This window comes from Streptomyces cylindrosporus (assembly GCF_022698165.1).
GTDB lineage: Bacteria > Actinomycetota > Actinomycetes > Streptomycetales > Streptomycetaceae > Streptomyces > Streptomyces cylindrosporus.
Genome location: NZ_JALDAY010000008.1, coordinates 1 through 115343 on the forward strand (window position 1 = coordinate 1; position 115343 = coordinate 115343).

Here is a 115343-nt window from a genome sequence, read left to right on the forward strand (position 1 = left end):
CGGCCGTTCCGACGTCTCAAACCTTAGCGGATCCTCTCGGCGATTCCCAATCGGGCCGCCGAGCTCCAATTCGAATTGAATTCGGGCATGCCGAAATCGACCCGGTCGGGAGATCGTGCTGATGGTTTGTGTGCCGCTGACGCGGCGGGAGGTGCTGCCGAAGAACCGTTACGGCTCCGTGGCAACCCGAAGAACTTTACGGATCCCGGAGGGGCCTGTCAAGCACCCCGTGTCAAGATCTTTTACTCCAGGTCGCTGAGGCGTCCGCCCGCGTCCGGCTGTGCGTGCTCCACCCTACGCAACAGACGGGTGAGGACGTCGCCGAGGCCGGTGCGCTCCTCAGCCGAGAGGTCCTGGAGGAGGTCCTCCTCGAAGACCGTGGCCATGCGCATCGCCTCCAGCCACTTCTCGCGGCCCTCGGCGGTCAGCTCGACGATCACGCGTACGCGGTTGTTCTCGTCGCGCTCCCTCGTCACCAGTCCCTCGGCGACCATGCGGTCGATCCGGTGGGTCATCGCGGCCGGCGTCAGGCCGAGGCGCTTGGCGAGGTCGCTCGGGCCCATGCGGTACGGGGCACCGGAGAGCACGAGGGCCTTGAGGACCTCCCACTCGGCGTTGCTGATGCCGAGGGCGGCTGTCTGGCGGCCGTAGGCGACGTTCATCCGGCGGTTGAGGCGGGACAGCGCCGAGACGATCTGCTCGACCTGGGGGTCGAGGTCCCGGAACTCGCGCTGGTACGCGGCGATCTGCTCGTCGAGGGTCGGCTCGGGGACGCCGGCTGTGTCGGCCATGGGCGCAGTATCGCACGCAGCCCCTTTGCCTTGAAGTCCTTGACTATGTACTCTTTAGCTTCGAACTCTTCAGATCTAACTAGTTAGTAGGTGAACGTGACCAGGGCGATGGGCGCAGCGATGCGCCGGATCCACGTGGGAAACGCACTCAGCGCGTTCGGGCTCGGCTTCACCGTCCCGTACCTGTACGTCTATGTGGCGCAGGTGCGAGGGCTGGGGGCCATGACGGCGGGGCTCGTCCTCGCCGTCTTCGCCGTGGCCGCGCTGGTCGTGCTGCCGTTCGCCGGGCGGGCCATCGTCCGGCGCGGTCCGCTGCCGGTCCTGCTCGCCGCCCTGGTCACCGCCGCCGTCGGAGCGCTGAGCCTGGGGCTCGCGGGCAGCGCGACGGCCGTACTGCTGTCCGCGGCGGCGCTCGGGGCCGGGCAGGCCGTGATGCAGCCGGCGCTGGCGACGATGATCGTGGACTGCTCGACCGCGGACACGCGCTCGCGTGCCTTTGCCACGCAGTTCTTCCTGCAGAACCTCGGGCTCGGCGTCGGCGGGCTCATCGGCGGGCATCTCGTCGACGCTACGCGCGTCGACTCCTTCACCCTGCTGTTCTCCATCGAGGCGGCGATGTTCCTGTTGCTCGTGGGTGTGATGGCGACGGTGCGGATGCCGCGCTCGCCGCGCATCGCGGACGCGCCCGCGCAGTCGGGGCGCAGCAGCTGGAAGCAGCTGCTGGGCAACCGGGCGATGGTGCAGCTGTCGGTGCTGGGCTTCGTGCTGTTCTTCGCCTGCTACGGGCAGTTCGAGTCCGGGCTGAGCGCGTACGGGGTGGAGGCGGCCGGGATCTCGACGTCCGCGCTGGGCAGCGCGCTGGCCGCCAACACGCTGATGATCGTCGTCGCGCAGTTCGCCGTGCTGCGGTTCGTCGAGCGGCGGCGGCGCTCGCGGGTGATCGCCGGTGTGGGGCTGATCTGGGCCGTGGCCTGGGTCGCCGCCGGGTACGCCGGGCTCGGGCACGGCAGCCAGGAGATGGCGACGGCGGCCTTCGTGTCGACGTACGCCTTGTTCGGGCTGGGTGAGGCGATGCTGTCGCCGACGGTGGCCCCGCTGGTGGCCGATCTGGCGCCGAGCGGGATGGCGGGGCAGTACAACTCCGCCTTCGCTCTGGTGAAGCAGCTCGCGCTGGCCGTCGGGCCGGCGGTCGGCGGGCCGATGGGGGCCTCGCTGCACGCGCCGTACATCGTGACGTTCCTGCTGTTCTCGCTCGGCATCACCTTCCTCGCGCTGCGGCTGGGGCGGCAGCTGACCGCCGTACAGGATCGGCCGTGGGTCGGGCGGAGTCGGGTGGTCGCCCGTGGTGGGGCGGCTGCGGAGCCTGTGGTTGCTGAGGCGTGAGTTGCGCCGGGGCGGCCGTCACCTTCGGGTGGCGGCCGCCTCTGTTTTTCAGCGAGGGTGGTGAGGGCTCCGTTGGGGCGCGGGGAACCCGCGACCGGCCACGACGCTCCGGCAGACGACCGACGGCCTATGCCGGTCCCGCTTTCGGCAGGACGAATTCGCACCAGACCGCCTTGCCGCCGCCGGGGGTGCGGCGGGAACCCCAGTTGGAGGCGATCGTCGCGACGATGGCGATGCCCCGTCCCGACTCGTCGCCCGGTTCGGCGCGGCGGCGGCGCGGGAGGTGGTCGTCGCCGTCGGTGACCTCGATGATCAGGCGGCGGTCGGTGCGGCGCAGGCGCAGCCGCATGGGTGGCGTGCCGTGCTGGAGGGAGTTGGCGACCAGTTCGCTGGCCGCCAGGACGCCCAGGTCGTGGAGGTCCGTGGGGAAGCGCCAGCTGGTCAGGACGCCGGAGGCGAACGCACGCGCGCGTGGGGCCGCTTCGATGCCGCCGAGGAGCTCCAGGGCGGCGTTGCGGAACAGCTCGCTGTCGGGGCCCGTGCGGGAGGGGTGCTGGAGGACGAGGACGGCCACGTCGTCGTCGTGGTCCGCGGTGACGCCGGCCGAGCGGACCAGGCGGTCGCAGACGACCTGGGGGGTGCCGGTCGCGCCGGACAGGGCGCGCTCCAGGGCCGCGATGCCCTCGTCGAGGTCCTCGTCCCGGCGCTCCACCAGGCCGTCCGTGTAGAGCACGGCGGTGGAGCCGGGGCCGAGGGCGATGGAGCCGGACGCGTGCATCCAGCCGCCGGTGCCGAGGGGCGGGCCGGTCGGCTCGTCGGCGCGCTGGACCGCGCCGCTCTCGTCGCGGACCAGGATCGGGAGGTGGCCGGCGGACGCGTACACCAGGCGGCCCTCGTTCGGGTCGTGGATGGCGTACACGCAGGTGGCGATCTGGTTGGCGTCGATCTCGGCGGCGAGGCCGTCGAGGAGCTGGAGGACCTCGTGCGGGGGCAGGTCGAGGCGGGCGTAGGCGCGGACCGCGGTGCGGAGCTGGCCCATGACGGCCGCCGCGCGCACGCCCCGGCCCATGACGTCGCCGATGACGAGGGCGGTGCGGCCGCCGCCGAGGGTGATGACGTCGTACCAGTCGCCGCCGACCGCCGCTTCGTTGCCCCCGGGCTGGTAGGTGGCGGCCAGGCGCAGGTCGTCGGGTTCCTCCAGCTCCTGCGGGAGCAGGGAGCGCTGGAGGGTTACGGCGGTCTCGCGCTGGCGGCGCTCGCTGGCGCGCAGGCGCTCGGCGGCCTCGGCGTGGTCGGTGACGTCGGTGGCGAAGACGAGCACGCCCGCGTGGTCGCCTTCGGTGACCGGGGTGCAGGTGAAGGTGTAGGAGCGGCCGTCGGGGGCCTTGCGGGACTTGAGGGTGCGGGGCTTCCGGCTGCGCAGGACCTGGTCGAGGAGCGGGAGCAGGCCCAGTTCGTCGAGCTCGGGGAGGGAGTCGCGGGTGGGCTCGCCGAGCGGGCGGGTGCCGAAGGCCGTCGTATAGGCGTCGTTGACGTAGGCGACCCGGTGGTCGGGGCCGTGGACGAGGGCCACCAGGGCGGGGACGCGATCCAGGACCTCGCGGACGGGCAGGTCGTCGACGGCGGGGACGGGCGGGGCCTCGTCGGTGAGTTGCTCGGCGCGGGCGGCGGGGACCGAGCTCGCGGTTTCGGGCGGCCGGTCGGGGGTGACCGTGTGGTCGGTCCGCGCTGCGGCGCGGCGCTGAGTTCCGGGGAGCCGGGCGCTCCAGCGCGTGAAGTTCACGAATCCTTGCCTCGTGTCGTCGTCTTCGGCGTCTTCGGCCGGCTCCGGACCCGGCCGGAGGGCTGGGGGGTGGTGACACCCCCGGGATGCAGCACGGTGGGGAAAGCCTCTGGGTCGGCGGGCGGGCGGGTGCTCGCCCTGGGGCGGGGTCAGTCTGGCAGTGTGGCCTACCGGGGCGACATCCGTCAGACGCCCGGCCGGACCGCGGAGTTCCTGGGTCCGGTCAGGAAGACCCCTTCGGGTCTGAGTTCGGGTCGGACTTCGGGTCGGTAGGAGGCTTTCCACCGGCCGCGAGTTCGAACTCCGCCCGGGGATGTTCCAGCGAGCCGAGCGAGACGATCTCCCGCTTGAAGAGCCCGGAGAGGGTCCATTCGGCCAGGACCCGGGCCTTGCGGTTGAAGGTGGGCACCCTGCTGAGGTGGTAGACGCGGTGCATGAACCACGCAGGGTAGCCCTTCAGCTTGCGCCCGTAGACGTGCGCGACGCCTTTGTGCAGGCCGAGGGAGGCGACCGAGCCGACGTACTTGTGGGAGTACGTCTCCAGCGGCTCGCCCCTGAGCGCGTGCGCGATGTTGTCGCCCAGGACCCTGGCCTGGCGCACCGCGTGCTGGGCGTTGGGGGCCGTCTCCGCGCCGGGCTCGCCGGCGGTGACGTCCGGGACGGCGGCCGCGTCTCCCGCCGCCCACGCGTGCGTGGCTCCGTCGATCGTCAGCTGGGGGGTGCATTTCAGCCGTCCTCGGCCGGTGAGGGGGAGGTCGGAGGCGGCGAGGACCGGGTGCGGTTTGACGCCGGCCGTCCACACGACCGTACGGGTCGGGAAGCGGGCTCCGTCGCTGAGCACGGCGATGCGGTCCGCGCAGGACTCCAGGCGGGTCTCCAGGCGTACGTCGATGTTGCGGCGGCGCAGTTCGGTGACGGTGTAGCGGCCCATCTCGGCGCCGACCTCGGGCAGGATCCGGTCCGAGGCCTCGACGAGGATCCACTTCATGTCCTCGGGCTGGACGTTGTGGTAGTAGCGCGCGGCGTACCGGGCCATGTCCTCCAGCTCGCCGAGCGCCTCCACGCCGGCGAAGCCGCCGCCGACGAAGACGAAGGTGAGGGCCGCGTCGCGGATCGCGGGGTCGCGGGTGGAGGAGGCGATGTCCATCTGCTCGATGACGTGGTTGCGCAGGCCGATGGCCTCCTCGACCGACTTGAAACCGATGCCGTGGTCGGCGAGACCGGGGATCGGCAGCGTGCGCGAGATCGAGCCCGGAGCGAGGACGAGTTCGTCGTACGAGATCTGCTCCGGGCCGGCGCCCTCCTCCTCGGTGGCGAGGGTGGTGAGGGTCGCGGTGCGCTTGGCGTGGTCGATGGAGGTGACCTCGCCGATGACCACCCGGCACCGGTCGAGGACGCGGCGCAGCGGTACGACGACATGGCGGGGGGAAATGGCGCCGGCCGCCGCTTCGGGAAGGAACGGCTGATAAGTCATGTACGGGTCCGGAGTGACGACCGTGACCTCGACCTCGCCCCGCCCGAGTTCCTGTTTCAACTTCCGCTGCAGGCGCAGGGCCGTGTACATCCCGACGTAGCCGCCGCCGACAACGAGAATGCGCGCACGTTCCTTCACCATCCCATGACGCACCCAGCGCTTGAGTTTGTCCACAGCCCCGACAATTTGTGTGACCGCGGGCCGGGGATCTCCGGAGTTGGCCGAATTGCCGGAGTGTCGCGAAGGATTGCAGGTCAGTGGGTGTGCGCCGGGTGTACGGAGGTGGCGCAATCGGGACGTAAACGACCCGTACTCCGATCGGGGGGCGCTCCGTGCGGAACCTGCCCCTTCTGAATTGACTCCCTCTCAACTATGTTCGTGTGTCGACGGGGTGTAGGGGGATGCGCTCATCGGGTTCGAAGTCCGCGACGGGCGGGCCTCGGGATCCAGGGTTCTCCGCACGCCCCGGCTACCAATGGCGGGGAGAGTCTCCGGGGGGAGACGTCATTACCGGGGGAACGCTTATGCATGTTCAGGACTCTCATTGGTCGTCCGCGTCCTCACTGACAGCGGGCGGCATGGTGAGCGCGGCGGCGGGGAACGGACGCGGGGACTCCTCGCGTTCGACGCCGCTGCGCGTGGACGCACAGCGCAATCTGGAGCACGTGCTGCGCGCGGCGCGCGAGGTCTTCGGCGAGCTGGGGTACGGCGCGCCGATGGAGGACGTGGCGCGGCGGGCGCGGGTGGGTGTGGGGACCGTGTACCGGCGGTTCCCGAGCAAGGACGTCCTGGTGCGGCGGATAGCCGAGGAGGAGACCTCCCGGCTGACCGACCAGGCCCGGGCGGCGCTCGGCCAGGAGGACGAGCCGTGGTCGGCGCTCTCGCGCTTCCTGCGGACCTCGGTGGCCTCGGGCGCGGGGCGGCTGCTGCCGCCTCAGGTGCTGCGGGTCGGCGTGGCCGACGAGCGGGCCGACGGCACGGTGTTCGACGAGGCGCGGGTGCCGCAGCAGCGGACGCAGCCCGGCGCCGGTGAGCTGCGGTTGGTCTCCGAGGGCGGCGTCTCCGCCCCGGCGGACGACGACTCCGGGGCCGCGGCGCTGCTGGAGGTCGTGGGGCAGCTGGTGGAGCGGGCGCGGGCGGCGGGTGAGCTGCGGGCGGACGTGTCCGTGGCCGACGTGCTGCTGGTGATCGCGACGGCGGCGCCGTCCCTGCCGGATGCTGCGCAGCAGGCGGCGGCTTCGGCGCGGCTGCTGGACATCCTGCTGGAGGGGCTGCGGTCCCGGCCGGCGTGAGCCGGATTCGTTCTCCCACCCGCACCGTCCGTGACTCTTTCGTGGTCGGGTGCGGGTGGCCCTTGTGGTGCGTATGCGCCGTTACCCGAAAAGGTGACCCTGGGGCGCGGGCTCTGCGCGGTCCGCGCTCCCCCCGGGCTACCGGAATGCGCCGGACATTTCGGGAAACGCGGTCAACTTCGGTTCGGCAGACGTCAATTGAGCCTTCCCCGAATGGGTGAGGGCTAGTACTGCGTTGCGGCAAGTCCCCACGGACGAGTGGATCGACCGCACTCCGGGGGTCCTGAACAAAAGCCAATATGGCACTCTGACCCGGTGTTCGGGACTGGCAGGTCAGGCGGCGGGGGCTTTCCGCGATGAGTGTTGACGGGCGGGACGGGGACGGATCACCGGGGGACGGTGACCCGTCGGACGGCGGTATGCCGCAGGTGCCGATCCAGGGGGGACGGCCCTCCATCCCGGCCCAGGGCGGCGAGCCTGTCGAGGGCAGCGTCCCCGCCCAGCGCGACCGGCGGGAGGACGGTGGCATCCTGCCGCCGCCGCGCGAGCTGCCGCCGTCCGACGCCGATCTGATCGAGCGGATGCGCGCGGGCGACGACACGGCGTACGAGGAGCTGTACCGGCGCCACGCCGACGCCGTGCGCCGCTACGCCCGTACCTGCTGCCGCGACGGCCACACCGCGGACGACCTCACGGCCGAGGTCTTCGCCCGCATGCTGCAGGCGGTGCGCGGCGGTCACGGCCCCGAGCACGCCGTCCGCGCCTATCTGCTCACCACCGTCCGCCGGGTCGCCGCGAACTGGACGAAGTCCGCGAAGCGGGAGCAACTGGTCGACGACTTCGCGGTGTTCGCCGCGCAGGCCTCCCGCTCCTCGGAGGTGTCGGACGACGACACGCTCGACCTCGGCGCCGACGTGCGCGCGATGCACGAGGCCGAGCAGTCCATGGCCATGCAGGCCTTCCGCTCGCTGCCCGAGCGCTGGCAGGCCGTGCTCTGGCACACCGAGGTCGAGGACGAGTCGCCCAGCGAGGTCGCCACGCTCTTCGGGCTGGACGCCAACGGCACGCGCGTGCTCGCCAGCCGCGCCCGCGAGGGCCTCAAGCAGGCCTACCTCCAGGCCCACGTCAGCGCGAGCCTCGCCACCGACGAGGAGTGCGCCCGCTACGCCGACCGGCTCGGCGCCTACGCCCGCGGCGGCCTGCGCACCCGTGCCGAACGCGGTCTGCGCAAGCACCTGGAGGAGTGCGCCAAGTGCCGGCTGGCGGCGGGCCAGATCAAGGAAGTCGCCAGCGGAATCCCCGCCGCCGTGCCGATCGCGGTCATCGGCTGGTTCGGTGCCGCCGGGTACGCCAAGGTCGCCGCGCTCATCGCCGGCGGTGCCGGGGCCGGTGCGGCGGGCGCCGCGGGCGCTGCCGCCGCGGCCGGCGGCTCGTCCGGCGGGGCGAGCGCCGGGGGCGGTGCGGCCGCCTCCGAGGGGCTGAGCGCGCCGGTGAAGGCGGGCATCGCCGCCGGTGTCGTCGCCGTGGCGGGCGCGGTCGTCGCCCTCGCGCTGGCCGGCGACCCCCAGCCGCCCAGGAAGCCGGACGCCAAGCCGCCGATCTCCTCGCCGGTGGTCCGGCCCGAGTCGCCGACGCCCGCGCCGCCGAAGAAGCAACCCGAGCCCGCTCCCCCGGTGATCGCGGCCGCGCCCACCCCCACGCCGACGCCGACCCCCACGCCCCGGCCGAAGCCCACGCCCACCCCGACACCGACGCCCACCCCGAAGCCGAAGCCGAGACCGACACCCACACCCACGCCCACCCCGACGCCGACTCCCCCGCCCGCTCCCGCCGCCTACCAATGGAGCGAGCTGTCCTACGACGTCAGCGGCGACGGCACCAAGCCCGAGATGCGGCTGCGCGAGAGCAGCTGGGTGTGGCAGCGCTACGGCCTCTCGATCGGCGACAAGCAGTACACGCACGGCGTGACCGTGCACGGCCAGTCCTCCGTGACCATCGACCTCAACCGCAGCTGCACCGCCTACGACGCCTCCGTCGGCATCGACGACTCCACCCTCGGCCTCGGCAAGGTCTACTTCTCCGTCTACGCCGACGGCACCCGGCTGTGGAAGTCCGGCCTGGTCGAGGGCGGCGACCCGGCGGTCCCCGTCCATGTCAACCTCGCCGGGCACAAGACCGTACGGCTGGTCGTCGAACCGCACAGCAGCTTCGACTCGCTGATGCTCGCGGACTGGGCGGAGTCGAAGTTCACGTGCTCGTAGGGGACTTCACCTGCTGATACGGAAGGTGGCCCTGGCGAGTTCGTCGAGCAGTTCGTCGGTCGTGAGGGCCATGCCCCTGCCGTACTCCGCCTCCCAGCCGTCCCCGCCGAGCGCCGCGCGGGCGGCCGTCTCGGCGCGCTCGGCCTTGGCGCCCTCCGGCTTGGGGCGCGGGTTGTCGCCACGCCGTCGGTCGGCGGCCGCCAGCAGGCGGGCCACGCGCGCGTGGTCGCCGAGTTCGGACAGCACCGTCGCCGTGGTGTCCACCAGCGCCGCCGTGATCACGTCCGCGCAGCGCCGCTCCACGGACTCGCGCACGGCGCCGGTGAGCTTCGGCAGGCCGTGCTCCGGACCCGACTCGGCGACCGTCACCAACGCCTCGATCGCGCTCAGCATCACCATGAACTGGGGTGGCGGTGTGCCCCGCCCGATCTCCTGGCGCGCCCCCTCGCACAGCTCGCGCGCCCGGACGGCGTCCTTCTCGTCCAACGCCAACTGGGCCCGCAGCAGCAGCACGAACGCCCGGGAGTCCGCCACGCCGTAGCGGTCCGCGGCGGCCGACGCCTCGTCCAGCGCGGCCAGCGCGGCGGCCCGGTCGCCCACGCGGTACGCGTACTCCGCGAGCCTGGCGATCAGGAAGGGCGTCTCGGCGTACGCCCCCACCTCGTGGGCCAGGCGCAGCGCCTCCTCGTACTCGCCCTTCGCCTCCGCGTACCGCCCGCGGGCCAGGCTCGCCTCGCCGGCCGCGCTGTGCACCTGGGCGCCCATCCAGCGGTCGCCGACCCGGCGGCTGAGCACCCTGAGCTCGGCGAGGTCCTCGTCGATGCCCTTCATGCCGCCCGGCGAGTCGACGACCATGTGGGTCCGGAACATCAGGGTGACGCCGACCGCCCAGTCGTCGCCGTGCGCGCGGCAGTGGGCGAGGGCGACCTGCATCATGGCCGCGACGTCCTCCGAGTTGCTCAGGATGTACGCGGTCATCGGCCACAGGAGCCCCGGGAAGCGGGCCGCCGCCGGGCCGCCCGGCTGGTAGTGCCCCCGCACCCGGCCGACGTACTCACGCGCCCGCTCGTCGAACAGGGCGTCCATCGGATCGACCTCGGCCTGGAGGAAGACGTGCAGCATCCGGAGGTCCATCCGGAGGGCGTGCAGGGGGTGGTGCAGCTCGCCGTCCGGGGCGGAGAGGTAGGCGGCGACGGGGTCCACCTGCTCCAATGCGGCGGCCTGGTCCACCTGCTCCGGGGCGTGGCAGGTGTCGTCGCCGGTGCTGCTGTCCAGGAGTGCGCCCAGGCGCAGTACCTGGTCCACCCAGGCCGCGCCCTCGTGGCGATAGTTGCGCAGCCACCAGAACCAGCCCATGGCCAGGGCGAGGGCGCCGGCCTCCGACTCCGCCCCGGCGCCGAGGACCCGGTGGAGGGCCGCGCGGATGTTGTCCAGCTCGGTCTCCAGGCGGGAGATCCAAGGGAGTTGGTGTTCGGAGCGCAGCAGCGGCTCGGCCTCCTCCACCAGTGCGCGCACCCACGCGCGGTGCCGGCGCTCGGCCTCGGCGCGCAGTTCGGGCACTTCGGCGGCGCGCTCCACGGCGTACTCGTGGATCGTCTCCAGCATGCGGTAGCGCATGCCGCCGCCCTCGCCGGGGCCGTCCTGTCCGTGCGGCGCGGCCACGATCAGGGACTTGTCGACGAGCGACCCGACCAGGTCGGCCGCGGGGCCGCCGCACACGGCCTCCGCTGCGGCGAGGTCCCAGCCGCCGGCGAACACGGACGCCTCGCGCAGCAGCGTCCGCTCCTGCTCGTCGAGCAGGTCCCAGGACCAGTCGACGACCGCGCGCAGGGTCTGCTGGCGGGGCAGGACCGTGCGGCTGCCGGAGGTGAGGAGGCGGAAGCGGTCGTCGAGGCGGTCGGCGATCTGGCGGGGCGTGAGCAGCCGGAGCCGGGCCGCGGCCAGTTCGATGGCCAGCGGGAGGCCGTCCAGGCGGCGGCAGATCTCCGCGACGGCCGCGCGGTCGGTGAGCAGGGCGTCCGCGTCGGGGCGGACGGCCGACGCGCGCTCCTCGAAGAGGCGGAGCGCCTGGTCGGGGACGAGGGGCTCGACCGGGCGCACCGACTCGCCCGGGATGCCCAGGGGTTCACGGCTGGTGGCGAGGATCGTGAGGCCCGGGCAGCGGGTGAGCAGCGTCTCGGCGAGGGCGGCGGCCGCTTCGATGACGTGTTCGCAGTTGTCAAGGATCAGGAGTTGGCTGCGCGGGGCGCAGTACTCGACGAGCAGGGCGACGGGGTCGTCCTGCGGGGCGATCAGCTCGGTGGCCATGAGCACGGTCTCGCGCAGACCGAGCGCGCTGACCACCGCGCCGGGCACCGTCTCCGGCCGGTCGAGCGGCGCCAGCTCGACCAGCCACGCCTGCGGGAGCCCGGCGGCGGCTTCCTCGGCGAGGCGGGTCTTTCCAGAGCCGCCCGGTCCGGTGAGGGTGACGAGACGGGCCCTGTGCAATTCGGAACGGATGGCGGCGATCTCGGGTTCCCGGCCCACGAAAGAGGTAAGGCGCGGACGGAGGTTGCCGGTGCGGGGCCGCGGTGGCTTCGGGGTGGGGGCGGCGGACCTGACGGTGGGCTCGGCGGGCTCGGTGGGCTCGGCGCGCTCGGTGGGCTTGGTTGGTTCGGTGGGCTCGGTGGGCTCGGTGGGCTCGGTGGGCTCGGTGACCGCGGCGGTCTCGGCGAGCTCGGCGGTCTCGGCGAGCTCAGGGACCGCCGGGGCCGTGGGGGTCGAGTCGGGGCGCGGGGCTTCCCGCGGGGTGGGCCGGGGGTTTGGCGGCCGCGCAGGCACCGGCGTGCCCGCGAGCAGTTCCGTGTGCAGGGCGCGGAGTTGGGGGCCCGGGTCGGTGCCCAGGCCGTCGGCGAGGGCCCGGCGGGCACTTTCGTACGCGGCCAACGCGTCGGCGCCGCGGCCCGTGTCGCGCAGGGCGCGGATCAGGAGGGCGTGTAGGGGTTCGTCGTACGGGTTCGCCGCGGTCAGTTCCTGCAGGTGAGGTACGGCGGTGTGGGCGCGGCCCAGGCGCAGGTCGGCGTCGATGCGGGCGCGGGTCGCCTCCAGGTGCAGGGCCTCGGGGCGGGTCGCGGCCGTGCGGTCGGGGAGGTCGGCCAGGGCGGGCCCGCGCCAGAGGGCGAGGGCCTCGTCCAGGGCGCGGGCGGCCTCGGCGGCGTCGTGGTGGGCGAGGGCTGTTGTGCCCTGGCGTACGAGGCGTTCGAAGACGTACAGGTCGATGTCGTCCTCGGTGGCCGTCAGGACGTAGCCGCCGGGGTCGGAGGCGATGGCGTTCCTGCCGAGGGCGCGGCGGAGGCGGCCCACGAGGGCCTGGAGGGCGGCGGGGGCGTCGTGGGGTGGGGTGTCCGCCCAGATGTCGCCGATGAGGGTGTCGGGGGTGGTCGCGCGGCCGGGGCGCAGGGCCAGGGCGGTCAGCAGGGCGCGGAGACGGGGGCCGGGGACGGGTATGGCGATGCCGTTGTCGTCCTCGGCCTGGGTGACGCCCAGGATTCTGTACCGCACCGGGTCATTGTCGCCGGGGGTTCGGGGTGGAGGCATGGTGTTTGTGATCGGTGGGGGTGTGAGGCGGGGCCGTCAGGATGTGCGATGGGATGTTGTCGCCCCCGCCGCCCCTACCCGTCCCATCCCCAGGGGCTTCGCCCCTTCGACCCCACCAGGGGGCTCCGCCCCCTGGACCCCCGTCGGCCCTGAACGGGCCTCGTCCTCAAACGCCGGACGGGCTGAAAGTGCCGACCGACGTTGAGAAGGCGCCGGCCCCTGCGGGTGGGTGGGGGCTGGGGATGGCCAGACGCGGCCTCGAAATCCCCCAGACGGAGGCACCCCCAGACGAGCTGAGAGATGCCGGCCGGTGTTGAGAAGGCGCCGCCCCCCGCGGGTGGGTGGGGGTTGGGGATGGCCAGGACCGGCCTCCAACGCCGGACGGGCTGAAAGTGCCAACCGGCGTTGAGAAGGCGCCGCCCCTGAGGGCAGGTGGGGGCTGGGGATGGCCAAGCGCGGCCTCAAACTCCCCCAGACGGCGCACCCCCAGACAAGCTGAGAGATGCCGGCCGGCGTTGAGAAGGCGCCGCCCCCTGCGGGTGGGTGGGGGATGGGGATGGCCAGACGCGGCCTCGAACTCCCCCAGACGGGGGCACCCCCGGACGGGCTGAAATTCCTCAGCCTCACCCTCCCCCCGAAGCCAGCGCCCCCCTCTTGGGTGTGATCCCCGCCGGTACCGCCCGCTGCCGGGCCGGGGTGCCCGTCCAGCAGGTGCCTCGGCGGGCCAGGAGGCGGCGGAGCCAGAGTTCCAGGGAGACCAGGTCGGCCAGGCCGTCCAGCGGGAGGGGCTCGCCCTCGGCCGCTGCCCGGAGGGCCTTGCGGACGACCCTTGCCTCCACCAGGCCCGCCTCCGCGAGGAGGGGCGTGCCGAACAGGGCCATCAGGGAGTCCGCGGCGACCCGGATGCCCGTGCGCGCCGCCACCGCCGCCGAGGCGTGGGAGGGGGCGCCCCAGCCAGGCGGGAGGTCGCTCACGCCGGCGCCCTCCAGGACCGTGCGCAGGATCGCCGCGCGGGCACCGGGCTGGACGCGCAGGGCCTCCGGGAGCTCGCGGCAGGCGCGGACGACCTGGTTGTCGAGGAAGGGGGCGTGCAGGCGCTGGGAGCGGATCTCGGCCGCCTGTTCGAGGACTCGGAGGTCTGCCGCATGGCGAGCGAGGGCGGCACGCGCGCGATAGTCGCCGGGGCGCTGGCCGGGGCCGACGCCCGAGCGGTGCGTGGACGCCTGTAGGCGAACCGATACTTCAGCGAGGGCCTCGCCGGTCAGCCAGCGGGCCGCGGGGCCTGGTCTGGCCCATGTGAGTGCGGACAGGGACGCCCCGACCGCGCCTCCGGGTTCGTCGAAGCGGCGGTCGAGGAGGCGGTCGGCGAGGGCTTCCAGGCCCGTGCGGTACGGGGTGCGGGCCAGGCGCCGGGCCGCGCCGTACACGCGCGCGGGGACGAGCACCGAGCCGTCCGCCTTCGTGAGCGCGGCCACCGGGCGGACCAGGTGGCGGCGTTTGCGGTCCATCAGGAGGTCGGCCAGCCGGGCGGGATGCGCGTCCAGGACCTGGCGGGCGCCGTGGCCCGTGAAGTGGTCCGCGCTGCCGGCGGCGAGACGGGCGCGGTGGCGGGCGGCCGTGACGAGGGACTGGCCCGGTTCGTCCGTCAGCGGGCCGTCGAGGTCGGCGTACGGGAGGGTCTCCTCGCCGCCGGTGACGACCACGTGGTGCAGGCGGGGGTTGGCGGCGAGGGTGCCCGCGCGTTCCAGCTCGGCCTCGCGGCCGCCCACCGCCAGGTCGTTGAAGGTCACCGCCAGGAGGCGCTCGCCCGCGCCCGTGCCGTGTCCGAGGACCGTGCCCGGCATCCCCGGGAGGCCCGCGGCAAGGAGCGCGAGCGTCCCCGACGCGGGGCCGCCGGACAGGTCCGCGCCGATTCCGGCGACCGGCATCCCGCGCGCGGCGCGGCGTTCGGCGGGTCCCATGCCGGGGACCGGGCCGGGGTCCATGTCGACCCCGGGGACGTGCCGCGGCGCCGACAGGCGCGCGCGTACCGCGTCGACCAGTGCGTCGCGTACGGCGTCCACCGCGCTGTCGGGGTCGGCCGAGGGCGCCGCCACCGCGAGGGAGGCGACCGGCTCGTACCCGGCGATCTCGCGTGCCCCGGCGCGCAGGATCAGCGCGTGCCCCGGCGGAATGCGCCGTACGCCGTCGTACGGGGTGGAGTCGTGCAGGGCGGCCGGGACGTCGGGGGCGGCCAGGAGGGCGGCCAGGTGGCCGAAGTCGAGGTTGGCCTCGATGAGGTCGGCGAGGGGGAGCGCGGCGGTCGCGTAGGCGGTGCCGCCGGCCCAGGGGGTGTGGAACACCGGGCGCGCGCCCGCCAGATCGCCGCACACGGTGATGCGGCGGCCGACCTGGACCACGGCCGTGTAACTGCCCGCCCAGGCCGTCAGATGGCGCAGGGCGCCCCCGCGCGCGGCGAACAGACCGACCCTCAGCTCCTCGTCGGAGGCGCCGCACGTGCCCAGGACCGCGATCCGGGTCTGGGCGTCGGCCTTCACCACCCGCACCTCGTCGGGGCGCCAGTCGCCGACCGCCCACAGCGGATCGGGGTCGCCCCACAGGAGTTGGGAACCCACCGGGTGCACGGTCTCGCCGTCGCCTCCGGTGGCCCCCGCGGATCCGATGCCGGCGGACACCGGGGCGGTGCTGCTCCAACCCACCAACCACCGCATCGCCGCCTCCACAGGCTGTGGACAACCAGTGCACCGCACGAACCGGTTCACCATGCTGCCACGAAGAACGCGCGCGTGGAGGGGCCGAGGAGCCGCTCGCGCTCCCCGGAACGCGCCGGGGCGCTCCCCCTTCCGAGGAGACGGACGAGGTGCGAACGGCCGTACGGGACAAGGCCGCTGCGACGCGAATGCGCCCCCGCTGTGCGCCCCGAAAACGCCCTTCACGCCCTCAAGTTCCGTGGTGGGAGGCTTATTCACCCGGAGAAGGCGGGGTCGGTTTTCAGCCAAATCGGCGGCGCGGGGACAGGTGTGCACACGCTCCGTACAGGCTCTGCGCACCGCGTTCTCCGGTGCGCAGCCCGGGAGGTGGAGTTCACCTCCCGGACCGTTCCGCCGCCCGCGGGGATGGAGGCGGCGGTGTCCCCCAGCCCACTGGATCCAGTACAGCGGGCCGACCCACGCACGATCCATGGAACCGCTCCCCCACTGGCCGGAGAAGAGCGCACGGACGGGCGCACGGCCACACAACGGGAGCACGACGCAACTGCGCGTATCGGACCCGTACTTCAGTACGGACCACAATCCCGCCATCCGGAATAAAGCCTCTTAACGCTTGGGATGCGGCGAACTACGCTGGGTTTACGAATGCCGCGTGGTTATGCCAACGCGGCAGCCGTCTGTGTCGAGGGGTGGCGCAATGTCCAGGGAGCAACGCGGGCCGAACGAAAAGCTCGGCGCCGTTCTCGCCCTCGCGGGAATCAGCAACGCAGGACTCGCGCGTCGCGTCAACGATCTTGGCGCTCAACGCGGGTTGACTCTTCGCTACGACAAGACCTCGGTGGCGCGCTGGGTGTCGAAGGGCATGGTGCCGCAAGGCGCCGCGCCGCACCTCATCGCCGCCGCGATCGGCCAGAAGCTCGGCCGCCCGGTGCCGCTCCACGAGATCGGCCTGGCGGACGCGGATCCCGCACCCGAAGTGGGCCTCGCCTTCCCCAGGGACGTAGGACAGGCGGTGAAGTCGGCGACGGAGCTCTACCGTCTCGACCTCGCCGGGCGCCGGGCCGGCTCCGGTGGCATCTGGCAGTCGCTGGCCGGATCGTTCGCGGTAAGCGCGTACGCAACGCCCGCCTCACGGTGGCTGATAACCCCGGCCGACAGCTCGGTCGCGCGCGAGGCCCACTCCGCGGAGGAGTCCGGCGCACCGCTCAAAGTCGGCCACAGCGATGTGCAGAAGCTGCGGGAGGCCGCCGAGGACGCCAGGCGCTGGGACTCCAAGTACGGAGGCGGCGACTGGCGTTCGTCCATGGTGCCCGAGTGTTTACGGGTGGAGGCGGCGCCGCTGCTGCTCGGCTCGTACTCGGACGAGGTGGGCCGGGCGCTGTTCGGCGCGAGTGCCGAACTGACCCGGCTCGCGGGCTGGATGGCCTTCGACACCGGGCAGCAGGAGGCCGCGCAGCGGTACTACATCCAGGCACTGCGGCTCGCCCGCGCGGCGGCCGACGTGCCGCTGGGCGGCTATGTGCTGGCTTCCATGTCGCTCCAGGCGACCTACAGAGGCTTCGGCGACGAGGGCGTCGACCTCGCGCAGGCCGCCCTGGAGCGCAACCGGGGCCTCGCCACCGCCCGCACCATGAGCTTCTTCCGGCTGGTCGAGGCACGCGCGCACGCACGCGCAGGTGACGCACAGGCCGCGGGAGCGGCGCTGAAGGCCGCGGAGGGCTGGCTGGAGCGGTCCCGGGAGGGCGACAACGACCCGTCCTGGCTCGGCTTCTACTCCTACGACCGCTTCGCCGCGGACGCCGCCGAGTGCTACCGCGACCTCAAGGCACCGCGCCAGGTCCGCCGCTTCACCGAGCAGGCGCTGTCGAAGCCGACGGAGGAGTTCGTACGGTCGCACGGGCTGCGCCTGGTCGTCTCGGCGGTCGCGGAGCTCGAGTCGGGCAACCTCGACGCGGCGTGCGAGCAGGGCGTGCGGGCGGTGGAGGTCGCGGGGCGCATTTCCTCGGCCCGCACCACCGAGTACGTGAAGGATCTGCTGCACCGTCTGGAGCCGTACGGGGACGAGCCGCGCGTGGTGGAGCTGCGCGAGCGGGCCCGGCCCCTGCTGATGGCTCCGGCATGAGGGGTGACCACCTCCGATTCACCGGGTTTGAAGTGACTGTCAGTGGCGCAGTGCACTATCGGTAGTGGGAGGTGGTGCGGGTGCGACCGGAGATCGCTTACGACTGCGACGTGCTGGTGGTCGGAGGTGGGATCGTCGGGCTGTCGACGGCGTATGCGATCACGCGTGCCGCGCCGGGGACGCGGGTGACCGTCCTGGAGAAGGAGGCGGGGCCCGCCCGCCACCAGACGGGGCGCAACAGCGGGGTGATCCACAGCGGGATCTATTACCGGCCCGGCTCGCTCAAGGCCCGCTTCGCGGTGCGCGGGGCCGCCGAGATGGTCAAGTTCTGCGCGGAGTACGGCATCGCACACGCCGTCACCGGAAAGCTGATCGTCGCCACCGAGCGCTCCGAGCTGCCTCGCCTGCACGGCCTGGTCCAGCGCGGCCGGGAGAACGGCATTCCGGTACGGGAGCTGGGCGGCTCCCAGATCGCGGAGTACGAGCCGGAGGTGCGCGGCCTCGCGGCGATACACGTCGGGACCACCGGGATCTGCGACTTCGTCGGGGTCGCCCGGCAGCTGGCGGAGGCGTCCGGCGCGGAGATCCGGTACGGCGCCCGGGTCGAGCGCGTCGACCGGCGCCCGGAGCTCGGGGTCGCCGTCCGCACGACCGCCGGCGACGTCGTACGCGCGCGCGTGCTGGTGAACTGCGCCGGGCTGCACTGCGACGAGGTGGCCCGGCTGACCGGGGACGACCCGGAGATGCGGATCGTGCCGTTCCGCGGGGAGTACTACTCGCTGGCGCGGCCCGAGCTGGTGCGGGGCCTGGTGTATCCGGTGCCGGATCCGGCGTTCCCGTTCCTCGGGGTGCACCTCACGCGCGGGATCGACGGCGGCGTGCACATCGGACCGAACGCGGTGCCGGCGCTGGCCCGTGAGGGGTACGGCTGGGGCGTCGTACGGCCGCGGGAGCTGGGGGCGACGCTGGCCTGGCCTGGGTCGTGGCACATAGCCCGGCGGCACTGGCGGTACGGGGCCGGTGAGCTGCGGCGCTCGGTGTCCAGGGCGGCGTTCACGACGGCGGTACGGCGGCTGCTGCCGGCGGTGACGGCGGAGGACCTGGTGCCCACGGCGGCCGGGGTGCGGGCGCAGGCGGTGCTGCGGGACGGGACGCTGGTGGACGACTTCCTGATCAAGGAGGGGGCGCGGGCGGTGCACGTGCTGAACGCGCCCTCGCCCGCGGCGACGGCCTCGCTGCCGATCGGGCGGGAGGTGGCGGGGAGGGCCTTGGCGATGCTGGCGACGGTGTGAGGGGCGGGCCGGCGTCCGCATCGAGCGGATCTTGACGGCACCGCCGTGGACACCCCCGTAAAATCGACCCCACTGTGTCTGACTCCCGCAACGCCCCCGAAGCCCCCCGGCCCGCCGAGCACACCCCCGGCGGCCGCGCCGACGAGCCCGGTGCCGGGTCCCCGCACACGCCCGGTGTGTCCGTCCGGCACACCCGGGCCAAGGGGGAGCCCCGGTTCCCCGACGGGCCCAAGGCCGACCCCGCGGGGTCGCACTTCGAGCGGCGGATCCGTAGTTTCCAGCCGCGGCGGAGCCGGGTGACCGCCGGGCAGGCGGACGCGTTGCAGCGGCTGTGGCCCAAATGGGGGCTGGACATCGACGGGCAGCGGGTCATCGACCTCGGCGAGCTCTTCGGGAACGCCAACCCCGTGGTGCTGGAGATCGGCTTCGGCATGGGCGAGGCCACCGCCCAGATGGCCGCCGCCGACCCGGACACCAACATCCTGGCCGTGGACGTACACACGCCGGGACAGGGCAATCTGCTCAACCTCGCCGACCAGCACGGGCTGCCGAACGTCCGGGTGGGCAACGGGGACGCCATCATCCTGCTGCGCGAGATGCTCCGGCCGGACTCGCTCGACGGCCTGCGCGTCTACTTCCCCGACCCCTGGCCCAAGAAGCGGCACCACAAGCGCCGGCTCATCCAGCCCGAGTTCCTGACCCTGGCCGCGGCCCGCATCCGGCCCGGCGGCCTGGTGCACTGCGCGACCGACTGGGAGCCGTACGCCGAACAGATGCTCGAAGTGCTCACCGCGCACCCGGACTTCGAGAACACCCGGCCCGACGGCGGTTTTGCGCCCCGTCCGCAGTTCCGGCCGCTGACCCGTTTCGAGGGGCAGGGACTGGACAAAGGACATGTCGTGAACGACCTGCTCTTCCGTCGCGTACAGCATCACAACCAGCCCCCCACTGGCGCCTGAAAGCCCCTCGGGCAACCCGATGCACCGTCGCGGGCGGCGCCCTCGCTCGTTAGGGTCAATGCCGTGGCCACGTGTCCCCAGTACCCGCCGTACCCGAACCGGCCGCCGCAGCCCGGCGGTCCGGTCGGCGGTGCGCTCGGGCGGGTGCACTGGTGGCAGCGCAGGTGGGTCCGGTACACGGCACTCTGCACCCTGCTGGCGCTCTCCGGGCTCGTCATCCTCGCCCTGGTGCGCCGGCAGACCGGCACGGAGGGGTTCCTGGTCGGGCTCGGCCTCGCCGTACTGCCCGTACCGCTGCTCATAGCCGCCTTCCGCTGGCTCGACCGGGTCGCCCCCGGTCCCTGGCGGAATCTGCTGTTCGCCTTCGCCTGGGGTGCCTGCGCGGCGGCGCTCATAGCGATCGTCGCCAACAGTTTCGCGACCAGATGGATAGCGACGGCGACGGCGGACCCGTCCAGCGCGGACACGCTCGGCGCGACCGTCATAGCGCCGATCGTCGAGGAGTCCGCCAAGGCCGCGGCCGTACTGCTCGTCTTCCTCTTCCGCAGACGGGACTTCACCGGGATCGTCGACGGGGTGGTGATAGCCGGGGTCACCGCCACCGGCTTCGCGTTCACCGAGAACATCCTCTACCTCGGCACCGCCTTCGGCACCGACCAGCTCACCGGCGATCGCGGCATCGCCTCCGTGACCGCGGCGACCTTCTTCGTGCGCGTGGTCATGTCGCCCTTCGCGCACCCCCTCTTCACCGTCCTGACCGGCATCGGCTTCGGGCTCGCCGCGGCGATGGCCTCGGACCGGCGGCAGGCGCGGCGCGTGCTCGTGCCGCTGGCCGGACTGCTGCTCGCGATGGGCATGCACGCGATCTGGAACGGCTCCTCGTCCTTCGGGGAGTACGGGTTCTTCGGGGTGTACGCCGTGTTCATGGTGCCGGCGTTCGGGCTGCTGACCTGGCTGGTGATCTGGACGCGGCAGCGGGAGCTGCGGACCGTGCGGGAAGAGCTGCCGGCGTATGTGGCGGCCGGGTGGCTGGCACCGGCCGAGCCGTTCGCGCTGGGCTCGATGCGGGCGCGGCGGCTGGCCCGGGACTACGCCGCGCACCACTTCGGGAAGCCGGCGGCGCGGGCGGTGACGGAGTACGAGGCGTACGCGACCTCGCTGGCGTTTCTGCGGCATCGGGGGCGGCGGGGGCGGGCCGGGGCGGACTTCGCGCTGCGGGAGCGGGAGTTGCTGAACGAGCTGTGGCTGCGGCGGGAAGTGGCGCGGCCGGCGCTGGACTATGCGGCGCGGGTGGCTGCGCCGCCGGTACCGGTGGCTGCGCCGCCTTGGCCGGTGTACGGGGCGTACGGGTACGGCTACGGGTATCCGACGGGGCCGGCGGGGCCGTATCCCTCGTACAACCCGTATCGGTCGTAGGGGCTGCGGAGGGTTCGGCACCGCCGGGGAACGCCGTCGTGGCGGGACACCGTTGCGGCGGGAAGAAGGGGCCGACGGAAGATCAGGGCCGCCAGGAACGGAACATCAGGGCCGGCAGAAAACGAGACCGGTCGATCGTCAGGCCGACGCCTGTGTCAGGCGCGTGAGTTCCGCCTCCGTCAGGGTCAGGTTCGCCACCCCCAGCAGGGCCGGGAGCTGTTCCGGTGTGCGGGCCGAGGCGATCGGGGCTGCCACCGTCGGCTGGGCCGCCAGCCAGGCCAGGGCCACCGTCGGGATCGGGGCGTCGTGGGTCTCGGCGATCTCGTCCAGGGCCGCCAGGACGCGCTGCCCCCGTTCCGTGTCCGCGTGCTTCGACGCGCCCGCCGCCCTCGCGCTGTCCACCTTCGTGCCCGGGCGGTACTTGCCCGTCAGGAAGCCCGCCGCGAGGGAGTAGTACGGGACCGCGGCCAGACCGTAGTGCGCGGCGAGGTCCTGGAGGTCGCCCTCGTACGTGTCGCGCGAGACCAGGTTGTAGTGCGGCTGCAGCGCCACGTACTTGGCCAGGCCCTCGCGGTCGGAGAACTCCAGCGACGCCCGCAGCCGCTCGGCCGAGATGTTGGACGCGGCGATGTTGCGCACCTTGCCCGCCCGCACCAGCTCGTCCAGCGCGCCGATGATCTCCTCGACCGGGACCTCGGGCTTGTCGAAGTGGGTGTAGTAGAGGTCGATGTAGTCGGTGTCGAGGCGGCGCAGGGACGCATCGGCCGCGGCCTTGATGTTGGCCGCGGACAGGCCCTGGTACTCGGGGTGCTGGCTCACCTTGGTCGCGATCACGACGTCGGAGCGGTTGCCGCGGGCCTTGACCCACCTGCCGATGATCGTCTCGGACTCGCCGCCCTTGTTGCCGGGAACCCAGGCCGAGTAGCCGTCGGCGGTGTCCACGAAGTTGCCGCCCGCGGCCGCGTACGCGTCCAGGACCTGGAAGGAGGTCGCCTCGTCGGCCGTCCAGCCGAAGACGTTGCCGCCGAGGGAGAGCGGGAAGACCTCCAGATCGGAGGAGCCGAGCTTGCGAAGAGAAGTCATGTACTACGTCAACGGGCGTGCCGGAACAGCCAATTCCGGCACGCCCGCAAAGATCCGGTAAACGTCAGGGGTTGAGGCCCTTGCTCCGCAGCCACGTCATCGGGTCGATCCCGTCGGACTGGCCGTTCGGGTGGACCTCCAGGTGCAGGTGCGGGCCGGTCACGTTGCCGGTCGCGCCCACGCGGCCGATGACGTCACCCGTGGCGACCTTCTGCCCGACGCTCACGCTGATCGACGACTGGTGGCAGAACCACAGCTCCGTACCGTCGTCGAGCGTGATGATCGTGCGGTAGCCGTACGACCCCGCCCAGCCGGCCTCCGTGACGGTGCCGGAGTGGATCGCCTTGATGAGGGTGCCCGTGGGGGCGGCGAAGTCGAGGCCCGTGTGGTAGCCGGAGGACCACATGGAGCCGGCCTGTCCGAAGGTGCCGGTGATCGTGTAGGAGACGACCGGCAGCTTGAACTGCTTGGCCAGCTCGGCGAGCTTCGCGGCCTCGGCCGCCTTCTTGGCCGCCGCCTCCGCCTTCTCCTTGGCGGCCTTGGCCTTGGCCGCCGCGTCCTGCTCGGCCTTGGCGGCCGCGTCGTCGATCTGCTTGGCGAGGGCCGCCTCGGTGGCGGACTGGGCCTTGCTGTCGACCTGGACCTGCTGCGACTCGGCCTGCGCCATGATGCGGTCGCGCAGCGCCTCGCCCGCGTCCCGGGCGCCCTGCGTGGTGTCCTCGGTCGTCACGCCGAGGGAGCTGAGCGCGGTCGCGGAGCCCTTGGGGGCGTCGGAGGAACCGCCGAACACGGCGCCGACTGAGGGCAGATCGGGCACGGAGATGGAGACCGGCGGCTTGCCGGTGTTGGCGCTGGCCATGCCGCCCGCGCCGACGGCGGCTATGACGCCGACGCCGAGAACCGTGGAGCTGCGGGCGAGTCCCCCGCCGCGCTGCTTGGCGACACGGTGCCGGCCGCGTACCGGAGCGATGGACTCCGCGGTGGGGTTCCACTCCTCCCACTGGCCCTCTTCGGTACGGGGGCCGGCGAAGCCGAAGGGCTCGGTGCTCGGCACGAACGGGGCTGCCGGGGCAGGCGGGTTGGACGCCACGTGGGCGTGCTCCTTTCCTTCCTTCTCGCCTACCGGGTTAGCTGACGGGTTCGGAGCAGGAAGGTCTCCTACGCGCGTATACCTGCCGTGCTTCCACGGCGGCTTCCGTGCGATTCACCCCAGGGTGGTGGTTCCCCGGTTCCCTTGCGGGATTCGGCGCGTGCGCACGGAGCCGCCTCTTGTGACGGCTGGGACGACCGCGCTGCGTTATCGAACGTTAATAGACCCGGGGGGTCGTTTCCAAGCTGTTCGGCTTGATCATTAACGAATCCTGGCTGGACGTAGGGCCCATGGACGGCGAAAAACGGGCGAGTTGACCCGGGCTCAGGATCTTCACAGGCATTGACGGTATGTCAGTTGTTATGCAGAGAGTCACGGCCTGCGTACGGCGAGCAGCGCCATGTCGTCCGTGGTGCCGTCCCCGGTGTGCCGGCGCACCCCGCGCGTGAGGGTGTCGAGCAGTGCGCCGGGCTCGCGGAAGACCCGGCCGGCGAGCCGGGCCGCGGGGTCGTAGAACTCGCCGTGTCCGTCGCGCGCCTCGGACAGCCCGTCGGTGTAGAGCAGCAGGGTGGCCCCGCCGGGGAACTTCGTCTCCTCGACCCGGTCGGGCCAGACGCCCAGCTCCCCCATCCCGAGCGGCAGTGCGGGCTCGCTCGAACGCAGGGTGCGCACGCTGCCGTCGGGGCACAGCAGCAGCGGAGGCGGATGACCGCGGTTGACGAGCCTCACCACCCCGTCGCCGTGCGGGAGTTCGGCGAGTACGGCGGTGGTGAACCCCTCGAACGCGTCGAGCCCGGCACGCCGGGCCCCCTCGCGGGCCAGCGCCCGTTCCAGCCGCCCCGCGACGGCCTCCAGGGTCGGCTCCTGCTCGGCCGCCTCCCGGAAGGCCCCGATGACGACGGCGACGGCGGCCACCGCGCCCATCCCCTTGCCCCGCACATCGCCGACGACGAGCCGGACGCCGTACGGGGTGTCCTGCACCGCGTACAGATCGCCGCCGATGAACGCGTCGGCCTGCGCCGCCTCGTAGCGCGCCGCGATGTCGAACCCGGCGATCCGCTCGGCCGGTTCGGGCAGTACGGCGCGCTGGGCGGCCTCGGCGATCTCGCGGGTGGAGGCGAGCCGCGCGTCGCCGCGGGCCACGACCCGGTTGACGCCGGCCGCGAGCAGGGCGACCGTGGCCACGGTGACGGCCTCGGTGAGCGTGTCGGCGTCGGGCCCCCAGCCGTACCGGACGTGGACCCCGTAGGTGGCAAGGGTGGCGACGACACCCGTGACCGCGGTGGCGGCCAGCGAGAGGACCGGCGCGGCGACGAGCGGGGCGGCGGTGAAGAAGGGGGCGGCCGTGAAGTCCTTCGGGGTGACGCTGTCGTACAGGATGCCGCCGAGGATCAGCAGCGCGGGCAGCACGCGGAGGAAGGCGACGGCGTCACGGGACAGCCGCCCGCCGGCTCTCGCATACGGCCGCTCATGATCCACATGTCCAGGCTTCCCGGAGCGGGGGCGGGCGGCGAGCGGTGTGGGCCGACCGAATGACGCAGGTGAGATGGGGCGGAAGCAAACCGTGGTGCTGGGCGTCCCGCGGATGGCGTATGCTGGTGACACACCGACGCGGGGTGGAGCAGCTCGGTAGCTCGCTGGGCTCATAACCCAGAGGTCGCAGGTTCAAATCCTGTCCCCGCTACTCAAGGCTCAGGGCCGGAATCCAGTCACTGGATTCCGGCCCTGAGTGTTTTCGGGCTCCGGATCGGGCCCCGGGGTCAGGCTCCGGGATTGTTCGCGTGGGTGAGGGTCTCCCAGGAGACGAAGAGGTCGTCGGTGCCGGCCGGGCGGGTCTCCTCGGCGAGCTTGTGGGCGTAGGGGACCTTCATGTCGAGGCGGTTCTCCAGGTGGTTGAGGGCCACCTCCAGGTCGGGCCCCATGTTCCGGTCGACCTTGCCGCCGCACAGCCAGGCCGGCGGGTTCTCGCCCATCTGGTAGCGGGCGTGGAAGTCGAGCGCGGCCTTGAGCCGGTCCTTGACCTCGCCGTACAGGTCGACGCCCTGGTGCCAGGCGGTCTCGGCGATGTGGGCGGTGGCGGCGAGGGAGTAGCCGACGTGCTTGAAGTTGCGGCAGGTCTCCTGGGCGAGGCCGTCCTTGAAGCGGGTCTGCTTGAACCAGTACGTCGTCAGCTTCTGCGGGGTGTTCACCGTCGAGCCGGCCGGGGTGAGCGGCACCTGCCCGTCCTTCTCCAGGTAGAAGTAGGCGGGCACGCGGTTGCGGAACCGCTTGAGGGCCGCGTCGAAGGCCTTGTGGTCGTTGTTGAAGACCGCGATGCCGATCGCCGCGTCGGTCATCGCGAGGTCCCAGTTGCCGTTGTAGTCGGGGAGGTTCTGGGTGACCTGGGGCTGGTAGGCGGTGCGCAGCATGCGCTCGAACCGCGCGACCCGGTCCGCCGGCCACCCGGCCCCGGGCGCGTACCGCACGATCTCCGCGGCCCGCGCCCAGGTGGACCCGGCCCACGCGGTCTGCAACCCCGCGTCCTCCTCGGTGTGCCGCCTGATCTTCGCCGACCAGGCGTCCATGATCTCGCGGGCCTTGAGGGCGTGCTGCTGCTTGCCGGTGACGCTGTAGAGCAGGGCCTGGGTGTAGGCGGCGATGGCGTCCTGCCGCTCCTCGACACACCCGTGCGCGGGCCGGCCGCCCCAGGGGCAGTCGACGTGCTCGTACGGCTCCGGCGCGTACTTGTACGACCCGTACTTGCTGTCCCGCATGTCCAGGTAGGCCTTCAGCCACGGCTGCTTCCCGGCCGCCACGTTCTTGCGTACGGCGTCCAGCTGGGCCTTGTCGACGAGCACGCCGGGGTGGGTGAAGGAGGCGTCCGGGGGCAGCGCGCGGGCCATGGTGCGGGAGCCGACGTCGGCGGTGCCGCACGAGGCGACGGCCGCGGTGAGCAGGGGCACGAGCAGAAGTGCGGCCGCTCGTCTGGGAACTGGGCTCATGGGTGCTACCTCCGCATATGTCCACGCCGGGTCAGGATGAGCGTGACCCTTCGGGGGCGGGGGCGCAGGCTGGGTTGGGCCGATTGGACTGTGCGGGTGGGTGGGGGCGGGCGTGGGTGCTGGGGGCTGCCGCCCCCAGACCCCCGCTTCGGCCTGAACGGCCTCGTCCTCAAACGCCGGACGGGCTGAATGGCACGGACCGGCGTCGGGAAGTGGGCGCCGCTCAGCCCAGAAGGTGCCGGTTCGGTGCCTTCGCGCGCTCCTCGTACTCCGGGAGTACGACCACCTCGACGCCCTCCGCCGTCAGCAGGCCGTTTCCGTCCGCCGCCGTCACGAACGTGTCCGGCTCGCGCCAGGACGTGACCACCCGGCGTACCCCGGCGTCGAGGATCAGGCGGGCGCACGGCTTGGGGCGGGAGGCGCGGTGGGCGCAGGGTTCCAGGCTGCTGTAGACCGTCGCGCCGGACAGGCGCGGGTCGTTGGGGTCGAGCTTGGCCAGGGCCGCCTCCTCGGCGTGGACCACGGGGTCGTCGCCCTCTCGGGAGTGGCCGCGGGCCAGTTCCGTGCCGTCGGCGGCGACGATCACCGCGCCGACGCTGAAGGCCGTCCGGGAGGGCGGGCACAGGGCCGCGAGGTCGCAGGCGAGGGAGAGCCAGTGGTGGTCGGCGGCGGACGGGAGGGATCCGGCACCGGGAGCAGTGGGTTCGTAGCGCATCAGGACCACGTCCTCGATCCGCCGGGTTTCGAGAAGGCGCAGGCGGCCGGCCTGGTAGTCGCCGGGGCCGAACAGGCGGGGGGCGTCCGGCGTGCCGACGAACAACGGGGCCAGGACCAGCTGGAGTTCGTCGGCGAGGCCCTGCTGGAGGAGCTGGGTGTGGATCGTGCCGCCGCCCTCGACCATGAGGCGCCGTACCCCTCGTACCTCGTGAAGGTGCTCCAGGAGGCGGCGCCAGTCGAGGTCCGGGCCGAGCGGGACCACGTCGGCCGCCAGGCCCGCCGCACGAGCCCGCTCCCCACCCTTGTCCGTCGTGTAGACGACCTTGTCCCCGCCCGTGTGCCAGAACTTCGCCGTCGGGTCGAGGTCGCCGGAGCCGCTGACCGTGACCTTGAGGGGGTACTCGGGCTGTCCGGCGGCCACGCGGGCGGCGCGGCGCTCGGGCGAGTTCACCAGGAGCCGCGGGTTGTCGGCGCGGATCGTGCCGGCGCCGACGAGGATGGCGTCGACGGAGGCCCGTACCTCGTCGACGCGGTCGAAGTCGGCGGGGGACGAGAGCAGCAGGCGCTCGGGGCCGGTGTCGTCGAGGTAGCCGTCGAGGGAGACGGCGGCGGACAGCAGGACGTACGGGTACGGCATCGGACGCGCTCACTCTCGGCGGCGGACGGGGCTTGGGCAAGGGTCGCGGGTGGGGCTTGGGCTTGGCTGCGGGTGGGGCTTGGTTCAAGTTTGAAACAAACCTACACTGGTGGCATGACGACTCGCTGGCTCACTCCGGAGGAGCAGCGCGCCTGGCGCGCGTACATCGCCGCGGCGCATCTCCTGGAGGACGCGCTCGACCGGCAGCTCCAGCAGGACGCCGGCATGCCCCATCTGTACTACTCCATCCTGGCCAACCTCTCCGACGAGCCCGACCACCGGCTGCGGATGACCGATCTCGCCGAGCGGACGAAGATCACCCGCAGCCGGCTGACGTATGCCGTGACCCGGCTGGAGAAGGACGGGCTGATCCGGCGCGAGAACTGCAACTGGGACAAGCGCAGCAGCTTCGCCGCCCTCACCGACGAGGGGATGGCGGTGCTGGAGCGCACGGCACCGGGGCACGTGGAGACGGTACGGGCCTTCCTCTTCGACCACCTCACCAAGGAGCAGGTCGGGCAGCTGGAGGAGATCTTCACGGAGGTCACGCGGGCACTGGAGGCGGACGAGACCCGTCCGTCCGCGGACGAGGTGCCCTGGCGGCGGCGGTCGTCCTCGTCGCCGTGCTCGGGCGACGCGAGTGAGTGAGTGAGCCCGTGAATGGGCGAGTGAGCTGCACCATAATTCTGTTGCTTCAAATTTAAAGCATAGGGTAGGGTCACGGACCATGGATCTGCTTCAAAACTGAAGCAGATACGCACGGACCCGGGAGACCCGCATGCCCGACTTCCCCGCCGCCACCCAGCGCTCCCGCGTCCGGGTGCCGCTGCACTTCCAGGACGGCTACAGCGTCGACGCCGAACTGGTCACCTTCCACGGCCTCACCGACGGCCAGGAGCACGTGGCCGTCGTCCTCGGCGACCCCGCCCCCGGCACCACCCCGCTGGTCCGGCTGCACTCCGAGTGCCTCACCGGCGACGTCTTCGGCTCGGCCCGCTGCGACTGCGGCCCCCAGCTGCGCGAGGCGGTCGAGCGGATAGCCGAGCGCGGTGGCGTCCTGCTCTACCTGCGCCAGGAGGGCCGGGGCATCGGCCTCTACAACAAGCTCGACGCGTACGCCCTCCAGGACCAGGGGCTCGACACGTACGAGGCGAACGCGGCGCTCGGGCTGCCGGAGGACGACCGGGACTACACGGCGGCCGCGCAGATGCTGCGGTCCCTCGGCATCGGCGAGCTGGACCTGCTGTCCAACAACCCCGACAAGGCCGGCCAGCTGCGCGGGCTCGGCATCTCGGTCCGCGACCGCGTCCCGACCGGCGTCTTCACCACCGCCCACAACGTGCGCTACCTGCGCGCGAAGGTCCTGCAGACCCAGCACACGCTGCCGCTGGGCGAGCTGACGGAGCTCAACGCGGGGTGAGAGGCGAGGGTGGCGGCGCCCGAAACAGACAGACGGGAAGAACGGACGCCGCCGTCACGAACGTAAAGTGGCGTCTCGTTCAGTGTCAACAATTTCGTTGACCTCTTACCCGTACTTCAGGGAGCTCACCACACGCAGGGAAGCGTCACGTCGATCACAGTCGGCCCGCCCACCGGACTGGTCACCTCCACGGTGCCGTCCAGCGCCGCGACCCGTCGCCGCATCCCGAGCAGTCCCGAGCCGTCCTTCTCGTCGGCGCCGCCCTTGCCCTCGTCGGCCACGCGGACGCGCAACCCCCGCTTGAGCCGGGCAAGTTGGACCGAGGCGACCGGTGAGCCGCTGTACTTGGCCGCGTTGGTGAGGGCCTCGGCGACCACGAAGTAGGCGGCCGCCTCCACCGCGGCCGGCGCGCGCAGCCCGTCCTCCTCCAGCCGTTCCACCTCCACGGAGACCCTGAGCCCGCTGCTCGCGGCCAGCGCGCGCACCGCGCCGACGAGCCCGCGGTCGCTGAGGATCGGCGGATGGATACCGCGCACGACCTGACGCAGCTCGGTCAGCGCCGTCTCGGCCTGCGCCTGGGCCTCGTCGAGCAGCTTGCGCGCGGTCTCCGGGTCGCGGTCGTACGCCCGCTTGGCCAGGCCGATCCGCATCGACAGGGCAACGAGATTGGCCTGCGCGCCGTCGTGCAGATCGCGTTCGATACGGCGCAGCTCGGCACCATGGGCCGAGATGGCGTCGGCACGAGTGGCGGCCAACTCCTCCACACGGGCGGCCAGTTGCGCCTTGGGAGACGGCTTGAGCAGCGCGGTGGACCAGTCGGCCTCCAGATCCGCGATCCGCACGATCAGGGGCAGGACGACGGGGGTACGACGCAGCAGCCCGCCCCAGACGCCGTCGACGACCAGGCCGACCGGCCACAGCGGCAGGGCGAGGGCGAGCAGGGCGCCGTAGAACCAGTACGCGACCATCCAGCGCAGGTCGGTGAAGGTGCCCGGATCGCGTACGGCCGTGCGGATGCGCGCGCGGACCGTGCCGGTGAGCGGCTGGTAGGCCTCGGGGATCTTCTGGCCGGTCCAGGAGGCCGTCAGCGTCCGCTTGGCGCCGGCGATCCGGCGGATGATCAGCACGGTCTCGGGCAGCAGCCAGGCGCCGACCACGGCCAGTGTGCCGACGGCCGTGATGATCAGCACGGTGATGAAGAGCCACAGACCGAAGGCCATCGCCGCGGCCAGCGCGAGATGGCCCGTGGCCCGCCCGGCCTGCCGCAACGTTTTCCGCATACGGCCACGCTAGGGGAAGGGGGCGGTGGGCGCGGTGTAGCGGGCTACACCATTAGCGGCGGTCGTCGGCTTCAGCGCGGGGCGATCTCGATACGGACGTTCCCGGCCGCCGCCCCCGCCGCCCGTCGGCTCTCCTCGCGGGTGCGGCCCGCGGCCAGGACGTGGCAGAGCCGGTCCGTGTTGGAGCCGGTCGTGGTGACCGGGTCTCCGACGGACACGCGGCTGACCACGTCGTGGACTCCGGGGGCGCGGCGGGCCGTCTCCGTGCCCGTGATCGAGGTGACGTGGCCGTCGGCCGGGGCCGTCAGATGGAAGAGGCAGGCCGCGCCTCGGGTGCGTGCGGCGAGGAGCGGCAGGCCGAGGTGGGCGCGCAGGACCTGCTCGGCGCAGGAGACACCCGTGGCGAGGTCGATGGCACGGTGAATGCCGGCGCCGACCAGGCGGGTGTTGATCTCGACGAGCACGGGTCCCGAACCGGTGAGCACGACCTCGAAGTGGAAGGGGCCGTTGCGGTAGCCGAGGGCCTTGCACACGGCCGCCGCGTAGTCGTCCAGGTCGGGGTGGAGGGGGTCGGTGGCGAAGGCGACGCTGGTCTCGACGTAGTACGGGGGCGGGCCGAGGGTGCGGTCGCTGTGCCCCCAGATCTCCAGGCGTCCGTCGACGACCATGCCCTCGGCGCTGACCAGCGGACCCCGCAGTTCCTGCTCGCACAGCAGCGTGCCGGCCGGGACGACTCCGTCGCCGTAACCGGCTCGCAGCCGGTGCGCGTCGACCGCGCGCCGCAGGTCGTCCACGGTCGTGGCGCGCACGGTGTCGAGGCTGGAGAAGCCGTCGACGGGCTTGACGACGAGCGGTGCGGGGAGGGGCAGTTCGGTGACCGGGCGGCCCGGCGGCACGACCGCCCAGCGGGCGTTGGGCACGCCGTGCTCGTCGAGGCGGGCCCGCACGGCGGCCTTGTCGTTCCAGCCGCCCGCCGGCCAGTCCGGGTTGGCGGTGTCGAGGCGCAACAGGGTCGCCGCCTGCTGGGCGACACCGGCGAAGGGGTCGACCCAGCTGACCAGCGCGTCGGGACGCCGCCCGGCGAGCGCGTCGGCGACCGCGTCCGCGCTGCGGGTGTCGGCGCCGATCCAGCTGTCGACGAGCTCACCGACGAACGGTTCGAGCCGCTCGCGGTGCGCGGTGACGACGGTGGTGGCGACGCCGAGGCGGCGGGCGGCGCGCAGTCCGGAGATGCCGTTGGCGTGCGGGTTGGGCGGGGCGGCGGGGGGCAGGAGCTCGACGAAGGCAACGGCAGGAGTCATAGGGGGGTGCCCTTCTCGCGTACGTCCTTCGCGCGTACGTCCTTCGCGCGTACGTCCTTCGCGCATAGGCCCTCCTCGCATCCGCCCTCCTCTACGGCCGGCATCCGCCGCAGCCGCCGTACCTCACCGCTCAGCAGGAACGGCAGCCCCGTCGTCGTCACCAGTCCCGCGACGGCCAACGCCCCGCCCAGTCCCCCGCGTTCGCCCCACTGCGCGGTGGCCCAGCCGGCCAGCAGGCCTCCCGCCAGCGAACCCAGCGGGATCGTGCACAGGTTGACCGTGCGGGCGGTGGCGTGGACGCGGCCCAGCAGGTGCGGTGGGGTGATCAGCTGGCGCAGGGTCGTGACGCTGATGTTCCACACCGGCAGCCAGAGCGCGGAGACGAACGCGATGGCGACGACGACGGCCGTGGATCCCGTCAGCAGGGCCAGCGGGGCCGCCGCCCATACGACGCCCTCCGTGACCGTCGCGAGCAGCACCGGCCCGACCCCGGCCCGCTCGACGAGCACCCGGCTCGCGGCGGCGCCGAGCACCGCGGCGAGCGCGCCCGCGGTGAGTACGGTCGCGGCGAGGGCGGGCGGCAGATCCAGGGCCCGGTACAGGAACAGCAGCAGGACCGTGTCGACCATCGCCATGCTGAGGTTGCGCAGCGCCGCCGCGGCCGACAGCGAACGCAGCAGCGGGGTACGCCAGATGTAGCGCGCCCCGTCGAGGATCTGCCGCCGCCACGGAGTCGGTTCGGGATCCGGTACGGCGGACTCGGGTGTCCGGATCGCGAGCAGCCCGGCCGCCGAGGCGACGAAGCTCGCGGCGTTGGCGGCGACGGCGAGGGCGGGGCCGAGGAGTTGTGTGACCGCGCCGCCGAGCGCGGGGCCGCCGGCGCGGGCGACGCTGGCCGACATCTCCAGGCGGGCGTTGCCGAGTGACAGCAGCTCACGGCCGACCAGGCGGGGCAGATGGGTCTGGTAGCCGACGTCGAAGACGACCGTGCACACGCTCACCAGCGCCGCCACGGTGTACAGCTGCCGGAGGTCCAGCCGCCCGGCCAGGGCGAGGGCGGCGAGGACGGTGAAGAGGGCCAGCCGGGTCAGATCGGCCGCGATCATGTACGGCCGGCAGCGCACCCGGTCCATGAACGCGCCGACGAACAGTCCCAGCGCCGGAAACGCCACGGTGGCCATCGCCCGCACCACCCCGACCTGCGGCGCGGTGGCGTGCAGGGTGAGGATGGCGAGGCTGGGCAGGGCGAAGAGCGATATCTGATCCCCGACGAGACTGACACTCTGCCCGAGCCACATCCGCCGAAAGTCCCGCCGCTGGGCCGCGGATTCGGCGACGACGGCACTCACGGCACGTCCGCCGCGTCGGCGTGAAGAGGCGAGTCCCCGCCCAGCCCCGACTCGCACATCCCGTACGGCCCCTCCATCCCCACGACGATCACCTTCACCACCGGCACCCCGAGGCCAGGACGGGTCAAGTCCACGGCGACGGCGGTGTGTTGGGGGTGCGCGGTCACGGCCCGTACCACCGCGGCCAGTTCGTCCGCCGACGACGCAGCCGCATCCGGGGACACCGCCGACGCCGAGACCGGATCCGAGGGCACTGCCCGCGCCGAGACCGACCCCGAAACGGCCGCGCACGACGAGACCGCATCCAGCACGCACGGACCCGACACACCCGCACCCGACACACCCGCACCCGAAACGGCCGCCCCCCACATCTCCCCCCGCTCCCGGAAGTCCACCTCCTCCGGCTCCCCGGCGAGTTCGTCCCACACGGCCCGGACCAGCTCCGGCGCCCGTACCCGGTCCAGTTCCTCGCGGCTGAGGTCGTCCCGGCTGCCCGCGATGTACGTCAGCCGCTTCTGCAGCGCCTCCTTCACCGCACTGGCGAAGGCGGCCGCCGGCGAGGGATGGCAGCCGAAACCGTCGTGGACGCCCGCGTCGAGGACGTCCCGCCGGTGCGGTGGGGCCAGCACGACGCAGCCATAGCAGGGCACTTGAGTGTGCGAGGTGACGTCCCAGGCGGCCAGTTCGAGGCCCGCCGCTCGGGTCATGCCGATCAGCCTGCGGCAGACGGGGTCGGTCACCGTGTCGAGGCGGATCCGGTACGACGCCGAGTCCGCCCGCCAGCGGGACTCCGCGTCCCGCTCCACGACCTCGCACAGGCCGTGCAGCAGCGCCTGTTCGAGGCTGTTGCCGGAGGCGAGCCCGTTGGAGTTGCGGGCGAGGCCGGGTTCGCCGAGCTCGCCGGCCGTGAAGTTCATCGACACCGACTCGTACGGGACCCAGGTGTCGGCACCGGTGACCAGGTCGGTGCCGCGCAGCCAGCGTCGGGACTGCCCGCGCGTGACCGACCCGCCGAAGGCGCGCGGGAGTCGGGCCGGATCCACGGCCCGCGCCACCCCGGCCATCTCCTCGTACGTCCCGGTCCGTGTCGGCAGACCGAGGTGCTCCGCGTGCCAGGTCTCGACGGCCTCCATCAGCGCGCCGGCCTTGGCCGCGGCGGGCGTGAGGCCCTTGCCGATGCTGGTCACCAGGGAGCGGGCGGTGGGCCGCAGCGCGAGGCAGACCGGCAGGCCCACGTGGTCGAGGCCGGTGACGTCGGCCAGCCTGGTAATTCCGATGCGTTTTCCCACGGGGCCGAATCTCCGCAATGTTTCTTCCGGAGGAATTTCCGAATCCCTCCGACCACGCCTCCTCCGTTTATGGAGACCTTGCGAAGATCCGACCCCCCGGTATTCCGGCAGGCTCAACAGGCGCCGTTGGCCGCGCCCGCGCTGGACACCGAGGACTTGACGGCGTTCGCCGCACCGGCGGAATTCACCCGGCGCTTCACGGAGTTGGCGGCGCCCGCACTGTGCACGGCACCCTTGACGGCGTTGGCCGCGCCGGAGCTCGTGACCTGCTGCCGGATCGCGTTCGACATGTGCCCTCCTCGAACTGGCTGACAATCCTGGATGACAATCAGTGGCCGATGCTAGCAATACCCTTCGCTTTCCTGAAGAACCAGGAAGCTGTAGGTCTCCTCGAAGGTGAAATCCTCGACGGGCGCGCATGCGTGCAGTTCACCGTTGGCAATGCGCCACAATGTCTCGATCGCGTCGGCACGTTTGAGGTTGGTGTCGGTTTCCCGGAGGAAGCGGCGGAGGCGGTCGGCCGTCTCGCCGGGCCCCGCGTCCGCGATCACCCGCGACCAGTGCCGGTCCGCGTAGAACACCTGCTTGGCCTGCCTGACCAGCAGCTCCTCCAGCTCTCCGGAGATCACCCCGGCCCGCCGGGCGAGATCGAGGCCGTACCGGATGTTGACCATCGGCTCGGAGAGCGGGCGGTATCCGGATTCCGCGTCCCCGTGGATCACGGCGACCTCGTCGTCGTCCTCGTAGGATCCATCGTTGTATGACGAAAAGATCCGGCCATATCCCTGCATTCCGTACCGGCATAATTCGGCCGCACGCAGCGCGCCCATGCTGGAGCAGCCGATCACGGTGACGCCCTGGGACAACGCGTACATGATTTCCTTGTGCCACACCGAGGGAACTCCCTGGAAATAGCCGTCGACCAGCACAATTGTCCCGCAGCCGGCCCGGACCGCTCTCAGCACGTCACCGACCGAGACCGGCGGAAAGAATTCGGCCGCGGGCAGTGCCTTCTCGGCCTCCGCGACCGGAAGTGTCGGCCCGAGAAACACACGTGTCGTCATACTGAGGTCCATCCGACGCGGCTATGGAGGTGGCGGTGGGCGAGTCCGTCTGGCTGCTCGACCGGATCCAGAGCGATTGGGAGGTCGACACGCTCTGCGCGGCGCTGAACGACCGGGGAATTCCCGCGGAACGCGTCGACTGGGCGGAGATCCAGCCGTACGCCGTGCCGCCCGGGTTCGCCGGCCCGCAGGGCCTCCGCGAGGCGCCGCGGCTCGCCGTGGTGACCGCCCGGGTGCTCACCCGGCACACCGAGGGAGACCTCGCGCTGCTCTACGACTGGCTCGCGATGCTGGAGGACCAGGGCGCGCGGCTGGTCAACCCGGTGGGCTCGCTGCGGGTCTGCCAGAACAAGGTGCGGCAGGCGGCGCGGCTCGCCGCGGCGGACCTTCCGGTGCCGCCGACGCGGGCCGTGCGCAGCGCCGAGGAGGTCGAGCGGTGCCTCGCGGACTGGGGTGACGTCATCGTCAAGCCGATCACCGGGCATGCCTCGGTGGACGTGATCCGGCTGGTGCCCGGTGGCGGGGGCGGGCAGCGGGGCAGTCTGCTCGGGCTGCGCGAGGACATCGTGCTGTGGCACTGGCTGCGCCGCCACCATGTGCTGTGCGCCCAGCGGTTCGTGGAGAACCCGGGCCGCGATCTGCGCGCGGCGGTGATCGGCGGCCGGGTCGCCTCGTGCCACTACCACGTCAGCACCGCGCCCGACGGAAGCGTGCGCAGCCTGCTGCACCCGCTGCAGTGGGCCCCGGCCGAGCTGACGGACGACCTGGAGCGGATCCTGGTCAAGTGCCTTGAGGTGCTGGGCCTGGACCTGGCGACCATCGACCTCGTCGAGGGCCCCGACGGCCCGGTCGTCATCGAGGTGAACCCCACGGTCAGCCGCTGGGAGCCGGTCGAGGGCACGGACCTGGACCTCACCCCGCACGGCATCACCGCGGCCCAGGCCGACCTGCTCACGGACCTGCTCCGCCCGTGACCGCGAACGGGTCGAACTCCCCGGCACCGGCGGCACCGACCACAGGTTGCAGCTGGGACCACCAGGTGGCCGCCGGATCGAACCGGGCCAGAAAGGGCCGCCCCACCCAACCCGGCTCCCGTGCCTGCAGATACCGCAGCACGAACACCCGATCCTCCCCCGCCCCCAGCACCCCGTCCACGCACACCTTGCCCTCGTCGGCGGACATCACCGGCCCGCGCACGGTCCTGGCCAGCCCCGACACCCCCGCGTACGCGTCCCGGTAGATCTCCCAGGCCCGCCCGAGCGGCACGGCGAAGTGGTCCTGCGGCCCGGTGTCCCGCTCGACGAACATGTAGTACGGCACCATGTCGAGCCGTACGGCCGAGGACCACAGCTCCTGCCACAGCGCCGCCTCGTCGTTGACGCCCCGGATCAACGGGGCCTGCACCCGCACGGAGGCACCCGTCTCCAGCACCCGGCGGACCGCCTCCACCGCGACGCCGGTGCCCAGCTCCCGCGGATGGGAGTAGTGGGCCATCACCACCAGCCGCCGCCCCGCGGCCACGATCCGCCGGAACAGGTCGAGCAGTTCGCCCGCGTCCGGGTCACTGACGAACCGATACGGCCAATAACTCAGCGCCTTCGTCCCGATCCGCAGCGTCGACACGTGCGCGAGATGGTCGGCGAGCAGCGGCTCGACGTACCCGGCGAGCATCCGCGCGGACATCACCAGCGGATCGCCCCCGGTCAGCAGCACATCACTGACCTCGGGCCGACTCGCCAAGTACCGCACCACCGGCTCCACTTCACCGGCGAACCGCAGATCGGCGTCGCCGACGAACTGCGCCCACCGGAAGCAGTAGGTGCAGTACGCGTGACAGGTCTGCCCGCGCCGCGGGAAGAACAGCACCGTCTCCCGGTACTTGTGCTGGGTCCCCGGCACCGCCCGCCCGTCGACCACGGGCACGTTTCGCTCCCGCTGCCCCGAGGGATGCGGGTTGAGCCGCGCGCGTACCGCCCGTACGACATCCTGCATGCGCGACCGCGGCGCGGAAGCCGCGAGCAGTCCCGCCACCCGCTCCCGGTCGTCGGCGGGGAGCATCTCCGGCTGCGGGAAGGTGAGCCGGAACATCGGATCGTCCGGTACGGCGGACCAGTCGATGAGCTCGTCCACGACGTAGGAGTTGGCGCGAAAGGGCAGCACCTCGGCGACGGCCCGCGCCTGCAGCCGGTACGACGCGGACAGCGACGACCGGCTCAGGAGCACCTCCAGGTCCCTGCTGCCGTACGGGCGGAAAACCTCGGTCGGTGTCCCCTGCACAAGCAAGCCGGATCCCCTCGTCGCATGCCGTCGTACCCCTCGGCAGCCCTGTCCCGACTCCCTTCCTAGCAAAGGCCCCAGACAGCGGCCAGTACGCATACGCACCGACCCGCGATTACCGGACAGGCGGTCATCCCGGCCGGCTCCGCCTACGCGAGCGGCCCCAGGATCTCCTGCGATTCGACGAGTCCCTGTTCGCTCGGGGCCTCGCCCGCGCCGAAGACGCGTTCGGCCTGGCGGGCCCGGAATTCGAGGTGGGCCTCGGCGGGCCTGGGGTAGCCGTGGCGGGCGCGGGCTTCCGCAGGGGTGAGGGTCTCTTCCTCACGGGGCGGGATGCCGAGCTTGACTGGTGCGACCACCGCGACCGTCGAGGGGGAGATCAGGCCCAACAGACGTAGTTCCACATGGGAGTTGAGGTGGGCGAGCGCGAAGGACGCCTTCATGACGGGCACGATGAGCGCGTCCAGGAGGCGGGACTGGCGGATGCCGGCCAGTTCGCGCATCCAGCGCGGCATGGTGGCGATCGTGGCGATCCGCTGCGCCCGCGCCACCGCCAGCCGCGCCGGCTTCGCCCAGAACGGCACCGGCGGCAGGACGAGTTCGGTCCTGAGCAGATGGTTCATGGCCTGCCGGGCGATCGGGCTGGCGGACAGCCGCGGCCGCATGCGTTCGAAGTACGCCCGGACGCCGTCGCGGGTGCGCGGAACGTCGTCCGGGGAGCACGTCTGCAGCTCCGCCGCGAGCGCGCACGCCTCCCAGTACTCCGTCTCCTCCTCCGCGGAGAGCTTGCCGGGCCCGTACTTCTCGTACGCGTAGAGGATGGAGTGCCAGCCGGTGAGCTGGATCCACAGCTGGGAGGCGGGGTCGTTGGCGTCGTAGGTCCCGCCGCCGTAGGGCAGTTGACCGATCGCCTTGGAGTGGACCTTGACCAGTACATCCGCGGCCTTGCACACCTCCCGGGACCCGGCGAAGGCGACCATCGCGAAGTACTTGAGCGTACGGTCGTAACGCGTCCGGGAGCGCCGGTAGATGCCCTGCGTCGCGTGGACGGCGGCGACGAGCGGCGGGTCGAGTTCCTCGACGACCACGGCCCGTTGGAAACCCACGGTGGGTGCCGTCGGGTAGCTCCAGACCTTCCAGACCACGGAGCCGGGCCCGAAGAACCCGTAGTCCTCGTGGGGCTGGATCTCCCCGCGCTTCAGCTTCGCCATGGAGCCGCTCCTTGTACGTGCGCGGTACGTACGCGGTAGGTGCGCGACACGGGCCGCATCGCCGATTACGACACTGCTGTCGTAAATTAAGACACGGGTGTCGTAAACTGCCAAGGTGTCAGCGCCGACCTCTTCGGAAGACAAGCCCCGCAAGCCCCGCAAGCGCCGCCCCTACGCCCCGCGCGTCCCCATCGAACAGCGCCGCGAGCAACTCCTCGACGCCGCCCTCGCCGTGATCGTGAACGACGGCTACGACCGCATCTCCATCGACGCCATCGCGAAGCGCGCCGACGTCGCCCGGGCGGTGGTCTACGGCGCCTACGACAACCTCGACGCCCTGCTGACGGCCCTCCTCGACCGGCAGCAGGCGCGCGCGTTCGGGCGCCTGCTGGAGACGATCCCGAACACCACGGAGGGCCCTCGCGACCCCGCCGTGTTCGTCTCCGAAACGGTGCGCCGGATGTCCGCGATGCTCCACGAGGACCCCGACACCTGGCGCCTGATCCTGCTGCCCCCGGGCAACATGCCCCCGGTCGTCCGCGACCGCATCGAGGTGGACCGGGAACGCTTCCGCCTCCGCGTCGAGTCGTGGATCTCCCGAGCCCTGACCGCCCGAGGCGACGCCCCGGCCCTCGACCCGCAGATCCTCGCCCACGCCCTGGTCGCCTGCGCGGAACACTTCGCCCGCTTCGCCCTCACGGACCCCGGCCGCTTCGACGCAGCGCGCCTGACCGGCCAGGTCGAGGTGATCCTGGGCGCCATCTGGCCGCGAACACCCTGACGACAGGGAGACGCCCCGCCCAAGGCATGACCGCGTCTGTCACTGACCGGACTCCAGCTCCCGTGCGCCATAGCGGATGTCCGACACTGCTTCGAGGGGCCATCATCGTCATGGAGGACGCAGGAGCGTCCATGCTCAGCCTCATCGGCCCGACCCCTCAAGCGGCACTACAGACGCACGCAGGGCCCCGGCCGACTGCTCACCGGCCGGGACTGTGTCATATCGCTTACAGGCTGTCTAGGATCTTCGTCCGACGATCCCGGTACTCCTCATCCGTGATCGCACCAGCCGCGCGCAGCTGATCAAGCGTCTGCAACCGCGACGCAACGTCCGGAGCCGCAGGCGGAGCAGCCGGCACACCACCGGTGATCTTCTGACGCAACTGGTCCGCCAGAGCCTTCCCCTGATCCTTCGGTACCTGCTTGATCTCGGCTCTGCTGCCCGACGCGAACACCGTGAGCGTGCCCATCAGCATCCCGCCCGACCACTGCACCGAGCTGATCCGGCTGTACGGGAAGTCCTCCACCTTCTGGGACATCACCCCATGGAAGTAGAAGACGAGGCGCTGGTTCGTCATCGCCAGCAGGCCGTTGCCCTTGCCGTAGACCCCCGTGGCGAGCATCTCGACCGTCTCGCCCTCCCAAAGTACCTCGGGCAGCTTCTGGATCTCGCGCTTTGCGCCGAAGGAACTGGACAGCTTCTCGGCCGCTGCGTCAATGTCCGGCCGCACGTTGAACGCCACCATGGCGGTCCCCCCATCTCGATGGTGCTCGGATCGTACCGAGCACTCTGAGCCTGGAGGAGCTGGATGTGACCACCGACCGGAGTGAACTCACCAGCCACGACTACCACCAGATGCGCACCCGCATCCTCGCCGCATCCGACGCGTGCATCGTCTGCGGACACGGCGCCGCCGATGCGGTCGACCACATACACCCCGCCAGCAAGGGCGGCAGGGTTCCAGGGCGAGCCACCTGTTGGGGTCGCCAAGCCAGATCACCATCACTTCGGTTGAGCTTCGGCTGAGCTAGCGATCTTCGTGGCCCGAAAAACGGCTGAGGCCCCAGCTCCAAATCCCTCTGAGCTGGGGCCTCTGGCGTAGGCCCTGTGGGACTCGAACCCACAACCAATGGATTAAAAGTCCACTGCTCTGCCAATTGAGCTAAGGGCCCAGGCGATGTTGCCTCCCCGAGCATAGCCGGACACGGCCGTGTCTCCGATCGGGTATCGGGGACACGGCCGTGCCGAGGTCGGGCGGCAGGTCGGGAGTGTCAGGGATCGACCTTTTCCGACCCCCCACCGAGGCCCCCTCCGAAGCCCCCCACGCCCCCCGAGATCTTCGTCGTCGCCGCCCGTGCCTCCTCCCGCGCCCGCGTCCGCTCGTGCTCCGGGTTCAGGAACCATTCCCGGGCCGAGGCGAACCACCACGCCGCCGCGAAGCCCAGGACGACCAGGACCGCGATCGGGGCGTAGTTGAAGCTCTCCCAGGTGACCGGGGACAGCTGCGGCAGCATGAACAGGACCGTGATCACCCCGACCCACACCACCGAGACGATCCCGATCAGTCGCGACCAGCGGCCCAGATGCCACGGCCCCCGCTCGAACGCCTCGCCCTTGAGCAGCCGCAGCAGCGTCGGGATGACGTACGCGATGTAGAGCCCGATCACGGCGACGGACGTCACCGCCGCGTAGGCCGTGTAGTTGATGAGGTACGGAAGCCCCAGCACCAGCGCCCCCGCCGCCGCCAGCCACACCGCCGCCACCGGTGTGCGGGTGCGCGGGCTGACCGTGTGCCAGACGTTCGAGAAGGGCAGCGCGCCGTCGCGCGAGAAGGCGTAGATCATGCGGCTGTTGGCCGTCACCGAGGCCATCCCGCAGAACAGCTGCGCCCCGATGACGACCAGGAGGAGCAGCTTGCCGGCCGTGGCGCCCAGCGCGTCGAGCAGGATCTGGGCCGGCGGCGCGCCGGTCGGCGACGCGAGCTCCTTGTCGTAGTTCTGGATCGCGAAGGTGAAGCCCAGCAGGAGTACGAAACCGGCTATCCACGACGTCCAGATGGACCGGACGATTCCCTTCGGGCCCGCCGTCGACGCGTCGTGCGTCTCCTCCGTCATGTGGGCCGAGGCGTCGTAGCCCGTGAAGGTGTACTGGGCCATCAGCAGGCCGAGCAGCACGACGTAAACCCCGCTGCCCCAGCCCGTGTTGTTCACGAACTTCGTGAAGACGAAGGACGCCGACTGGTGGTGGTCCGGTACGAAGGCCAGCGCGCCGACGATCACGCCGACGCCCAGCACGTGCCACCACACGCTGATGTCGTTCAGCAGGGCGACGATCTTCACGCCGAAGGTGTTCAGCAGGCCGTGCAGGACGAGGATCCCGGCGAAGAGCAGGACCGTGCGGCCCGGTGTCACCTCGAAGTCGAACTGGAGGTTGAGGTAGGCGCCGAGGAAGGACGCGGCGCCGAAGTCGATGCCCGCGGTCACCGCGACCTGGCCGAGCACGTTGAACCAGCCCGTGAACCACGCCCAGGCGGCCGCGGTACGGGGCGGCGCCAGGCGGTGGGCCCAGAAGTACAGGCCCGCGGACGTCGGGTACGCCGAACAGATCTCGGCCATCGACAGGCCGACGAACAGGGTCATCAGGCCTACCGCGACCCAGCCCCACGTGATCACCGACGGGCCGCCGGTGTTCATGCCGAACAGATAGAGGGTGAGGCAGCCCGACAAGACCGAGATGATCGTGAAGGAGACCGCGTAGTTGGAGAACGCCGACATGCGGCGGGCAAGGACCTGCGTGTAGCCGAGCTGGGCAAGCCGTTCTTCGTCGGACAGTCCCGAGGGGGATGGGCCCGACTGCCCGCTCGCTATGGCGTCATCTGTCATGCCCCCAGCGATTCCCTCGCCGAGGGCGTGACATGCATCACAGCATGGCTAAAAAATGCCCTTGTACCCCTGCCAGCCGCTCCCGATCAGCACCCGCCCGCCGAAGGAACCATTGCCCTTGCCGCCGTACCGGAAAAGGTGCCCCGCGGTGTCCCGCACGACCAGGTCGTTCTTCCCGTCACCGGTGATGTCGCCGACGCCGACGACCGTGTTGTACGTCGATCCCCAGCCGCCGAATACCTTTGCGCGGGCCGTCGAGATTCCGCCCCTCACGCCGTTGTAGCGCCAGAGCGTGCCCGCCTTGTCGCGGGCGAGGACGTCCCCGAGGCCGTCTCCGTTCAGGTCCCCGGCACCGACGATCTTCGTGAAGCCACCCCACGCCGACCGGATCCGCTTCCCGGCGGCGAGAGCCCCGTCGCTCTTCGCGGCGAAGAGGTACACGTCCCCGGTCGACGCCTTCCGCGCCAGCAGATCCGGCCGCCCGTCGCCGGTCAGGTCGCCGGGCGAGGTGAGGACGTTGTAGGCGTTCCAGCCACCGCCGAGCTTCTTGTACGGCATCGCGGGCGTCGGCGCCTTCCCGCACGGCACCTCGTAGCCACGCAGCGAGCCGTCCGCCATCCGCACCAGGACGTCCTCGCAGCGATCCCCGTTCAGGTCCCCGAACGGCACCGCCGCCACCTTGGCCGACCAGCCGCCGCCGGAGACCTTCCCCGCGAAGGCGCCCTTGCCGTCGCCCTGTTGGAAGGCGAGCGTCCCGGAGGAGCTGAGGGTGAGCAGATCGGCGAGACCGTCCCGGCCGACGTGGTCGCGGCGCACGGGCGCGGCGAGGGTGCCGGCGGTGAGGATGTGGATGCGTTCCGCCGAATCCGCGTACGCCAGCCTGTTCCCGTTCGCCTCCAGCGTCCAGCGGACTCCCCGGTCGGAGGTGAGACGTCCGTCCAGGTTCCCCGCCGCGGGCAGGTCCGCCACGTCCGCGGTGACCGCCTTGCCGGAGGCGACATCGGTGCGCACCAGCTTGGCGCGCAGGACGTCGTGCCGGATCAGGAAGCCGTCGGCCAGCAGGGCGGCCCCGGCCGGCACGGCCACCGAACGGCCCCGGGAGCGGTCGAAGACGCCGGCCCTCCCCTGCTCCGTACAGGCCCAGTAGACGAACCGGCCGACGGCCTGCACCTCGTCGGGCGCGCAGCCGGAGCCGACGCCCACGTCCACGGCCGGGTTGCCCGAGGCGAGCCGGGTCAGGGTCAGGTGGCCGGGCGTTGCGGCGGCCGTCCACAACTGGCCGCCCCACAGCGCGCCGGCCGCCGCCGGGCGCGTGGCGAGCACCTTCAGGTGCGCCCAGTCGAAGACGTACAGCTTGCGGCCGTCGGACGCGAGCGTGTCCATGCCGTCCGTGGCCACCACCTGGATGTCCGGATCGCCGAGCATCACCGTGTCGACCAGGCCGTCGGGCCGGCGGCGGTGGATCGACCCGCTCATGCTTCCCGGCCCGTCGTCGTAGACGACGGAACCGTCCGCGAGCCCCTGGAACCGGAGACAGGCGGCACTGACGGCACACGGCTTGGCCCGGCCGCCGACCGACCGCACCGGGCCGACCTCGGGCGGCGAACCCGCCGACACCGTACGGGTGTTCCACATCACCTCGTACGACGAGGACGTGCTGGTCCGGTCGGTGTAGGTGAGCATGCCGGCCGCGAGGGCCAGCCCGTCGACGGGCGCCGGCACCGGCGGCAGGTCGAGGATCTTCGTGACGGTCAGGTCCCCGCCGGACGCCTGCGTCACCCGCTGCACGCCCCAGTCCTCGGGCCCCGAGCCGCCCGTGACGACGGCCGACCCGTCCGGCGCCTGCGTCAGCGAGATCTCCGCCTGCGGGAGCAGCTGCCGCCAGTCGCCACCGGTGAGCGGTTTCGTCAGCAGCGCGCGGGTGTGGTCCTCGACGGAGACGAGGTGGTCCCCGACGACGGTGAGCGCGATCTTTCCGGCCGTGGTGGACACCGGAACGTCGACGGCCGGTCCCTGCGGGTCGTCCCGACGCACCAGCCGTGCGCCCAGGTTGGGCAGCCACCAGCCCACGTAGTCGTGGGTGAGCAGCGGCTTCCAGGACAGGTTCGGCTTGTACGGCGCGAAGACCGGGGTGACGGTGGCGGCCCGCAGGTCGACGACGGCGAGCTGGGCGAGGAAGATCCCGGGGTCGTCCGTCGGCACGAGGTAGTGCAGCACCAGCGAACGGGCGTCCCGCACGACCGGCCCCTGGATCCGCACGCCCGCCGGGAACCCGCTCACCACCGTGTCGGAGGTCCCGCCGCCGGCCGCGGGCCTGAGCACGTGCAGCGCGGTCATGTCCTGCGGGCCCTCGCCCTCGTAGGCGACGACGGCGACGCCCGCCACCCCCAGCGAATACAGGTTGTCCGGCACGGTGACCGTGCCCCGGTCCGCGCCGGTGGCGATGTCGCGGAACCGGATGGTGTCCGGGGTCCGCCCCAGCACCTCGTACGCCGTGTCGGACTGGGCCAGACCGAGGTGTCCCTGGATCCCGTCCCAGCGCGAGAAGTCGGTGAGGTCCCGCGACTGCCCGGTCGCGTAGTCCGTCCACTGCTGATGCTCGACGCCCTCGGGCTGCGACAGCAGTCCCGTGTCGCCGTACCCCTCAAGTCCCGCGTCACGCGGGACGGTTCGGACCCCGGCGGGCAGTACGGTCTCCCCCGGCGCGCCGACGGCCGGCGCCGCCCCCGCCGACCCGACAACCCCCGGCGCCCCCACGGCGAGCACGAGGACGGCGACCGACGCCACGCCCCCGAGCAGCCGCCGCCGTACAAACGTGCGGCCCTTCAACGGAACCCCCCGGCCCCTCGACCCTGCGCCTGTGTGTGAAATGTGCATGCCCTGAGCGGGCGGGGGGAGAGTACCAGCGCCAGGTGTACACGAAGGGCCCGTACGACCAAGTCGTACGGGCCCTTCGTCAGCTCACTCCGCGTCAGCCGTTGCGCTTCCAGCGGGGCTTGTCGTCGCGGCGGCCGAAGGAAGAGCCGCCACCGGTGCCGCGGTGGTCGTCGCGGCGGCCGTACGGACGCTCGTGGCCGCCGGAGCGGAAGCCCGGACGGTCGTCGCGGCGGTCGCGGTTGAAGGGACGGTCGCTGCCACGGTGACCGCCGCGCTCGTCCCGGCGCTCGAAGGAACGCCCGGCCGGACGGTCGTCGCGACGGAAGCCGCCGCGGTTGTCGTCGCGACGCTCGAAGGAGCGGCCGCCACGGTCGTCACGGTCACGGTTGAAGGAACGGCCACCGCGGTCGTCCCGACGGTCGTCACGGCGGAAGCCGCCACGGTCGTTGTCACGGCGCTCGAAGGAGCGGCCACCGCGGTCGTCGCGGTCACGGTTGAAGGAACGGCCACCGCGGTCGTCCCGACGGTCGTCACGGCGGAAGCCGCCACGGTCGTTGTCCCGACGCTCGAAGCCACGGTCGCCCCGGTCGCGGTTGAAGCCGCCGCGGTCGTCACGGTCGCGGTTGAAGGAACGGCCACCGCGGTCGTCCCGACGGTCGTCACGGCGGAAGCCGCCACGGTCGTTGTCCCGACGCTCACGACGCTCGTACGACGCCGGGGCCTCGGCCCTGTCGACCTCCTGCGCGACCGGCTGCTCGGGCACGGACACCTCGACCGCCTCGGCAACCGCCGCCTGCGCCTCGGCCACCGCGGCCTCGGGATCGTCACCGCGCTCGCGGGCGACCCGAGCCACCAGCCGGTCCGCCTCCTCACGCAGCTCGGTCGCACGCCGCTGCGCCCGCTCCAGCTGCTTGGTGAGCTGGGCGACCTCGCGCTCGGCCTGCTGCGCCGCGTTGGCCGCGGACTCGGACTGGACCTCGGTCATCGAACGGGCGCCGGTGATCTCGGCGACCTCGGGGTCGAAGGCCGTACCGGAGTTGATGATGTGCCGCCCGGCGTCGACGCCCGCGTCCTCCATCAGCCGGAAGATCTGGCGCCGCTGGTGCGGAAGCGACAGGGACACGACCGTGCCGGTGCGGCCCGCGCGAGCGGTACGGCCGGCGCGGTGCAGGTAGTCCTTGTGGTCGCCGGCCGGGTCCACGTTCAGGACCAGGTCGATGCCGTCGACGTGGATGCCGCGGGCGGCGACGTCGGTGGCGACGAGGACGTTGACGTACCCGTCCTTGAAGTCGGCCAGGGTCCGCGTCCGCGCGCCCTGGGTCATGCCGCCGTGCAGCGCGTCGGCCTTCACGCCGGCGTCGCGCAGCTGCTCGGCGACGCGGTCGGCGCCGAGCTGGGTGCGGACGAAGATGATCGTGCGGCCCTTGCGGGAGGCGATCGCGGCGGTGACCGGCGCCTTGTCCTTGGGCTTCACGATGAGGATGTGGTGCGACATGGTCGTGACGGCGCCCTGGGCGGCGTCGACCTCGTGGCTGACCGGGTTGTTCAGGTACCGGTCGACGAGGGTCTTGATCTCGTTCTCCATGGTCGCGGAGAAGAGCATGCGCTGGCCGCCGGCCGGGACCTGGTCGAGCAGCTCGGTGACCTCGGGCAGGAAGCCCAGGTCGGACATCTGGTCGGCCTCGTCGAGTACGGCGATCTGGACGTCCTCGAGGGAGCAGGCGCCGCGGTTGATGATGTCGCGGAGCCGGCCCGGGGTGGCGACGAGGATGTCGACCCCGCGCTCGAGCGCGTAGATCTGGTTCCCCATCGACGTACCACCGCACACGACCTTCATCTTCAGGCCGAGGACGTCGCCGTAGGGCTGGAGGGCGTCCGCCACCTGCATGGCGAGCTCACGGGTCGGCGTGAGGATGACGGCGCGCGGCTTGTGCTTCGCGGTGTGCCCGCCGGCCAGGGTGGCCAGGGTGGGCAGACCGAAGGAGAGGGTCTTGCCGGAGCCGGTGCGGCCACGGCCGAGGATGTCCTTGCCGGCCAGGGCGTCCGGGATGGTCGCGGCCTGGATCGGGAAGGGGGTGGTCACGCCGTTCTGCGCGAGCTTGCGCACGACGCCCTCGGGGAGACCGAGGTCGGCGAAGGTGACCGAGGGGGTCTCCTCGACCGTCTCGACCGTCGCGAGGACCTCTTCGACGGCCTCGTTCTCGCCGTTCTCGGGCACGACGACGTGATCAGTACTGGAAATGGACATGCGTATGCGAAACCTTCCGGAGTCTCGTCGGCACGCGCCCGTCAACTCCGTGATTCGCAATCGACCGCCTCAATGCGGTCCGCCACGGCAAGGGAGAGTACGCGCCACACGGCGCGCTCTGCAGTGGCGCCGGGCAAATGGGATCAAACGATCTACCACCATACGCACCCCCCACCCCCAAAGGCAAACCAGCTCCGTCCGGTGTAGGCAAGGTCACTCACCTCGCGCCTCGGCCCGCCTTGCCCGCACCTCGGTGGCCCTCTCCGCCCGCACCTATACCGGCGCCCCGGCCGTCGGCGCCGGCTCGCGCTCCGCCAGTTGCGGCGCCGTCTCCCCGTGCGCCGAGGACGACGGCTCGGCGGACGGCGGTGGCTCCGGCGTCGCGGACGGCGGCGGATCACTCGGCGTCGGCTGCGGATCGGCCGTCCGGGTAGGCGTCGGCGCCGCCTTGGTCGGCGTGGCAGCCCCCGGCTTGCCGCTCACCTCCGGCTTCCCCTTCACGGGCGCGGACGCGCTCGCGTCAGCCGACGGCGAGGCGGACGGCGACGCCGACTCCGTCGCCTCCCCCTTGCCCTTCTTCCCGCCGTGCTTGCCGTCGGCGGCCACCCCGAACCCGCCGCCGGACACCGCCGACCCCCCGTCCGGCGCCTCACCACCCCGCTGCCCCGCAGAATGCGAGGGCTTCGCGCCCCCGCCTCCCCCGTCGTCACCCACGCTCATGCAGCCGGCGGCAGCGGCGACGGCCATGACCGTGGCGGCCAGTCGGACGGGTACGTACTTCGGGCGCACGGGAAGCCACCTCCGAGGGCGGGAAAGAAGTCAACCTCCTCAACTCCCGCCGCCCGCAAGAGGACACGCGCCGGTGCCATCCGTGCCCGGCTCCGGTCAAGCCGCGGTCCGCCCGCCACCACCCCACGTCACCGAGGCGATCACGTTGGCGACCACGGTCGTCACGACGAGGCTCCCGACCATGACCATCCCCACGCCGACCACGAAAAGCCCGCTGGCGTCGTCCGACCAGTCCAGGTAGGCGGCAACGGTGAGACCCGCCGTCGTACCGAGCACCGCGCCCGCGACATGGCGCCGGGAGGCCGCCCAGTACACCGCCGCCAGCAGCGTCAGCACCAGACCGGCCACCTGCCACACCTCGTACGGCCCGGTCGTCGTACCGTCGGCATGCACATCACGTCGCTGGTCCCAGCCCAGCCACGCGGCCCACGCCCCCAGCGACACCACGGCCGGCAACAGTGCCGGTCCCAGCCGGCGAACACCTGCGAGAAGTCCTTGGCTCATGGCTCCAGCGTCGCCACCCGCCCGGCCCACGCCCAGAGCGCAGGTACTCACCTCCACCCGAGTACATGGACCCACTCGAGCGCCTCGTCCCCGACAATGGCTCTGTGCTGGAGATGACACGCGAATCGTTCGAGGAACTCGTCAGCCAGGCCCTGGACCGGATCCCGCCGGAGCTGACCCGGGTCATGGACAACGTCGCCGTGTTCGTCGAGGACGAACCTCCGGCCGACGACCCCGAACTGCTGGGCCTGTACGAGGGCACCCCCCTCACCGACCGCGGCGAGTGGTACGCCGGAGTTCTGCCCGACCGCATCTCCATCTACATGGGCCCCACCCTGCGCCACTGCGAAACCGCCGAGGACGTCGTCCACGAGGTCGCGGTGACCGTGATCCACGAAGTCGCCCACCACTTCGGCATCGACGACAAACGCCTCCACGAACTCGGCTGGGGCTGACCCCGCCCACCCGGCGCATATCCGCCCCCGCACTTGGGCATACGGGACCAATGGCCCGCGTACCCGCCATCGCCGTGACCGCCCTGAACCGGATACGAAGGACCCCGCACCTCCTCACCCGCCGCCACCGCAGCCGCCGCCAGGCCCCCGTCCTCGAACTCGCCGCCCGCCCGCGCCCCTGGACCCGCGGCCTGGGCCTGGTCGCGGTCGTCCTGCTCGGCGCCTGGCTGGGCCTGCTGGCCGTCGGCAACGTCCGCGTCCCCGTCGGCCCGATGAACACGACGATGACCCTGCGCCCCTCCCTCACCGGCGGCACGAAGATCAACGTCTCGCCGCTCGGCGCGCTGGAGCTGAACAGCCACCACGGCCCGGTCCGCCTGGACGTCAACGTCGACCAGCTCGACCCCGAGCGCGCCTCGGCCCTGGTCGACCACCCCGAACGCCTCTCCGGCCTCCAGGACGAGGTGGCCCACGACGTCGAGCACGGCACCCTCGACCTCGCCCTGCGCTCCGGCATCGCGGTCGTCTCCGGCGCCACCGCCCTCGGCCTCGCCGTCTACCGCCGCCCCCGCCGCGCCCTCGCCGCCGGCGGCACCGCCCTCGCCCTCCTCGCGGCCTCCGGCGCGACGGCGTACGCGACCTGGAACCCGAACTCCGTACTCGAACCGAAGTACTCGGGGCTCCTCTCCTCGGCCCCGTCCCTGGTCGGCAACGCGCGCAACATCGTCACCGAGTTCGACGTCTACCAGAAGGAGCTGGCGCGCCTGGTGACGAACGTGACGAAGCTGTACGACGTCACGTCCACGCTCCCCGCCTACCAGCCGGACCCCACCACGGTCCGCGTCCTGCACGTCTCGGACATCCACCTCAACCCCGCGAGCTGGAAGATCATCGCTTCGCTGGTGGAGCAGTACAAGGTGAACGTGATCGTCGACACCGGCGACACGATGGACCATGGCACGGCCGCCGAGAACGGCTTCCTCGACCCGATCGCCGACCTCGGGGCGCCGTACGTCTGGGTCCGCGGCAACCACGACTCGGCCACCACCCAGCGCTACCTCTCCCGCATGAAGAACGTGCACGTCCTCGACGACGGCCGCGCGGAGACCATCGCCGGCCTGCGCTTCGCCGGCATCGGCGACCCCCAGTTCACCCCCGACCGCTCCAACCCGCCGGGCGCCGACGCGTCCGAGCAACTGGCGGGCGACCGGCTCGCCGCGGCACTGCGCGACCAGCGGACGGCGGGCACGCCGGTCGACGTGGCCATGGCCCACGAGCCGTCGGCCGCCCGCGAGGTCGACGGCGAGGTCCCCCTCGTCCTCTGCGGTCACCTCCACCACGAGGGCGACGAGATCCTGAAGTACGGCACCCGCCTGCGCATGGAGGGCTCGACGGGCGGCAGCGGCCTGCGCGCCCTGGAGCACAAGTACCCGGCCCCCATCGAGGCCTCGATCCTCTACTTCGACCGCGACACCCGGCGCCTGCAGGCCTGGGACGCGATCAAGCTGGGCGGTCTGGGCGAGACGACGGCCGAGGTCACCCGCCACCTCCCGAAGGAGAACCAGCCGGGAGCCGCGTCCCCCTCCCCGTCCTCCCCGTCCTCGTCCACCCCGTCAGCCCCCACCTCCTCGGCCCCGTAAACCGTTTTGGCGATACCTCCCCCCATCCCATATGCTTCTCACGTCCCCGACGCGCTGAGAAGCGCCCAGGCGGGCCGATAGCCCTCATCGTCTAGCGGCCTAGGACGCCGCCCTTTCAAGGCGGTAGCACGGGTTCGAATCCCGTTGGGGGCACGCAAAACCGTGTGCGACACTGGTGGTCGCCCACACAGCAAGGTCCTGTGGAGCAGTTTGGAGTGCTCGCCACCCTGTCAAGGTGGAGGCCGCGGGTTCAAATCCCGTCAGGACCGCTGAAGCTTCCTCGGAAGCTTCGTGGCTGGGTAGCTCAGTTGGTACGAGCGATCGCCTGAAAAGCGATAGGTCGCCGGTTCGACCCCGGCCCCAGCCACAAGCACGAAACCCCCCTCCCGGACATCCGGAGGGGGGTTTCGTCGTCCACAGAGGACCTGAGGGGGGTTCTTGAGACACATCGCCAGAGGGCTGGTGACGGCAAGTGCCGTGCTGGTCGGCACGCTTGCGCTGCCCGGCACCGCCCACGCCGCCGGACCGAACGTGAAGGACGCGTACAGCGACCAGGCCGACTGGTCGGTGCTCGACGTACGCCTCAACTACAGCGGCGACATCACCAAGGTCACGGCGACGCTCCGCCCGGTCGGCGGCAGCGAGTCGGACGCGCCGGTGGCCACGATCACCGACTTCACCAAGAAGTACTACGTCAGCTCGTGGGAGGGGATCTGGGCCTCCCAGCCCATCCACCTGGACACGCTGGGCGACTACACGGTCGACGTGGAGGCGACGGACAGCGCGGGCGAGACCACCGTCCAGCAGAACGCGGGCACCCTGCACTACCAGAAGCAGCCCGTCATCACCGGCTTCGCCGTCACGCCGACCGAGCCGGACATCGAGCACCGCACGGTCACGGCCACCGGCGACATGGTCGTCCGCGACCCCAGCACCCGCGAGACCGTGCCGCTGCCCGGCGCCACCGTGGGCCTCACGTTCGACGAGAACCAGGACACGACCGTCGTCACGGACGAGGCCGGCCACTTCGCCGCCTCCGACGAGACGACGTCGGGCGGCTGGACCTTCGCCCAGTACAACGGCGACCTGGGCTTCGCCACCGTCCCCTGGGTCGACGTCAGGCCGCAGGCCGCGCCGACCCGGTTCGTCCTGGACAAGAGCAGCTTCCACGTCACCGCCGGCGACAAGGTCGACGTCACCGGCACCCTCCAGTACCAGTACGGCGACGAGTGGAAGCCGCTGGCCGGCATCCCGCTGGAGATGGACTACAAGGACTGCACCACCTGCAACCCCGTCGAGGCGACGACCGACGCCAACGGCCGCTTCTCCTTGGTGAAGTCCCCTTGGGGCAGCAAGAGCGTCTTCGAGGTCGCCTTCCAGCCGTACCCGTACAACCCGTTCGTCCAGCGCACCACGACCGCCGACGTCACCGTCGCCGTCACCGCGACGACGAAGTTCACCGGCTTCACGGCGTCCCTCGACAAGTACGCCCAGCTGACCGTGAACGGCACCCTCGACCTGATCGGCCGCGACACCAGCGACCAGGCCAGTGTCGACATCCAGTACTCGGCCGACGGCAAGACCGGCTGGAGCACGAAGAAGACCGTCAAGACCAGCTTCGGCTCCCAGTTCACCGTCGAGAAGCTCCCCGGCTACACCGACGGCTACTGGCGCCTGCACTACGGCGGTTCCTCCACCAAGGACATCAAGGGCACTCTCAGCACCGCCCTGCGCCGCAACCGCGCCCTCACCCGCGTCAAGGACGCCAACGCGTCCCCCGAGCCGGTGACCAAGGGCCACACGATCACGGTGAAGGGCGTGCTCCAGGAGCTCAAGGTCGGCAGTACGACCTGGAAGGCTTACGGCGGCAAGAAGGTGCAGATCCTCTTCCGGCCCAAGGGCAAGACCACCTGGTACCTGATGGCCACCGTCACCACGCAGACCAACGGCTCCTTCGCCAAGGGGTTCAAGGCGACGCAGGACGGCACCTGGGTGCCCGTCTTCCTGTACCCCGACAGCAAGCACTTCGTCGGCGACGGCCGGGAGGACTACGTCGACGTGCGGTGACCGGCTTGGCACCGCGCCTCGCCGGGCGCTACCTTCCAGGGCCATGGGGGACGCCGAGTTGGAGAAGAGCCGGGCCCGGTACGGGCTGCTGGCCGTGGTGATCAGCAATCTGGCCATAGCCGGGGTCGCGATCTTCGGGGTGTGGCGGCTCGGTGGGGACAAGTCGGTGATCGTCGGCGTCCTCACCGCCGCCTTCACCGCGGTGAGCAGCATGACCACCGCCTACCTGGGCATCAAGGCCGTCTCCAACACCGCGAAGTCGATCGCGCTGGGAGACGGCGCCGCCCGCCAGCAGCAGCCGCCGGCGCCTGCCGCGCCCCCGGCCCAGCGGACGCCCTGAGGCTTCGGCAGGGGCACCGGCCACAAATGGTTCGCCACGAATTTCCCGGGGATGAGATCCTGGATCGCGTATGTCTACGCATCCTGCCCCCGGCACTCCGGCACCCGGCACCCCGGCACCTGGCACCCCGGCGCCCGGTTCCCCGGCCCTCGGTGATCTCGCCCCCCGCCTGACCGAGCTCTCCCTGCGCGACGCGCAGCGGCTCGGGCGCAGGCTCGAAGGTGCGCGCAAGATCCGTAAGCCGGAGGCCCGTGCCGCCGTCCTCGCGGAGATCGAGGCGGAGATCGGCAAGGCCGAGGAGCGGATCGGTGCCCGGCGCGCCCGTGTGCCCTCGGTCACGTATCCCGAGCAGCTTCCGGTCAGCCAGAAGAAGAGCGACATCGCCGACGCGATCCGCGACCACCAGGTCGTGATCGTCGCCGGTGAGACCGGTTCCGGCAAGACCACGCAGATCCCGAAGATCTGTCTGGAGCTGGGGCGGGGCGTGAAAGGGATGATCGGGCACACCCAGCCCCGTCGTATCGCCGCCCGTACGGTCGCCGAGCGCGTCGCCGAGGAGCTGGACACTCCGCTCGGGGAGGCCGTCGGCTGGAAGGTGCGCTTCACCGACCAGGTGAACCAGGACGCCACCTTCATCAAGCTGATGACGGACGGCATCCTGCTCGCCGAGATCCAGACCGACCGCGAGCTGCGCGCCTACGACACGATCATCATCGACGAGGCCCACGAGCGGTCCCTGAACATCGACTTCCTGCTGGGGTACCTGGCCCAGCTGCTGCCGCGCCGGCCCGATCTCAAGGTCGTCATCACCTCCGCGACCATCGACCCGGAGCGTTTCTCCCGGCACTTCGGCGACGCCCCGATCATCGAGGTGAGCGGGCGGACGTATCCGGTGGAGGTGCGCTACCGGCCGCTCCTCGAAGAGGACTCGGACGACTCCGACCGCGATCAGATCACCGCGATCTGCGACGCCGTCGAGGAGCTCCAGGGCGAGGGCAAGGGCGACATCCTCGTCTTCCTCTCCGGCGAGCGCGAGATCCGCGACACGGCGGACGCCCTCGTGAGGAAGAACTACCGGTTCACGGAGGTCCTGCCCCTCTACGCCCGGCTCTCGCACGCCGAGCAGCACCGCGTCTTCCAGCCGCACACCGGGCGCAGGATCGTTCTGGCTACGAACGTCGCCGAGACGTCCCTGACCGTCCCGGGCATCAAGTACGTCATCGACCCCGGCTTCGCCCGCATCAGCCGCTACAGCCACCGCACCAAGGTGCAACGGCTCCCCATCGAGCCGGTCTCGCAGGCCAGCGCCAACCAGCGCAAGGGCCGCTGCGGCCGTACGTCCGACGGCATCTGCATCCGCCTCTACTCCGAGGACGACTTCCTCTCGCGCCCGGAGTTCACGGACGCGGAGATCCTCCGTACGAACCTCGCGTCCGTCATCCTCCAGATGACCGCGGCCGGCCTCGGCGACATCGAGAAATTCCCCTTCATCGACCCGCCGGACCACCGCAACATCCGCGACGGCGTCCAACTCCTCCAGGAACTGGGCGCGTTGGACCCGTCCGAGAAGGACGTACGCAAGCGGCTCACCCAGACCGGCCGCAAGCTGGCGCAACTGCCCGTCGACCCGCGCCTCGCCCGTATGGTCCTGGAGGCCGACAAGAACGGCTGTGTCCGCGAGGTCATGGTCATAGCCGCCGCGCTGTCGATCCAGGACCCGCGCGAGCGCCCGGCGGAGAAGCAGGCGCAGGCCGACCAGCAGCACGCCCGCTTCAAGGACGAGACCAGCGACTTCCTCGCCTATCTGAACCTGTGGCGGTACGTCCGCGAGCAGCAGAAGGAGCGGGGGTCGTCGTCCTTCCGCCGGATGTGCAAGCAGGAGTACCTGAACTTCCTGCGCATCCGCGAATGGCAGGACATCTACACCCAGCTCCGTACCGTCGCCAAGCAGATGGGCATCCACCTCAACGACGAGGACGCCCCCGGCGACCGCGTCCACGTCTCCCTCCTCGCCGGACTCCTGTCCCACATCGGCATGAAGGACGTGAAGGACGGCGCGAAGAACGAGTATCTGGGCGCCCGCAACGCCAAGTTCGCGATCTTCCCCGGCTCGGCGCTCTTCAAGAAACCGCCGCGTTTCGTGATGTCGGCGGAGCTGGTGGAGACCTCCCGCCTCTGGGCCCGCGTCAACGCGAAGATCGAGCCGGAGTGGGTCGAGCCCCTGGCCGGGCATTTGCTGAAGCGCACGTACTCCGAACCGCACTGGGAGAAGGACCAGGCGGCGGTGATGGCGTACGAGAAGGTCACGTTGTACGGCGTTCCGATCGTCGCCGACCGGAAGGTCAACTACGGCCGTATCGACCCTGAGGTCAGCCGCGAGCTGTTCATCCGCAACGCGCTGGTCGAGGGCGACTGGCGTACGCACCACAAGTTCTTCGCCGACAACCGCAAGCTGCTGAGCGAGGTCGAAGAGCTCGAACACCGGGCGCGGCGCCGGGACATCGTGGTCGACGACGACACGCTCTTCGACTTCTACGACGCCCGGGTGCCCGAACACGTGGTGTCCGGCGCGCACTTCGACTCCTGGTGGAAGCGGAAGCGGCACGAGCAGCCCGAATTCCTGGACTTCGAGCGGGAGATGCTCATCCGGGAGTCGGCGGAGGCGGTCACCAAGGCGGACTATCCCGACAGTTGGCGGCAGGGGCAGCTCAAGTTCCGTGTCACGTACCAGTTCGAGCCGGGCGCGGACGCCGACGGTGTGACGGTGCACGTCCCGCTCCAGGTCCTCAACCAGGTCAAGGACGAGGGCTTCGACTGGCAGATCCCGGGGCTGCGGGAGGAGTTGGTGACGGAGCTCATCCGTTCCCTCCCGAAGCCGATCCGCCGCAACTACGTGCCGGCGCCGAACTTCGCGAAGCGGTTCCTGGACACGGCAATGCCACTGCAGGAGCCCCTGACCACGACCATGGCGCGCGAGCTCAAGCGCATGGTCGGCGTCCCCTTCACCGCCGAGGACTTCGACTGGACGAAGGTCCCGGACCATCTGCGGATCACCTTCCGGATCGTCGACGAGCGGCGCCGGAAGCTGGCCGAGGACAAGGATCTGGAGACGCTGCGGCTGCGCCTGAAGCCGAAGGCCCGCCAGGCGCTGTCCCAGGCCGCCGCGGCCACCGCGTCCCGCGAGGGCGGCGAGTCCCTGGAGCGCAAGGGCCTGACGGACTGGACGATCGGGTCCCTCACCCGCGTCTTCGAGACGCGCCGGGCGGGCCAGCCGGTGAAGGCGTACCCGGCGCTGGTCGACGACGGCGACACCGTCTCCGTACGGCTCTTCGACACGGAGGCGGAGCAGGCGGAGGCGATGTGGAAGGGCACGCGCCGGCTGATCCTGCGCAACATCCCGGTGAACCCGGCCAAGTTCGCCAGCGATCGGCTGACCAACGCCCAGAAGCTCGCGCTGTCCGCCAACCCGCACGGCTCGGTCCAGGCCCTGTTCGACGACTGCGCGATGGCGGCGGCGGACAAGCTGATCGGGGACTTCGGGGGGCCGGCGTGGGACGAGGAGTCGTACCGGAAGCTGTACGACAAGGTGCGCGCGGAGATCGTGGACACGACGGTGCGTACGGTGGGCCAGGTGCAGCAGGTGCTGGCGGCCTGGCAGGCCTGTGAGCGGCGCCTGAAGTCCGTGCACAGCCCCGTGCTGCTGGCGAACCTCCAGGACGTGCGCAAGCAGCTGGACGCGCTCGTGCGGCCGGGCTTCGTGACGGCGACGGGCATCCGGCGCCTGCCGGACCTGATGCGCTATCTGGTGGCGGCGGACCGGCGGCTGCAGCAGATGCCGACGAACGTCCAGCGGGACACGACCCGTATGGAGAAGGTCCACGAGATGCAGGACGAGTACGCCTGGCTGCTGGAACAACTCCCCCAGGGCCGCCCGATCCCGTCCTCCGTCACGGACATCCGCTGGATGATCGAGGAACTCCGGGTCAGCTACTTCGCGCACGCGCTGGGCACGGCGTACCCGGTCTCGGACAAGCGGATCGTGAAGGCGATCGACGCGGCCGCTCCGTAACCGCCCCCGCACCCTGGGTGAGTTCGACTGGTGGGCTCACCCTCCTGTACAGTCTCTTCTCGCAGCGCAACGCACAAGTGGCGCCGCGAAACCTGGTCCTGTGGAGCAGTTTGGAGTGCTCGCCACCCTGTCAAGGTGGAGGCCGCGGGTTCAAATCCCGTCAGGACCGCAGCAAGCAAGTAGGCCCACATCCCGCCAAAGGATGCGGGCCTTCTTCGTTCCCGCCCCGCGCTCAGCTCGCCAACCTGTCGAGGTGGAGGCCGCGCCCGCGGCGCAGCCGCAATCGGGCACAGCAAATCCCGTCAGGACCGCAGCAAGCAAGTAGGCCCACATCCCACCGAGGGATGCGGGCCCTCTTCATGTCCGGGTGCCGGTCCGTGTCACCCAGCCCGTCCGGCGTTTGAGGACGAGGCCCGTTCAGGGCCGAAGCGGGGGTCCGGGGGCGGCAGCCCCCAGGGGGTGACCCTCGCGCCGGGTGCTGATGCACAGGCGGCCCCATGCGCATCCAGCGTCCGGCGGAGCCCCACGCCGTCTTGACGGCTTCTCGCCGCGCCGGTACCCAGAAGACAGGGCCGCTCCCCGTGCGGCCCTTGGAGGTGGCGTATGGCGGCATCGGCCAGGCACGAGACGCGGGCCCTGCTCCGCGCGCATCTGTCGGCCGCGTCGTCCTACGGGCATCTGACCCGCCACTGCCCGATCTGCCACCACCTGCTGCGGCTGGCGATGGATTCCGCACCGAGAACCGCTCAGACGCCGGACGAGGTCCTGGAGGACGAAAGTCCCGCCGGTGCGTGACCTTCGGCGACCCCCAGCCCCCCTCTAGCGCACGCGGACCGGCGGCAACAAGGACTCTGGCATGTGACGGGTGTCACCGCATGAGTTTCTGAAACCGCGGTACTTACGCCTCACCTACAACTGGTCAATTTAATATGTGCAATTGCACCACTCTCGGCACCCGCTCCGAGGCCGTCCACAGGAGATCCGACAGCCCTCCCCAGACTCCGACAAGCCCGCTCACAGAGGCCCCGGCCCGGCACTCCGCGCGCACAAAAAAGATCGCGCTGGACCCGGCGGAGTCCAGCGCGATCGACGACGCACCCTGTTCACAACTTGCTTGGGAAGCCCCGGAAGGGCTTGGGCGTGGGCTCTGTTGGGGCAGAACCCGCGTCGCTTGGAGCTAGGGTTCGGGCACCTCGGCGCAGTTGGGGGACCTGCCGATTCGCCCTGGTATGGAGTTGTCAGGCCTCGCTGCGCTGCTGCGGGATGCCCGCGAGCAGAGCACGGACCTCCGCCTCGCGGTAGCGGCGGTGCCCGCCGAGCGTACGGATCGACGTGAGCTTGCCGGCCTTCGCCCACCGCGTGACCGTCTTCGGGTCAACGCGGAACATCGTGGCGACCTCAGCCGGGGTCAGCAGCGGCTCGGCATCAGGGGTGCGAGCGGTCATGAGCGGCCTCCTCGGGAGAACCGAACCTTCTCGGTTCTTTCCTCTAAATTCTGCACCTTGACCCGCGTTGCCCGAAATGGCGGACGCGAGTCGAGTCGGTTATAGGACGAACGGCTTGTCCTCGGCACTACAACTACACCATCTGTCCAGCCGCTAGGGCCAAACCGACGGAATTGCCCCTCCAGGCGCCCATCAGCGACGGAAGCCGATGGACCATGCCATAGCGGACAGTCACGCCACTGTGACGATCAGTCACACCGGCGATCAGGAGCCATCAGGAGTCACCAGACCCCCCGAAGCATGCAATGCGGACGGAGTCCTCCCCCGGACTCCTTGTCCTATTTTGGCATGAGGAGGGGCAAGAGACGCAAGGGCCGGGTACGTGCGTTCCGTCACCCTCGACACATAAGCCCGGATCGGGCCCTACGTCCGATGTTGACGAAACCTCAGGAACCTCAGAGCCAGGACGAAACCCCAAAACGGGTGATTCGTCAAACGCCCGTTCGTTACCTAGTTCGCCGAGCGCCGGTCCCTGACGGACCGCCAGCGCTCCACCAGACGCGCGTACGCCTCCCCGGCGGCCGCCCCGTCGCCCTGCCGCAGCGCCTCGATGCCCTCGGCCACGTCGGCCGCCGAGTGGTCGTCCTCCAGCTCGCCGGCCGTCAGGGTGTGCACCAGGCCGCCGTAGTCCAGCTCGACCAGTGAGCGCGGGTGGAACTCCTCCAGCCAGCGCCCCACGTCCACCAGCCCGTCGATGAGCGGCCCGTCGTCCATGGCGTCCTTGAGGGCCCGCAGCGCCCGCGCCACCCGCCGCCGCGCCTGCACCATCGGCGTCCGGTAGCGCAGCGCCGCGGGGATCTCGCCGGAGCCCTTGTCGAAGCGCCGCTCCTGGTCGGAGACGAGCACGAACCAGTGCAGCGGCACCTGCCAGGTCCCGGTGCGGATCCACGGCCGGGCGTCCGGGTTGCGCACCAGCCAGCGCTCGTAGTCGCCGGTCGCCTGGCGCCGTACGAACTCCGGCAGGGCCGCGTCCAGGACCGCCCGCGGCAGCTCCTCGGGCAGCTCCTGCAGGGCCTGCCAGCCGCGCAGCCGGGTCCGCCAGGGGCACACGCACACGACGCCGTCCACGTCGAGCACGAACGCGTCGCTGCTCTCGTGCACCGGCACCGGGATCGGCGGGGTGGGCAGCAAGTCGGCCAGCGAGCGGCGCAGTTCGTCCTGGTACGACGGCCGGTCGGCGCGGCGGGCGTAGCGCGCCCAGTGGGTGCGCTCGGGCTCGGGGAAGGCGGCCAGCGGTTCGTAGACGCGGAGGTACGTCGCGTACGGGACGATCACCGAGGACACCTTGGGCACGCCTGCTCCCTCCCCCGCCCACCACCGGGAAAACCTGCGGAACCCGCTCACAAACGTGCGGGAAATCTATGCAAATCGTCGCACGGACGTACTCCGGTGGTAGGTGATCCTGAGCACTGCGCGGATGGCGGGGCCGCGAGGGTCTAAATTCGTGCTCACAGCCCCCGCCACCCACACGGGGAGCTGGTCTCCACCCGCCGCTACTTACTTCAGGAGTCACCACAGTGACCGACGTAACCGGCGCACCTGCTGATGTACTGCACACCCTGTTCCACTCGGACCAGGGCGGACATGAGCAAGTCGTGCTCTGCCAGGACCGCGCCAGCGGCCTCAAGGCCGTGATCGCCATCCACTCCACCGCGCTGGGCCCCGCGCTCGGCGGTACGCGCTTCTACCCGTACGCGACCGAGGCGGAGGCCGTCGCCGACGCGCTCAACCTCGCGCGCGGGATGTCGTACAAGAACGCCATGGCCGGGCTCGACCACGGCGGCGGCAAGGCCGTGATCATCGGCGACCCGGAGCGGGACAAGAGCGAGGAGCTGCTGCTCGCCTACGGCCGCATGGTCGCCTCCCTGGGCGGGCGCTACGTCACCGCGTGCGACGTCGGTACGTACGTCGCCGACATGGACGTGGTCGCACGGGAGTGCCGCTGGACGACCGGGCGCTCGCCCGAGAACGGCGGCGCGGGCGACTCCTCCGTGCTCACCGCGTTCGGCGTCTACCAGGGCATGCGGGCCAGCGCCCAGCACCTGTGGGGCGACCCCTCGCTGCGCGGCCGCAAGGTCGGCATCGCCGGCGTCGGCAAGGTCGGCCACCACCTGGTGACGCACCTGCGCGAGGAGGGCGCCGAGGTCGTGATCACCGACGTGCGCGAGGAAGCCGTGGGGCGGATCCTCGCGGCCCACCCGGAGGGCGTGAGCGCCGTCGCCGACACCGCGACCCTGATCCGCGTCGAGGGCCTGGACATCTACGCCCCCTGCGCGCTCGGCGGCGCCCTGAACGACGACACCGTGCCCGCGCTCACCGCGCGGATCGTCTGCGGGGCCGCCAACAACCAGCTGGAGCACCCGGGGGTGGAGAAGGACCTCGCCGACCGCGGGATCCTCTACGCGCCGGACTACGTGGTGAACGCCGGCGGCGTCATCCAGGTCGCCGATGAGCTGCACGGCTTCGACTTCGACCGGTGCAGGGCGAAGGCGGCGAAGATCTTCGACACCACGCTGGCCATATTCGCACGTGCGAAGGCGGACGGGATTCCGCCGGCCGCGGCGGCCGACCGGATCGCGGAACAGCGGATGGCGGAGGGGCGCAAGGGGCACTGACCCGGAGCGGCCCGGGTGCGGCTCCGGGGTATTTCGGGGCCGCCTCGGGGTTTGGCCGGTACCCGTCGGCGGGCACTTAGAGAGAACTCTCACGTTCGTCGGCGGGTCGCCCGCCGAGAAGTGGTTAAAATCGCGGTTGACCAGCGGGGACGGGGCGCCCCGAGGGTCCTGGACCCGGGCCCGTCCTGCGGGCGACGTACCGTATGGGCGCGGGCTCAGGTACCGTGGAAGCCCTACGGACCGGTCTCTCTGCGGAGAGCCCGTTCCAGATCATGAACGCGTGTCAAGACTCTGGGGCCGTCGAGCCCCGTCACCGAGGGGGTCGAGCCATGGGGCGCGGCCGGGCCAAGGCCAAGCAGACGAAGGTCGCCCGCCAGCTGAAGTACAACAGCGGCGGGACTGACCTGTCGCGTCTGGCCAGCGAGCTGGGCGCTTCGACTTCGAGCCAGCCGCCGAACGGCGAGCCGTTCGAGGACGACGAAGACGAAGACGACCCGTACGCCCAGTACGCGGATCTCTACAACGACGACGATGAGGACGAGGACGAAGAGTCCGGCCCGTCGTCGCAACATCGCCGCGGCGCTTGACGCATCAGCTGTGCTTGACCCGGTCCGGGGTGGTTCCCACCACCGGACCGGGTTTTGCGCTGCCTGTCAGGCGTCGTAGTCGCCGACCAGTTCCGCACCCGTGGTGTGCTCGCCGCGGTCGGTGATCTCGCCGGCCACCCATGCCTCGACGCCGCGGTCCGCCAGTGTCGCCAGGGCCACGTCGGTCGACTCCTCGGGGACGATGGCGATCATGCCCACGCCCATGTTGAGGGTCTTCTCCAGCTCCAGGCGCTCGACCTGACCGGTGCGGCCGACGAGGTCGAAGACCGGGGCCGGGGTCCAGGTGGAACGGTCGACGATCGCGTGCAGGCCGTCCGGGATGACCCGGGCGAGGTTGGCGGCCAGACCGCCGCCGGTGATGTGCGAGAAGGCGTGCACATCGGTCGTCCGCGTGAGCGCCAGGCAGTCCAGCGAGTAGATCTTGGTGGGCTCCAGGAGCTCCTCGCCGAGGGTGCGGCCGAGTTCCTCGACGCGGGCCTCCAGGGAGAGGCCGGCCTGGTCGAGGAGGACGTGCCGGACGAGCGAGTACCCGTTCGAGTGAAGACCGGAGGCCGCCATGGCGATCACGGTGTCACCCGTACGGATGCGATCAGCGCCGAGGAGCCGGTCGGCCTCGACGACGCCCGTACCGGCGCCGGCGACGTCGAAGTCGTCCGGGCCGAGCAGCCCGGGGTGTTCGGCGGTCTCGCCGCCCACCAGGGCGCAGCCGGCCAGTACACAGCCCTCGGCGATGCCCTTGACGATCGCGGCGACCCGCTCGGGGTGGACCTTGCCGACGCAGATGTAGTCGGTCATGAACAGCGGCTCGGCGCCGCACACCACGATGTCGTCCATGACCATCGCGACCAGGTCGTGGCCGATGGTGTCGTACACGCCGAGCCGGCGCGCGATGTCGACCTTCGTGCCGACGCCGTCCGTGGCGGAGGCGAGCAGGGGGCGGTCGTAACCCTTGAGGGCCGAGGCGTCGAAGAGGCCGGCGAAACCGCCGAGGCCGCCGAGGACCTCGGGGCGCTGGGTCTTCCTGACCCACTCCTTCATGAGTTCTACGGCGCGGTCGCCCGCTTCGATGTCGACGCCCGCGCTCGCATAGCTGGCACCAGTTGTCTCAGACATGGGGTGAGAACTTTCGTGTCGTACTACGGGGCTTACGGGCGACGGATCGCGTCGGCCGCGGCCGTGGCTGCGGGACCCGCGGCCAGTTCGGTCTCCAGGAGCTGCTTGCCGAGCAGCTCGGGGTCCGGGAGCTCCATCGGGTACTCGCCGTCGAAGCAGGCGCGGCACAGGTTCGGCTTGGCGATGGTGGTCGCCTCGATCATGCCGTCGATGGAGATGTAGGCCAGGGAGTCGGCGCCGAGCGAGGTGCCGATCTCGTCGATGGTCATGCCGTTGGCGATCAGCTCCGCGCGGGTGGCGAAGTCGATGCCGAAGAAGCAGGGCCACTTCACGGGGGGAGAGGAGATCCGGATGTGGACCTCTGCCGCGCCCGCCTCGCGCAGCATGCGCACGAGCGCCCGCTGGGTGTTGCCACGCACGATCGAGTCGTCGACGACGACCAGGCGCTTGCCCTTGATGACTTCCTTGAGGGGGTTCAGCTTGAGGCGGATGCCCAGCTGGCGGATGGTCTGTGACGGCTGGATGAAGGTCCGGCCGACATAGGCGTTCTTCACCAGACCGGCGCCGAACGGGATGCCGCTGGCCTCCGCGTAGCCGATGGCGGCCGGGGTGCCGGACTCCGGGGTCGCTATCACCAGGTCGGCCTCGACGGGGGCTTCCTTGGCGAGCCTGCGGCCCATCTCCACGCGGGAGAGGTAGACGTTCCGGCCGGCGATGTCGGTGTCGGGGCGGGCGAGATACACGTACTCGAAGACGCAGCCCTTGGGCTTCGCTTCCGCGAATCGGGAGGTACGGAGACCGTTCTCGTCGATCGCCACGAACTCGCCCGGCTCGATCTCGCGGACGTAGGAGGCGCCGCAGATGTCGAGGGCGGCGGACTCGGAGGCGACGACCCAGCCGCGCTCCAGGCGGCCCAGCACCAGCGGGCGGATGCCCTGCGGGTCGCGGGCGGCGTAGAGGGTGTGCTCGTCCATGAAGACGAGGGAGAAGGCGCCGCGGACCTTGGGGAGGACCGTGTGGGCGGCCTCCTCGATGGTCAGGGGCTTGCCGTCGGCGTCCTCCTGGGCCGCGAGCAGCGCGGTGAGGAGGTCGGTGTCGTTGGTGGCCGCCACGCGCGGGGTGCGGCCGCCCTCCTTCTTCGGGAGGTCGGCGACCATCTCGGCGAGCTGGGCGGTGTTCACCAGGTTGCCGTTGTGGCCGAGCGCGATGGAGCCGTGCGCGGTGGCCCGGAACGTCGGCTGGGCGTTCTCCCACACGGAGGCGCCGGTGGTCGAGTAGCGGGCGTGTCCGACCGCGATGTGACCCTGGAGCGAACCGAGCGAGGTCTCGTCGAAGACCTGGGAGACGAGGCCCATGTCCTTGAAGACGAGGATCTGGGAGCCGTTGCTGACCGCGATACCCGCGGATTCCTGGCCCCGATGCTGGAGGGCGTAGAGCCCGAAGTAAGTGAGCTTGGCGACCTCTTCGCCCGGAGCCCAGACTCCGAAGACGCCGCAGGCGTCCTGGGGGCCTTTCTCACCGGGGAGCAGATCATGATTGAGTCGACCGTCACCACGTGGCACGGCACCGAGTGTAGGCGAGATCGACCACTGGTCCGAATTGGGGTTACTCGCCGGTAGTCGGTCAGTCGGCGGCGACGGCCCGCACGCTCGTGCCGTTTGCGCTGGTCAGCGTGAGGGTGTCGTGATCGACTCGGTAGCTGACGGTGGAGTCGAAGAGGCCGAGCAGCGCCCGATCGGTGTCCATGAGTGAGGCGTCGCACATCATTCGGGTGGTCAGCGGTCGGCCGAGCGTGATGTGTCCGCCGCGTACCGTCGCCGTGGCGCCCACGTGATTGCAGCCGAGCTTGCCGCCCACCTTGTGGGTCTTCGCGTCGAAGGCGAGGTGCGGTTCGCCGTGCGCGGCCTTGGTGGTGCCGTCCGCGGTGATGTCCCTGACGCTCCAGTCGACGCCGGTGACGGGCCGCTCGGCGTCGACCGAGCCGCTGCCGCTGTTGGCCTTCTCGCTGCCGCACGCCACCACGAGCGGAAGGACGGTCAGGACGGCGAGGGTGAATCGCTGTTTGTCCATGCCGGTGGGACGGGAGGGACGGACCGCCGGTTCCGTGTCAGCTCATCACCGGCAGCAGCGCGCCCAGGTCCGCCCGCTCGCCACTGGCGCTGACCTGGGCCTCCGCGACGGCGTCCCGCCACGCCACCCGCCCGGTCGCGAGCCGGATCCAGGTCAGCGGGTCGGTCTCGACGACGTTGGGCGGGGTGCCACGGGTGTGCCGGAGCCCCTCGACGCACTGCACCACGGCGTACGGCGGGATCCGCACCTCGGTCGAGCCGCCGGGGGCCTTCGCGGCGAGCGCGTCGGCGAGCAGCCGGGTGCAGGCGGCGAGGGCCTGGCGGTCGTACGGGATGCCTAGGCCGGGGACGGCGGCGTTCAGGTCGTCGGTGTGGACGACGAGTTCGACGGTACGGGTGACCAGGAAGTCGGCGAGGGTGATGGCGCCGGTGCGGAAGTCGAGGACGCGGGGGCCCGGAGTCTCGGCGAGTGCGGCGGCGAGGCTCTCGGCGGTCGCGGCGAGGGCGGCGGCCGGGTCGGTGTCGCGCGCGGCGAGCTCGTGGGCCAGGTCGGAGAGCGCGGAGGCGTTGGCGGCGGTGCCGAACGCCCAGTCCAGGACGGTGATGCCGGGCTTGGGCGGCGCGGGCAGGGCGATGAGCCGGGGCACGACGTCCACGCACATCCCGATGTGCGCGACCAGCTCCCGCACGGTCCACTCCCCGAGCCGCGTGGGCAGCGCGAACTGCTCGGCCGTAAGCCCGCGCACGCCTTCCAGGACGTACCCGAACTGTGCGGTCACGGCGGCGCGGATCTTCACGGAGTCGTAGGTGCGGGCACGCTTCTTGGCCGGAGACATGGCCGGGAGCCTATGCCTTCACGGCGTAGCCGCTCAGGCCCTTTTCGACCAGACCGAACGCCTGGCGGGCGCGTTCGGCGGCATCGGCGGCGACCTGGTCGGCGGACTCCCCGGCGGCGATACGGGCGTGGTGCTCCTCGATGAGCGCGTTGCGGGCGGCGCTGAGCATGGCGGCGGCGACGGTGGCGAGCATGGCGTCGCCGGTCTCCTCGGCGAGCAGCGCGGCCAGGTCGCGGGTGCCCTTCTGCGCGGACAGGATGGCGCGCTCCATCAACGCCGGGGTTTCGAGGACGAGTTGGCGCAGCTGCCGGGAGAGCGGCTCGGGGTGCAGCCCGACCGCGGGGTCACGGGCTTCGGTCATCTCCACGAACTGCCGGCGCACCGCCGCCACGGCGGACTCGCCGGTCCGCCGCTCGCGTACGGCGCGGGCGGCGTCGCCGAAGTGCTCCTCCATGGGCAGGAAGACCAGGTCCTCCTTGGAGCCGAAGTAGTTGAACACGGTCATCTTGGAGACCTCGGCCGCTTCGGCGATCTCCTGGACCGAGACCGCGTCGAACCCGCGCTCCAGGAACAGCTCGACCGCCGTCTCCCAGATCCGCCGCGCCGTCTGCAGCTTCTTCCGCTCGCGCAGCCCCATCGCCTGATCAGCCATAACAGCACTGTACCAAGGCGAAACTTAAGTCGGACCGAACTTTAATCCCGACCGAAACATTGACTGGGTACATAAACCCCGGGCATGGTGGTGCCATGACCGACACCCAGCGCAAGATCGGCTTCCTTGTCTGCCTCGTCACGATCGTCCTGGCCGTCCTGGACCTGCAGATCGTGTCCTCGGCCACCGTCCCGATCGTCCGGGACCTCGACCCGGCCCACGGCATCGACAAGATCCCGTGGCTGGTCAGCGCGTTCGCGCTGGCGTCGGCCGCGCTGCTGCCGCTCTACGGCAAGCTCTGCGACGTACTCGGCCCGAAGCGCGTCTTCACCGGCGCCATCGCCACCTTCCTGCTCGGCTCGGCGCTGTGCGGCGCGGCCCAGTCCATGGACCAGCTCATCGCGGCCCGCGCGGTGCAGGGCCTGGGCGGCGGCGGCCTGATGAGCGTGACGATGGTGGTGATCGCCCACCTCAAGGGCCCGGAGGAGCAGGGCGGCGGCAAGGGCGCGAACGTGGGCGGGCTGGTCGCGGGCGGCGCGATGGCGGTCGGCCCCTGGATCGGCGGTCTGCTCGCCGACCACGCGAGCTGGCGCTGGATCTTCTACGTCAACCTGCCGCTCGGCCTCGCCGTCCTCGCCGGCTCCGCGTTCGCCCTGAAACTCCCCGAGCAGCACGTCCGCCGCCCGCTCGACTGGTCCGGCGCCCTGCTCGCCGCCGCCTTCTCCTGCGCGCTGCTCCTGGTCACCGACTGGGGCGGCAAGAAGTACGCCTGGTCGTCGCCGGAAGTGCTGGCCCTCCTCACCACGGCCGCCGCCGCCCTCGCCCTGTTCCTGTGGCGCCAGCTCCGCGCCCCCGAACCGGTCCTGCCCCTCACCTTGTTCCGCATCCGCGAACTGCGCCTCGGCTTCGCCATCCAGGCGATCATGGGCGCCGCGATGATGGGCGCGATCTACTACGTGCTGATCTACCTCCAGCTCGTCCGCGGCATCAGCAGCTCCTCCGCCGGCCTCTACCTGCTCCCGATGGCCATCGGCATGTCCGCGGCCGGCCTGCTCGCAGGCCCGCTCACCGCCCGCGGCTGGACCCCGCGCACCTTCACCGTCAGCGGTACGGCCACCACCGCGGCGGCCTTCGTGCTGCTCGCCACCACGACCGGCCCCGACACCTCGCTCTGGCTGATCCGGGCCGAACTCCTGCTGACCGGCGCCGGTTTCGGCCAGCTGCTCGGCCAGCTGATCCTGCTCGTCCAGAACGCGTCCCCGCGCCACCGGCTGGGCGTCGCGACCACGTCCATCCGCTACTTCCAGAACATCGGCAGCGCCCTGGGCACCGCCCTCTTCGGCACCGTCCTGGCCCGCCTCTACGCCTCCCACGGCCCCGGCGGCGACGTAAGCGCCCTGGCCCACCTCACCGGAGCGGCCCGCACCGACGGCGTGCACGCCTTCGTCGACGCGACGAGCGTGGTGTTCTGGTGCGGCGCGGGAATCATGGCCGCGGCCTCGCTGCTGGCGCTCCGACTGCCCAGGTCCGGCCCGGAGCCGCTGACTCCGGAGCCGACGACGGAACCGGTCGCCGTATGACGAGAACCCGAAGGCCCCGCCCGTTCGAAACGGGCGGGGGCTTCGGCGTCGTACGAGCGCCTACTTCAGCAGCGCGGGGATGGTCTCCTCGTGCGCCCGGCGCAGCTCGTCGAGCGACAGCTCGAACTCGCCCTGAAGCTCTACCGATTCGCCGTCGACGACACCGATGCGGGTGACGGGCAGACCCCGCGCACCGCACATGTCGTTGAAGCGGACCTCCTCGGAGCGCGGGACGGCCACGACCGCGCGGCCCGCCGACTCGGAGAAGAGGAAGGTGAACGCGTCGAGCCCGTCCGGTACGACCAGACGCGCGCCCTTGCCGCCGAGCAGCGCCGACTCCACGACCGCCTGGATCAGACCGCCGTCGGAGAGGTCGTGCGCGGAGTCGATCATGCCGTCGCGGGAGGCCGCGATCAGGATCTCCGCGAGCAGCCGCTCACGCTCCAGGTCCACCTTCGGGGGCAGACCGCCCAGGTGGTCGTGCACCACCTGCGACCAGGCCGAACCGCCGAACTCCTCACGCGTGTCGCCGAGGAGGTAGAGCAGCTGCCCCTCCTCCTGGAAGGCGACGGGCGTGCGGCGGGCGACGTCGTCGATGACGCCGAGCACCGCGACCACGGGGGTCGGGTGGATGGCGACCTCGCCGGTCTGGTTGTAGAGGGAGACATTGCCGCCGGTCACCGGGGTGCCCAACTGCTGGCAGGCGTCGGCGAGTCCGCGGATGGCCTCCGCGAACTGCCACATGACGGCCGGGTCCTCGGGCGAGCCGAAGTTCAGGCAGTCGGAGACCGCGAGGGGCTTGGCGCCGGTGGTGGCGACATTGCGGTACGCCTCCGACAGCGCCAACTGGGCGCCCGCGTACGGGTCCAGCTTGGCGTAGCGGCCGTTGCCGTCCGTCGCGATGGCGACGCCGAGGCCGCTCTCCTCGTCGATGCGGATCATGCCCGAGTCCTCGGGCTGCGCCAGCACGGTGTTGCCCTGCACGAAGTGGTCGTACTGCGAGGTGATCCACTTCTTGGAGGCCTGGTTGGGGGAGGCGACCAGCTGGAGCACCTGCTGCCTGAGCTCCTCCGAAGTCCCGGGCCGCGGCAGCTTGTTGGCGTCGTCGGCCTGGAGCTCGTCCTGCCAGGACGGGCGGGCGTACGGGCGCTCGTAGACCGGGCCGTCGTGGGCCACGGTCCGCGGGTCGACGTCGACGATCTTGCCGCCGTGCCAGAAGATCTCCAGCCGGTCGCCGTCGGTGACCTCGCCGATGACGGTGGCGATGACGTCCCACTTGTCGCAGATCTCCAGGAACCGGTCGACCTTCTCCGGCTCCACGACCGCGCACATGCGCTCCTGCGACTCGCTCATGAGGATCTCCTCGGGCGAGAGCGTCGAGTCGCGCAGCGGTACGTCGTCCAGGGTGACGCGCATGCCGCCGGAGCCGTTGGAGGCGAGCTCCGAGGTTGCGCAGGAGAGGCCGGCGGCGCCGAGGTCCTGGATGCCGACGACCAGCTTCTCCTTGAAGGCCTCCAGGGTGCACTCGATGAGGAGCTTCTCCTGGAAGGGGTCGCCGACCTGAACGGCCGGGCGCTTCGACGGCTTGGCGTCGTCGAAGGTCTCGCTCGCCAGGATCGACGCGCCGCCGATGCCGTCGCCGCCCGTCCGGGCCCCGTACAGGATGACCTTGTTGCCCGCGCCGGACGCCTTCGCCAGGTGAATGTCCTCGTGCCGCATCACGCCGATGGCACCGGCGTTGACCAGCGGATTGCCCTGGTAGCAGGCGTCGAAGACGACCTCGCCGCCGATGTTCGGCAGCCCCAGGCAGTTGCCGTAGCCGCCGATGCCGGCGACCACGCCGGGCAGTACGCGCTTGGTGTCGGGGTGATCGGCCGCGCCGAAGCGCAGCGGGTCGACGACCGCCACCGGACGCGCGCCCATGGCGATGATGTCGCGGACGATGCCGCCGACACCGGTGGCCGCGCCCTGGTAGGGCTCCACGTACGACGGGTGGTTGTGCGACTCGACCTTGAAGGTCACGGCGTAACCCTGGCCGACGTCCACCACGCCCGCGTTCTCGCCGATGCCCACGAGCAGGGCGTCGCTCTGCGGGGCCTTCTCGCCGAACTGGCGCAGGTGGACCTTGCTGCTCTTGTAGGAGCAGTGCTCGGACCACATGACGGAGTACATGGCGAGCTCGGCGCCGGTGGGCCGGCGGCCGAGGATCTCCACGACCCGCTCGTACTCGTCCTTCTTCAGGCCGAGTTCGGCCCAGGGCAGCTCGACGTCGGGGGTCGCGGCCGCGTGCTCGACCGTGTCCAGAGGCGTCCGGCTCATGCGTTGACCAGCTTCTTGAGGATCGAGGTGAAGAAGGGCAGACCGTCGGTGCGGCCGGAGCCGATGAGCGGCTCGACGGCGTGCTCCGGGTGCGGCATGAGGCCTACGACGTTCCCGGCCTCGTTGGTGATGCCGGCGATGTCGTTGAGCGAGCCGTTGGGGTTGAAGTCGAGGTAGCGGAAGGCGACCCGCCCCTCGGCCTCCAGCTTGTCCAGCGTGTACTGGTCGGCGACGTACCGGCCGTCCATGTTCTTCAGCGGGATGTGGATCTCCTGGCCCGCGCTGTAGTCGCTGGTCCAGGAGGTGGCGGCGTTCTCCACCCGCAGCTTCTGGTCGCGGCAGATGAAGTGCAGGTGGTCGTTGCCGAGCATGCCGCCCGGGAGGAGGTGGGCCTCGGTGAGGATCTGGAAGCCGTTGCAGATGCCCAGGACCGGAAGCCCGGCCTTCGCCTGCTCGATGACCGGCTCCATCACCGGCGAGAAGCGGGAGATGGCGCCCGCCCGCAGATAGTCGCCGTAGGAGAAACCGCCGGGGAGCACGACCGCGTCGACCTGGTGGAGGTTCTTGTCCTTGTGCCAGAGGGCGACCGGTTCGGCGCCCGCGAGGCGGATCGCGCGCTGGGTGTCCCGGTCGTCGAGACTTCCCGGGAAAGTGACGACGCCAATACGAGCGGTCACTTCGCGGCCTCCGCGACTTCATCCACCCGAACCGTGAAGTCCTCGATCACGGTGTTGGCGAGGAAGGATTCCGCAAGATCGTGGATGCGGGCGAGGACGGCGTCGTCGACCGGCCCGTCAACTTCCAGTTCGAATCGCTTTCCCTGACGTACGTCGGAGATGCCTTCGAAACCCAGCCGCGGCAGTGCGCGCTGCACCGCCTGGCCCTGGGGGTCGAGGATCTCCGGCTTGAGCATGACGTCGACTACGACGCGTGCCACGTGCACTCCCGGTGGTGTGGTGCTGAGCAGGTTCCTGCAGGTGGTTTCAGACTACCCGCACAAAATTTCTACGCGCGTCGACTTGTAGGAAGCTACGTGACCGCTGTCACGATTCGGCCTCGACGACCGCGCTCACGAAAATTTCCGGGAAAGATCCGCGATCGACACCCGACAGCTATTGCGCTCGGACACGCCAAAGGATTTAGTCGGGCTTCACATTGCATTGTCGGGCACTGTACAAATGAATTGGCAACGTGCCGTACGAAGGGACCGATATTCGTGGCGCAGAAGGTCGTGGTCACTCTCTTTGACGACATCGACGGCTCGGAAGCGGCGGAAACGATCGCCTTCGGACTCGACGGCAAGTCGTACGAGATCGACCTGAATCAAGCCAATGCCAAGAAACTGCGTAAGGCGCTCGAGCCCTACGTGGAGGCCGGCCGCAAGCGGTCGAAGTCGGGCAGGACGTACCGGCAGACCGAGGTCGCCCCGGACCCGGCCGCCGTGCGCGCCTGGGCCCAGGCCAACAAGATGGACGTCCCGGCCCGGGGACGCATCCCCAAGAAGGTCTACGAGGCGTTCGCCGCGGCCCAGTGAGCCGCGCGGCAGCCACTGCCGACGCCGGGTCACCCGCCCCTCGGCACAACCGACTTGCGTTGCACCCCACCTGGTCAGCTAGAGTCTGGAGCACGCCGAGGGGCGAGGCCGAAAAGCCCAGCCCACGGAGTACATGCGGGTGTAGTTCAGTAGCAGAACATCCCCCTTCCAGGGGGAAGGCGCAGTGTGCAATTCCTGTCACCCGCTCTGCACCGCCGGTCCTGGCTCCCTTGTGGATCAGGTAGGCTGGTGCCCGCGCCGATCGGTGGGAGCCGGTCGGAGGCAATGCGGACGTAGCTCAGTTGGTAGAGCGCAACCTTGCCAAGGTTGAGGTCGCGAGTTCGAGCCTCGTCGTCCGCTCGGGAATGAGACCCCGGTCCACTGGACCGGGGTCTTTTCATGCCCCCTCTCTCCCTCTCTCCCTCCCCCCCTCCCCCCCCCGCGAGTGTCCCTCTGACATTTGTCACGCCGAGCGATGACACCGCGCACTGCTCCCGCGGCCGCGGCGCCGGGACGCTTGAGCCATGGACATCAACGAACACGGACACGTGATCGAGGTCACTGACCTGCGGCGTGTGTACGGGAGCGGGTTCGAGGCGGTGCGCGGAATCACCTTTTCCGTCGACCGCGGCGAGATCTTCGCGCTGCTCGGCACCAACGGCGCGGGCAAGACGTCGACCGTCGAACTGCTGGAAGGCCTCGCCCGGCCGGCCGGGGGCCGCGTGCGGGTGCTCGGGCACGATCCCCACGCCGAGCGGACCGCCGTACGACCGCGCGCCGGCGTGATGCTGCAGGAGGGCGGCTTTCCCTCCGAGCTGACCGTCGCGGAGACCGCGCGGATGTGGGCCGGATGCGTGAGCCGGGCGCGCCCGGAGAAGGAGGCGCTCGCGCTCGTCGGGCTCGGGCGGCGGGCCGACGTACGGGTGAAGCAGCTGTCCGGGGGCGAGCGGCGGCGCCTGGACCTCGCGCTCGCGCTGCTCGGCGAGCCCGAGGTGCTGTTCCTGGACGAGCCGACGACCGGGCTGGACGCCGAAGGGCGCCGGGACACCTGGGAGCTGGTGCGGGCGCTGCGCGACGCGGGCACGACCGTGCTGCTCACCACGCACTACCTGGAGGAGGCGGAGCAGCTCGCCGACCGGCTCGCGATCCTCCACGAGGGGCGCATCGCGGCGACCGGAACCCCGGCCGAGGTCACCGCCGGGCAACCGTCGCGGATCTCCTTCCGGCTGCCCGTCGGCTACTTCCTGGGGGATCTGCCGCCGCTCGGCGAGCTGGGGGTGTGCGGCCACGAGGTGGACGGGGATGTCGTACGCCTGCGAACCCGGGAACTCCAGCGCACGGCGACGGGTCTGCTGGTGTGGGCGGAGGGGGCGCGGGTGGAGCTGCGGGGGCTGGATGTGCGCTCGGCGTCGCTGGAGGAGGCGTTTCTGGGGATCGCTCGGGAGCAGGGGGTGGCGGCGTGAGCGGCGGAGTCGGGAGGGTGCGCGGGAGTGGGGGTTGGGGAGTGAGCGGCGGACTCGGGGGGCGCGCGGGAGCGGGGGTTGCGGAGTGAGCGGCGGACTCAGGGGGCGCGCGGGAGCAAGAGGTGGCGGCATGAGCGGAGTCGGGGGGCGCGCGGGAGTGGAGGGTCGCGGAGTGAGCGACTCGGAGGACGCGCGGGAGTGGAGGGGCGCGGAGTGAGCGGCATCGGGGGAGGCGTGGACGTGGGAGGTGGCGGGATGAGCGGGGTCGGGGAGCGGACGGGGGTCCGGGGTGGTCTGGGGCGTGGGGCGGCGGTCGGGCCGGGCGGGCGGCGGTTGCGGGCGTTGGCTCGGGCCGAGTTGACCTTGCTCGGGCGGAATCGGACCGCCGTGGTCACGGCGCTGCTGTTGCCGCTCGCGCTGCCGTTCAGCGTGCGGCCCGCCGTCGACAACATCGACCTCAAGGCGGAGGGGCTGAGCATCGGGACGGTGACGCTGACGGCGGCCATTGGGTTCTCGCTGCTCTTCGCCGTCTACAGCTCCCTGGTGAGCACCTTCGTCGCCCGCCGCGAGGAACTCGTCCTCAAACGGCTGCGCACCGGAGAGCTCGGCGACCCCGAGATCCTCGCCGGCACCGCGCTGCCCGCCATGGGCCTCGGCCTCGCGCAGACGGTCGTGCTCGCCGTGGGCTGCACGGTGCTCCTCGGCATCGGCGCGCCCCCGGCGCCGTATCTCACCGTCCTCGGTGTCCTGTTCGGCCTGGCGCTGTGCGCACTGCTCGCAGCCGTCACCGCATCCTTCACCCGCACCGTGGAGAGCGCCCAGGTCACCGCGCTGCCGCTGGTGCTCGTGTCGATGATGGGCTCCGGCATCGCGATCCCGTCGGAGGTCCTCCCCGACCGGCTCGCCTCCCTCTGCGAACTCCTCCCGCTCTCCCCCGCCGTCCGCCTCGTCCGGGGCGGCCTGACCGGACACCTCAGCGGTTACGACGCACTCGGCGCCGTCGGCATCGCGCTGGCCTGGACCGGGCTCGCGGTGTTTGCTGTGCGGAGGTGGTTCCGGTGGGAGCCGCGGCGGTAGGCGACGGGGGAGCGGTGTTCGGGCGGATCAGAGGGTGGCAGCGGCGGAACTGGCGGGAGTTGAGCAAGGCCCAGCGGGTCGAGCTGCAGTCCGTGGTCACCTGGTACGCCACCACCTGGTCGTTCTCGCTGTTCTGGCTGGCGCTGCCGCTCGTGGGCGGACTCCACCGCCAGCCCGCGGCACTGGTCGTCGGCGGACTGCTGCTCCTGGTCGGCGCCGCGCAGTGCGTGGAGGCCAACCGGCTCACCCGGCCCGTCCTCGACCACTACCTGGGCCGGGCCGAACTCCCACCCCGCGCCCTGCGCCCCGCCGCCGTCCTGCTCACCCTCGCCCTCACCCTGGCCACCACGCTGGCGGCCCTCGGCGGCACCGACGCGGTCACCGCCCGGCTCGCCATCGGCGCCTCACTGCTCCCCTTCGGGATGCTGTACGGGCTGGTCCCGCCGATGGGGGTGTTCCTGCGCCGGTCCGCTCTGCTCGCCGTGGCGCTGATGGCCGTCTTCGTCGCCGTCGACCCCGATCTCGCCGGGGTCGTCATGGTCGGGGTCATGGCCATGTTCGGGACCCTCTTCTCCCTGCTCGCCGGCCGCTGCGGCGCCTGGACGCTGTCCGTGCTGTGGGAGGCGGAACGCTCCCGCGAGGTCCAGGCGCGGCTCGCCGTCGCGGAGGAACGGCTGCGGTTCGGACGCGATCTGCACGACGTGATGGGCCGAAACCTCGCCGTGATCGCCCTGAAGAGCGAACTCGCCGTCCAGCTGGCACGCCGGGGGCGGCCCGAGGCGGTGGACCAGATGATCGAGGTACAACGGATCGCGCAGGAGTCGCAACGGGAGGTCCGGGAGGTCGTACGGGGGTATCGGGAGGCCGACCTGGGGGTCGAACTGGCCGGTGCGCAGGGGGTGTTGAGTGCGGCGGGGATTCGGTGCGGGGTCACGGGGGAGGCCGTGGGGCTGGGTGGGGAGGTGCAGTCCGTGCTGGGGTGGGTGGTGCGGGAGGCTACGACGAATGTGCTGCGGCATGGGGATGCGGTGCAATGTGACATATCACTGCACGTGCATCAAAACCGTGTGGTACTGACAGTGGAGAACGACGGCGCGACGAGCCCCTCCGGCGACGCCCGTTCCGGCCTCGCCGACTCCCGTCTCGCCGCCTCCGGTCTCGCCGGTTCCACTCTCGCCGGCTCCGGCCTAGCCGGTCTGCGGGAGCGGCTCTCTGCCGTCGGTGGGACCTTGGAGGCCGGGCCGGTCGGTGGGGACGGGTTCCGGGTTACGGCCGAGGTGCCGCTGAGCGTGAGAGAGGTCACGGCATGACGACGCCCGTACGGCTGCTCCTCGCCGACGACGAGCATCTGATCCGGGGCGCACTCGCCGCGCTGCTCGCGCTGGAGGACGACCTGGTGATCGTCGCCGAGGCGGCCACCGGACCCGAGGCGCTGGCGATGGCCCGGGCCCACGCACCCGACGTGGCGGTACTGGATCTCCAGATGCCGGGCGCGGACGGTGTGAAGGTCGCCACATCTCTGCGCGCCGAACTGCCCGGCTGCCAAATCCTGATCGTCACCAGTCACGGGCGCCCCGGCCACCTCAAGCGGGCGCTCGCGGCGGGAGTGCGCGGGTTCGTGCCCAAGACCGTCAGCGCGCAACGGCTCGCGGAGATCATCCGTACCGTGCACGCCGGACAGCGTTACGTGGACCCGGAGTTGGCGGCCGACGCGATCGCCTCCGGAGACTCCCCGCTGACCGCGCGGGAGGCCGAGGTGCTGGAACTCGCCGCCGACGGAGCACCCGTCGCGGAGATCGCCGAGCGGGCCGCGCTGTCCCAGGGGACCGTACGGAACTACCTGTCCTCGGCCGTCTCGAAGCTCGGGGCGGAGAACCGTCACTCCGCGGTGCGTCTCGCCCGCGAGCGAGGTTGGGTATAGTAGTCCTCGCGCTTCGGCGCAGTGCGAACGTAGCTCAGTTGGTAGAGCGCAACCTTGCCAAGGTTGAGGTCGCGAGTTCGAACCTCGTCGTTCGCTCCATGTGAAAGCCCCCGGTCTCCCGGGGGCTTTTCGCGTTACGACCAGCTCGTGCCCGTCAGACGCTCGTACGCCTCCACGTACTTCGCGCGCGTCCGGTCCACGATCTCCTGCGGCAGCGGCGGCGGGGGCTGCTCGCTCTTCCTGTCCCAGCCGGACTCCGGCGAGGTCAGCCAGTCCCGCACGAACTGCTTGTCGTACGACGGCTGCGCGCGCCCCGGCTGCCACTGGTCGGCCGGCCAGAAGCGGGAGGAGTCCGGGGTGAGGATCTCGTCCGCGAGGACCAGGGTGTCGCCGTCGAAGCCGAACTCGAACTTGGTGTCCGCGAGGATGATCCCGCGGTCCCGGGCGATGTCACGGCCCCGGGAGTAGACGGCGAGGGTGGCCTGGCGCAGCTGGGCGGCGGTGTCGGCGCCGACCTGGCGGGCGACCTCCTCGTAGGAGACGTTCTCGTCGTGCTCGCCGACCTCGGCCTTGGTGGCGGGGGTGAAGATCGGGGCGGGGAGTTCGCTGCCGTCGACCAGGCCCTCAGGGAGGGCGAGGCCGCAGACCGTGCGGGACTCGTTGTACTCCAGCAGGCCCGAGCCGGTGAGATAGCCGCGGGCGACCGCCTCCACCGGGACCATCTGCAGCGACTTGCAGACGAGGGTGCGGCCGGCCCAGTCGGCGGGGGCGCCTTCGGGCAGGTCGGTGCTGAGTACGTGGTTGGGGATCAGGTCGGCGATCTGGTCGAACCACCACAGGGAGAGCTGGGTGAGAACCCGGCCCTTGTCGGTGATCTCGGTCGGCAGCACCCAGTCGAAGGCGGAGATGCGGTCGCTGGCGACCATCACGAGGTCGCCGGCCTCGTTCTGGTACAGCTCGCGCACCTTGCCGGTGTGCAAGTGCACCAGGCCCGGAACCTGGATCGGCTCGGGCTTTTCTACGAATCCGGACACGGTTCCTCCCCGTGGTTCTGTCCAAGTGGCTCGATTCTCCCGTATGCGAGGGATCGCCCTTGGCTCGGGGTGGGCTTCATAGGGTGGGTGATCTGGGCGTACGTGAGTTCAGTCACGTTTGCAGATGCGGTCCAGGAGGTTGGCGGTGGCGCGCTGGACGCGGGTGTCGACGTGGCCCGGGCGGTCCAGTGAGGGCGACCAGGCGAAGGTCCCGGACGCGAAGACCAGGGCGCCGGACGGGGCTCGGTACAGGGACGTCTCCTGGTGGCGGAGGACGCCCTCGGCGTCGGTGTACGGGGAGTGCGCGAGCAGGATGCGGTCCTCGTGCTCCGGCAGCGGGGTGCGCGGGAAGTAGCGGTCCGCCTCACCCGCGACCAGACCCTCGATCTCGTCGCCCTCGTGCGCCCCGGTCGCCTCCCACAGCCAGTGGTCGGCGTTACGGACGATCAGGGGATGCGGCTCGGGGACCCTTCCGGCGTACTGGATGCCGACCAACTGCTGCTCGGGGCGGTCGATTTCGCGCCAGAGGACGGGACGGCCGGGGCCCTTGCGTTTTCGGCAGGTCAGGAGGCGGTCGGGGACGCCGGACGGGGACGGGCCCAACTCCACCTGCCAGTACATGGTGTTGGCCGAGAGGAAGACCAGCGACGTGCCGTGCTCGCGGGCGATCTCGCAGGTACGGCGCATGCCGGCCGACCAGTACTCGTCGTGTCCGGGGAAGACCAGGCCGCGGTAGCGGGTGGGGTCCACATGGCCCGCGTGCAGGTCGCGGGCGTCGGCGTAGGCGAGGTCGTAGCCGTAGCGCTCGGCCCAGCGGATGAAGTCGTAGGCGTGGCCGACGTGCATGGGCAGGCCCGCGCCGGCGTACGGGCGGTCGAAGGAGACGGTCGTCGCGGCGTCGGCCTCGCCGAGGAGCCGGCCGTCCTCGTCCCAGGCGTGGTAGAGGCTCGCGCCGGTGCGGCCGTCCTCCGGATAGAGGTTGTACGCCTGCCAGGTCACGTCGGGCAGCAGGAGCAGCAGGTCGGCGGGATGGTTGTCGCGGACCGTGAAGGGGATGTGGGAGCGGTAGCCGTCGGCGGTGGTGAGGACGGCGACGTACGCCCCGATGCTCCAGTAGCTCGGGATCTGCAGCCGCCAGGACAGCCACCAGTGGTGGCAGGAGACGGTGCGGTCCGCGGTGAGGGGCGGGGGCTGGACGATGCCGGAGAGGCGGGGGCTGGTGGTGATCTTCGAGGCGCCGTCGCCGCCGTAGTGGCCGATGCGGTAGATGTCGACGGCGAATTGCTGGGGCGGGTCGACCGTGACGTGGAAGTCGACGGCCTCGCCGGGGGCGACCGCGCCGGTGGAGATGAAGCCCTTGATCTGGCGGCCGACGTCGTCGGCGGAGCGGGGGCCTCCGGAGGCTCGGGGGGCGGGGACTCGGGGGGTGCCGGTGGAGGTCTGTTGGTGCGGTTGCTGGGTGCCGTCCACGTACCAGGGGACGACCTGGCCGGTGTCGCCGAAGTACGTCTCCGTGCCGCGGAGCCAGGGGACGGGGCCCTGGCCGAAGGGGTCGGTCACGGCGTGCGCCAGTGTTCCGGACTCCCAGCGGCGGATCTGGTCCGATCCCATGGTCGCTCCCCTCCCTCGTGCCCCCGTGGTCGCGTGTGGTGTGTCTGTCCTGTGCCGTAAGCCCTTGCCATGTGCGCGAACGGTCCCAGCACATCACATTACGCACGCGACTGGTCACACTTCGTTGCGAATTGGCCGAAAGTGGAACCGGGGGTTCCGGCATGGGGCATGGAACCGGCGTGGAACCGGCGTGGGATCACCATCGGGTCGGCATCGGGTCAGACGAGGCGGACCGGCTTCTCCGGGCGTATGCCGGTGTCGACGAGCCAGGCTCGGAGGGGGGCGGGGTCGCCGTCCTCGACGAGGCTGAGGACTCGGGGGGTGAGGTCGGCGGCTCGTTCGCCGTTGATGAGGAGGGAGGGGCCGTCGAGCCAGTCCAGGCCGGGGGTGGCGCCTGCGGTGTCCATGGCGGCGCAGCAGACCATCGCGGTGACGTGGTCGGTGAGCAACTCGCGGGCTGTGCGTGGGGGTTGGAGCGGGAAGAGGGGGAGGGGGGTGTCGTCCCAGAGGGCGGGGTCGGGGGCGGGGGGTGGAGTGCGGGGGGTGGCTTCCTCGCGGGCGAGCTCTGTGGTGAGGGCTGCGGCGAGGGTGGTGGCGCGTTCGTTCTCGGCTTCGCCTTCGAACGATTCGTTCCCACCCGCACCACCCGTGACAGTTTCGTCGTCGAGTGCGGGTGGCCCCTGTGGGGCGGATTCGCCGTCGGCGACTGCGGGCTCGGTCGACCGCGTCGCTCCGGGCTCGGTCGAGTGCGTCGCTCCGGGCTCATTCGCGTGCGTCGCTCGCGGCTCGTTCGAGTGCGTCGCTCGTGGCTCGTCCGCCGATTCGCCTGAGAGCTCCTGCGCCGACGCGGTTGCGGGCTGATTCGCCGACTCGGCTGAGAGCCCGTCCGCCGGCGCGGCTGTGGGCCGGTTCGCCGGCGCGGTTGCGGGCCGGTTCGCCGATTCGGCTGTGCGCTCGGCTGCCGGCTCAGCTGGGTGTTCCGCCGTCGGCTCAGCTGAGAGCTTCTCCGTCGGCGCGGCTGTAAGCCCCTTCGCCGGCGTGGCTGGGACCTGCTCCGTCGGCGCGGCTGTGCGTTCTTCCTGGGGTGTCGTCAAGTGGTCCAGGATTCGGGACAGGGTGGGGGCGTCGGCGTCTGGGGTTGTGGGGGTTGGCTTGCGGGCTGTGGACAGGGTGTTGAGGACCTTGTGGAGGCGGGCCGCGTCCGTGCGCCATTTGCGGTCCACCACTTCTTCCGGATACTCCTGCCAGTCCACCGGGGCCCAGTCCGGGCCCGGTTCCGCGGGGCCGCCGTGGAAGAGGCGGGCGGCCAGCAGGGACGCTGCCTCGTCGATCGCGCCGGGTTCCTCCAAGAGGTCGCAGGCCGGGCGTTCGCCGAGGCGGGACGCGAAGCCCTCGGCCAGGCGGTCGCGGCGGGAGAGCTCGGTGAGGGCCGCCACCACACCCGCGTCCAGACGGGAGGGCCAGCGGCCCATTCGCCACGCGGGGAGTGCCACTCGGGTCAGGAGCCGGTCCCAGCCGGCGTAGGCCAGACCCACCTGTTCCTGAGCGACGATGCGCAGGCCGTAGTCCACAGCCTGTGCACGCTCCGCCGCCGCTGCCGCGACCCCGCGCTCCATCAGCGCCGCGTGCTCCCGGCAGCCGCGCAGGAGCAGCCGGGCCACCGCGCCGATCCCCGCGCAGACCGCACGGGTCAGCGGGCAGCGGCCCGGCGTCGAGGCGACGGCCACCGCGGCGTCCAGGCCCCGTACGAAACGACGGGCCGCGGCTATGTCCGGGTGCGCCGAAGGTCCCGTACCGGCGACGACCGGGGCGAGGACCGCGCGCAGCTCGCCGACGCGCATCCACCACAGGAACGGGGAGCCGATGACGAGCACCGGGGCGGCGGGGCCGCGGCGGTGCGGGGCGTGGGCGCCCGCTATCTCGTCGTGGCGGTCCTCCGCCGGGGGCGGACCGTGCGCCGGGTGGGTGCGGTCCTCCAGCCAGCTGTCGCAGTCGGGGGTCAGGGCTATCGCGGAGGGCGCGGGGACGTCCAGGCGGTCCGCGAGGTCACGCACCATGCGGTACAGGTCCGGGGCGGACTCCTCCGCGATCGGGACCGTCGGGCTCACGGCCGGGCGGGCCCGCGCGACGACCAGGGCGATGGCACCGGCGGCGAGCAGCACGAGTGCGGCGACGGGGGTCATGACCCACCGGGCGGCATGCCAGAACGGGCCCACCAGATGTCCGGTGGAACCGCCCGCCAGCAAGATCACGGCGGCCGCCGCGGGCAGCAGCGCCACGGCCAGCGCGCGGCTGCGGATGCGCAGCACGGCGAGGGCCCTGGAGCGCGCGGCCTGCGCGCCCGCCTCCACTCCCATACCGGTACCGGTCACGACCGGTCCTCACCCCCTCCCCAGCTGTGCCGACTGCCTGGCTGTCCTGGCGTTGCTCACTCCCCCACTGTGGCACCCGCCACTGACATCGCAATGCCGGTGGGCCAAGTGCCGGAACGCTTGCGCCGCACCCTAGTTGGGGTCCGGGGCCTCGTCAGCCGGATGGGGGAGCGCTCACTCGATGGAATGGCTTTGGTCAGAGGTGGATGACGGACTGCGATGATCAGGCCTCTGTTTTTGACTCCGGTTATAAGAGGTCGGCACGGCATTCGGTACGACACTCGGTGGGGCACTCGGTGGGCATTCAGCCCAGCGATCGGCACGGCAACGGGCCCCGCATCCGAAGACGGCTGCGGGACCCGTGCGGTTCATTCGTGCGGGTATACGCCGCGATGGGCTTGCGCCAGGTCAGGCGTCCGCCTCGCGTGCCGCCTTCGCGGCGATGTCCGTGCGGTGCTGGGAGCCGTCGAGGCGGATGCGGGCCACCGCCTTGTACGCGCGGTCGCGGGCCTGGGTGAGGTCCTTGCCGGTCGCCGTGACGGACAGGACGCGGCCGCCGGCGCTGACGATCGCGTCGCCGTCCTTCTTGGTACCGGCGTGCAGCACGTACGCGTGCGGGGCGTCCTCGGCGGCCACCTCGTCGAGGCCGGTGATCGGGTCGCCGGTGCGCGGGGTGCCGGGGTAGTTGTGCGAGGCGACGACCACGGTGACCGCGGCGTCGTCGCTCCAGCGCAGGGGCGGCAGGTCCGCGAGGTCGCCGGTGGCGGCCGCCAGCAGCACGCCGGCCAGCGGGGTCTTCAGACGGGCCAGCACGACCTGGGTCTCCGGGTCGCCGAAGCGGGCGTTGAACTCGATGACCCGTACGCCTCGGGAAGTGATCGCGAGACCGGCGTAGAGGAGACCGGAGAACGGGGTGCCGCGGCGGCGCATCTCGTCGACCGTCGGCTGCAGGACGGTGTCGAGGACCTCCTGGACGAGCTTCGGGTCGGCCCAGGGAAGCGGGGAGTACGCGCCCATGCCGCCGGTGTTCGGGCCCTCGTCGCCGTCGAGGGCGCGCTTGAAGTCCTGGGCGGGCTGGAGCGGGACGACCGTCTCGCCGTCGGTGATGGCGAAGAGGGAGACCTCGGGGCCGTCGAGGAACTCCTCGATGACGACGCGCTCGCAGGAGTTCGCGTGCGCCCGCGCCACGTCGAGGTCGGACGTCACCACGACGCCCTTGCCGGCCGCGAGGCCATCGTCCTTGACGACGTAAGGGGCGCCGAAGGCGTCCAGGGCCTCCTCGACCTCGTCGGGGTTTGTGCATACGTACGAACGTGCGGTGGGGACCCCGGCCCCCGCCATCACGTCCTTGGCGAAGGCCTTCGAGCCCTCGATCTGCGCGGCGTCCCCGCCCGGCCCGAAGACCGGGATCCCCGCCTCGCGCACGGCGTCGGCGACCCCCGCGACGAGCGGAGCCTCCGGGCCCACGACCACGAGGTCGGCCTGGACCTGCCTGGCCAGCGCGGATACGGCCGTGCCGTCGAGGGCGTCGACCTGGTGCAGCTCGGCCACCTCGGCGATGCCCGCGTTGCCGGGGGCACAGTGCAGGGCGGTGACGGCGGGGTCGAGGGAGAGGGAACGGCACAGGGCGTGTTCGCGGGCGCCGTTTCCGATGACGAGGACCTTCACGGGGTCAGCGTAGCCGGGTGGCTGTCCTGGAGGTTCCTCCAAGGGGTGCTCCGCCCGGCATTGCCCTGCGTTGCCTACTCGTTCGTGAACTCCTCCATCACCGTCGCCCCGAGCTCCCGCACGATCAACTCGTGGCCGGAGAGGGCCGATTCGTTGAGGTCGGGGTCGTCGTCCTCCGGGATGTCGTCCTCGATGGAGACAGGGGGCGTGGGGTCGGGGGCGGCGGGCTGGGGCGCGGGCGTGGGAGTCGGCGCCGGGGTGGTGGGGGGCGTCGGGGTCGACGGGGTCGGCTGCGGGGGCGCCGGACGCTGTGGGGCGGCCGTACCACCGGCGCCGTAGCCGCCCGCGTTGCCGCCTCCGCCGTAACCACCGGCACTGCCCGCGCCGCCGTAGCCGCCGGGGGCTGCGCCGCCTCCGCCGTTGAAGCCGGGCGTGCCGCCGGTCGGGGCCGGGGCCGAGCCGCCCGACGGGTCGACGATCGCCTCGATCTTCCACTGGACGTTGAACTGCTCGGCCAGCGCCTGTCGCAGGACGTCCTCGCTGCCGCTGCTCGCGAAGTTGTCCCGGGCGCCCGCGTTCACGAAGCCCAGCTGGAGGGTGGTGCCGTCGAAGCCGGCCACCTGGGCGTTCTGGCTGAGCAGGATCCAGGTGAAGCGGCGGCGGTTCTTGACCGCTTCCAGGATGTTCGGCCACAGCATGCGGGGGTCGAGGCCGCCGCTCGGGGGAGCGTAGGGCGCCGGGGTCGAGGCGGGGGGTGGGGGTGCGGCGGCCGGGGGGGAAGCCGGTGCCGGAGTCGAGGGAGTGGTGGGGGTGGTGGGGGTGGGGGCCGATGAGGGCTGTCCGCCGCCCGCCGGGGCAGCCGTCGGCCAGCCGCCCGGGCGTCGGCCGCTGCCTGCGGTGGCGGCGGTGGGCCAGGCGCCGGGGGCGGAGGCCGGGGGCGCTGCGGCCGGGGGGGCGGACGGAGGTGGGGGAGGCGACTGGGGCTGCTGGGGCGGTTGGGCGGCGGGGGCAGCAGGGGGCATGGAGGGAGCGGCAGCCGCGGCAGCGGGGTCTGCTGCGGGCGGTGAGTGAGGCGCGGGCGGCGCTGGTGTCGGTCCGCCCGGCGCGCTCGGCGAGCCCGAAGCCCGTACCGCCGCTCGTGCCGCGGCCGGACCGCCGCCGGGCGGAACCGGCGCTCCACCGAACTCACCACCAGCAGCGGGCCCACCACCGACAGGACCACCGCTGGACGCACCCGGCACCGCTCCCCCACCCGCATGCGCCTCGGGTCCCGGCACATACCCCATCGCGGGCATGCCGCCGCCCGCGGAGAAGTTCACGCCCCGTTCGAGGCGGTCCAGGCGGGCCATCACGGATCGCTCGTCGCCGTATGCGGCCGGGAGCATCACGCGGGCGCAGATCAGTTCCAGCTGGAGGCGGGGTGAGTTGGCGCCGCGCATCTCGGTCAGGCCCTCGTTGACCAGGTCGGCGGCGCGGCTGAGCTCGGCGGCGCCGAAGATGCCGGCCTGGGCCTGCATCCGCTCGATGACGTCGGCGGGGGCGTCGATGAGCCCCTTCTCGGCGGCGTCGGGAACGGCGGCGAGGATGACCAGATCCCGCAACCGCTCCAGCAGGTCGGCGACGAAGCGGCGCGGGTCGTTGCCGCCCTCGATGACGCGGTCGACGACCTCGAAGGCGGCGGCGCCGTCGCCGGTGGCGAAGGCCTCGACGACGGAGTCGAGGAGCGAGCCGTCGGTGTAGCCGAGGAGGGAGGTGGCCATGGCATACGTCACACCCTCCTCGCGCGCACCGGCGAGGAGCTGGTCCATGACGGACATGGAGTCACGCACGGAGCCCTGCCCGGCCCGGACGACGAGCGGCAGCACGCCGTCCTCGACGGGGATGTTCTCCTTGCCGCAGACCTCTCCGAGGTAGTCGCGCAGGGTGCCGGGCGGAACGAGCCGGAAGGGGTAGTGATGGGTCCGCGAGCGGATGGTCCCGATGACCTTCTCGGGCTCGGTCGTGGCGAAGATGAACTTGAGGTGCTCCGGAGGCTCCTCGACGACCTTCAGCAGCGCGTTGAAACCGGCCGACGTGACCATGTGGGCCTCGTCGATGATGTAGATCTTGTAGCGGCTGGCGGCGGGTCCGAAGAAGGCCTTCTCGCGCAGCTCACGGGCGTCGTCGACACCACCGTGCGAAGCGGCGTCGATCTCGATGACGTCGATGGAACCCGGGCCGTTCCTGGCGAGGTCCTGGCAGGACTGGCACTCCCCGCACGGGGTCGGCGTCGGCCCCTGCTCGCAGTTCAGACACCGGGCAAGGATCCGCGCGCTGGTGGTCTTCCCGCACCCACGCGGACCGCTGAACAGGTACGCGTGATTGACCCGGTTGTTCCGCAGCGCCTGCTGCAGCGGGTCGGTGACATGCTCCTGCCCGATGACCTCGGCGAACGACTCCGGGCGATAGCGGCGGTACAGCGCGAGAGACGACACGCATACGAGGTTATAGGCGCCCACTGACAACGAGGTCCCGCGCACGGGCTCCACACCCACCCGCACCGCGAACACAAGCGCCCCCCACGCACCCGCCAGAGCCAACCTACCCTTGCTGCCTTCCGGCCCTGGGGGAGTTCAGTCAGATAGCGCCGCGTGAGGGGCTCCGCAAAGAGTACCCGACGTCAGCGGGTGGGAACGAGTTCGCGAGCACTCCTCTCGGTCATGTAATGTTTCCGGCGGAGGATTCGCCTAGAGGCCTAGGGCGCACGCTTGGAAAGCGTGTTGGGGGCAACCCCTCACGAGTTCGAATCTCGTATCCTCCGCCAGCTCAGAGGCTCGGACCATGATCATGGTCCGAGCCTCTGGCGTTTGTCCGTCTCAGTTTCCGTCTCAGTCAGCCTCTGCGGAGTACCAACCGGGGGCGCTCTCCTTTGTGACGACCGGTTCCGCCCAGGCCGCGACCGCGAGGACGTCCCGCTTCACCATGTGCCCATCGACAACCTCGTAAAGCAGCCGCCGCACTCTCGGCCCGAGCCGGATCACGTACCGAACACCCTCGACGTCCACCGCGCCGATTTCACCCCGGTCGCTGTCGGCGGCGAACCCTTCAGCTTCGACCACCTGCCAGCCAGCCTTCGAGGCGAGATACACCCAGGTACCGAACGCACGTTCGTGATCCGAGTAGGGCGTCACGCCACCCACGCGCGCGATGATCTCGACAGGGTCCATCCGCTTGTCCATGGTTCCTCCCCCGGCTGTCCCCTTCCGAACGGGAGACAGGCGATCCCGGATCATGGCAGATGCCGTCCATCGGCACCCCAAAGGGCCTCTCCGACCTGCTGAGCGGTCCTTTTCAACACTGTCCCGGTGACATGCATGTACCGGGCCCGCATACGGGCCGCTCCCCCAGGCTCCCACCCCATGATCGCGTCGACCACGACGTCCGGGACGCCGAGAATCAGAAGCACGGTCGCGGCGGTGTGGCGAGCGTCATGGAGACGGCCGTCTCGTACGCCCGCGTTTTTGAGGAGCTTCTTCCAGATGTGGAAGTCAGTGTTGGGGCTGAGCGGGCCGCCGGTCGGGGAGGCGAAGACGTATCCCTTGGTCTCCCAGTCGGTACCGGCCTCGATCCGTTCCTTCTCCTGTATCTCCTGGTGCTGACGGAGGAGCTTGATCAGCGGGTCGGGGAGGCCGATCGTGCGACGCCCGGCGCGGGACTTGGTGGACTTGTGCTCTCGGCGGGTCTGTTGCTTCTGAGGGCAGTAGCCGGCCTTCCGGCCGCACGGGTTGTCTCCGCAGCCGTGGGCGTACTTGGGGCGGAGACGGTTTTTCCGGATGCGGACGTATCCCGCGTCCAGGTCGACGTCTTCCCAGTGGAGTCCGAGCGCCTCCCCTTGGCGGAGGCCGAGCGCCAGGGCAACGACCCATCGCGCACTGTTGCGGAGCTTGGCGGCCTCGACGAGGAGGCTCTGTACCTCCTCGATCGTGAACGGCTCGATGTCCTCTTCTTCGAGACGCGGAGCCTTGGCGATCTCGGCCACGTTCGTGGCGACGTGTCCACGCCGCATGGCCTCACCGAGGGCGACTCGGATCGTCCGGTGAGCGTGGTGAGCGGTGCCGGCGGCGCTCCCCGATTCCTGCATCTTCCGGTAGAAGCGCTCCAGGTGTTCGGGCTCCAGCTTGTCGAGCTTGTGAGCGGCCAGGCCGGGCACGAGATGAACGCGCACGTCGACTTCGTACCCGTCATACGTGTTCTCCGAGACGTACGGCTTGGCGATGTTCTCGACCCAGTGCTCAAGCCAGGCTTTGACCGTCCAGCTCTGCCCCGGCTTCCTGAGCTTCTTCTCATCCCGCGCCCGCTCCATCGCGCGGACAGCCTTGGTCACCTCCGTCTTTGTCTTGCGCTCGATGTGGCGGCGGTCAGGTGTGCCGTCGTCTTTGACGCCGACCGTCACGCGTCCGTGCCATTTGCCGTCCTTGCCGAGGTAGATGGAGGACGCTCCGTTGGGCTGGCGACTGCGCTTCTTCTCTGCCATGCCGTCCTCCCTCAGGCCGCTTCGGCGGAGCGGTGACGGAGCTTGGATACGTAGGCGGGCACGGCGTCGGCGGGGACTCTGCGCAGTCGGCCGACCATGACGGATTCGATCTCTCCTGCGCGTACGAGCCGGAAGCACGTCGTACGGCCGATGCGGAGCCGTCGTGCCGTCTCCTCCACGGTCAGGAGGACCAAGGAAGGGTCAGGGGTCTCCTGCACGCTCGACAGGGTTCGGGGCTCAGCCATTTGTGGGTTCTCCTTCCGTTCCGGGGGCGGGTTCGAGGGACGCGGACAGCCAGGCTTCGGTAGGTGACAGGCCAGTTCCGGCGAAGACCCAGTGGGCGAGGACGTACGTCGTGTCGGTCGCACGGTCGTTCGCTGCGGTGGCTTGTGCTCGGCGCCATTCGGCGCGGGCGTCGCGGAGGGCTCCGAGGGTGGTGGAGTAGCGGCGGGACTTCGTGGAGAAGTGGCCGCGGAAGCCGAGCATGTGAGCCCAGGCGCGCAGGCGGAGGTGTTCGAGGTCCTTGCGGGCGCCGAGAGTCCAGGCGGTTCGGATCAGGCGACGGGCGTGGTCGCTGATGTCGAGCTGGGCGAGTTCGGCGGCGAACTTCAATGGGCGGTCGAGAGTTCCCGTCGCGGTCTCGGCGCCCTTGGTTGCGTACTTGGCGATGTACGCGGCGACGGCTCGCTCGGTGAGTTCCTGGCCGTCATTGAAGTCGGCGGAGCGGATGGTGCGGACGTCGAGCTGGCGGCCGAAGGTGAAGGTGTGGGCACGGCCGTCGAGGGTCGGACCCTCGACGCGGACTTTGCGCGCGGCGGCGCGGATGGCGTCGGTCAGCAGTTCGGCGGTGGCCCAGGGCGGGGGTGGGGTGTCTCCCCCTCCGGGGCCGTCGATGCGGATCACGGCGTGGAAGTGAACGGCGCCGCGCTTCTGGTACTCGGCGACCTTGGCGAAGGACACGCGCGCGTGGTCGCGGAACCGGCGCTGTGACAGGCCTGCGCGCTTGGCGACCTCTCGGCGCAGGTAGACCGAGAAGCGCCGCCAGAGGGCGCCCGCATGGGCGTTCCAGAGCACGGCCGCTTCGTAGTCGTAGGTGTCCGGATCGAGCGGGGTGCCGAGGACGTCGTCCTCCTGGTCGTGCTGGACGCCGCAGCGGCAAGTACGGCCGGAGGAGGGGCGGTTGTGGACCGGGCCGAAGCTCGGGGCGGTGAAGGTGGCGAACACGCGAGGGTGAGTGGCGACGTGTTCCGGGGTGCCCTTGCCGCCGCGCAGCCCGGCAGTGATCAGGTGGAAGGTGTCGCGGCGGTAGACCTCCGCACAGGCCGGGCAGCGGGTGGTGCGGCGGTTGTTGCAGCGGACCAGGAGTTGGCCGGCCGGAAGGTCGGTCGAGTCAAGGTGGCGGAGTACGGCGCCGACCTCACCAGTCGTGGTGTCGACGTCGTACTCGGTGCGGTGGCCGTCGAGGCGGATCGGGTGCGTGCAGCCGCCAAGGGTGGAGAGCTGGCAGAGGATACCCGGGAGCGTGCCGTGTGCGGCCAGGTTCGCGACTTCCGGGAGTGGGGCCGGTGTGGTGCGGGTGAAGATGGCGGTTCTCCTTCTGGCTTGCTCGGTCGGGAGGAACAGGCCCCGGGGCGGCGTAATGCTTGGTCGTGTGCCGCCGCCCCGGTGGCCGGAGGGAGCGGGTTCAGCGCCGGTTGTGGTCGCGGAGCAGGGAACGCAGGGCGACTGCGGCCACGGCTACGGAGATGGCCGTGACGGCGACGGCGGCCAGGAGCGCGGTGAGGACGACTCCGCCGACGAGCACGACCGCGATCGTGTTCTTGTCGATCGAGACCGCCGGGAGTGCGCGCTGTACGGGCGCCGGGTTGGTCGTGGTCGGGGTGTGAGTGTGCGTGGGCGGCGGGGTGGGGTTGTCGGGGTACTTGGGCAGGAACACAGTCGGGAACTCCTTATCTACTCGTCTAGTCGTGTGAGCCGTTTATGACGTCCACGCCCGAGCGCGTGCCGGACTCGATCGCGGGCGCCATGAAGGTGTGGGAGAGCCAGAAGCCGAACACGGCGATCAGGACGACGACCCAGGTGCGGACGCCGAGGAACTTGACCGCTCCCCAGGCGAAGAGGCCGAGGACGAACACGAGCGGGAGGCTGACGGTCACGGGGTATCTGGGTCCTTTCAGCGGACGGGGCAGCGGTGGGTGCGGGCGGCCAGTTCGGCGGCGGCGCGGCTGTCGTAGTCGGCGGAGAAGCCGCAGCGCGGGGCGGTGCAGGCGGCAGTGTGCTTCTCGCGGCCCCGGTTGTCGTAGGCGGTGGCGACCTGGACGGGGCCGATGCGGGTGACGTTGCGGAAGCGGCGGTTGGCGCTCACGTGGGTCTCCTTCAGAGCTGGGCGGCGATGGCTTCGGCCATGGGGGCGGGAACGCCCAGGCGGGCGCGGAGGGTTCGGGTGTCGATCGGGGTCCCGGTGCGGGTGTGGTGTTCGGCGGCGACCTTGCGGGCGTGGTCGACCAGGGCGGCCGGGACCGGGATGAGTGGGGTTGGCGGGGGCGACTCGATGGCGGGTTGGGCAAGGGGTTCGGGTGTGGCTTCGAGCCCCTCCTCCTGGCCGTCGATGAGTTCCGCGCCGATCTCGTCGGTGGCTGTTTTCGGCGCCGAGTGGGCGAGGAGGGTCCCGCCGAGGAAGGCGACCGCAGGCCAGCCCGCGACGAGGATGCGTAGCCAGGCCGGCACGTCGTTCATGTCGAGTAGTCCGGCGGTGGCGACATTGGCGCCGAGCGATGCGGTGAGCGCGATGGCGAACCAGCACCAGGGCGCCGCTTTGCCCGTACCGGAGCGCAGCCGACGCCATGCGGCGACGAGCAGCAGGTCGACGCTGATCGGGTAGGCCCATGCCTTCCAGTCGGTCTGTCCGGCCGCCGAAGCCAGGTCGTGCAGGTGGGCGAAGGACAGGGCTCCGGCGATCACGGCCTGTACGAGGACGGCGTCCGGTCGGATCGAGCGGGGCATGTCTTCACCTCCTTGTCTGGGGTTCAGGCCGCGTAGGGGCGGCCGTTGGCCATCGCGATGGCGTCGAGGACCAGGCGAAGGTTCGTCGCATCCAGGCCGGTGACGGCGTCGCCGAGGCGGACCGGGGCGTCGGAGGCAAGGGACGCGGCGAGGCCGAGGATGCGCAGTTCACTGCCTGTGGCGGGGAGGGCGAGGTCGTTGACCGCGGTGGCGATGGCCGGCCAGTCGAGGTCGTAGACCTCGTGGGTGTCCTCGTCGGCGGCGAACAGGTCCGTTCGCTTGGCGAGGCGGGCGAGCCAGACGCCGTGCTCGGACAACAGGTCGACCGCGGCCTTCATCCGCAGGTTGCCGTCAGCGGTCTGCCGGAGAACGGCCTCAAGGTCGTGACCGGTCCAGGGCTCATCGGCATGCCAGGGGCAGTCGCGTTCGTCGTGATCGGGGCCGGTTTCCTGGCCGTCCAGGTCGCCGCAGTGTTCGCAGAGCATCGGGATCCTTCCTGTTGTGGGCATGGGAGGGGTAGGGACATGGCGTGAAGCGGTCACGCCGACCGGGGTGAGGGCGTTAGGTCAGTCCGTCACCGGGCGCGGCTTGACGACCGGGGCCGGGATTTCGACCGGCCGTAGGGGCACGTCCGGGCGGAAGGGCTTGAGCGCGGGCAGCTCGGGGACCAGGTGAGCGGCGTCGCGGCAGGTCTCGGCGGCGTCGCCGAGGGAGAGGTAGGGGGTGCGGATGCGGGACCAGCCGCCGGAGGTGTCACCGGCGACGGCGAGACCGGGCCGCTCGGGGGCGATGGCGCAGGCTGCCATGACCGCTTCGGGTGCGATGTCGCCCAGCGCCATCTTGGCGGAGGCTTCGTCGTTGACGCGGTGGCAGACGCGACCGGTGAGCTGGGCGCGGAGCATGGTGGCGCCCTTACCGAGTTCGGCGCCGAAGCGCTGCCCGCAGACTTCCAGGTAGATGCCGGCGGCGCGACCGAGCTGGGCGAGACGGATGAGCTGAGTGACCATCTCGTCGCGCCGTTCCTCGTCCTTGCGGGTGGCGACGAGGAAGAGTTCGGCGACCTCGTCGACGAACAGCACGATCGGAGTGGGCTGTTGGTGCTCGGGCAGGCCCCAGATGTCGGAGGTGATCTCCTCGTCCGGGGTGTCCGGGGCGATGCCCTGCCGGGCCTTGATCAGGTCGTATCGGTCCTCCATCTCCTTGACGAGCACGGGTAGCAGCTCGGCCGCCTGCTCCGGGTCGGTGGCAAGTGCCGAGAGCCGGGCCGTGAACGGGGCCAGCTCGACCCCGCGCTTGCAGTCGATGCCGACCAGGGCAACCGGCTGGGTGGCGAGACCGGTGATGAGGTGGCGCAGGTACATGGACTTGCCGGACAGGGTTGCGCCGAGGGTGAGTTGGTGCGGGATGGTGCGGTAGTCGCGTACGAAGGGCATGGCGTCCTCCCGCAGCGCGACCGGCACCTTGAGGAAGCCACCAGCGGCCTTGCGCGGCATCCGCACCTTGCGCAGGACGTCGTATCCGACGAGCCGCAGTTCGACGACACCGGGCTTGACGGTGGTGACGTAGACGGCGTGAACGCCCCAGGCATGCCGCAGCCGTTCGGCCGAGGCGGCGACGTCAGCGGGTTCCTGCCCCGGCGCGAGCCGGAGCCGGATGCGCAGCCCGGTCGAGGTGGGCCGGAGAAGGCCCCGGCGCGGCGGAACCGGCCGGACCTCGCGGTTGGTGGTGGCCTTGACGGCGAGAACCCGCAGCCGGGAAGGCGCCACCGTCAGCCCGCAGGCCTCCATGACGGAGCCGTACGAGCCGAGCAGCCGGGCCGTGGATATCGGCAGGCCGACCGTGGACCAATAGAGAGCCGGGTGCTTGGCCCGGGTGTAGGCGGCCCCGCCACCGAGCGCGGCGAGGGGACCACCCACCTCCAGAAGTGTCGTCAGGTCGGACATCAGGCGGCGGCCCCCGCAGCGGCCGGGAACGCGGCCGGGGTGACGGCGGCGGCGCGGAAGGCGATGCCGTGCCGCTTCTGCCCGTTGAACACGGACTCCCACGGCCGGGCGACCAGCCCCGGCAGCGAGACCGGCGCCCCGAGGTTCAGCCCCTCGGCGACCCCGCTCTCCGGAACGGTGACCTTGATGAGCGACGACTCGCCGTCCTCGATGTGGACGACGCCGATCGTCATCAGCGCCTCACCGCTGACGGCATCCTTCGCGATCTCGCCCGTCTGACGGTCGCGGACCTTGGGCTCGGGAGCTTCGGTCAGCAGGATCGTCGCGGCCGAGGTCTCAACACGGATGGTACGCAAGGCAGTTTCCCTATCTACTCGTCTATACATGCAGCGGCCTGCGAACCCGGTTACCGGGAACGCGTGGACCACCTTGCCACACAACTTGCCCACTCGTCTATACGAGTATGCATGTTGGGGTGTACGAGTTCGGGAGAACGGCCCCGCGCACCACCGCAAACCATGACGATCAGGTCGCCGGAAGCTGGTACGACAGCACGTACGCGTCCGCCGCCATGACGGTGTCGCAGACTTCGACGGCCCGCCCCTCGGTGTCGAAGGCGGTCCGGATCAGGTGGATGACCGGCACGCCGGAGGCCAGCCGGAGCGTCTTCACCTCGGCGGGCGAGGGCATCCGGGCCCGGATCTCCTCCTCGAAGTGGTTGAGGCGGTGGCCGAGTTCTTCGAGGCGGGCATAGATGCCGCCAGGACCAGGGTTGGGTTCGGCGATCTGCGTGCCGCGGGCGATGTCGAGGGGCAGGTAGGAGGTGGCGAACTCGACCGGCCGCCCGTCTAGCAGATACCGCCGCCGACGAGCCAGCACCCGCCGCACGGACCCCAGTCGGGCGGAGACGTCCGTACTGGCCTTCTCTTCCTTGACCTCAAGGCTGTCGACCTGGGGGTGACTGCCGGCGGCGTCGGCCTCCACGATGAACGCGGACTTCCCCTGCTCCCGATGACGGCGCGCGAACCGGTCCGAAGCGAGCCGCCGCACGGGCGGCCGGGGCCGCACGAAGACGCCCTTGCCGTGCTCGGCGTGCACGAGCCCTTCCCCCTGAAGGATGGAGAAGGAGTTTCGCACGGTCATACGGGATACCCCGTAATGCTCGACGAGGTCGGCTTCCGAGGGCAGCTTGTCGCCCTCGTGGAATCGCCCGCGGTCGATAGCCTCGCGCAGCTGGTCGGCGATCTGCCTGAAGACCGCACGATCACTCGTGGGGTCCAGGTCGCCGAGGAGGCCGGAAGGAAGAGGGCTCACGTTGAGTACTCCTTTAGGTATCTAGACGTGTGGGCGAGTCTTGTTGCTACGGTGGAGAGCCTAGCCAGCCGAGAGGGCCGAGGAACATGAGCACGGACCGTCCGCACTCCGTGAGCGTCGCCGGAGTCATCGTCGACGCCCAGGGCCGCGCTCTCCTGATCAAGCGCCGCGACAACGGCAAGTGGGAACCCCCGGGCGGCGTCCTCGAACGCGAGGAAACCATCCCCGAGGCCCTGCAACGCGAAGTCCTCGAAGAAACCGGTATCAAGATCGCGCTCCCGGCGACCCTGACCGGCGTCTACAAGAACATGACGGGCCTGATCGTCTCGTTGGTCTTCCGCTGCCAGGCCGCCGACGGCACACCGACCACCGGCGACGAGACCCGCGCCCTGCGCTGGGCCACCCGCGAAGAAGTCTCCGAACTCGCCGACGAGGCGTACGCGATCCGCGTCATCGATGCACTCGACGCGGCGTCCCCGCCGGCCATCCGCGCCCACGACGGCGTGAAACTCGTCTAGCCCGAACCCGCTGCACATGGCGGCCTACCAGCATGAAGGAACTTGTATGCACGAGTATACGAGTACAGCCCGGGCCTGGGGGCTCACTTGCCCAGGATTCCCGGAAGAGGTCAGCCGGGCCCGCCGCTGGACCCGCGACATCCTGCGCGGCTCACCCCTCGCCGAGGACGCGGAACTGATCGTGAGCGAGCTGAGCGCGAACGCGATCCTGCACACGGCCAGCGGCCGGGACTCGGGCAGCTTCCACCTGGCTCTGGCGGTCTCCCCGCAGGTCATTGCCCTGTCGGTGACGGACGGCGGCGGCGCCGGCACAGCTCCGAAGGTCGAGCACCAGGACCAGGAGGCCGAGCACGGCCGAGGTCTGGGCATGGTCAGCGCCATCGCGCACCGGGTCGTGGTCCACGAGAGCGACGGCGGCCACACCGTCACCGCGGAACTCTTCACGGGCACCCGAGTGGGAGGCCACCTGTGGTGACCACCGAGACACGTCGCGGCTACTGGTGCGAGTGCTGGACCCAAGACCCTGCCGAGCCGGAACGACAGACGCTCCACGCTTCCTTCGACGCCTACTCAGCCGCCCAGGCAGACAGATGGGTCGCGGTCGCACTGCGCACGATCTCTCCGGCGCTCGACGCCGGAGCCTCCGACGACGCATGGAGCTGGCTGTACCAGGGCCGCATAGCAACACGGCAGGCCCTTCTGCGCAGACAGCCCTGCCGGGTCTCAGTTATGCACGGCACCACCCGCATCACATGGACCATCCGACCGGTGATCTTCCTGATGCTCGCTCACCGCCAAGGCGCCGAACTCCCGTCCTGCGTTGACGACTTCAAGCCCCACGCGTCCGACTGAGTTACAACTTTCTCTACTGGTTCAAGGCGGCTCGCTCCGCTCCCCGCGCGCGGCCCGGCCCCCGGCCGGGCCTGCGCTCCTGTCTCCGCCCCGCTCCAGCCCGGGCGGCGCCCGTGCCGCGCGCACAGCGATCAGCCGCTTGCCGCGAGAACGGGTACGTGGTGGCTGGGGCGGTCGGCTCCACGGCTTTAGCCACCTCCCCGGTCAGGGTCCCGCGTCGAGCAAGACCAGGGGGCCACTCGTACACATTGCGGTCAGGCCCAAAGCCTGCCCGAGTTGCCAGCCAGCGTACGGCCCCCTGATCATGCTCGACCCCAGACCGGGCAGGCCACCGGCCAAACCCGCTACGCCAACCTCATCCTCTCCCTGCGACAGCCGTGGGCCTTGCATCCACCTTCTGATGATCGAGCCCAACCTTGCCCCGAGACGGAGATCGTCCGTCGAGTCATGTCCACGGCATCCGGTCGAGCGTCACGCAGGCTCGTCGGTACTAAATGGGATCCGGAGGAGGCTCCATGAAGTTCAGCGAGCACTACACCCTTGAGGGGGATTACTGGAAAGACTCACTTGCCGTCACCGATTTCTGCGCTGGAAGCACGGACCGCGTTTCCCTGCGCATTGGGTGAACCATGCCAGGGCAGTTTCCGGGTACTGCGAAGTGGCACGACATTGCTTGCTGGCTGCACGTACTGCGTACGCGCCAATTGTTGCAGTTCTGGATCATGAGTGGAAGAACGTAGCGTCAAGAGAAACGGACTGTGATGCTCGTAGATGCACACAGCCTGTCCCGGTTCGATACGACGCAGTGGATACCTACCTGATGCACCGCCTCCAAGCCCTGGGATTATTTCCCCTCCAAGAAGGTCCCCAAGCAGTTGCGAAGTCCGCGGATCCCGGTTACCGGGAAGCAGCAGAAGCGCAGAATGATTGTTCGCGATGGTCAGCGCATCAGATTCTCCGTAAATTGCGATCATCTGCGAAAGGTCATGGAAAACGGTCACCATTTGAATTCCGGTACCTGCTGCGGTCGTGGCCAATGTGGCCAGGTCTCGAAGCGGTGCAATGTTCCCGGCCTCGTCCAGGAGAAGGAGCAGGGGCGAAGTCGGCTGCCCTGCGGCTTCACGCGCGTATGCCTCTCGAAGGATACGGCGAATTAAAGTGGTGAACAACGGAGCGAAACGCCGTTGCTCATCCGGCGGAGCGCAGATATAGAGCGTATTGTCACCTCCGTCAAAGAATTCCCCTATATCCAGGCCACCACTCGTAGAGTCCGCTACCGACTGATAGTCGAACACCGCCAGGCTAGACATAAGCGTCCCGTAGATACTGGAGAGGGTTCTGTTCTCCAGGGATACCATTCCCTCGAAAGCCTGACTGGCTTCTGCATTATTGGCCGCTTGGAGCAGGGACCGCACCTCGAACTCTTCCTGCGACTTAACCCAGCGAATCACATCTGTCATAGAGTAATCGTTAACGGCAGCGGCGAAGAGTAAGGGGGTGAGAAGTTGCGACGCCATACCGTACCAGAATTCACCTTCACGCATGCTCAGGTAGCCACCTTCAGTCAGCGCCCTACTCGTGGCCATGGCTCCATCCCAAGTGGAGCAGTCATCAAGGGGATTCCAGCCTGTAACAGGCCCCTCTCGTTGCAGCCTTCCGGCTGGCTCATAGACATAGACTCGACCAGCCGAGCTGCGGCGCTCGAAGCTCCCAAACAGGACGTCAGTGCGTACGGATGTTACAACCGCCGTACCTTTCCATTCCAAGAGTGTCGGAATAACCATGCTGGTTGTCTTTCGGCTTCGCTGTGGACCGATAACCAATACGGGGCGCATTGGTGCTGCAGCGAATGTCTTCCGGGACTCACCGTGCTGGCCGAGGCCGAGAATAACGCGACCAGGCGCGGCTGATGGCACCTGAAGTTCCTTGATCACACTTTGAGGTATCATTCCGGACCTTTCCGAGAATCGAGCGCCGTTGGATTGACGGAGTAGCGGATCACGATGCGATGCCCTTCGCATCATCGCCGCCGAATTCCCGGGTGCGAGAGGACCTCACGCCGGTGAGCAAATGCGTAACTTTGGTACCTTCTTCCGCGACCTGCGGGTATTTCCGGGCCGCTTCACCAGAAAGGATTGATTGCAGCCCATTGCGCTCGACGGATCGGACAAGCGAAAGAAGAGCTTCATCGCGCCCTGATGCCGCACGATTATTTAGGATTGCGCGAAAGACCTCATTGCGTCGCGCCGGAATAAGCACTTCCAAGGCAGCCAGGCTTCGCACTAGCAGCTTTGAATTCATTCCATCGCCTGCACGATACATACTTTCCTTGAGGGCGTCATGACATGCCGCACTGATTTCACCAAGGTTAGGGTATCGCATGGCGATTTGCAGAAAATGGTCGCCGTCATCCTTCAACAAGCTGCGATATATCTTGATGCGGTCCATACTGGACCTGTATTCGAACTCCTCGCTGATGGGCTGGCTTCGGTAAACGTGCAAGCCTCGGCCGAAGCTCGACATGGTTGCCCTGAATATCCTCCGCTTCAGGGCATTGATGTCGTGCAGATCCTTTGCGGCGATGGTTCGACCACGATAATCTCGAAAGGCCGCCAAGTGATCATATTCGCTTGACTCCATACGTGCAAAGAAAAGCGCGGCGTGCACCAGCTCATCGCCGTCCCATTTGAAGTCTGTGTTCCAATTCTCGGCAGACTGCAAAAGACGTCGATAGTTGTCGACCTTGCGAGTAGGGTTACTCAGCGCATCCCCCATGTATAAACTTATCAATAGGGCCTTAGGTTTCCAGTAGAGGTTCAACCCAAGAGCCCTAAAAGACTTGGTTGCTTTGACTTCCTCAGAACCGTACTCTAGCGACATCGATGCTGCGATGAACTCTTCGGCAGTCGACGCGAGCTTGATGGCCTTGGCGTAACTGTTCGCATTCTCAGCGCCGGAACAGTACTCGGTAATGATGCCGAAATTTGTGCGCATATTGTTCGGGATGGACGCCTTGTTTCCGTCTGTGCTGAGAAATATTGCAGCGGTGCCGCCGCATTGGGCGTTTATCTTCTTCTCGACCCTGTGAAGGCTGGACTTGACAGTCTCGATGGTGCGGGAACTGGGTTTGCTGCCTGAAGGCAGACCTGTGAGCGAGTCAAGCGTGATCCACTGACCATCGTAATGCTGCGAGGGGTCACCTGGTATGTGCTCCAAGAGGACACCGGCGGCCAGTTCCCGAAGGGTTGCCCTTTCACTGAACTGAAGCTCGAGCGGAACCTGTCGTTCCTCTCTGTTCACCCTTCGGCAAACGACGATCTTTCCGTCGTTGGGGGGCATGAGTCCAACGTGAACCGTGAGCCGCGCGGGCTGGTCCATTGCTGCCTCCTGAAGGATCCGTACCGTGCGATCCTTCCCGCCACTTTTAGACGCCACACAGACCTACCGTGCTGATTTATGCGGTGTGATTCCGGGCTTAGTTAGGCAAAAAATACGAGCACGCATTTTCGTAGATCGCCGTGCGGGGGTTGTCCCTGGCCCTTGACAACACAACCTCCACTCGTCGCGCCGCTGGACAACGGCGATAGATCGGTGTCGGCTGTCTAGCTTTGGTCAGGACACCGCGTGATCATCTCGCCCGCATGTCCCCAGACCGCGCCCCAAGGGGGAATCGCATGTCCACGCTCGTTGTGCTGGTCGTCCTGCTGCTGGGCTTGGTTGGCTTGATGGCCGTCGGATTGCTCGCCTACTGCGTCCACCGTCACCCGACACTCACCCAACCGCTGTCGGTTGCGCTGGCTGGATCAGCCGTGCTGATCACCCTGGTTGCCACGATCATCAGCACAGCCGGCCATTGAGGTCTTTAAGGGGGGCCACTGATCTGGTGACAGGCAACGTGGCCACAACGCACAGGGCTCCCGTGCCGTTATGGGAGGTGTTCGAAATCTCAACCCATCGGCGCAGGAGCCCTGTTGGCTCCCCATCCTGCCGTACTCGATTTGCCTCATGCGCTCATCGATGGGCTCACGATGCTCATCGTCACCCGCGAGGGTGACCGCCGCTGCAAGCTCCCACCGCACCAGCGGCCCTGATCGCTCACGGCGATCGGCGGTCGTTGCCACAACAAGACAGTGAAGGGGACATCGCGCTGCTAGCTGCTACTTCCACGAAGGTGGCTGGACGAAGCGCGGCCAAGCCGAGCTGAACAAGGGGCGAGCAAGCGTCGCAAGAGGTAAGCCGACGACGTGGTGAGTGTCTAACCGCGTGACAACGCCGACGAACATCGGCGAACGAGCGCGAACGCCTGCGGACCATCACCGCAGGTGAACACCACACCAGGCCAAGGCAGCGCCGTCACCCAAGTTGCTTCGGGACGAAGAGGTCGTGGGTTCAAATCCCGCAACCCGAGAGAAGTACCGGCTCAAGGCAGTAGGGCAGCTGGTCTACGAAGTGGGCTGGCTCTCCAGCAGTGTTTCCACTGTCAGGCTTCCTGCCAGCGTGCCCGTCAGCCATTCCGCGAGGTTCACGCCCTGGGGCCAGCACTCGCCTTCGTAGTTGCACCACATGGCGCCCGCAGGATCGCGGAAGTCGACCAGCGACCAGATGGTGCAGCCCCAGTCGTAGATCAGCACCAGGCCGGCCGGGATGCGGCCGGACGGATCCGGCCCGTCCTGGTACAACTCGGCAATGTCCGCAAAGTTGCCCTGTGCGGCCCCGCCGCTCACGCCCAGGATTCCTTCGTTCGGGCAGAATCCCCCGTTGGCGACCTCGACGTACAAGCGCCGTAGGAGAGGTGGCAACGGGTACCCGATGGTCTCTTCCGCCACGGCGACGGCCTCCGGCGCTGCGGGCGGCGGCAATGTCCCCGCCCGCGCTACGATCCGCACCGCCTCGACAACCTCGTCATCAGTCACGGGCACAGGCTCTCAGCCCTGAGTGCTCGGACGTGCCAGATGTGTGCCAGATCCTGCGGAGAACCACGGAGAACAGCGGGGAACAAGCCAGCGGCTGCCAGCGAATGGTTCAAGGTCCACCGCAGGTCAGCGCAGCAAACGCCGCCAAAGACCCCGAGCTTCCCAAGCTGAGGTCACGCCGCTACGTCCCTGCCAGTCGTGTCTAGGACAACCCTGACTACCCCCGCAAAAAGCTTCCGCTTCGCACACCGCGCGGTAGCCTCCCGGCATGTCTTGCGCTGCCGGGATCCTCTACGGTGTGTCAGCGGCTCTCGAAGCTGGCGGCATCGGGCTGACCGTCTTCGACATCAGACGGGCCCAACTACGCCTCAGCGCGTACCTATCCCGCCCGCTCAAGGTCTACAGTTCGGACGCTGGCGCCATCGGTGAGGCTTTCAACGCCCATGCCCTGACGAGTGAAGCTAAGACCCTTGAGCAACGCGTGGAGGCGTTGGAGGCGTGGAGGCGCACCCTGCCCACGGATCTCGACCAGCGGGACGAGAGAACCCGCACTCGCCTAGAGACGGCGTTCCAGAGTGATCTGACCGCCACTCGCCAATCGCTACGGGATCAGCTCGATGGGATGCGCGAGTACGTTGCAGGGTCCAAGCAATCCTTCTGGGGGATGTACCGGGGCCCCATCGCGTTGCTCATCGGCGTGCTCGTCGGCACGGCGGCGAACTTTGTCGCGCTGGGGTAGTGCCGGCAGGACTGCGCCACGCCGTGCGGGACCGTCTCAGTTTCCGTCTCATTCAGCCCGGTTCACCGACGTTCAGCCGAGACCCGGAGCCGGTCCGAGCATGGTGACGAGCCCCCCATGAACGCAGATGAACGCCCCTGTACATTCGCCACCACCCCACCCCCACAGTTGGAAAGCGTGTTGGGGGCAACCCCTCACGAGTTCGAATCTCGTATCCTCCGCAGCCGCCTGAACAGGCGAAACGAGAACCCCGGACCGCTTCGGCGGCCGGGGTTCTCTGTATGCCCTGGCCTCAGTTGTGATCTCGTTCATTTCCGACGTATGCGGGCATTCCGTACGGCATGACGACGTGCCCCCGGCGACGACGGTGGATCGCCGTCCAAGCGTTCGTTCGCCGCCTTGCACGCTGAAGGCCGACAGCCACGATCAGCTTCAGGTGACGTGCGCCCCGCATCGCATGACGTGCCCCCAGAAGCAATCCGCAGCCAGGACCGCCCATCAGTCCCATCGCCTCGCGAACTCAGCACCGGCCAGCAGGTCGCCCGTCCGCAAGATCGGATCATCGATCCCCAGGGCCACCATCACGTCGGCGGGAAGGGCCACGTATTTTCCCTTCAACTTCGTGACACGGCATGGAAAGCGGTTCGCCCTCACCAGTCCGGATGCCTTCGTTGGGTCGACCCCGAGGAGATCTGCCACCTTGCGCAGGGGCATTGGCTCGGCCAGCCACTGCGACAGTCGCCTGGCGCTTCTTGGGCTCACTCGGCTTCCTTCTGCGGTCCGTCGAGTTCGCCGAACTCACCCTCGGGTACGTGCTCCGAGCCCAAGGCGAGGAACTCGCCCAAGAGCCCGAGGCGGTGCAAGGTAGCGCCCATGCGTTCGCCGCTGATGCGCCCCCACGACAAAGGGTCCATCTCGTCGACCGCCTGGATGTCCGACTCGTTGCGGATGGGCGAGTAGCCGTCATCACATCGGCGCGCGCGGTCGACAAGGGCGTGCGGATCCGTCGTGCGCTCGGCCGGATCAGCCCGTTCCACCGCCCAGCCGGCCGCGTTGGCGGATCGGACGACCTCGTCACGGACATCGTCGCCTTCGGTGGCCAGCGCCAGGCCGTACAACGCACCGAACACCATGGCCGACCTCACCTCGGCGACGTCAACGCAGAGCCTCCTCGACACTCTCCCGGCCGACTTCCGGAGATAAGGGATAACGAAATACAGCGCGAGCAACTGGCTACGCTGAGCCAGATTTGGCAGGTCACTACGGGCATCGCGGCCTACGCATCGCCACAGCGCGTCCCGAAGAGAAACGTCGGCGGCATCTCGCGCCGCCGCCTCCTTTGCCTCCGAGAGCGTGAGGTGTTCGCCCACCGAACACCTCTCCCCGGGCGCATGTGGACACACCAACTGCCCACCGAGCAACTGCGAAACCTTTAGCTCGATCGTTCTGAAGACGTCTGCCGAAGGCAGCAGGGACACGGGCTCTCCTCTTGTGGGTCCGCCAACGGCAGGAGGCTCACCACGTCGAAGAGTGGCTATCCGCACCAGCCGACGCATGCGCTGGCGAGAGTGAACGACGCGGGGTGTCCGAGTGAAATGGTGTGTCCCAGCGATCAGCGCCGGGGAAGACTCCAGGATCATTCGTCGGTCATTCATCCGCATCCTGGGCCTAGCGGGTTCGGCAACCCTGGTAAGGGCGCTTACACCAGGAGTATGGTCTCTAGTATGGCGACCAAAAAAGTCACGGTGACGATCCCCGAAGATCTACTCGACGAGATCCGCGCCGACGCGGCCGAGCGGGGACTTTCGGCGTATGTAGCCGAAGCACTGCGATTCAAGCGCGATCGGGACCGGCTGCTGGAGCTGGTCGACTGGCTGCAGGAGGAACACGGGCCGGTCACCGAGGACGAGCGCGCGGCAGCCCTCGCGGAACTGGACGACCTCGACGCCGAGCACGAGCGCCGTCGCACCGCCGGAGGACACGATGCCGGAGAGGCCGCGTGAAGAAGCGTGCCGGTGAGCACAGGCCGCGGCCACTGCGCGTCTTCGTACTCGACTGCGAAGCCCTGTCCCTGGCCGTGCGCGGCGACCGCAGAATGATCGCCTGGCTCGACCTCGCGGCCGGGGGTGAGGCCGAAGTGGTGACGTCTCCCATGACGCTGGTCGAGGCATACGACGGCAGGACCACCGAGCAGCGCTGGGACTGGGTGCTCTCTCGGCTCAAGGTCGCCGATATCGGAAAGGACGAGGCCCGCCAGGCCCGGCGTCTCCTGGCAGACGCCAAGCTGCACGGTCACAAGTACGCGATCGATGCCGTGCTCGCTGTCGTCGCGCGCCAGCAGAAAGGGCAGGTCACAGTCTTCACCTCGGACGTAGACGACTTGGACAAGCTCCTTCCGGACACCATCGTTGTCAAGAAGGTATGACCCGGCAGCCTGGTCTCAGTTCTGGTCTCGTTCAGACCGGTCCAGCACCGTCCGCCGCCCGATGCCCCACTCCGCCGCGGGTCAAGGCGCCCCTTGCCTGTCTCCCACCTGCACGTGGGCACCCGGCAGGCTCTCCGCACAGGTGCAGCCCCCTCCCTCCGCCGAGAAGCCACCGACATCGGGCCGGCAGGCCCCGACACGGGGCCGGAAGGTTCGGCCCATCACAGACCGGCGATGTCCTGCGCCCTCCTGCCTATGGACTCAAGCGTGTCCAGCAGGGAGTCGTGCCGCTTTGCGCGTGCCGTGCGGTTCGTCGGTACCAGTCGGGCGGCGGCCTGTACGGCGTAGGCGTCCGGGTCGCCGAAGGCTGTGCGCGGCTGTTCTCCCGTGAGCGCGCAGTGCGCCGTGACGTCCTTGACTGCCTGGAGCACGACCGCCCGGTCCACGCCTGGTTGCGTGGCCAGCCGTACCTGGAAACGCGCCATCCACTTCTCGCGGTCCTCGTCCCTCGCCGCGTCCGTCGTCCGGACCCTCTTCGCCATGTGCTCTCCCGGGTGATCGGCGGCCGTATGTCATGGAGTTGGACGCCGTGGCATTCAAGTGGGTTGCAGGCGGCCGGGTTTGACGGGGAATCAGGTAGTAGACGAGGGATTCGGATCGGCCGGGACGACCCTCGCCATTCATGCGTCTGGCGCAAGTGCCCAGTGCCGACATTGCATTGGAAATTATGTCCGAGCGGCTCGATGCTGGTTCTCAGGAAGTCGATGATCAACGTCTGGAAAGAAGGCCGACCGTGCCCAGAATCGTGCGACCGACCGCCTACGGGACGCCGGACGTGCTCACCGTGCTCGAGGTGTCCACTCCCCGCGCGCCGAGCGGCGGTGTGGTCGTCGAGGTCCGTGCCGCGGGGGTCAACCCGATCGACTGGAAGCTCTACAGCGGGACTTTCCACACGGTGGACGACGAGCACAAGGACGCCGCAGGGATCGCGGGATCGATGCCCTCGCTCGGGCTGGAATGCGCGGGCGTCGTCACCGAGGTCGGTGCGGACGTGGCCGGTGTGCAGGCTGGTGACGAGGTCATCGTGTACCCCGTGACGGCCGCTTACGCCGACTACGTCACGGCACCGGCCAGCTCGATCTTCGCCAAGCCCGTCGGCCTCGGGTGGGCCGAGGCCGGGTCGCTGATGCTGACCGGCACCACCGCGGTCCACGCCCTGCGCGCCGCCGATGTGGACGCCGGCGACACGGTGCTCGTGCACGGCGGAGCGGGCGGGGTCGGCCTCATGGCCGTGCAACTGGCCGTCGCCGCCGGGGCGACGGTGATCGCCACCGCGGCCGAGCGCAACCACCCGTTGCTGCGTGAACTCGGTGGTGTCCCCGTCGCCTACGGCCCAGGGCTCGCCGACCGGGTACGGGCCGCCGCGCCGCAAGGCGTCAGCGCCGCCGTCGATTTCGCCGGTACCGACGAGGCGCTCGACGTCTCGCTGGAGCTGGTGGCCGACCGTGCCCGGATCGCCTCGATCACCGGGCCGCCGCGGCGCGCCGAGACCGGCATCAAGTTGCTCGGCTACGGCCCTGGACAGGACGCGGGCGCCGAGGTCCGTGCCGCCGCCCGAGCAGGCCTTGTCGAGCGTGCCGGAGACGGAGCGTTGCGTGTCCTCGTCGCCACCGCTTTCCCACTCGCCGATGCCGCGAAGGCGCACGAGGCCGGCCTTGCGGGGCATGCTCCCGGCAAGCTCGTGCTCATCCCCTGACCGAGAGCCAGGGCTCGCTGGAGCGGATCGTCGTCGACGGCAGTGGTCGTCGTCAGGCGTCGCGCCGCTCCCGTACCACCGCCACCCCGCCCGCCGGCACCCTCGCCGAGCCCGACAGCCGTTCGCCGGTGAGGAGTTCGGTCGACTCCGGGGCCACCTGGATCTCCGCCTCGCGGTCCGTGTGGTTGATCAGGAAGAGGTAGTCGCAGTCCTGGCCTCGGCGCAGGGCCGTTTCGACGCCCTCGGGGGCCGTGCGGACCGGCTCGACGCCCGCCTCCTTGCGGATGCGGTCTAGGAGGGCCGTGAGGGTCACCGTGTCCGGGTGCGTTGCCACGTACCAAGCCGCGCCCGCGCCGTGCGCGTTGCGGGTCACCGCCGGGACTCCCGCCAGGGGGCCGTCGGTGTACGTCGTCACCGCCTCCGCGCCCTCCAGGCGGAGGCGTTCCGACCAGAGAGTGGCGGTGCCGCCGCCGTCCAGGCCCACCGACTGGTCCGGCAGGAGGGGGAAGAGTTCGTCCGTGCGGATGCCCAGGGCCTTGCGGAAGGCGCCCGGGTAACCGCCCAGTCGGACATGGCAGTTGGCGTCCACCATGCCGCTGTGGAAGCCGACCGCGAGCGTGCCGCCCCGCTCGGCGAAGGTGGTCAGGTTCGCCGCGCCCGCTTCGTCGACCAGGTACAGGGAGGGGGCCAGGACCAGGCGGTACGACGACAGGTCCGCGTCCGGGCGGACGAAGTCCACCGCGACGCCCGCGCGCCACAGGGGCTCGTACCAGGCCCGGACCAGGTCGTGGAAGCGGAGTTCGCCGCTCGGCTGGGAGGGGAGCTCCAGCGCCCAGCGGGCGTTCCAGTCCCAGACCACCGCCACCTCGGCGGTGCCCGTGCTGCCGCGCACCTCCGCCAACGCCCGCAGATCCGCGCCCAGTTGGACCACGTCCCGCCAGATCTGGCTGTCCGTGCCCGCGTGCGGGAGCATCGCCGAGTGCCACTGCTCGGCGCCCGCCTTCGCCGCCCGCCACTGGAAGTACGCGATGCCGTCGGCGCCCCGGGCCACATGCGCGAGCGCGTTGCGGCGCAACTCCCCCGCCGTCTTGGCCCGGTTGACCGGCTGCCAGTTCACCGCGCCCGTGGAGTGCTCCATCAGCAGCCAGGGGCCGCCGGCGAGGGAGCGGACCAGGTCGCCGCTGAGCGCGATGTCGATCTGGGACTCGGGGTCGGCCGACTGGAGGTAGTGGTCGTTGGAGACGATGTCCAGCTCCGGGGCCCAGCGCCAGTAGTCCAGGGCGTCGAAGTTGAACATCACCATGAAGTTGGTGGTCGCCGGCGTCGCCGGGGCCACCTCCGACAGGACGTCGCGCTCCGCCTCGTACAGGGAGAGCAGTGCGTCGCTGCAGAAGCGGCGCCAGTCCAGCTGGTGGGTCGGGTTGGGGACCGCGCCGGTCGCGCGCGGGGGCAGGATCTGGTCCCAGTCGTAGTACCACTGGCTCCAGAAGGTCGTGCCCCAGGCGTGGTTGAGCTCCGCCAGGCTGTCGTAACGGTCACGCAGCCAGCCGCGGAAGGCCTCCGCGCTGGTGTCGCAGTAGCACTCGGCGTTGTGGCAGCCGTACTCGTTGTGGATGTGCCACATGACGACCGCCGGGTGGTCGGCGTAACGCTCGCCCAGCACCCGTGCCATCCGCAGCGCCGCCTCGCGGTAGGCGGGGCTGGACGGGCAGAAGGTCTGGCGGCTGCCGTACGACAGTCTGCGGCCGTCCCTGTCGACGGGCAGCGCGTCCGGGTGCTTGACGAAGAACCAGGCCGGCGGGGCCGCCGTCGGGGTCGCCAGGTCGGCTGCGATGCCGTGCGAGTGGAGCAGGTCGAGGATGCGGTCGAGGCGCGAGAAGTCGTACTCGCCCTCGGTGGGTTCGAGCAGCGCCCAGGAGAAGATGTTGACGCTGACCATGGTGACCCCGGCCTCGGCCATGAGGCGCATGTCCTCGGCCCAGACCTCCTCGGGCCACTGCTCGGGGTTGTAGTCGCCGCCGTACGCGATGCCGGGGACGTTCAGGGGCAGGCTCATTCCGTTGCTCCCGACAGTTCGTCGACTCCCGACAGGAGACGGCGCGTTGTGGTCACGCCCCACTCGTCCAGGGACAGCAGGCGGTCGCTGGACGCCATCAGGCCGCCCGTCGCCTCGACGTGGGCCGCCCAGCGTTCCCGGGTCTCGACCGCCGGGCGGGCCATCAGGCAGTCGGGGTCGTTGACCCAGAAGCGCCCGTGCTGCCACTGGCGGCCGACACCCGTGAACTCGGCCGGGTCCTGGCCGGGTTGGCTGTAGTCGTCGGCCTCGGGACGGCGGTGCGGGGCCGTGTCGGGGCTGACGCGCATCGCGTCGAACAGGCCGATGGACGCCAACAGGGGTGCGCCGCAGCCCAGTAGATAGGCGTCCTCGCCAATCGCCTCGCGGATGAGTTCGATGCCTTCGCGGTACGCCGTCAGCGCGTCGATGTCCTTGTGGCGTACGCCGTCCAGGGCGCCCGCGTAGAGGAAGTCGACCTTGAAGTAGTCGTAACCCTCGGAGCGGAGGGTGCGGAAGACGTCCGTCAGGTACGCGGCCGCCTCGGGATGGGTCGTGTCCAGGACGCGCAGGTCGTGGCCCCAGTTGCGGCCGGCGTGGGTGAAGCCGCCGGCGGGGTCGCGGACCAGCCAGTCGGCGTGCTCGGTGGCCAGGTCGCTCGCCGGGTCGACCAGGAAGGGGGCCGTCCAGATGCCGGCGCGGCGGCCGCGGGCGCGGATCGCGTCGGCGATGCCCGCGCGGGAGCGGAAGCGGCCGGAGAGGGTGAGCCAGTCGCCGAGGGCGGACTGGTAGCCGTCGTCGATCTGGACGACGTCGATGGGCAGGTCGAGGGTGTCCATCGCACGGAGGTTCTCGTGGATGTCGTCCTCGGTGACGTTCGTGAAGTACTCATACCAGGAGCACCAGACGGTTGGTGCCGGGCGCGGGGCCGGCACCTGCTGTGCACAGGCCCAGTCCGCCAGCACCGACTGGATGTCCGTGCCGGTCCACTCCTTCACCGGGCCGTCGGCGCTGACCTCGGCGACGCCGTCCGTGACCGTCAGGCGGACGGACGGGACCTCGGCGGTGGGGTCCACGGCCGCCCACAGGCGTACGGCCGAACCGTCGCCGGGGTCGAGCGCCAGCAGGCCCTCGCCCTGGAAGGTGCCGTCGGGGACGGTGACGCCGGGGCGGTAGCAGACCGTCGCCCAGTTGTCGTTGGTCGGGCGGTACGGCCGGTCGCCGAGGGCGTAGGAGCCGCTGGGGCTCCAGGACTGCCAACCCTCCTCGTGGATACGGGCGTTGGCCGGGTCCACGGGGAGGGAGGCGACCGAGGTGAAGGGGTGGGGCACGGTGGTTCTCTTTCGGAAACAGGGTGCTATGTCATATGTGACATGTGACATGTGACATAGCACTGACGGGTCGTCAGCCCTTGTTGGCGCCCAACGTCAGACCACTCACGAACTGCCGCTGCAGCACGAAGTACACGATCAGCGTCGGGATGGCGGTCAGCAACGCACCCGCGGCGACCAGGTTCGGGTCCGTGAAGTACTGGCCGGAGAGGTTGTTCAGGGCCGAGGTGATCGGCATGTTCTCGCCGGTGGAGATCAGCACGATCGCCCAGAAGAAGTCGTTGTAGATCCAGATGGACAGCAGCGTCGCCAGGGCGGCCATCGCCGGCTTGCACAGCGGCAGCACGATCTGCCAGTACATCCGCCACACCGAGGCGCCGTCGACGAGCGCGGCCTCGGTCAGCTCGTGCGGCAGCATCCGCATGTAGTTGCTGAGCACGAAGGCGCAGAAGCCCGACTGGAACGCCACGTGGATCAGGACCAGGCCCAGCGCGGAGTCGTACAGCTTGCCGCTGGCGGTGATGCCCGGCAGGTCGATCAGCAGGTACATCCGGTACAGCGGGGTGATGATGACCTGCTGCGGCAGCAGGTTGCCCGCGGTGAACAGCAGCAGCAGGGCGATGTTGAGGCGGAAGTCGAAGCGGCTGACGTAGAACGCGACCATCGACGAGAACAGCAGGGTCAGCAGCACGGCCGGCACCGCGATGATCAGCGTGTTGCCGAAGTAGTGCAGCATGTCCGACTGTTCGAACGCGTTCTTGAAGTTGTCGAAGGTCAGCTTGTCCGGCCAGGACACGTAACCCTTGTTGCTGGTCTCCGAGTACGGCCGCAGGGCCGCGAAGATCGCCCACAGCAGCGGGGCGAGCCAGGCCAGCGAGGTGACGACCAGGAACGTGTGCAGCAGGACGCGGGCCGGGCGGACCGGGGTGCGCTGCTTCAGCGGGGCCGCGGCGGTGGAGGTGCTCATGCGCGCCGCTCCTTCCGGAAGGTCGCGATCAGGTACGGGATGATGACCGCGAGGGAGATCACCAGCAGGACGACGGCGATGGCGGACCCGTAGCCGATCCGGCTGGACTCGCCGATGATGTTGTTGGTGATCAGGATCGACAGCAACTCGGTGCCCTGGGCGCCCTTGTTGAAGACGAAGACCAGGTCGAAGGCGCGCAGTGCCTCGATGATGGTGACCACCAGGACGACCGTGTTGGTCGGGCGCAGGGTGGGGAAGATGACGTTCTTGAACGTCTGCCACTCGTTCGCGCCGTCGAGGGCGGAGGCCTCCCGCAGGGAGGGGTCGACGCCCTTCAGGCCGGCCAGGTAGAGGATCATCATGTAGCCGGTGTGCCGCCAGGACGCGGCGATCAGCACGGCCCAGAGGTTGAGCTTGGGATCGCCGATCCAGTCGATGTAGTGGCCGGGCTTGTTGGCCCCGATGATGCTGTTGATCAGGCCGGTGTCGGGGTTGTAGACCAGCTGCCAGACGAAGCCCGTCACCGCGAGGGAGACCACGACCGGCAGGAAGTACGCGGTCTGGTAGACGCGGCTGAAGCGGATGTTCTTGTCCAGCTGGAGGGCGAGGAACAGGCCCAGGGGCGTCGGGATCAGGATGAGTACGACGAACCAGATGATGTTGTGCTGGACCGCGGGCCAGAACTGCGGGTTGTCGGTGAACAACTGCTTGAAGTTGTCCAGGCCGACCCACTTGATGGAGTCGAAGCCGATGCCGTCCCAGGTGGTGAAGGCCAGCGCGATCGAGGCGAGCGCGGTGATCCAGACGAGGGCGACGTGCAGGACGGTGGGCACGCCCGCCATGAAGGCGAGCGTGATCCGGTCACGGCGGGTCAGCAGGCGCTGGTGGCCCTGCGGGACCCGCTTCTTCACAGGCGCGGGGCCCGGAGGCGGCACGGGGGCCGCCTCCGGGCTCTTCGTGGGGGTCTCGGAGCTCATCAGGATGCGAAGATCGTCTTCTTCTGGCGCTCGATCGAGGAGAGCAGGCTGTCGACGCCCTTGGGGTTCTGCAGGAACTTCTGCAGGCCGGGCTGCATCACCGTGGAGGTGAAGTCCGGGCGGGAGTCGCGGTCCATGAACTGGGTCAGGGACTTGGCCTGGCCGATCATCTCGAACGCCTTCTTCTGCAGCGCCGAGTACGCGGAGGTGGAGGCCTTGTTGGAGGCGGCCACGACGCTCGGGTCGCCCTTGAGGTAGAGCTCCTCGGCGGCCGGGGTGCCGAGGTACTCCAGCAGCTTGGTGACGCCGGCCTTGTTCTTCGGGGACTTGGAGACCATGAAGCCGTCGGTGGGTGCCTCGACCGTGTCCTGCCCGTACGCGGAGTTGATCTCCGGGAAGGCGAAGAAGTCGAGGTCGTCCAGGTCGGCCTTGTTGGTGAACTGCTGGGCCACGAAGGTGCCCAGGAGGTACATGCCGGCCTTCTTCGACACCAGGGTCTGGGCGGCGTCCTGCCAGGTGCGGCCCATGAAGCCGTCCTGGTGGTAGGGGAGCAGCTCGGCCCAGTGGTCGAAGACGGCCTTGACCTTGGCGTCGGTCCAGGCGGCCTTGCCGGCCATCAGGTCGACGTGGAAGTCGTAGCCGTTGAGGCGGAAGTTGATCTGGTCGAAGGTGCCCATGGCGGGCCAGGCGTCCTTGTCACCGAAGGCGATCGGGACCAGGCCGTCCTTCTTCATCTGCTTGCACAGGGCGACCAACTGGTCCCAGGTGGTGGGGACTTCGTAGCCCTTGGCCGCGAAGACGCTCTTGCGGTAGAAGATCGCCCAGGGGTACGTGGTCATCGGCACGAAGTAGTACTTGCCGTCCGCGCCCTTGCTGAGCTTCTTCATCGCGTCGGGGAAGTTGGCCCCGATCTTCTCCCACACGTCGTCGATCGGGGAGGCGAGGTTCTTGGCCGCGAAGAACTGCATGCGGTAGCCGGCGAACCACTTGAACACGTCGTCCGGCGTGCCCTGGAGGTAGGAGTTGATCTGCTCCTGGAAGGTGTTGTGGTCCTTGGTGTTCACCTTGACGGTGAGGCCGGACTGCTTCTGGAAGGCCGCGTAGACGTCCGCGTACGCCTTCTTCGGCACGGCGTCCGAGTCGTTGGAGCCGACGCTGACGGTCTTGCTGTCGGACGAGCTACCACTGCTGCCGCAGGCGCTCAGCAGGGGGATTCCCGCACCGGCGACGAGGGCGGCGCCTCCGACTCCCCGCAGCAGGCTGCGGCGGCTCGGGGAGGGGAGGGAGAGACCCGAGGGGGAGAGGTCTGTCATTACGGCTCCTGAGGGCAGGGTCCGGTCAGGCTGGGCCACGTCGAAAAAAGTCGAAACCGACCAGAAACCAACTCGACCGAACATCGTGGCGGTAATAACAGCCCCATGTCCGGTCATGGGTCAATAGCCGCCCAAGAGCTTTGTGGAAACGTAACCGTCACGATTGTGATCATTGTCGTTCGACTGTTCGAACATACGATCACGGATTGGGCCGGAATGCGTCCTACCGGATGCGCACGGCCTTGGTGACGCTCACCTGGTCGATGTCGGAGGTGCGCACCGTGACCTTCATCGTCCAGGTGCCGGCGATGGGAAGGGTGAGGCTGTTGGTGCCCCAGTAGCCGCCCAGGTTCTTCACCCGCGCGTCCAGCGGGCCGATCTTCTGCGCCGGGAGGCTGAAGGAAAGCCGCAGCTCAGGGACGGTGGAGATACCGCCGTCGGGGCCGAAGACCACCGCCTGGACGTTGTTGTCGCCGACCCGGCCAGGGTCGAGGGTGATCTGGACCTTGCCGTGGCCGCCGGGCGTTCCGACGTCGAACGGGACCGTGGTGACGGAGGCCGCGGGCAGCCCGGCCTCGGACGCCGGCTGCTCGGCCGCCTCGGCGGCGGCCCGGCCGGGGAGGGTGCCGGTGAGCACGGTCGTGATCACGAGCACGAGGACCCCGACGGCGACTTCGGCGAGCACGGACCGGCGCAGGGCGCGGCGGTGGGGGTCGGGGGCGGAGGTGCCGGTGGTGCCAGTGGTGCCGGTGGGGCCTTCGGGGCCGGTGGTGGATTCGGTGGGATGCCCCGGCGCGGGCCCCTCCGACGCGGGCAGCGCGGGCCCGCCAACGGCCTCCGGAACGCGCTCCCGTACGGCCGTCTGCGCCTTCCGCGCGGGGGCGACGACCATCCTGGCCGTCCACCGCCGGGACATCCCCGCCAGCGCCAGCAGAAGCACCACGGCGGCGACCTTGGCGAGCAGGAGACGCCCGTACGTCGTCCCGGTGAGCGCGCTCCAGGAGCCGAGGCCGCGCCAGGACTGGTAGACGCCGGTGACGACCAGGACGGTCACGGAGGCGAAGGCGAGCCGCGAGAACCGGGCCACGACGGCCGCGGACACGTCGGTGCCGCGCAACAGGATCAGCAGCGCGGCGAGCCCCCCGAGCCAGACCGCCATGGCGAGCAGATGCAGCACCGAGGACACGACGGCCACGGGCACCTGGATCCCGGCGGAGGCGTGCTCGGCCAGGGCCCAGGTGAGAGCGAGGCCGACGGCGAAGACGGCGCCGACGAGGAGAAGGGGGCGGGGGGTGCCGGCGAGGAGAAGGGGGCGGGGGGCGCCCTCATGGCCGGAGCCGACGAGGAACGACCGCCGGACGGCACCGCCGCGCCCGGCGCGCAGGTGCCCGGCGTGGTCTCCCTCGGCGCGCGGGAGCCTGGCGTGGTCTGTGTCGGTGCACAGGAGCTTGGCGTGGTCTGTGTCGGTGCCCGGGTGGCCGGCGTGGTCTCCCTCGGCGCGCAGGAGCCTGGCGTGGTCTGTGTCGGTGCCCGGGTGGCCGGCACGGACTTCCTCGGTGCCCGGGCGGCCGGCACGGTCTCCCCCGGCCCCCGGATGCCCGGCGCGGTCTCCCTCGGCACCCGGCTCCCCCGCCCCGGTCTCGGCGACGTCCGCCCGCCCGGAGTGCGCCCCCTCGGCTGCGACCGGCTCGCCCGCGCCCGCGCCCGCCTCCGCGACGCCCGTGTGCCCGGCATTCGGTCGTTGGGAGTTCTCGGCGGGCAGCAGCAGCCGTGCCCACGCTGGTCGTTTGCGAAGGGTTACGACGGCTGCGGCCGCGATCAGCAGCAGAGCGAGGCGGGCGAGCAGGGCCAGGCCCGGGCGGCCCGTGAGGGTGCGGGTGAGGGCCGAGGCGCTGAAGGCCGTTCCCGGGGCCGTGCCGGTCTCGTAGGGGGCCCGGAGGACCAGGAGGACGACGCTCGTGCCCAGGAGCGTCCACCAGCCCGCGAGCAGGGGCCTACGGAGGGGCGCGTGGTCGGCCGGGCGGCACAGGACGGCGAAGGCCGCCGTGCCGATCAGGAGGGCCGCGGCGAGGTAGGCGAGGTAGCGGGCGATGTTGTAGAGGCTGGCGGTCGCCGGGTTCTCGACGGGGCCGGCGCTCACCGAGGCGACCGTCGCCGAGGGTTTGCCGACCGAGAAGGTGAACGCGCCCGACACGGGGTGGCTGTCCGCCGAGACCACCCGCCAGGCCACCACGTAGGTGCCCTCGGCGAGCTTCGCCGGCAGGGTCACCCGCGCTGTGTCTGAGCGGCCGGACGCGTGCCGGGCCTCACCGGTGCGCACCCGACGGTTCTCGGGGTCCAGGACGCGGAAGGAGTCGTCGAGCAGGCCGACGGACTCGGTGAAGGTCAGGGTGACGGAGCGGGGTGCCGACTTGAGGACGGCCGCGTCGGAGGGGTCGGAGGACTTGAGGGCCGCGTGGGCCGACGCGGGTCCCGCCCCGCCGAGGACGAGCAGGACCAGCACGGCGCCCAGCAGCACCAGCCCTTGAAGCCGCCGACGCCCGCGGGGGTTGGGGCGCTCGCCGACACCGCGCTCGCCGAGGCCGCCGCGCCCATCGAAGCCGCCGAGGCCACCGAGCTCACGGGTTCCGCCGGGCCCGCCGAGGCCGGGTCCACCGGAGCCGCCGCAGCCGCCGGGTCCGCCGAAGCCGCCGAGGCCACCGAGCTCACGGGTTCCGCCCCCGGACCTACCGGAGCCACCGAAGCCCCCGAAGCCCCCGAAGCCCCCGAAGCCCCCGAAGCCCCCGAGCGTACGGATTCCGCCGGTTCCACGGAGCGGCCCGCGACGCCCTCGTCCCCGGCGCCCTCGTCCCCGGCGCCCTCGTCCCCCGCCACCCGCACCCTCACACTCCACGTGGTATCTCCGTCGTCGGACTCGCCGCCTTCCCGATACGTACGCACGCGAGCGCCCCCGTGCTCACCGCGTGGCGCTCACCACGTCGGGCGGGCCGAGATCCCGCCGTCCACCAGGAGGTCGTGGCCCGTCACCCAGGACGCGAGGCGTGAGGCCAGGAACACGCACGCGTCGCCCACGTCCTCCGGCCGCCCCAGCCGCCCGAGCGGCGCCGCCTGCCGCCACCGCCGCACACCGTCCGGCCAGGCCTCCGCCAGCCCCTCGCGCCCGATCAGGCCCGGCGAGACCGTGTTGACGCGGATCCCGTACGGCCCGTACTCCAGCGCCGCCGACCGGGCGTGCATCACGACCGCCGCCTTGGAGGCGCTGTAGTGCGCGTGCCCCGGCGCCGGCTGCCGTCCCTCGATGGAGGCGATGTGCGTCACCGATCCCCCGCCGCCGCGCT

96 protein-coding genes, 10 tRNA genes, 1 other RNA gene, 1 pseudogene and 1 riboswitch (1 of these 109 running past the window's edge) are annotated in these 115343 nt (G+C 70.4%); of the genes and pseudogenes, 43 read left to right on the forward strand and 65 right to left on the reverse strand.

Translation table 11 applies throughout. From position 1 onward, the window contains the following. Positions 1-242 precede the first annotated feature (242 nt). Positions 243-791 carry a MarR family winged helix-turn-helix transcriptional regulator gene (locus MQP27_RS25625; RefSeq protein ID WP_242767843.1) on the reverse strand — a complete coding sequence of 183 codons (549 nt, stop codon included), beginning with the start codon at positions 789-791 and terminating at the stop codon, positions 243-245. A 120-nt stretch (positions 792-911) separates the two neighbouring features. Between MQP27_RS25625 and MQP27_RS25630 the strand changes: the two genes are divergently transcribed. After that, positions 912-2174, forward strand: a complete 1263-nt coding sequence (locus MQP27_RS25630; protein WP_242768755.1) for an MFS transporter — start codon at positions 912-914, stop codon at positions 2172-2174. Positions 2175-2301: 127 nt separating this feature from the next. Here the strand turns inward: MQP27_RS25630 and MQP27_RS25635 are convergent, their stop codons facing one another. Both MQP27_RS25635 and MQP27_RS25640 read right to left on the reverse strand, forming a co-directional pair. Beyond that, entirely contained in the window at positions 2302-3957 is a 1656-nt protein-coding gene (locus MQP27_RS25635; protein WP_242767845.1) for an ATP-binding SpoIIE family protein phosphatase, read from the reverse strand. 223 nt (positions 3958-4180) lie between these two features. After that, positions 4181-5572: an NAD(P)/FAD-dependent oxidoreductase gene (locus tag MQP27_RS25640; RefSeq protein WP_242768756.1), complete on the reverse strand. Its 1392-nt coding sequence runs from the start codon at positions 5570-5572 to the stop codon at positions 4181-4183. A 383-nt stretch (positions 5573-5955) separates the two neighbouring features. On the opposite strand from MQP27_RS25640, the gene MQP27_RS25645 reads away from it, so the two are divergent. Together MQP27_RS25645 and MQP27_RS25650 are read left to right on the forward strand one after the other, a co-directional pair. Beyond that, positions 5956-6723 (forward strand): TetR/AcrR family transcriptional regulator, encoded by a 768-nt coding sequence (locus MQP27_RS25645; RefSeq protein WP_242767847.1) that lies wholly within the window; start codon positions 5956-5958, stop codon positions 6721-6723. Between the two features lie 356 nt (positions 6724-7079). Then, positions 7080-8984, forward strand: coding sequence for a sigma-70 family RNA polymerase sigma factor (locus tag MQP27_RS25650; RefSeq protein WP_242767849.1), 1905 nt, complete (start codon positions 7080-7082; stop codon positions 8982-8984). A 6-nt stretch (positions 8985-8990) separates the two neighbouring features. Here MQP27_RS25650 and MQP27_RS25655 read toward each other — a convergent pair whose 3' ends face one another. Both MQP27_RS25655 and MQP27_RS25660 read right to left on the reverse strand, forming a co-directional pair. Further along, positions 8991-12524, reverse strand: a complete 3534-nt coding sequence (locus tag MQP27_RS25655) for an AfsR/SARP family transcriptional regulator (RefSeq protein ID WP_242767856.1) — start codon at positions 12522-12524, stop codon at positions 8991-8993. A 659-nt stretch (positions 12525-13183) separates the two neighbouring features. After that, positions 13184-15271, reverse strand: a complete 2088-nt coding sequence (locus MQP27_RS25660; RefSeq protein ID WP_242767858.1) for an asparagine synthase-related protein — start codon at positions 15269-15271, stop codon at positions 13184-13186. A gap of 697 nt (positions 15272-15968) precedes the next feature. Between MQP27_RS25660 and MQP27_RS25665 the strand changes: the two genes are divergently transcribed. From MQP27_RS25665 to MQP27_RS25680, 4 genes are all read left to right on the forward strand, one after another. Next, positions 15969-17393, forward strand: coding sequence for an NsdA family TPR-like regulatory protein (locus tag MQP27_RS25665; protein ID WP_242767860.1), 1425 nt, complete (start codon positions 15969-15971; stop codon positions 17391-17393). 80 nt (positions 17394-17473) lie between these two features. Beyond that, the gene (gene lhgD, locus MQP27_RS25670; protein ID WP_372511306.1) at positions 17474-18685 is read left to right on the forward strand and encodes an L-2-hydroxyglutarate dehydrogenase; all 1212 of its coding nucleotides are present in this window, start codon (positions 17474-17476) and stop codon (positions 18683-18685) included. A gap of 74 nt (positions 18686-18759) precedes the next feature. Next, positions 18760-19644 (forward strand): tRNA (guanosine(46)-N7)-methyltransferase TrmB, encoded by an 885-nt coding sequence (gene trmB, locus MQP27_RS25675; RefSeq protein ID WP_242767863.1) that lies wholly within the window; start codon positions 18760-18762, stop codon positions 19642-19644. 63 nt (positions 19645-19707) lie between these two features. Further along, positions 19708-21060 (forward strand): PrsW family intramembrane metalloprotease, encoded by a 1353-nt coding sequence (locus MQP27_RS25680; protein WP_242767865.1) that lies wholly within the window; start codon positions 19708-19710, stop codon positions 21058-21060. A gap of 138 nt (positions 21061-21198) precedes the next feature. On the opposite strand, the gene MQP27_RS25685 is transcribed toward MQP27_RS25680, so the two are convergent. The 3 genes from MQP27_RS25685 to MQP27_RS25695 form a co-directional block, all read right to left on the reverse strand. Continuing rightward, on the reverse strand, positions 21199-22143 hold the full coding sequence (locus tag MQP27_RS25685; RefSeq protein WP_242767866.1) for an aldo/keto reductase: 945 nt from the start codon (positions 22141-22143) through the stop codon (positions 21199-21201). Positions 22144-22207: 64 nt separating this feature from the next. Next, positions 22208-23233 (reverse strand): M23 family metallopeptidase, encoded by a 1026-nt coding sequence (locus tag MQP27_RS25690; RefSeq protein ID WP_242767868.1) that lies wholly within the window; start codon positions 23231-23233, stop codon positions 22208-22210. Between the two features lie 12 nt (positions 23234-23245). Continuing rightward, positions 23246-23402, reverse strand: a riboswitch (cyclic di-AMP (ydaO/yuaA leader). Positions 23403-23605: 203 nt separating this feature from the next. Next, a complete protein-coding gene (locus MQP27_RS25695; protein WP_242767870.1) occupies positions 23606-24712 on the reverse strand; it encodes a PP2C family protein-serine/threonine phosphatase in 1107 nt (368 codons plus the stop codon). Between the two features lie 131 nt (positions 24713-24843). Between MQP27_RS25695 and MQP27_RS25700 the strand changes: the two genes are divergently transcribed. Continuing rightward, a tRNA-Met gene (locus MQP27_RS25700) sits at positions 24844-24917 on the forward strand. A 76-nt stretch (positions 24918-24993) separates the two neighbouring features. On the opposite strand, the gene MQP27_RS25705 is transcribed toward MQP27_RS25700, so the two are convergent. Continuing rightward, positions 24994-26214: an alginate lyase family protein gene (locus tag MQP27_RS25705; protein WP_242767877.1), complete on the reverse strand. Its 1221-nt coding sequence runs from the start codon at positions 26212-26214 to the stop codon at positions 24994-24996. 223 nt (positions 26215-26437) lie between these two features. Then, positions 26438-27568, reverse strand: coding sequence for a dihydrofolate reductase family protein (locus MQP27_RS25710; RefSeq protein ID WP_242767878.1), 1131 nt, complete (start codon positions 27566-27568; stop codon positions 26438-26440). 114 nt (positions 27569-27682) lie between these two features. Between MQP27_RS25710 and MQP27_RS25715 the strand changes: the two genes are divergently transcribed. Continuing rightward, entirely contained in the window at positions 27683-28216 is a 534-nt protein-coding gene (locus MQP27_RS25715) for a MarR family winged helix-turn-helix transcriptional regulator (protein WP_242767880.1), read from the forward strand. Positions 28217-28346: 130 nt separating this feature from the next. Continuing rightward, positions 28347-28988: a GTP cyclohydrolase II gene (locus tag MQP27_RS25720; protein ID WP_242767882.1), complete on the forward strand. Its 642-nt coding sequence runs from the start codon at positions 28347-28349 to the stop codon at positions 28986-28988. A 125-nt stretch (positions 28989-29113) separates the two neighbouring features. On the opposite strand, the gene MQP27_RS25725 is transcribed toward MQP27_RS25720, so the two are convergent. The 6 genes from MQP27_RS25725 to MQP27_RS25750 form a co-directional block, all read right to left on the reverse strand. Next, positions 29114-30268: a sensor histidine kinase gene (locus MQP27_RS25725; RefSeq protein WP_242767884.1), complete on the reverse strand. Its 1155-nt coding sequence runs from the start codon at positions 30266-30268 to the stop codon at positions 29114-29116. Between the two features lie 71 nt (positions 30269-30339). Further along, positions 30340-31569 carry an ATP-grasp domain-containing protein gene (locus MQP27_RS25730; RefSeq protein WP_242767886.1) on the reverse strand — a complete coding sequence of 410 codons (1230 nt, stop codon included), beginning with the start codon at positions 31567-31569 and terminating at the stop codon, positions 30340-30342. After that, positions 31566-32918 carry an MFS transporter gene (locus MQP27_RS25735; protein WP_242767888.1) on the reverse strand — a complete coding sequence of 451 codons (1353 nt, stop codon included), beginning with the start codon at positions 32916-32918 and terminating at the stop codon, positions 31566-31568. The genes MQP27_RS25730 and MQP27_RS25735 overlap by 4 nt, the downstream gene beginning before the upstream one ends. Next, positions 32915-34324: a YcaO-like family protein gene (locus MQP27_RS25740; protein WP_278196559.1), complete on the reverse strand. Its 1410-nt coding sequence runs from the start codon at positions 34322-34324 to the stop codon at positions 32915-32917. The genes MQP27_RS25735 and MQP27_RS25740 overlap by 4 nt, the downstream gene beginning before the upstream one ends. Further along, positions 34321-34497: a hypothetical protein gene (locus tag MQP27_RS25745; protein ID WP_242767891.1), complete on the reverse strand. Its 177-nt coding sequence runs from the start codon at positions 34495-34497 to the stop codon at positions 34321-34323. Before MQP27_RS25745 ends, MQP27_RS25740 begins: the two co-directional genes overlap by 4 nt. A 51-nt stretch (positions 34498-34548) precedes the next feature. After that, on the reverse strand, positions 34549-35271 hold the full coding sequence (locus MQP27_RS25750; protein ID WP_242767893.1) for a TfuA-like protein: 723 nt from the start codon (positions 35269-35271) through the stop codon (positions 34549-34551). Between the two features lie 35 nt (positions 35272-35306). On the opposite strand from MQP27_RS25750, the gene MQP27_RS25755 reads away from it, so the two are divergent. Next, positions 35307-36245, forward strand: a complete 939-nt coding sequence (locus tag MQP27_RS25755; RefSeq protein ID WP_242767894.1) for an ATP-grasp domain-containing protein — start codon at positions 35307-35309, stop codon at positions 36243-36245. On the opposite strand, the gene MQP27_RS25760 is transcribed toward MQP27_RS25755, so the two are convergent. Further along, positions 36223-37548 carry a KamA family radical SAM protein gene (locus tag MQP27_RS25760; RefSeq protein WP_242768757.1) on the reverse strand — a complete coding sequence of 442 codons (1326 nt, stop codon included), beginning with the start codon at positions 37546-37548 and terminating at the stop codon, positions 36223-36225. The genes MQP27_RS25755 and MQP27_RS25760 overlap by 23 nt on opposite strands. Before the next feature lie 149 nt (positions 37549-37697). Beyond that, positions 37698-38759, reverse strand: coding sequence for an oxygenase MpaB family protein (locus MQP27_RS25765; protein WP_242767896.1), 1062 nt, complete (start codon positions 38757-38759; stop codon positions 37698-37700). Between the two features lie 115 nt (positions 38760-38874). On the opposite strand from MQP27_RS25765, the gene MQP27_RS25770 reads away from it, so the two are divergent. Then, complete coding sequence (locus MQP27_RS25770; RefSeq protein WP_242767898.1) at positions 38875-39540, forward strand: TetR/AcrR family transcriptional regulator; 666 nt, start codon at positions 38875-38877, stop codon at positions 39538-39540. Between the two features lie 226 nt (positions 39541-39766). Here the strand turns inward: MQP27_RS25770 and MQP27_RS25775 are convergent, their stop codons facing one another. From MQP27_RS25775 to MQP27_RS25805, 7 genes are all read right to left on the reverse strand, one after another. Next, positions 39767-40285 carry a PH domain-containing protein gene (locus tag MQP27_RS25775; protein WP_242767900.1) on the reverse strand — a complete coding sequence of 173 codons (519 nt, stop codon included), beginning with the start codon at positions 40283-40285 and terminating at the stop codon, positions 39767-39769. A 354-nt stretch (positions 40286-40639) separates the two neighbouring features. Then, positions 40640-40712: transfer RNA gene (locus MQP27_RS25780), tRNA-Lys, on the reverse strand. Between the two features lie 99 nt (positions 40713-40811). Beyond that, positions 40812-42422 carry an amino acid permease gene (locus MQP27_RS25785; protein ID WP_242767902.1) on the reverse strand — a complete coding sequence of 537 codons (1611 nt, stop codon included), beginning with the start codon at positions 42420-42422 and terminating at the stop codon, positions 40812-40814. A 48-nt stretch (positions 42423-42470) separates the two neighbouring features. Then, entirely contained in the window at positions 42471-45251 is a 2781-nt protein-coding gene (locus MQP27_RS25790) for an FG-GAP repeat domain-containing protein (RefSeq protein WP_242767904.1), read from the reverse strand. Between the two features lie 142 nt (positions 45252-45393). Further along, positions 45394-47547 (reverse strand): DEAD/DEAH box helicase, encoded by a 2154-nt coding sequence (locus MQP27_RS25795; RefSeq protein ID WP_242767906.1) that lies wholly within the window; start codon positions 47545-47547, stop codon positions 45394-45396. A 273-nt stretch (positions 47548-47820) separates the two neighbouring features. Then, positions 47821-48336: a hypothetical protein gene (locus tag MQP27_RS25800; protein WP_242767908.1), complete on the reverse strand. Its 516-nt coding sequence runs from the start codon at positions 48334-48336 to the stop codon at positions 47821-47823. A gap of 96 nt (positions 48337-48432) precedes the next feature. Further along, positions 48433-48840 carry a hypothetical protein gene (locus MQP27_RS25805; RefSeq protein WP_242767910.1) on the reverse strand — a complete coding sequence of 136 codons (408 nt, stop codon included), beginning with the start codon at positions 48838-48840 and terminating at the stop codon, positions 48433-48435. Between the two features lie 104 nt (positions 48841-48944). On the opposite strand from MQP27_RS25805, the gene MQP27_RS25810 reads away from it, so the two are divergent. The 10 genes from MQP27_RS25810 (at position 48945) to MQP27_RS25855 (ending at position 58206) form a co-directional block, all read left to right on the forward strand. Then, positions 48945-49295, forward strand: coding sequence for a metallopeptidase family protein (locus MQP27_RS25810; protein ID WP_242767912.1), 351 nt, complete (start codon positions 48945-48947; stop codon positions 49293-49295). A 50-nt stretch (positions 49296-49345) separates the two neighbouring features. After that, on the forward strand, positions 49346-50935 hold the full coding sequence (locus MQP27_RS25815) for a metallophosphoesterase family protein (protein ID WP_242767914.1): 1590 nt from the start codon (positions 49346-49348) through the stop codon (positions 50933-50935). An 80-nt stretch (positions 50936-51015) separates the two neighbouring features. After that, a tRNA-Glu gene (locus tag MQP27_RS25820) sits at positions 51016-51088 on the forward strand. Between the two features lie 41 nt (positions 51089-51129). After that, positions 51130-51204 (forward strand) — tRNA-Asp (locus MQP27_RS25825). A gap of 24 nt (positions 51205-51228) precedes the next feature. Next, positions 51229-51302, forward strand: a tRNA-Phe gene (locus tag MQP27_RS25830). A gap of 71 nt (positions 51303-51373) precedes the next feature. Further along, on the forward strand, positions 51374-53002 hold the full coding sequence (locus MQP27_RS25835; protein ID WP_242767915.1) for a hypothetical protein: 1629 nt from the start codon (positions 51374-51376) through the stop codon (positions 53000-53002). 43 nt (positions 53003-53045) lie between these two features. Then, entirely contained in the window at positions 53046-53342 is a 297-nt protein-coding gene (locus tag MQP27_RS25840) for a hypothetical protein (RefSeq protein ID WP_242767917.1), read from the forward strand. A 70-nt stretch (positions 53343-53412) separates the two neighbouring features. Next, entirely contained in the window at positions 53413-57411 is a 3999-nt protein-coding gene (hrpA, locus tag MQP27_RS25845) for an ATP-dependent RNA helicase HrpA (RefSeq protein ID WP_242767924.1), read from the forward strand. A gap of 94 nt (positions 57412-57505) precedes the next feature. Next, positions 57506-57580: transfer RNA gene (locus MQP27_RS25850), tRNA-Asp, on the forward strand. 434 nt (positions 57581-58014) lie between these two features. Then, a complete protein-coding gene (locus MQP27_RS25855) occupies positions 58015-58206 on the forward strand; it encodes a DUF6274 family protein (RefSeq protein WP_242767926.1) in 192 nt (63 codons plus the stop codon). A gap of 443 nt (positions 58207-58649) precedes the next feature. Here the strand turns inward: MQP27_RS25855 and bldC are convergent, their stop codons facing one another. Both bldC and MQP27_RS25865 read right to left on the reverse strand, forming a co-directional pair. Next, positions 58650-58856, reverse strand: coding sequence for a developmental transcriptional regulator BldC (gene bldC, locus MQP27_RS25860; protein WP_003949541.1), 207 nt, complete (start codon positions 58854-58856; stop codon positions 58650-58652). A gap of 510 nt (positions 58857-59366) precedes the next feature. Further along, the gene (locus MQP27_RS25865; protein WP_242767928.1) at positions 59367-60209 is read right to left on the reverse strand and encodes a DUF8083 family protein; all 843 of its coding nucleotides are present in this window, start codon (positions 60207-60209) and stop codon (positions 59367-59369) included. A 224-nt stretch (positions 60210-60433) separates the two neighbouring features. On the opposite strand from MQP27_RS25865, the gene MQP27_RS25870 reads away from it, so the two are divergent. Both MQP27_RS25870 and MQP27_RS25875 read left to right on the forward strand, forming a co-directional pair. After that, entirely contained in the window at positions 60434-61531 is a 1098-nt protein-coding gene (locus tag MQP27_RS25870; protein ID WP_242767935.1) for a Leu/Phe/Val dehydrogenase, read from the forward strand. Between the two features lie 329 nt (positions 61532-61860). Continuing rightward, on the forward strand, positions 61861-62118 hold the full coding sequence (locus MQP27_RS25875; RefSeq protein WP_242767937.1) for a DUF3073 domain-containing protein: 258 nt from the start codon (positions 61861-61863) through the stop codon (positions 62116-62118). A 66-nt stretch (positions 62119-62184) separates the two neighbouring features. On the opposite strand, the gene purM is transcribed toward MQP27_RS25875, so the two are convergent. The 5 genes from purM to MQP27_RS25900 all read right to left on the reverse strand — a co-directional run bounded on the left by purM (position 62185) and on the right by MQP27_RS25900 (position 66809). After that, entirely contained in the window at positions 62185-63252 is a 1068-nt protein-coding gene (purM, locus tag MQP27_RS25880; RefSeq protein WP_242767939.1) for a phosphoribosylformylglycinamidine cyclo-ligase, read from the reverse strand. A gap of 32 nt (positions 63253-63284) precedes the next feature. Further along, complete coding sequence (gene purF / locus MQP27_RS25885) at positions 63285-64814, reverse strand: amidophosphoribosyltransferase (protein ID WP_242767941.1); 1530 nt, start codon at positions 64812-64814, stop codon at positions 63285-63287. Positions 64815-64875: 61 nt separating this feature from the next. Beyond that, positions 64876-65322, reverse strand: a complete 447-nt coding sequence (locus MQP27_RS25890) for an META domain-containing protein (protein ID WP_242767943.1) — start codon at positions 65320-65322, stop codon at positions 64876-64878. A 37-nt stretch (positions 65323-65359) separates the two neighbouring features. Continuing rightward, positions 65360-66157 carry a maleylpyruvate isomerase family mycothiol-dependent enzyme gene (locus MQP27_RS25895; RefSeq protein WP_242767945.1) on the reverse strand — a complete coding sequence of 266 codons (798 nt, stop codon included), beginning with the start codon at positions 66155-66157 and terminating at the stop codon, positions 65360-65362. A 10-nt stretch (positions 66158-66167) separates the two neighbouring features. Next, entirely contained in the window at positions 66168-66809 is a 642-nt protein-coding gene (locus tag MQP27_RS25900) for a TetR/AcrR family transcriptional regulator (RefSeq protein WP_242767947.1), read from the reverse strand. A gap of 95 nt (positions 66810-66904) precedes the next feature. Here MQP27_RS25900 and MQP27_RS25905 point away from each other — a divergent pair, with 95 nt between their 5' ends. Continuing rightward, positions 66905-68389, forward strand: coding sequence for an MFS transporter (locus MQP27_RS25905; RefSeq protein ID WP_242767954.1), 1485 nt, complete (start codon positions 66905-66907; stop codon positions 68387-68389). A 60-nt stretch (positions 68390-68449) separates the two neighbouring features. Here the strand turns inward: MQP27_RS25905 and purL are convergent, their stop codons facing one another. Genes purL through purS form a run of 3 tightly spaced genes read right to left on the reverse strand, consistent with a single transcriptional unit; the run spans position 68450 to position 71645 of the window. Beyond that, positions 68450-70708, reverse strand: coding sequence for a phosphoribosylformylglycinamidine synthase subunit PurL (gene purL / locus MQP27_RS25910; RefSeq protein WP_242767956.1), 2259 nt, complete (start codon positions 70706-70708; stop codon positions 68450-68452). Next, entirely contained in the window at positions 70705-71385 is a 681-nt protein-coding gene (purQ, locus tag MQP27_RS25915; RefSeq protein WP_242767958.1) for a phosphoribosylformylglycinamidine synthase subunit PurQ, read from the reverse strand. The genes purL and purQ overlap by 4 nt, the downstream gene beginning before the upstream one ends. After that, complete coding sequence (gene purS / locus MQP27_RS25920) at positions 71382-71645, reverse strand: phosphoribosylformylglycinamidine synthase subunit PurS (RefSeq protein WP_242767965.1); 264 nt, start codon at positions 71643-71645, stop codon at positions 71382-71384. The genes purQ and purS overlap by 4 nt, the downstream gene beginning before the upstream one ends. Positions 71646-71924: 279 nt before the next feature. Here purS and MQP27_RS25925 point away from each other — a divergent pair, with 279 nt between their 5' ends. The 8 genes from MQP27_RS25925 to MQP27_RS25960 all read left to right on the forward strand — a co-directional run bounded on the left by MQP27_RS25925 (position 71925) and on the right by MQP27_RS25960 (position 76802). Further along, a complete protein-coding gene (locus MQP27_RS25925) occupies positions 71925-72242 on the forward strand; it encodes a histone-like nucleoid-structuring protein Lsr2 (protein ID WP_242767967.1) in 318 nt (105 codons plus the stop codon). Between the two features lie 135 nt (positions 72243-72377). Next, positions 72378-72449 (forward strand) — tRNA-Gly (locus MQP27_RS25930). 80 nt (positions 72450-72529) lie between these two features. Further along, a tRNA-Gly gene (locus MQP27_RS25935) sits at positions 72530-72602 on the forward strand. A gap of 164 nt (positions 72603-72766) precedes the next feature. Next, positions 72767-73705 carry an ABC transporter ATP-binding protein gene (locus MQP27_RS25940; RefSeq protein ID WP_242767979.1) on the forward strand — a complete coding sequence of 313 codons (939 nt, stop codon included), beginning with the start codon at positions 72767-72769 and terminating at the stop codon, positions 73703-73705. Positions 73706-73960: 255 nt separating this feature from the next. Continuing rightward, entirely contained in the window at positions 73961-74782 is an 822-nt protein-coding gene (locus MQP27_RS25945; protein WP_242767980.1) for an ABC transporter permease, read from the forward strand. After that, positions 74764-76092: a sensor histidine kinase gene (locus MQP27_RS25950; RefSeq protein ID WP_242767982.1), complete on the forward strand. Its 1329-nt coding sequence runs from the start codon at positions 74764-74766 to the stop codon at positions 76090-76092. The genes MQP27_RS25945 and MQP27_RS25950 overlap by 19 nt, the downstream gene beginning before the upstream one ends. Next, on the forward strand, positions 76089-76703 hold the full coding sequence (locus MQP27_RS25955) for a response regulator transcription factor (protein ID WP_242767984.1): 615 nt from the start codon (positions 76089-76091) through the stop codon (positions 76701-76703). Before MQP27_RS25950 ends, MQP27_RS25955 begins: the two co-directional genes overlap by 4 nt. Before the next feature lie 23 nt (positions 76704-76726). Further along, positions 76727-76802: transfer RNA gene (locus MQP27_RS25960), tRNA-Gly, on the forward strand. Between the two features lie 35 nt (positions 76803-76837). Here MQP27_RS25960 and MQP27_RS25965 read toward each other — a convergent pair. The 6 genes from MQP27_RS25965 to ffs form a co-directional block, all read right to left on the reverse strand. Beyond that, positions 76838-77737, reverse strand: a complete 900-nt coding sequence (locus MQP27_RS25965; protein ID WP_242767986.1) for a phosphoribosylaminoimidazolesuccinocarboxamide synthase — start codon at positions 77735-77737, stop codon at positions 76838-76840. Positions 77738-77845: 108 nt separating this feature from the next. Next, entirely contained in the window at positions 77846-79348 is a 1503-nt protein-coding gene (locus MQP27_RS25970; protein ID WP_242767988.1) for a N,N-dimethylformamidase beta subunit family domain-containing protein, read from the reverse strand. Between the two features lie 218 nt (positions 79349-79566). Further along, positions 79567-81705, reverse strand: coding sequence for a M48 family metalloprotease (locus tag MQP27_RS25975; protein WP_242768758.1), 2139 nt, complete (start codon positions 81703-81705; stop codon positions 79567-79569). 423 nt (positions 81706-82128) lie between these two features. Then, positions 82129-83388 carry a phosphoribosylamine--glycine ligase gene (gene purD / locus MQP27_RS25980; RefSeq protein WP_242767995.1) on the reverse strand — a complete coding sequence of 420 codons (1260 nt, stop codon included), beginning with the start codon at positions 83386-83388 and terminating at the stop codon, positions 82129-82131. A 74-nt stretch (positions 83389-83462) separates the two neighbouring features. Beyond that, complete coding sequence (locus tag MQP27_RS25985) at positions 83463-85862, reverse strand: DNA polymerase III subunit gamma and tau (RefSeq protein ID WP_242767997.1); 2400 nt, start codon at positions 85860-85862, stop codon at positions 83463-83465. A gap of 70 nt (positions 85863-85932) precedes the next feature. After that, an RNA gene (gene ffs, locus MQP27_RS25990) (signal recognition particle sRNA small type) lies at positions 85933-86031 on the reverse strand. A gap of 72 nt (positions 86032-86103) precedes the next feature. Between ffs and MQP27_RS25995 the strand changes: the two genes are divergently transcribed. Then, positions 86104-86191, forward strand: a tRNA-Ser gene (locus MQP27_RS25995). A 64-nt stretch (positions 86192-86255) separates the two neighbouring features. Here the strand turns inward: MQP27_RS25995 and MQP27_RS26000 are convergent. From MQP27_RS26000 to MQP27_RS26055, 12 genes are all read right to left on the reverse strand, one after another. Continuing rightward, positions 86256-86606, reverse strand: coding sequence for a hypothetical protein (locus MQP27_RS26000; RefSeq protein WP_242767999.1), 351 nt, complete (start codon positions 86604-86606; stop codon positions 86256-86258). Between the two features lie 50 nt (positions 86607-86656). Beyond that, complete coding sequence (locus MQP27_RS26005) at positions 86657-87901, reverse strand: tyrosine-type recombinase/integrase (RefSeq protein ID WP_242768001.1); 1245 nt, start codon at positions 87899-87901, stop codon at positions 86657-86659. A gap of 11 nt (positions 87902-87912) precedes the next feature. Continuing rightward, positions 87913-88146: an excisionase family DNA-binding protein gene (locus MQP27_RS26010; protein ID WP_242768003.1), complete on the reverse strand. Its 234-nt coding sequence runs from the start codon at positions 88144-88146 to the stop codon at positions 87913-87915. After that, on the reverse strand, positions 88139-89440 hold the full coding sequence (locus MQP27_RS26015; RefSeq protein ID WP_242768759.1) for a replication initiator: 1302 nt from the start codon (positions 89438-89440) through the stop codon (positions 88139-88141). Before MQP27_RS26015 ends, MQP27_RS26010 begins: the two co-directional genes overlap by 8 nt. 145 nt (positions 89441-89585) lie before the next feature. Further along, a complete protein-coding gene (locus tag MQP27_RS26020) occupies positions 89586-89837 on the reverse strand; it encodes a SpdD protein (RefSeq protein WP_242768005.1) in 252 nt (83 codons plus the stop codon). A 25-nt stretch (positions 89838-89862) separates the two neighbouring features. Beyond that, positions 89863-90057 carry a hypothetical protein gene (locus MQP27_RS26025; RefSeq protein WP_242768007.1) on the reverse strand — a complete coding sequence of 65 codons (195 nt, stop codon included), beginning with the start codon at positions 90055-90057 and terminating at the stop codon, positions 89863-89865. 17 nt (positions 90058-90074) lie between these two features. Continuing rightward, a complete protein-coding gene (locus MQP27_RS26030) occupies positions 90075-90266 on the reverse strand; it encodes a mobile element transfer protein (RefSeq protein WP_242768008.1) in 192 nt (63 codons plus the stop codon). 11 nt (positions 90267-90277) lie between these two features. Then, positions 90278-90904 carry a DUF2637 domain-containing protein gene (locus MQP27_RS26035; protein ID WP_242768010.1) on the reverse strand — a complete coding sequence of 209 codons (627 nt, stop codon included), beginning with the start codon at positions 90902-90904 and terminating at the stop codon, positions 90278-90280. A gap of 23 nt (positions 90905-90927) precedes the next feature. Beyond that, positions 90928-91389, reverse strand: coding sequence for a hypothetical protein (locus MQP27_RS26040; RefSeq protein WP_242768012.1), 462 nt, complete (start codon positions 91387-91389; stop codon positions 90928-90930). Positions 91390-91470: 81 nt separating this feature from the next. Then, the gene (locus MQP27_RS26045; RefSeq protein WP_242768014.1) at positions 91471-92847 is read right to left on the reverse strand and encodes an FtsK/SpoIIIE domain-containing protein; all 1377 of its coding nucleotides are present in this window, start codon (positions 92845-92847) and stop codon (positions 91471-91473) included. Beyond that, positions 92847-93203, reverse strand: coding sequence for an SCO3933 family regulatory protein (locus tag MQP27_RS26050; protein WP_242768016.1), 357 nt, complete (start codon positions 93201-93203; stop codon positions 92847-92849). Before MQP27_RS26050 ends, MQP27_RS26045 begins: the two co-directional genes overlap by 1 nt. Before the next feature lie 169 nt (positions 93204-93372). Further along, positions 93373-94161, reverse strand: coding sequence for a GntR family transcriptional regulator (locus MQP27_RS26055; RefSeq protein WP_242768018.1), 789 nt, complete (start codon positions 94159-94161; stop codon positions 93373-93375). Between the two features lie 86 nt (positions 94162-94247). Between MQP27_RS26055 and MQP27_RS26060 the strand changes: the two genes are divergently transcribed. Genes MQP27_RS26060 through MQP27_RS26070 form a run of 3 tightly spaced genes read left to right on the forward strand, consistent with a single transcriptional unit; the run spans position 94248 to position 95531 of the window. Further along, entirely contained in the window at positions 94248-94679 is a 432-nt protein-coding gene (locus MQP27_RS26060; protein WP_242768020.1) for an NUDIX hydrolase, read from the forward strand. A gap of 46 nt (positions 94680-94725) precedes the next feature. Further along, positions 94726-95154: an ATP-binding protein gene (locus MQP27_RS26065; RefSeq protein ID WP_242768022.1), complete on the forward strand. Its 429-nt coding sequence runs from the start codon at positions 94726-94728 to the stop codon at positions 95152-95154. Continuing rightward, a complete protein-coding gene (locus tag MQP27_RS26070) occupies positions 95151-95531 on the forward strand; it encodes a hypothetical protein (protein WP_372511311.1) in 381 nt (126 codons plus the stop codon). The genes MQP27_RS26065 and MQP27_RS26070 overlap by 4 nt, the downstream gene beginning before the upstream one ends. A 563-nt stretch (positions 95532-96094) precedes the next feature. Here MQP27_RS26070 and MQP27_RS26075 read toward each other — a convergent pair. Beyond that, the gene (locus MQP27_RS26075; protein WP_308289991.1) at positions 96095-97555 is read right to left on the reverse strand and encodes a type IV secretory system conjugative DNA transfer family protein; all 1461 of its coding nucleotides are present in this window, start codon (positions 97553-97555) and stop codon (positions 96095-96097) included. After that, positions 97530-98909, reverse strand: a complete 1380-nt coding sequence (locus MQP27_RS26080) for a hypothetical protein (RefSeq protein WP_242768026.1) — start codon at positions 98907-98909, stop codon at positions 97530-97532. Before MQP27_RS26080 ends, MQP27_RS26075 begins: the two co-directional genes overlap by 26 nt. 296 nt (positions 98910-99205) lie before the next feature. On the opposite strand from MQP27_RS26080, the gene MQP27_RS26085 reads away from it, so the two are divergent. Together MQP27_RS26085 and MQP27_RS26090 are read left to right on the forward strand one after the other, a co-directional pair. After that, on the forward strand, positions 99206-99388 hold the full coding sequence (locus MQP27_RS26085) for a hypothetical protein (RefSeq protein ID WP_242768028.1): 183 nt from the start codon (positions 99206-99208) through the stop codon (positions 99386-99388). A 114-nt stretch (positions 99389-99502) separates the two neighbouring features. Next, positions 99503-99616, forward strand: a pseudogene (locus tag MQP27_RS26090) (IS5/IS1182 family transposase); the annotation flags it as partial. Positions 99617-99973: 357 nt separating this feature from the next. On the opposite strand, the gene MQP27_RS26095 reads toward MQP27_RS26090, so the two are convergent. Further along, the gene (locus tag MQP27_RS26095; RefSeq protein WP_242768035.1) at positions 99974-100444 is read right to left on the reverse strand and encodes an SMI1/KNR4 family protein; all 471 of its coding nucleotides are present in this window, start codon (positions 100442-100444) and stop codon (positions 99974-99976) included. 298 nt (positions 100445-100742) lie between these two features. On the opposite strand from MQP27_RS26095, the gene MQP27_RS26100 reads away from it, so the two are divergent. Next, positions 100743-101183, forward strand: a complete 441-nt coding sequence (locus tag MQP27_RS26100) for a hypothetical protein (protein ID WP_242768037.1) — start codon at positions 100743-100745, stop codon at positions 101181-101183. Positions 101184-101941: 758 nt separating this feature from the next. On the opposite strand, the gene MQP27_RS26105 is transcribed toward MQP27_RS26100, so the two are convergent. Further along, the gene (locus tag MQP27_RS26105) at positions 101942-102661 is read right to left on the reverse strand and encodes a hypothetical protein (protein ID WP_242768039.1); all 720 of its coding nucleotides are present in this window, start codon (positions 102659-102661) and stop codon (positions 101942-101944) included. Between the two features lie 246 nt (positions 102662-102907). Here MQP27_RS26105 and MQP27_RS26110 point away from each other — a divergent pair, with 246 nt between their 5' ends. After that, positions 102908-103186 (forward strand): ribbon-helix-helix domain-containing protein, encoded by a 279-nt coding sequence (locus tag MQP27_RS26110; protein ID WP_039634366.1) that lies wholly within the window; start codon positions 102908-102910, stop codon positions 103184-103186. After that, positions 103183-103608, forward strand: a complete 426-nt coding sequence (locus MQP27_RS26115; protein ID WP_242768041.1) for a PIN domain-containing protein — start codon at positions 103183-103185, stop codon at positions 103606-103608. Before MQP27_RS26110 ends, MQP27_RS26115 begins: the two co-directional genes overlap by 4 nt. A 221-nt stretch (positions 103609-103829) precedes the next feature. On the opposite strand, the gene MQP27_RS26120 is transcribed toward MQP27_RS26115, so the two are convergent. Next, positions 103830-104150, reverse strand: a complete 321-nt coding sequence (locus tag MQP27_RS26120) for a hypothetical protein (RefSeq protein WP_242768043.1) — start codon at positions 104148-104150, stop codon at positions 103830-103832. A 251-nt stretch (positions 104151-104401) separates the two neighbouring features. Between MQP27_RS26120 and MQP27_RS26125 the strand changes: the two genes are divergently transcribed. Further along, the gene (locus MQP27_RS26125; RefSeq protein WP_242768054.1) at positions 104402-105364 is read left to right on the forward strand and encodes an NADP-dependent oxidoreductase; all 963 of its coding nucleotides are present in this window, start codon (positions 104402-104404) and stop codon (positions 105362-105364) included. Between the two features lie 52 nt (positions 105365-105416). On the opposite strand, the gene MQP27_RS26130 is transcribed toward MQP27_RS26125, so the two are convergent. The 7 genes from MQP27_RS26130 to MQP27_RS26160 all read right to left on the reverse strand — a co-directional run. Next, the gene (locus MQP27_RS26130; RefSeq protein WP_242768062.1) at positions 105417-107420 is read right to left on the reverse strand and encodes a beta-galactosidase; all 2004 of its coding nucleotides are present in this window, start codon (positions 107418-107420) and stop codon (positions 105417-105419) included. After that, positions 107417-108748, reverse strand: coding sequence for a glycoside hydrolase family 36 protein (locus MQP27_RS26135; protein ID WP_242768064.1), 1332 nt, complete (start codon positions 108746-108748; stop codon positions 107417-107419). Before MQP27_RS26135 ends, MQP27_RS26130 begins: the two co-directional genes overlap by 4 nt. 73 nt (positions 108749-108821) lie before the next feature. Next, positions 108822-109715, reverse strand: coding sequence for a carbohydrate ABC transporter permease (locus MQP27_RS26140; RefSeq protein ID WP_242768066.1), 894 nt, complete (start codon positions 109713-109715; stop codon positions 108822-108824). Beyond that, positions 109712-110692, reverse strand: coding sequence for a carbohydrate ABC transporter permease (locus MQP27_RS26145; RefSeq protein WP_242768068.1), 981 nt, complete (start codon positions 110690-110692; stop codon positions 109712-109714). Before MQP27_RS26145 ends, MQP27_RS26140 begins: the two co-directional genes overlap by 4 nt. Continuing rightward, positions 110692-112005, reverse strand: coding sequence for an ABC transporter substrate-binding protein (locus MQP27_RS26150; RefSeq protein ID WP_242768069.1), 1314 nt, complete (start codon positions 112003-112005; stop codon positions 110692-110694). Before MQP27_RS26150 ends, MQP27_RS26145 begins: the two co-directional genes overlap by 1 nt. 223 nt (positions 112006-112228) lie before the next feature. Further along, the gene (locus tag MQP27_RS26155; protein WP_242768071.1) at positions 112229-114523 is read right to left on the reverse strand and encodes a copper resistance CopC/CopD family protein; all 2295 of its coding nucleotides are present in this window, start codon (positions 114521-114523) and stop codon (positions 112229-112231) included. A gap of 452 nt (positions 114524-114975) precedes the next feature. After that, positions 114976-115343, reverse strand: the final stretch of a protein-coding gene (locus tag MQP27_RS26160; protein ID WP_242768073.1) for an SDR family NAD(P)-dependent oxidoreductase. The gene runs 394 nt beyond the window's last position; only the last 368 of its 762 coding nucleotides appear in the window; its start codon lies off the right edge, out of view; its stop codon occupies positions 114976-114978.

Coding starts and splice junctions, on each gene's coding strand:
- MQP27_RS25785 (WP_242767902.1), bottom strand. CDS start 42,422: ATGACAGATGACGCCATAGCGAGCGGGCAGTCGGGCCCATCCCCCTCG.
- hrpA (WP_242767924.1), top strand. CDS start 53,413: ATGTCTACGCATCCTGCCCCCGGCACTCCGGCACCCGGCACCCCGGCA.
- MQP27_RS25705 (WP_242767877.1), bottom strand. CDS start 26,214: ATGAGCCCAGTTCCCAGACGAGCGGCCGCACTTCTGCTCGTGCCCCTG.
- MQP27_RS25645 (WP_242767847.1), top strand. CDS start 5,956: ATGCATGTTCAGGACTCTCATTGGTCGTCCGCGTCCTCACTGACAGCG.
- MQP27_RS26060 (WP_242768020.1), top strand. CDS start 94,248: ATGAGCACGGACCGTCCGCACTCCGTGAGCGTCGCCGGAGTCATCGTC.
- MQP27_RS26130 (WP_242768062.1), bottom strand. CDS start 107,420: ATGAGCCTGCCCCTGAACGTCCCCGGCATCGCGTACGGCGGCGACTAC.
- MQP27_RS25875 (WP_242767937.1), top strand. CDS start 61,861: ATGGGGCGCGGCCGGGCCAAGGCCAAGCAGACGAAGGTCGCCCGCCAG.
- MQP27_RS25765 (WP_242767896.1), bottom strand. CDS start 38,759: ATGGCGAAGCTGAAGCGCGGGGAGATCCAGCCCCACGAGGACTACGGG.
- bldC (WP_003949541.1), bottom strand. CDS start 58,856: ATGACCGCTCGCACCCCTGATGCCGAGCCGCTGCTGACCCCGGCTGAG.
- MQP27_RS25775 (WP_242767900.1), bottom strand. CDS start 40,285: ATGGTGGCGTTCAACGTGCGGCCGGACATTGACGCAGCGGCCGAGAAG.
- MQP27_RS25815 (WP_242767914.1), top strand. CDS start 49,346: ATGGCCCGCGTACCCGCCATCGCCGTGACCGCCCTGAACCGGATACGA.
- MQP27_RS25660 (WP_242767858.1), bottom strand. CDS start 15,271: ATGCGGTGGTTGGTGGGTTGGAGCAGCACCGCCCCGGTGTCCGCCGGC.
- MQP27_RS26085 (WP_242768028.1), top strand. CDS start 99,206: ATGTCCACGCTCGTTGTGCTGGTCGTCCTGCTGCTGGGCTTGGTTGGC.
- MQP27_RS25970 (WP_242767988.1), bottom strand. CDS start 79,348: ATGGGATCGGACCAGATCCGCCGCTGGGAGTCCGGAACACTGGCGCAC.
- MQP27_RS25625 (WP_242767843.1), bottom strand. CDS start 791: ATGGCCGACACAGCCGGCGTCCCCGAGCCGACCCTCGACGAGCAGATC.
- MQP27_RS26045 (WP_242768014.1), bottom strand. CDS start 92,847: ATGTCCGACCTGACGACACTTCTGGAGGTGGGTGGTCCCCTCGCCGCG.
- MQP27_RS26035 (WP_242768010.1), bottom strand. CDS start 90,904: ATGCCCCGCTCGATCCGACCGGACGCCGTCCTCGTACAGGCCGTGATC.
- MQP27_RS25955 (WP_242767984.1), top strand. CDS start 76,089: ATGACGACGCCCGTACGGCTGCTCCTCGCCGACGACGAGCATCTGATC.
- MQP27_RS25630 (WP_242768755.1), top strand. CDS start 912: ATGCGCCGGATCCACGTGGGAAACGCACTCAGCGCGTTCGGGCTCGGC.
- purL (WP_242767956.1), bottom strand. CDS start 70,708: ATGAGCCGGACGCCTCTGGACACGGTCGAGCACGCGGCCGCGACCCCC.
- MQP27_RS25940 (WP_242767979.1), top strand. CDS start 72,767: ATGGACATCAACGAACACGGACACGTGATCGAGGTCACTGACCTGCGG.
- MQP27_RS25710 (WP_242767878.1), bottom strand. CDS start 27,568: ATGCCGTACCCGTACGTCCTGCTGTCCGCCGCCGTCTCCCTCGACGGC.
- MQP27_RS26110 (WP_039634366.1), top strand. CDS start 102,908: ATGGCGACCAAAAAAGTCACGGTGACGATCCCCGAAGATCTACTCGAC.
- purM (WP_242767939.1), bottom strand. CDS start 63,252: ATGTCTGAGACAACTGGTGCCAGCTATGCGAGCGCGGGCGTCGACATC.
- MQP27_RS26080 (WP_242768026.1), bottom strand. CDS start 98,909: ATGGACCAGCCCGCGCGGCTCACGGTTCACGTTGGACTCATGCCCCCC.
- MQP27_RS25745 (WP_242767891.1), bottom strand. CDS start 34,497: ATGTCGAACGCGATCCGGCAGCAGGTCACGAGCTCCGGCGCGGCCAAC.
- MQP27_RS25900 (WP_242767947.1), bottom strand. CDS start 66,809: ATGGCTGATCAGGCGATGGGGCTGCGCGAGCGGAAGAAGCTGCAGACG.
- MQP27_RS25640 (WP_242768756.1), bottom strand. CDS start 5,572: ATGGTGAAGGAACGTGCGCGCATTCTCGTTGTCGGCGGCGGCTACGTC.
- MQP27_RS26075 (WP_308289991.1), bottom strand. CDS start 97,555: ATGATGCGAAGGGCATCGCATCGTGATCCGCTACTCCGTCAATCCAAC.
- MQP27_RS25805 (WP_242767910.1), bottom strand. CDS start 48,840: ATGAGCCAAGGACTTCTCGCAGGTGTTCGCCGGCTGGGACCGGCACTG.
- MQP27_RS25855 (WP_242767926.1), top strand. CDS start 58,015: ATGGCGGCATCGGCCAGGCACGAGACGCGGGCCCTGCTCCGCGCGCAT.
- MQP27_RS25905 (WP_242767954.1), top strand. CDS start 66,905: ATGACCGACACCCAGCGCAAGATCGGCTTCCTTGTCTGCCTCGTCACG.
- MQP27_RS25890 (WP_242767943.1), bottom strand. CDS start 65,322: ATGGACAAACAGCGATTCACCCTCGCCGTCCTGACCGTCCTTCCGCTC.
- MQP27_RS25840 (WP_242767917.1), top strand. CDS start 53,046: ATGGGGGACGCCGAGTTGGAGAAGAGCCGGGCCCGGTACGGGCTGCTG.
- MQP27_RS26010 (WP_242768003.1), bottom strand. CDS start 88,146: ATGGCTGAGCCCCGAACCCTGTCGAGCGTGCAGGAGACCCCTGACCCT.
- MQP27_RS25895 (WP_242767945.1), bottom strand. CDS start 66,157: ATGTCTCCGGCCAAGAAGCGTGCCCGCACCTACGACTCCGTGAAGATC.
- MQP27_RS25975 (WP_242768758.1), bottom strand. CDS start 81,705: ATGGGAGTGGAGGCGGGCGCGCAGGCCGCGCGCTCCAGGGCCCTCGCC.
- MQP27_RS25715 (WP_242767880.1), top strand. CDS start 27,683: ATGACGACTCGCTGGCTCACTCCGGAGGAGCAGCGCGCCTGGCGCGCG.
- MQP27_RS25685 (WP_242767866.1), bottom strand. CDS start 22,143: ATGACTTCTCTTCGCAAGCTCGGCTCCTCCGATCTGGAGGTCTTCCCG.
- MQP27_RS25720 (WP_242767882.1), top strand. CDS start 28,347: ATGCCCGACTTCCCCGCCGCCACCCAGCGCTCCCGCGTCCGGGTGCCG.
- MQP27_RS25665 (WP_242767860.1), top strand. CDS start 15,969: ATGTCCAGGGAGCAACGCGGGCCGAACGAAAAGCTCGGCGCCGTTCTC.
- MQP27_RS26150 (WP_242768069.1), bottom strand. CDS start 112,005: ATGACAGACCTCTCCCCCTCGGGTCTCTCCCTCCCCTCCCCGAGCCGC.
- MQP27_RS25725 (WP_242767884.1), bottom strand. CDS start 30,268: ATGCGGAAAACGTTGCGGCAGGCCGGGCGGGCCACGGGCCATCTCGCG.
- MQP27_RS26000 (WP_242767999.1), bottom strand. CDS start 86,606: ATGGACAAGCGGATGGACCCTGTCGAGATCATCGCGCGCGTGGGTGGC.
- MQP27_RS25750 (WP_242767893.1), bottom strand. CDS start 35,271: ATGACGACACGTGTGTTTCTCGGGCCGACACTTCCGGTCGCGGAGGCC.
- MQP27_RS26140 (WP_242768066.1), bottom strand. CDS start 109,715: ATGAGCACCTCCACCGCCGCGGCCCCGCTGAAGCAGCGCACCCCGGTC.
- MQP27_RS25945 (WP_242767980.1), top strand. CDS start 73,961: ATGAGCGGGGTCGGGGAGCGGACGGGGGTCCGGGGTGGTCTGGGGCGT.
- MQP27_RS26005 (WP_242768001.1), bottom strand. CDS start 87,901: ATGGCAGAGAAGAAGCGCAGTCGCCAGCCCAACGGAGCGTCCTCCATC.
- MQP27_RS26120 (WP_242768043.1), bottom strand. CDS start 104,150: ATGGCGAAGAGGGTCCGGACGACGGACGCGGCGAGGGACGAGGACCGC.
- MQP27_RS26065 (WP_242768022.1), top strand. CDS start 94,726: ATGCACGAGTATACGAGTACAGCCCGGGCCTGGGGGCTCACTTGCCCA.
- MQP27_RS25730 (WP_242767886.1), bottom strand. CDS start 31,569: ATGACTCCTGCCGTTGCCTTCGTCGAGCTCCTGCCCCCCGCCGCCCCG.
- MQP27_RS26145 (WP_242768068.1), bottom strand. CDS start 110,692: ATGAGCTCCGAGACCCCCACGAAGAGCCCGGAGGCGGCCCCCGTGCCG.
- MQP27_RS25795 (WP_242767906.1), bottom strand. CDS start 47,547: ATGTCCATTTCCAGTACTGATCACGTCGTCGTGCCCGAGAACGGCGAG.
- MQP27_RS25650 (WP_242767849.1), top strand. CDS start 7,080: ATGAGTGTTGACGGGCGGGACGGGGACGGATCACCGGGGGACGGTGAC.
- MQP27_RS26040 (WP_242768012.1), bottom strand. CDS start 91,389: ATGCTCTGCGAACACTGCGGCGACCTGGACGGCCAGGAAACCGGCCCC.